The sequence below is a fragment of the Flavobacterium sp. W20_MBD1_R3 genome, from assembly GCF_052119725.1.
Classification (GTDB): Bacteria; Bacteroidota; Bacteroidia; order Flavobacteriales; family Flavobacteriaceae; genus Flavobacterium.
In genome coordinates this window covers 57,672-173,014 of sequence record NZ_JBGQOR010000006.1, presented here as the reverse complement: position 1 = coordinate 173,014, position 115,343 = coordinate 57,672, and the positions used below count along the sequence as shown (strand labels likewise).

The window sequence follows — 115,343 nt, the reverse complement described above, 5'->3', positions numbered from 1 at the left end:
ATCGATTTTTTCTAATTGGGTTGCAGCACCAAATTCAGGCGTCATTACATATAAAGAAACATCTGAGTGATCCATGATTTCTGTGTCGGATTGACCAATCCCAGAAGTTTCTAGGATTATGATATCATATTTTGCGGCTTTAATCACTTGAATTGCATCAGCAACATATTTAGACAAAGCTAAATTTGATTGTCTTGTAGCCAAAGAACGCATGTAAACACGTGGACTGTTGATGGCGTTCATTCTGATTCTATCGCCTAATAGTGCTCCTCCCGTTTTCCGTTTAGAAGGATCAACAGATATTAATCCGATAGTTTTTTCGGGAAAATCGATAAGAAAACGACGTACTAATTCATCTACTAAAGATGATTTTCCAGATCCGCCAGTTCCTGTGATCCCAAGAACAGGTGTTTTACAATCCAGATTCTTTTTTTGGATGGCTTCCAAAGTTTTAGCTGCAACATCAGGAAAATTTTCTGCTGATGAAATAATTCGGGCAATTGCTTTTGGATTTTTTTCTTCCAAATGATTCATTTCATCAGTTAATTTATCACCAACAGGATAATCCGATTGTTGCACTAAATCGTTAATCATTCCCTGCAATCCCATGGCACGTCCATCATCTGGAGCGTAAATTCTGGTGATTCCGTAGGCCTGTAATTCGGCAATTTCTGGTGGCAAAATTACGCCACCTCCACCACCAAATATCTTGATTTGTCCTGCTCCTTTTTCCTGAAGCAAGTCGTACATATATTTGAAATATTCATTATGTCCGCCTTGATAGGAAGTTATCGCAATCGCATTTGCATCTTCCTGAATCGCTGTATTAACTACTTCTTCCACACTGCGGTCGTGACCTAAATGGATTACCTCAACACCTGTAGACTGAATAATCCTACGCATGATATTGATTGCCGCATCGTGACCGTCAAAAAGAGCTGCAGCGGTTACAATTCTTACTTTATTGTTAGGGATATATGGTTTTTGTTGTTCCATTTTATGAATATGATAATTTAAGTCTGCAATTTACAATTTTATTTTAAAAATTGTCTGATCTTCTTGCGGGTAGTTAATAATTTAGGCAAAATTTTGTTATTTAGCACCAATAAGCGCACGTATACAACCAATCATAAGGATTGGAGAATTGGTATTTGCAACAGCATCTCTCTCTTTTACGACAAGTATACACTACAAAGCTGGATAACTACTAAATATTATAACCAAAGTTTATGCTCATTAAGAATTGTTGGCTTTGTTTTTGAATAAATAGTATTTTTACAAATGTCAGAAGGCAAATTAATTAATAAAAAATTTATAATGAAGAAAATTTTAGTTTTAGCAGTAGCCATTTCACTTTCTAGTTGTGCCGAAATGCAACAAGTCATGAACCAATTTCCGCAAACACAAGGTATTGGTGGCATTGATATTTCAGGAGGATTGAAAGAAGCGTTGAATAATGGTATTTCTAAACAAGTGACTAAGTTGACTACAACAGATGGCTTTTACAGAAATGAAGCCGTGAAAATTTTATTACCAGAAAAATTGAGAAAAGTAGACGCTGGTTTGAGAAGAATTGGATTGAGCTCTTTGGCAGATGAAGGTTTGAAAGTATTGAATCGTGCCGCTGAAGACGCGGTAAAAGAAGCAACACCAATATTTGTTGACGCCGTAAGAAACATGACATTTATGGATGCTAAAACAATTTTGATGGGTAATGAAAATTCGGCTACAACTTATTTACAAAATAGCACTTCGACCGCTTTGTACGGAAAATTTAATCCTGTGATTAAAAATTCCTTTGCTAAAGTAGGTGCAGATAAAGTTTGGGCCAATATTATTACTAAATACAACAGCATTCCTTTAGTGAATAAAGTAAATCCTGACTTGACGGATTATGTTTCCAATCAAGCGTTGAATGGTGTTTTTAAAATGGTTGCTGTTGAGGAGAAAAATATCCGAACGAATTTAAGTTCCAGAACTTCTGTTTTATTGCAAAAAGTTTTTGCATTGCAGGATAACAAATAAATTGAAATTGGGTTATTTTTTTTTAAACATAAAACATCCCAAAAAAATAGCTTTTTTACAAGTCCAAAAACATTTAGTTTTGAAAAACACTGGTCCAATTTATAAACAAAACTGAACACAAAACGCTAATGCAGAAAATTATAATCCTAATACATTGCGAAGATCAAAAAGCAATTATCGCTTCCGTTACCAATTACATTTCCGCTATTGATGGTAATATTATCTATTTAGACCAACATGTTGATGCCGATGAAAATGTGTTTTTCATGCGTTTAGAATGCGAATTCAGTGCCAAAAACTGGAATATTGAAGCGATCAAAACTGATTTTCAAGCAAAATTAGCTGCTCCTTTCAACATGTCGTGGGAAATGTACACCAAAGATGAAAAACCAAAAATGGCTTTATTTGTTTCTAAATACGATCATTGTTTGTATGATATTTTAGGTCGGTACAGCGCAGGCGAATTACCTCTTGAAATTCCTTTGATAATAAGTAATCATCAGGATTTGAAAGCAGTGGCGGAACGGTTTTCTATTCCGTTTCACTACGTTCCTTTCAATAGGGATATAAAAGCTGAAGCGGAGCAAAAACAGTTGGATTTACTGAAAAAGTATGCTGTTGACTTTATTGTTTTGGCCCGCTACATGCAAATTATCACACCCAATTTGATTGCACAATACAAAAATCAAATCATCAATATTCATCATTCCTTCCTTCCGGCATTTCCTGGCGCAAAACCCTATCATTCCGCTTTTAAACGCGGTGTAAAAATCATTGGCGCTACCAGTCATTACGTAACGGAAGAATTGGATGAAGGTCCAATTATCGACCAAGATATTACCCGAGTTTCGCACAGCCATTCCATTGAAGATTTTATTATTAAAGGACGCGATCTGGAACGCATGGTTTTGGCACGAGCCATAAAACTCCACGCCGAACGAAAAATAATGGTGTATGACAATAAAACAGTGGTGTTTTTATAAAAATAATCAACTAGTCAAACTATTTTTTCTTTAATGTATAGTACAAAAACAAAGGAAATAACAAACAAAAAATAAAATCCATTTTTACAGAATTAAGAGCTAAAATCTTAACGTATGTGCAACAAAGTAATAACAAAATCTTAACAGCTATTCGCCTCTTTGTGGGTGATCTTTGTAGAGTAATAAACTGGTTATTTATTATTTTGGTTTTGGTTAGTTAAAGAATCGCCTGCATGATAAATGCAGGCTTTTTTTATTTAGCTGTATTTATAAAAGAAAGAACCGCATCGTTAAAAGCAGTAGGTTGCTCAACATTAACAACGTGTCCACAATTTTGAATAATAAATAATGTAGACGATTTATAATGATTTTCAACCACTTTCTTTACGGAAGGTAAAAACATATAATCCTCTTCACCCATTACGTAAAGCGTAGGAATATTCAATTCTACCTGACGAAACCATTTTAGCACTGGATTAATTTCAGCTGTGAGTTTAAACCATTTGATAAATTCTTTTTGGTATAATTTCTTGGCTTCGTTTATAAAAAGAATTCGTGATTGTTTGTGACTTTTCTTTGGCATTATAACAAAGGCAAAAAACTGATATAAAACTAAATAAGGCAATACATATTTAAACATATTTCCCAAACGCATCAATACTTGAGAGCGGAAATTCATTTTCAAAATTGCACCACCTAGAATCATACTTTGCACTCTTTCCGGATACATTTCAGCCAATTGCCTGATGAGGATTGTCCCTAACGAAATACCTACAAAATGTGATCTGTTAATTTTCAAATAATCTAAAACCTCCAGAATATCATTGGCTAAAGCCGAAAAAGTATATTTTTGTTTGAAGGCTGTTTTTAAAGTAGTTTTTGATTCGCCGTGACCCCGTAAATCCAATAGCAATACATTGTATTGTTTTTTGAAATCCCGAATTTGTTTGAACCAAATAGACGAACTTCCACCAGCACCGTGAACAAAAGTTACCCATTGGTCGCTGTTTTTATTTTCGTAAATGGTATAATTGATCACTTCTTTTTTTTGTAAAAATAGAACATTAATTTCAAATCCCAATCTTCACAAATAATAATGCTTCTTTTAAAATCGTAAAATGTAAAATTAGTACCAGAAAAAAGATTATTGCACGAGAAAAGAAGCATAGAAAGGCTTCAAATAGCTTACTGTAAACTCTCAGAGCTAAATTTCCACATCGAAGATTCTTCCATTAAATCGCTTTTGTAAACAATAAATTTGATTTTAGAGACAGGCAAGTTATAATTGTTGATGCATGTTTTTAAAATAGTCAAATGCTTTAAGCAATCGGCTACCATACCAAGAAAACATTTCACCGTCTACAAAAACCGTTTTTGCATGGTGTGTAAAACGACCAATCTCAAAGGCATCTTCCTCTTTGAAAGGATAGGGTTCTGATGAAAGAAAAACCAAATCCGGATCTCCTTCCAAACGCATTTTTTTGAGTTCAATTTCCGGGTAACGTCCAGAAGCCTCGGCATTGCCTGCATATATGTTTTGAAAATGGTTTAGTTTCAGTAATTCATTGATAAAATTATTAGAACCGGCAACCATAAAAGGATTTTTCCAAATAAAATAGGCTACTTTTTGCTGTGGTTTATCTTTTATAAAGTTTTTAAAATCGCTTAGGGCAAAAGCCAATTTATCGTTCCATTTCTGGGCTTCGGTTCTGCAATTGAAGAGCTGACCAAAGTCGGTTATCATTTGGAAATTATCTTCTATCGTTATGATGTTGGTTACCCAAACCGGACAAATCTCACTTAATTTCGCAACAATTTCAGCTGTATTTTCTTCTTTATTACAAATGATAATATCCGGTTGCAACAACCTGATTTTCTCGAAATGTACTTTCTTAGTTCCTCCAACAATTTTCTTTGTTGATTTAAGATGATACGGATGGACACAGAATTTTGTAATCCCTATAATTCGCTCTTCAAGACCTAAGTCATAAAGTAATTCGGTTTGAGACGGAACTAATGAAATAATACGTTTTGGCGACGTTTCAAATAAATGAGTTGTTCCTATTTGATCTATTAAAGTTTTCTGTTTCAAGTTTAAAGTTTAAAGTGTTAAAGCATCAATTGACCGCTTTGTTACCATTAAGAAAAGTTAAGGTTTTAAATACTGTAAATCGTTAAATTCTGCTCAAAATAAAATTTAAAACATATAAGCCATATAAGTTGCGAAATCTTCAAATCGGTTATCTTATAGGTCCTTATGTTTCTTACATGGTTACCCAATATTATGCTTTTTACATTAAGAAAAATTGAGACTTAAAACAGTTTAACAGAAAATTTTCCGATTAAAATCTTACCGCAAGGATAATTAAACTTACTTTCTTAATGGTTTAAAATGAAGTAGGATTGAATTCGAAATATTATATACAACCTAAAATATTTAAACCTTAAACTTTAAAGTCATAATCTCTTCCATTTCCTGTTGCATTTTCAATGCTTCTTCTCTAGCTTTTTCAGCAAAATCAGTTCCGTTTGAAGCATAAATAATCGCTCTGGAAGAATTAATCAGCAATCCTACGTTGGCATTCATGCCGTACTTGCAAACTTCAGCCAGGCTTCCGCCTTGGGCGCCAACTCCGGGAACAAGCAAGAAACTGTCAGGAACAATTTTGCGAATTTCAGTGAAATATTCCGCTTTTGTCGCACCAACAACATACATCAGATTATCGCTGTTTTTCCAAGTTTTAGACGTTTCCAAAACCTGTTTGTACAATTCTTTTCCGTTTGTGTTTAAAGTTTGGAAATCAAAAGCACCCTCATTCGAAGTCAAAGCTAACATAATCGTATGTTTATTTTCGAAAGCTAAAAAGGGTTCCACCGAATCTTTCCCCATATAAGGAGCTACGGTAATACTGTCAAAATTCAAATCTTCGAAAAAAGCTTTGGCATACATGGCAGAGGTATTGCCAATATCACCCCGTTTTGCATCTGCAATTGTAAAAATTTCAGGATGATTTTCATTGATGTAATTAATCGTTTTTTGCAATGACATCCAACCTTTTATGCCATAAGCTTCATAAAAAGCAGTATTGGGTTTATAGGCAACGGCCAAATCATGAGTTGCATCGATTATTGCTTTATTGAATTCGAAAATAGGATCTTCCAATTCTAGTAGATGCTGTGGAACTTTAGTCAAATCGACATCGAGTCCTACTGCCAGGAATGATTTCTTGCTTCTGATTTGGTCAATAAGTTGTTGTGTAGTCATTGTTTAGGTGATGGGTGTTGGGTGTTGGGTTTTAGGTGTTGGATTCATACTTTGGAATCAACATACTTTTTTAAGGATTGAATTCTTTTTTGAATTATGTTAAGCTCGGAAATAATTTCTAAGTGTAAAACTACATCCACAAAACCTATCTCTTTAGCTATTTCAATTTGAGTCTCTAATTCAAAGGCCGAACCTAAACTTATCTAGAAAAATCCTTTTTGAGAAGTTCTGGAACAACCTTCCGCTATGTTCGAAGGAATTGAAACTGCACATCTATTAATTTGAGAAACCAGTCCAAATTTTTCTTCTTTGGGAAACGAACCAGTAACAATATATATTTTTTTAACAAGTAAAACAGAACTTTGCCAAACTTCTAGACCCCTAAAGTTTCTCATTATATTTTAGTTTTACAAAAACCTATAACCTACTAAGAACTAGAACCCAGCACCCAAAACCTATTTAGAAAACCTCGCTGGCTTCTTTCAGTTTTTCCATGTTGTTGACCAATTGAAGCTCATCAATCAATTTTTGAATTTTACCATTCATTACGCCGTCCATATCAAAAACATCCATTCCTACCCTATGATCAGTAACACGACCTTGAGCATAATTATAGGTACGGATTTTTGCGGAACGGTCACCAGAACTTACTTGTGAGGTACGTTTTGTTGCATCTTCGGCTTGCTTTTTAGCTAATTCTTGTTCGTACAAACGGGAACGCAAAACACCAAAAGCTTTGTCTTTATTTTTGTGCTGCGATTTCTGATCCTGACATTGCGCCACCAATCCGGTAGGAATGTGGGTCAAACGAACCGCTGATTTAGTTGTATTTACGGATTGTCCACCAGGTCCAGAAGAACAGAAAAAATCCACACGCACATCATTCATATCAATTTGTACGTCAAATTCCTCCGCTTCCGGAAGCACCATAACTGTCGCTGCCGATGTGTGAACACGTCCTTGCGTTTCCGTTTGTGGTACCCGTTGCACGCGGTGTACACCCGCTTCAAACTTCAAAGTTCCGTAAACATCTTCGCCCGTAACTTCAAAAATCACCTCTTTGAAACCACCCGAAGTACCTTCATTCATATCCACCACAGAAGTTCTCCAACCTCTATTTTCACAATATTTCGTGTACATACGGAACAAATCTCCCGCAAAAATACTCGCTTCATCCCCACCCGTTCCGGCACGAATCTCGACCATCACGTTCTTGGCATCTTCCTCGTCTTTCGGAATCAACATAAACTTGATTTCATCCTCTAGTTCCGGCAATCTTCCCTTGGCTTCGTCGAGTTGCATTTTGGCCATTTCGGTCATATCAGCATCACTGTTATCGGCAATTATTTCGTTTGCTTCATCGATATTCGCCATCAAAATAACGTATTCATCGCGCTTTTCAGCCAAAGCTTTTAAACTTTTATACTCTTGATTCAATTGCACATAACGTTTCTGATCCGAGATCACATCCGGCTGAATAATCAAATCCGAAATCTCATCGAAACGTTGTTTTACTATTTGAAGTCTATCTAACATTTTCTTAGTCCTTTATTTAGACTGCAAAATTACGAAAAAAGTATTCAGTTTGCAAGGTTCGTTTTTTGCTATTTCAGTAGCTACTTGTCATTCCGAGGAACGAGGAATCTCATAACGAGTAACCAATGTGATTCCTCGTTCCTCGGAATGACAAAATACGATGATCTCGAGGACAGCGAACTACACAGTAATCTCCGCAAGTGGCTCGACAATCCATGGTAAAATAGTCATTATTTATTAACTGGTAATTTTTTTAGGAGCTATTTCCTGCTATTCGCTATATCTTTTTAGGCAGATCATTTACGGTAAAACAAGACATTTTAGTTTGCCTAAAAAGGATGCCGCTTCTATCAGGGCTAGGACATTTATGTTAAAATAATTGCGTTTACGGTTTTCCGTAAAGCTATTGAAAAAAAAGGAGTTAGTTTTAAAAAATTATTTTTAATTAGTTTTTCGGTGTTAATTTATATATTTGGGAAACTAAGTTAAATTAAGAAACAAAACATAGTGTATTTTATAATTACCATTATTTACGAGAAAAAACAATAAATGACAATAAAATATAATCCGGAAATAAATGCTGGGGTTCATGCTAATATTGGAATGGATTTTCAGAAAAATTGTACCATTTACCTATTTCTTGAAAAATATAATTCTTTAAAAAACCAAAGATACTTTATAGTTCTCGAGCATCTGGAGGATATTATCTTTGGATTTTTAGAAAATAATATTACGCTTTCGAAAATCGAGACTTACCAAGCAAAAAAGTCATCAACAAAATGGACAAGTGGAACTATTCTAGAAATCATAAAAAAAATAGCAGAAACGAGTCAATCTATTTTAGATGATCCGCATCCAAAAAATTCAACATTCAATCAGAAAAATTATTTTGCCACAAATAATACAATCGAATTAAAATCTACAATTAAAAAACAGGATTACATATGCACGATTAATGAGTCTACAGTAAATTATGGCTATAAAAATCTTAACCAAAATATAAAAGATAAGCTCTTAAAAGGAAATAAAAAAATAATTTTCAGTAAGGAGAATCAGGCAAATTTTGAAACATTAAATTTTAGATTTATTGATTTAGGTAGAACCACTCAATCGCAATTAGACCTATTAAATGGAATGTTTATTTCTGTTTTCGGAAATAGTATTTCTGACCATAAAGCCGCATTACATACATTTTATTACGCACTAAAAACAATTGAAAGCAATCTAAACCAAGGGAACGTTGCTAAATTAAGTGATAATAAAAAGAGAATAGAATCAAATGAAATTGAAAAAATATTAAATATACTCACGACCAAAAAATTAGCTTATGATTTCTGGAGAGATAAGGGAGAAGAAATACGACAAAAATTAAATATTAATATACTTGATGCATCCACTTTTGAACTTCATTATCTTAATAGCTTCGATAAGTTTAAGGATATTAATGAAAGTGAGCATCAAAAAATTTACAATTTTGTAGAAAGTAACAAGCAAATATTTAGAAATCACACTTTAGATAAAGATTGTATGAGTGCCTTTATAAATGCATTTAACAAAGAGAAATCATCTACACTTTTAAATTTACAACTCAAGGCAACAATTGTAGCAGCTTATATTGAAATTAAAAACACCTTATGAATATAAAATTACAGATAGATAGTGTTTTAATACACAGCGAAGTAAACAATAAATTCTTCCATACTAAATTTAAGGATAAATTAAATGTGATTTATGGTAAAAACACATCTGGAAAAAGTACTTTAATTCAGTTAATTTTATTTGCATTTGGCATAAATGATAACAAAATAAAATTAGCAGAAATTCTATCAGAACAAATTTTTATAAGACTAGACTGTTCTATCAAAAAAAATGGAGAAACAGAAAAGTATGTTTTTGTTCGACAAGATGAAACTCTTTTAATTAGAGACTCAAACAAAAAGGTGCTCCGGTTCAACGGTATTAGCGCCGATCAGTCAGCTGAACATATAAAACTTAAAAAATACTTCAATGAATTGTTTGAATTTAATCTTCAATTAGAATCAAATGCAGGAATTACTGAAGCACCAATTGAAACTATTTTTCTACCATATTATGTTTCTCAAGAAGTTGGTTGGGTTTACCTTAGAAAATCTTTCAATAATTTAACTTATTATAAGAACTTCAAAGAAGATTTCTTAGATTATTACTTAGGAATTGAAAATGTTTTTGACAGAGAAGAAAAAAGAAGAATTGAAAAAGAAGTAAGTAGGTTACAACAACAAATAAAATTTTACACTGATGTTGAAAAAGATAATCAAGATTTAAAATTAGCCAAAGTTATTGATGAAACGTTAGAAGGAAAAGCCAATATTCTTATAGCTGATATTTCAACTAGAAAAGACAAATTACTTGAATTAGAAAACACTTATGTAAATAATTCTAATCAGCTAACTTTTTATAATCAACGTTTAGCTGTCGTTTCCAAAGTGAGCAGAAATCATAATAAACAAGAGCCTGGAAAAGATAATTGCCCAACTTGTACTCAAGTATTACCTTCACAAATTGAAGATGTGTATTCATTTTTTCAGGAAGAAAATGATACTATTTCACTAAAAAAAGAATTAGGTGAAAAAATAAAAAAAATGCAATCTACTCTTAATTCATTAAATAAAAGAATCGAAGAAAATCGAATTGAAATAGGAACGACATTTAAGACATTCAACAAATACTCTGAAAACAATATTACACTTAAAAACTACATTGAAAACAGAGCAAATATTCAAATTTTTGAAAATTTAACTAAACAAATAGGTCAATTGACTATTGATCTAAACTTTGAAAAAGGAGAGTTAAAAAAATACAAAACAGATGATGATATAAATTTAGAAAGAGAAAAAAAGAGTCAAATTTTTAAAAATAAATATTTCACCTATAATATTGAATTAGGTCTACCTGTACTTAAAGATGAAAGGTTCTATAAACTTTATGAATTATCTACATTCCCATTTCAGGGAGTAGAACTCCATAAAGCAGTTCTAAGTTATCATTTTGCTTTCAACAATCTTCTGACTCAAACAAATGATATACATAGGCTACCATTTATCCTTGACAGTGTTTTTAAAGAAGATATTGATGGTGGTAATAGAATAAAAATTTTGGAATTTATAACTAAAAATTTTCCAACCGATACACAAACAATTTTATCAATAGCTGATGATAAAAATATCGATTCTAAAATCGAAGAATATAAAAGAGATATATTTAAAGATAAAGCGTACCTGATTTGTGTAGGAAATGGTGAAAATGAAAAAGCATTATTGAAACAGAATGATGATTCTCAAAAAGAACTAATCGAGGACACTTTTGAGATAATTGATAACATTTAATCATGATTGCTATGCGAAGTATAAATAAGTTGTAACAACAAAATATAATTATGATTGCTCCGCTAAGTCGCCCGTGGCGCAAGCGTCCCGCTCGTGAACACAAACAAAAGCAAATACATTTTAAATTGTAATTGGCACGAGCGGGACGCTCGCGCTAGCCTTTGGGTAACAAGCTAAAAGAAAACCACGAAGAATGAAATTCGACAGAAAAGATAAAATAGAAATTTTTGAAAATGCAATTAGTTGGATTGTAGTATTTGCACTGTTTGTTTATGGTGGAGGTAAAATATTCCAATTTGATGGAGCTTCTGAAATTAACAAAACTGTTTCAGACTTGACCGGAATGGAATTGATGTGGGCTTTTTATGGTTACTCTAAATCATATGCATTAACTTTAGGACTTTTTGAAATAATTGGAGGAACATTAATTTTGATAAAAAGAACTAGAATTATTGGTTGTTTGTTTACATCTACTATACTTGTAAATGTGATTTTACAAGACATATATTTCGAAGTGCATCTTGGAGCTTTAAAAGCAGCTATTCTATACCAAGTGTTACTTCTAATAATTTTGTGGTTAAATAAAGATAAAGTTATTCAAAGCATAAAAGCTTTAATCAATTTCAATACATTTCAACAACCAAAAAAAAAATTTAGAATCAAATTAGCTATTGCTTTTATTTGTTTTGTACTATTGAGAATAACAGAATACTATATAACAATTAAATTGTAAAGCCAATTGCCAAAAGCTACTACAACGGATTTGGGCATTTGGCTTAATGGAAAAATGGTTTTATATCTGGGATGATTTGCTTCGCTTGTTCGCTATCCCTCTGGTGGCAAATCCAAAAACAAGGCTTACTTTAGTCTCAAATTGCTTGTTTAGCGAGAACGTCAGGCTAAAAAATCCTAATGTATGAATCAACTAAGTAGACAATCATAATCAGCTTTTATGGACGAGAAAATGTTTTTTAAGATCCGTATATATTTCACAGGAATTGTAACAATTGCTATATGGACACTTTTAGCCTGGAATTATTATCATGGAGGTGTACCAAGTCACCATATTTTGAACGATAAAGACTTACCGGAAATCTCTAATTGGTGGGGTGGACTGCTACTTCCTTTTTTAACTTGGTTTCTTTTGTACCGAATCCAAAAGAGAATTGTTCGTCATAACAATGGAAGGTCTGAAACGTCAAATTATCAAAAACATACACTTTACAGATTCACTGGTTCTTTATTATTCGGGGTGCTGCTATCTGTCTTTTTTACTTTTGGCTATTCGGATTTATCGGGTTACATGATATTGGGACTATTGCCATTAGCCCTGTACTTTCCAATTTTTCGGGCAGAATGTCTTTTAGGTTTCGTTATTGGCATGACATTTACATTTGGTGCTGTTCTTCCAACTGGTATCGGATCCATATTAACATTAGTGAGTGCAATACTATATATATTGGTCCGACCTGGAATATTATATATTGCATCAAAGTTTGTGCAAATAGCATCGTCAAATAAATAAAGAACAACAATTAAAAGCCCGAACCGCTCACAGCAAGTTTGCGCTATGCGGGCAAAATCGTAAATTTGGGTGTGCGGATTTTCTACGAGCATTTGTCTTGGCAGACAATTCCTTCCCCGAAAATCCTGATCGCTCGAATATCCTCAATCGTTACCTCGACGCAATAGATTTTGAGTTACTTTAGCACAGTAACAAGAATAAAACAATTAAATAACGCATACCTCAATTATTATGAACGAAATTATTTGCCCTAACTGTAAAAAAGCTTTTAAAGTTGATGAAGCTGGCTTTGCTGATATTCTTAAACAAGTGCGAGACCACCAATTTGAGGACGAATTGCAAACTCGTTTAAACCTCGCTGAAAAGGAAAAAGAAGGTGCTGTGAAGCTTGCTGAAGCAAATCTTAAAAATTCATTGCAAACCGAAATTGCGGATAAGGATAAAGAAATAATTCAACTTAAAGCTGATAATGAGAGTAAATCAACTCGACAATTGGCTGAAAAGGAAACTTTGCTTGCAGAAATTAAAGCAAAACTTGAAAATGCAGAAAGCGAAAAGAAACTTTCCGTTTCAGAAGCAATCAAAAAAATAGAAAAAGAGAGAGACGACAAGGATAAAGAAATAATTCAGCTAAAAGCTGATAATGAAAACAAATCAAATCGACAATTGGCTGAAAAAGAAACATTGCTGGCAGAAATTAAAGCAAAACTTGAAAATGCAGAAATTGTAAAAAAACTTTCAATAACAGAAGCAACCCAAAAAATAGAAAAAGAGAGAGATGATTTTGCCTATAATGTAAAACTTAAAGAAGCAGAAAAACAGCTATTAGAAAAATCTTTAAGCGAAAAGTATACAGCAGAACTAAAGGCGAAAGATGATATTATAAAGCATAAAGACGATGAAATAGCACTTCGCAAGGATATGAAACTAAAACTTTCTACTAAAATGTTAGGTGAAACCTTGGAACAACATTGCGAAATAGAATTTAATAAACTTCGTGCAACAGCGTTTCAAAAAGCATATTTTGAGAAAGACAATGACTCAAGATCTGGAAGCAAAGGCGATTATATCTATAAAGAAACTGACGAATTCGGAAACGAAATCATTTCTATTATGTTTGAAATGAAAAATGAAGGTGATGAAACCGCAACAAAAAAGAAAAATGAGGACTTTTTAAAAGAATTAGACAAAGATAGAAATGAAAAAAAATGTGAATATGCAGTTCTCGTTTCACTTTTAGAAATTGAAAACGAATTATACAATGCCGGAATTGTTGATGTTTCTCATAGACATGAAAAAACGTATGTAGTAAGACCTCAATTTTTCATTCCAATTATAACACTTTTACGAAATGCTGCTATGAATTCAATGAAAGCAAAAGCAGAACTTGCATTAGTAAAAAGTCAAAATGTTGACATTACGAATTTTGAAGAAAACATTAATACTTTTAAAGAGGGATTTGCGAAAAATTATGAACTGGCAAGCAGGAAATTTAAACTAGCTATTGATGAAATAGATAAAACAATTGACCATCTTCAAAAAACAAAAGAGGCACTTTTATCTTCTGAAAACAATCTTCGACTTGCAAACAATAAAGCTGACGATTTGACAATTAAGAAATTGACAAGAGGAAATCCAACAATGACTGCAAAATTTGAAGACTTAAATAGTAAAGTGAAATAATTCTTGATCTCATGGATATCCAAAATTGTTAGTGCAGTTTTGCAAACTGTGCTTAAAACAAGTAGCAAATAAAATAATAGCCAAACTGGATGAGATTGCTCTGCGAAGTCTCCCGACTTCGCAGTATAAACTAAGTAAGCAAAACAATAAATCACCTTAAATACATTATGGTCAAACCAAAAACGTTATGCGCAATAGGACTCGTTTTTTTCGTTACAAGTTATGTATTCTTTGCTCTTATTTCATTGAACACTCAAAAATATATTGATCTGGCGCATTGGTTTAATTTAATTGGAGCTGTGTTACTATTTTCTTTTAATAATGTATTTCCCAAGAACAAGATTAACACCGTAGCTTCTATAATTACAACTCTAGGAATTATTGCTCATATCGGACTTTGCACAATTGATTTTATTATGTGAAGTTTTGGTAATGATGCTATTGGCAGCGAAAAATTAAGAGAACAAATAAGTAATACACCATTAATCTTATACCCATTTATTATTGTTGGCCCATCTTTACTTTTTATAGGTTTGGCTGCTCATGCGCTAAACTTCATCAAAACAAATCCAGTAAGTGCTCTTATGGTAGTAATAGGCGGTCCTTTTGTTGGACTTTCCTACTTCATTTGGAATAATGGTCTTCTAATGTTAATCAGCTGTATGGTATTTGCTTCCGGATTAGCTTTACTTCTATTTCGAGAAGATGTAAAAAGATGGCAATAATAAAAGGGACAAACTATTTTCTAAGTGGGATAAATTTAAATTTTGAGCACAATCATAGCGTTTGCAACGCGATAACTTTACCAGCTCTACGAAGTATGAATAAGTCGTATCAACCCCAGTTTCGATTTTTTACCTATGCTAGAGTTTTCAACTGCATATGAAATTTGGAAAGCGCGGAACAATTTTCCAAATGGACTCCTTACACAATTTTACACGCATAATTCAAAAAATGGGATTGTGAATTCATTACTATTTAAAGGAATTATATATAGGGACTTCAAAATTTCATATTACAATTATGTCACTCACAAGCTATAAAAAAAAAGTTTAAAACTTAGGGTAATTAGACTAACTAGGTAACATTAAATCCTGCTTGAATAATCACAAAGAAAATGCCTCTGCTATTTTGGGTTAGTTAATTAAAGTACCTGCAGATAAAACTTCCAAACGCTACTATGGAGAATAACGTTAACAACTTTTTAGTTGTCTCTTACAGATTTTCGCATTAAGTTGCTTTTTACAAAGACTAAACTAATTTTCACTAAATTGCATTAATTAATTTTCCCAAATGACAACCGAGCGCAAAGACCAAGAAAAATTTCAGAAGGATTTAGAGAAGACATCTAAACAAGTTGATGGAGTTAGCGAATACCGTGACATATTGAGTCGCGTTATACATGAAGGTGAAGCTATTTTTAAAATAAAAAACAAGGCACTAGGTCTTAGTGCAATCATTGCGGGACTCGAAATAGGGTTTAGCTACTTCCTTCTATGTTCTCTGCACTATCTTTTAACTGGAAAAGTAGGAGAAAATACAATTTTCAAGCTCTTCAGTCTAGTATATCCCTTAGGTTTTATACTTGTAGTCGTAGGGAAATCGGCTCTTTTTACGGAACAAACTTCTGTATTGACACTACCGGTACTAAACGGACAACGAAAATTCATCGAATTAATACGCATTTGGGGCGTAGTGATACTAGGCAATGTGGTAGGAGGTATTTTATTCACCTTATTTATTGCTTATCTTGGACCTAAATTAGATTTATTTACTCATGAAACCATGATTACTATTGGAGAACACGTAATACACTATGACTCTTGGGTATTATTTTTAAGCGCCATAGTCGCAGGCTGGCTAATGGGTTTATTAAATTGGCTACTGAATAGCACCATTAATTCCCTTACTCGAATTTTATTAATTTTTATGATTACTGGAGTAATTGGCTTTGGAGGATTCCATCATAGTATAGTTGGGAACATAGAGGTTTTCGGTGCTTTATTATATTCTGATAACATTCATTTCTTAGATTATATAAGCTTCCTAGCTTTAGCACTAATTGGTAATATCATCGGCGGTGCAATCGTTGTAGGATTATTTAAATACCGAATATTTGAATCAAATTATTAAATTTAAAGTCACCTTTTATGCGTAAGGTTATAACTCAGTCTTTAATTTCCACAGGGATAATCTCCCCTATCACTAAGATTCCCCAATTGTTAGCGCAGAATTGCATTCTGTGCCCACAACTATAAGCAAATAAAATAAGAGACCAACTAGGATGTGGTTGCTTCGTTCCTCGCAATGACTTAAACGAGTCGCTAGGAAATAAACCAGATCACTCGGATATTCACAAGAGTTACCGTAGTTTTGCAAACAGTGTACGCAACGAGCAGCAAATAATAGGAATAGGCTTTTGTCTTTCCTCGAAATGACTTAATCCAATCTTCCACAAATAAAACAAACTGAAATGAAAAAGATTCTTTTTATATTTTCAATAGTTACATTCTTATCTTCCTGCAAAGAAACGACCAGCAAAAAAACGGCTGAAGTTAAAAATCAGCAAGTTGACAGCACATCAAATCAAGTGATCGAAGTAGCTGCGTTCAAAGGGCAACAGGTTACCGGAGTCACACTTACTGATGCCGGGCGTATTTTTGTAAACTTTCCGAGATGGAGAAAAGGAGTTGATAATTCCGTCGTGGAAATAACAAATACTCCCGTTCAAGAAAGCTATCCGGATGAAAATTGGAATTCTTGGGAGATTGGACAGCCAGTTGTAGCCAATAAATTTGTTGGAGTGCAATCAGTAGTTGCCTTTGAAAACCAATTGTATGTTTTAGACACCAGAAGTCAATTATTTGAAAATGTACTGGATGCGCCTCGTATTTTTGTTTTTGATCTAACAACTGACAAATTAGTTAAAACCTATATTCTAGATAAAAACAGCTACCACGCTGATTCTTATATCAACGATCTTAGAATAGATAAAAAAACTCAAAAAATCTATCTTACTGACTCTGGAAACTCTGGTATTGTCATCCTAGACATTAAATCCGGTCGTTCCAGAAGGGTTTTGGACAACCACAAATCAACAGCTGCTGAACAAGCCTTTTTGACATTTGGAGACAAAAAATGGGAAAATACGATTCATTCTGATGGAATAGCCTTGGACACTGTAAACGACCGACTTTATTTTCATGCCCTTACAGGATACAGCCTCTATTCAATTGCAACAAATATGCTTGACTCTGAAGATGAAAAAAGCATGGGGGAAAGCGTTCGATTTGAGGCAAAAACTGCCGCACCGGACGGAATGCTATTTGACCAAAACGGTAATTTATATTTTGCCGATTTAGAAAACAATAAAATCCAGTATCGAAAACCAGATGGCAGTATTCACACTTTGGTAGAAGGTGACAAGATAAAATGGGCAGATACATTTAGTATTTATGACAACTACTTGTATTTTACAAACTCCAGAATAAATGAAGTTACAGCTGACATTTCAAATTTGACTTTTACTTTAAACAAAATCAAATTAGCCAAATAGTAAAAAAAATTTCTTTGATAAATTCAGGATTTGCAACGTACATAAAGTTTACTGCAATCAAACATTCGTTTTTAGTTTCAATATATGATATAAAATGGGTCCGAAAAATCGGATCCCTTTTATTTTCAAGTGAATAAGTTTCACTATTTTTACAAATGTGCAGCTACAGTTGTGCAAGAATAGAAATGAATGTCAACAGCAAAAAAAGATACAAATCGCTCGGGCATCCATAAATACTGTTGCAGGATTATTTCGATAGTTCGCTGTCGCTCGGTTGAATTCTGTTCCCACAATAAGGAGCAAATGAACAATAGATAAACTGGATGGGATTGCTTCGTTCCTTGCAATGACTTAGGCCTATTGCCCACAAATAAACCCAAAAGCAGCAAAAAAGCACGAACCAATTAAACAAATCAAACTAATGAAATTACTACTGACCACGTTATTTGTATTGTTCAGCCTTACAATATTCTCGCAATCGAATGGGTTCTCTGGTGATTATAATCGTACTTTTAGCACAGCTGGCGATGATCTAATTCAATATAAATTGAACTTGTTGCAAGACGGAACATTCGTATTTCATTCGTATTCCAAAATTAAAAACGGATTTCCGTCTGAAGTAAATAAATACGGAAAAGGAAAATGGACTGAGAAAGACAATGTGATTACTTTCGCTACCAACAAACAAGAAGACTTTGATGAGAAATATACCGTGGATTTCAATGCATCAAAGGCGCGATTTGTTACTAAAAATCCTCGAGATAAAAGCGACCGCATCATCAATACCAAACTTACATTTGTAGAGTCAGAAATTCCCTGGATACAAAGACTGGATCTTTTTAAGATATAGAAACATACTTTAACTTAGGTGATATACAATTCTATTTGCTCCACTTTACGATAAGTTAATCGGATTACAGTAGCAAACGTCTCCGACTTTAATTCCATATCAATAGGTCGCTAGCGAAACAACAAAAAAGCCCCAATCGGGGCTTTTTATATAGAATAAATTCAAGTTTTTATTTACTCAAATACATTTTTCTTCTAGAGTATAATTCGTAGAATTGATCATCTTTTAAATCATCAATAAACAAGATACTTTCTCCTGTTGATTTCATTTCTGGACCTAAAGCCTTGTTCACATTGTGGAATTTGCTGAAAGAAAAAACCGGTTGCTTTATGGCATATCCTTTTAATTGTGGGTTAAAGGTAAAGTCGGTAACTTTATTGTGACCTAACATAACTTTAGTCGCATAATTTACATACGGTTCTCCATACGCTTTTGCAATAAATGGAACTGTGCGAGATGCTCTAGGATTTGCTTCAATGATATAAACAATATCATCTTTTATTGCAAACTGAATGTTGATTAAACCAACTGTTCGTAACCCCAATGCGATTTTCTTAGTATGATCTTTTATTTGTTGCATCACAAATTCACCTAAATTAAACGGAGGCAAAGTTGCATTACTATCGCCAGAGTGCACTCCGCATGGCTCGATGTGTTCCATAATTCCTATGATGTACACATTTTCTCCATCGCAAATTGCATCGGCTTCCGCCTCAATTGCACCATCCAAATAATGGTCTAATAGCAATTTATTTCCTGGAATTGTTTTCAATAAATTCACCACATGTTCTTCCAGTTCTTGTTTGTTGATTACAATTTTCATTCCCTGACCTCCTAACACATAAGAAGGGCGAATCAATAATGGAAAATCTAAAGTATCCGCCAATGCAGAAGCTTCGTCAGCCGTTTCTGCAATTCCAAATTGTGGAAAAGGGATTTGAAGTTCCGTTAACAATTCAGAGAAACGACCTCTGTCTTCGGCTAGATCCAAAGCATCAAAGCTGGTTCCTATAATTTTTATCTCGTATTTTGAGAGTTTTTCGGCTAATTTCAAAGCCGTTTGACCTCCTAATTGTACGATTACCCCTTCTGGTTTTTCATGTTGGATAATATCGTAAATATGTTCCCAAAAAACTGGTTCAAAATATAATTTATCTGCTGTATCAAAATCTGTCGAAACAGTTTCCGGATTACAGTTGATCATAATAGTTTCATACCCACATTCTTTGGCGGCAAGCACTCCATGAACGCAAGAATAATCAAATTCAATTCCTTGTCCAATTCTATTTGGGCCTGACCCAAGAACGATTATTTTCTTTTTATCGGTAACAATACTTTCGTTATCTACATAACGTGTTCCGTCTGCTTTTTCTATTTCGGCTTCAAAAGTCGAGTAATAATATGGCGTTTTTGCTTTAAACTCTGCTGCACAAGTATCTACTAATTTGAATACACGATTAATATTCATAGTAGTTCGCAACGTATGAACTTGACTTTCTAAGCAACGCATCATGTGCGCAATTTGTCTGTCGGCAAAACCCTTTTGTTTTGCTTCTAATAACAATTCTCTTGGCAAAGAATCTACTTTATAACTTGAAATTTCTTTTTCTAACGTGTACAGTTCTTCGTATTGTTTCAAGAACCACATATCGATTTTGGTAATTTCATGAATGCGACTCAACGGAATTCCCAAAGCGATCGCATCATAAATAACAAAAACACGATCCCAACTCGCAAAGGTCAGTTTCTCAATAATTTGTTCGTAGTTTGTGTATCCTTTTCCGTCAGCTCCTAAACCATTTCTTTTGATTTCCAATGATTGAGTCGCTTTGTGCAACGCTTCTTGGAACGAACGTCCAATTCCCATTACTTCACCAACGGATTTCATTTGAAGTCCCAAAGTTCTATCAGCACCTTCGAATTTATCAAAGTTCCAACGCGGAATTTTCACAATCACATAATCCAAAGTAGGTTCGAACAAAGCCGAAGTCGATTTGGTAATTTGGTTTTGCAATTCATCTAAGTTGTACCCCAAAGCTAATTTAGAAGCAATTTTTGCAATAGGATAGCCGGTTGCTTTAGATGCCAAAGCAGAGGAACGAGACACACGAGGATTAATTTCAATAGCTACGATATCTTCTTTTTCGTCTGGCGAAACGGCAAACTGCACGTTACAACCTCCAGCAAAATTCCCTATACTTCTCATCATCAAGATCGCATAATCACGCATTCTTTGAAAAGTAGTATCCGATAACGTCATTGCCGGCGCCACTGTGATGGAATCTCCGGTGTGAATTCCCATTGGATCCATGTTTTCAATCGAACAGATAATCACAACATTATCATTTTTATCTCTCAATAATTCCAATTCATATTCTTTCCAGCCCATTAAAGCTTTATCAATTAAAACTTCGTGAATGGGTGAAGCTTCTAAACCTCTGGTTAAAAGTTCGTTGAAATCCTCTTTTTTATAAACAATAGCAGCTCCGGTTCCCCCTAAAGTAAACGAAGGACGAATTACCAACGGAAAACCAAATTCCTGAGCAATTTCTTTTCCTCTAAGATAAGATGTACATATTTCTGCCGGAGCAGAGGGTACGCCAATTTTTTTAAGCAATTGTTTGAACTGCTCTCTGTCTTCGGTAATATTAATCGCGTTTACATCAACCCCAATTAATCTTACCCCAAAATCAGCCCAAATTCCTTTTTCATCAGCTTCCAAACACAGATTCAAGGCAGTTTGTCCTCCCATTGTAGGCAAAACAGCATCAATTTGCGGATGTGCTTTTAGGATTTCAATGATTGATTTGGTCGTTAATGGCTTCAAATAAACATGATCGGCCATGCTTGGGTCGGTCATAATAGTAGCAGGATTCGAATTTATTAATATAACTTCAATTCCTTCTTCACGAATAGAACGGGCAGATTGCGATCCCGCATAATCAAATTCGCACGCTTGACCAATAACAATTGGACCTGAACCTATTATTAAAACTGATTTTATGGATGTATCTTTTGGCATGATAGTGTGATTGTAGTTAGTTTTTTTGGGTTTAAAGTTTAAGATTTAAGTCAGTTGCGAGACATTAAAACCTTGTAACAAAAAACTTTAATTCTTTTTTTAACGAATAGGTATAAAAAAAGGCGATACTAAAAAAAGTAACGCCTTATTTATGTTTATACAAACATTATTTTTTGTGTCTTGGTTCGCAAGAAACAGTCAATTTATGTCTTCCTTTAGCTCTTCTTCTAGCAAGAACTTTTCTTCCATTCGCAGAAGCCATTCTGTCCATAAATCCGTGCTTATTTCTTCTTTTTCTTTTCGATGGTTGAAACGTTCTTTTGCTCATTGCTTTGTATCTTTAAAATCTTATTTATATGTCTTCTTATTTTGAATAACTGTTATTCTAAAACCGAGTGCAAATATACAAAGACTTTTTTTTCTCGCAAGTAGTTTTGTAAAAATATTTTCATTTCATTTTACTATATTTGTGATCTTAAAATAATCATACTATGTTTCACAGAAATATCAAACTTATTATCGCCGGACTTATTATCGCTACTGGCATTTGGCAATTCACAGTAGGTAATATCGGCAACGGAATTTTTCTTGTTTTATTGAGTGCAATTCCCATTTTCCTTTACTTCAAAAATGAATTCATCTTATTAGCCTTTTTAAAACTAAGAAAACAAGATTTTGAAGGTGCCAAAAAATGGTTGGCTTATATCAAAAATCCAGATACGGCTTTGGTACAAAAACAACAAGGCTATTTCAATTATTTGCACGGAATCATGCTTTCGCAAACGAACATCAACCAAGCAGAAAAATATTTCCGAAAAGCAATTGCACTCGGATTATCAATGGATATGGATTTAGCTGTAGCCAAATTAAACCTAGCTGGCGTTGCCATGACACGTCGTCGTAAACTTGAAGCCACTTCCCTATTGAATGAAGCTAAAAAATTAGACAAACAAAACATGTTGAAAGATCAAATTGTCATGATGAAAGAACAAATGAAGAAAATATAGTTTGTTTCTACTTACTGAAAAAGGGTCAAATGATACACATTTGACCCTTTTTTTATTACTTTTAAGTCATCTAAAACACCATTGCTATTTACTAAAACACCTTCTAAGATTTAAAAAAGTTAATACCCTTTCAAAGGAATTTCTATTTGATACGTTTTACCCGTGGTATTGATTAGCTTCGTTTCCCTAAGCCAAGGATTATGTATTTTTAAAATTTTATAATTAATTCCCTGTCTTTTTGCAAAAGCGACTAGATTAGTAATGGGATAATCTATTGTAACTTTTTTCGTCGGAATCATTTCATACTTATCCTCTTTATTGACTTCGAAACCAAATTTAGGTGGGTTCTTCATAATTTCTTTAAGCGCCATTATTCGGAACAAGTACCGACCTGTTTCCTCATTCATATACAAATCATAATAATTTGCTTGTTTTTGGAAATCTAATAATTTTTTAATTCCAACCAATCCTCTATTATAGGAAGCGGCAGCTAATGTCCAAGAACCAAATTTTGCTTTAGCATTCAAAAGAAAATCGCAGGCTGCCTGAGTTGATTTTTCAAGATGATAGCGCTCATCTACATTCGTATTTACTTCCAAACCTATTTCCCTAGCGGTTTCCGGCATAAATTGCCATACGCCTCTTGCCCCAGCCTTTGATACAACATTTACTAATCCACTTTCTATAACTGCTAAATATTTAAAATCATCTGGAACTCCATTTTTCTTAAGAATGGGTTCTATTACTGGGAAAGCCCGATTGGCTCTTTTCAAGGCAAGAATCGTGTACGAATGGTAATTGGTATTCACTATTAATTCTCTATCAAATCGCTCTTTTACATCTGCAATTTTCAAAGGAGCCTCTTCACCAGCAAAGTCAATTTTTTCTGGAAAATAATGCATTGTTGCTTCTTTCTTAACAATCTCTTTTTGAACTAATTTTGCATTAGGATTCTTGCATGAAGCACTAAAAATCAATAAACCCCCTGCCAAACACCGAACTGCGATAGTACTTACTATTTTAATTTTTCTCATTTTATTAGTTTAGCTGTTATTAATAAAAAAAAACAGCTTGTTTAAATTTTCCTTCTAACTTTCTATAATGCCTGGTAAATTCGTATTAAACCATCTGTATTTATTTAAAACCATAATATGCGTTCCTCCTTTTACAACGATGCAATTCTTAATGTTTTTTATAGGAAAAACATCATCCATATCGCCATGAATATGAATAACGACTTCATCGACAACAGTTCTGTCCCATAAAACGACCTGTTCTACTGCCCAGTTTAAGTAGCGAATATCGCGAACGGAAAGAAATTTTTGATACAGTTTTAATCTTTGATTCACTTTTTCTCCAAACGAAAATTTAGCAAGAGATTCAATATTGGCGATTAAGCGCAAAGGAATTAACTTATAGGCTTTAGTCGTTTTAGCAATTTTTAATCGAAAAGGAAATTCTAGATTACTTCTGACGCTCGAAATGATAATTACTTTTCTACAATCAATGAATCGTGCCATTTCTTGAACCAAAATACCTCCAAATGAAACTCCAATTAAAACCGCATTTTCATGTTTGATTTTAGTGGCAATCCGCTTTGCATAGTTCGCCAAGGATTCATTGTCTAGTGGAATTTCCCATTCTAACAAATAGATTTCGAAACGATCTGCAGGAAGAGCAATTCGTTCAAAAATTGCGGTACTTGCCGCTAATCCTGGCATTAGATAAACTGGAATTTTACTCATAGTTGTTTTAACGATTTTATAACACCTTTCCACTTTTTTATAGCGAATTTTGCATAAAATTAATTTTTTTATCTGAAACTACTGTCCCAATCAACTTATATTATCAATAATTTATGACAACACAACTATTTGAATCGAGCACAAGAGGTAAAGCTGATTTTGGTTGGCTTAAAGCCAATTTTTCTTTTTCTTTTGGAAATTATTTCAATCCTGAACGCGTTCAATTTGGAATGTTGCGCGTGTTAAATGATGATACCATCGCTGGCGGAATGGGTTTTGGTACCCACAGTCATGCCAATATGGAAATCATTACTATTCCACTTGAAGGTGGCTTAAAGCACCGTGACAGTATGGGAAATGAAGGTATAATTGGTTTTGGTGAAGTACAAGTAATGAGCGCTGGCTCCGGAGTAGAACATTCTGAAATGAATGCCAGCAAGAAAGACGAAGCAAAAACATTGCAATTATGGGTTTTTCCTGATACAGAAAACGTCCTGCCAAGATACGACCAGAAATCATTTGATATTGAGAATCAAATCAATACCTTTGTAAACATTGTTTCGCCAAATGATCAAAATGATGGCAATGCACTTTGGGTTTACCAGAAAACCTTTTTCCATTTAGGAATATTCGACAGCAATACCAGCATTACTTACAAAGTGCGAATACCTAAAAATGGTGTTTATTTGTTTTTGATTGAAGGCGAAATAGAAGTTAACAACCAAGTTTTGAAGGCAAGAGATGCCATGGGAATTACAGATTTTGACGCATTTGAAATCAAGATCAGTACCAAATCAAAAATACTTTTGGTAGAAGTACCAATGAATCAGAGTTAATTATTATGGATGCAGCTAGCACGATGGAAATCAAAGACAATACTTTTTCCAGACAATTTGAAACTACAGTCGAGCAGGGATTAGTTTCTGTTGAATATTCTTTTCAAGAAAAGAAGATATTTCTAACCAAAATAAATGTTCCAGAAACGTTTGAAGATGAAGAATTTGTCTCTAATTTCCTGAAAAACATAATGGAAATCGCCATTGAACGAAAATTAAAAGTAGTTCCTATTCTTCCAAAAATAGTAGTATTTTTCAAAAAAAATCCTATTTACAAAGAATTACTTCCTCCGGGAATTAGACTGTAACAAAAAAAAATCGGCTGTATTTTAGGATACAGCCGATTTTTTTTTTGTACAACTTTGACTATTTCTCGATGTCTCGCATACTTTCCATTTTCTTATTAGCTAAGAAACCGGCAATATCCTCAAAATGTTCTACTACTCTTTTGTTTCCAAATTCGAAAACCTTAGTTGCTAAACCGTCTAAGAAATCCCTGTCGTGTGATACCAAAATCAATGTTCCATCAAAATCACGCAAGGCATCTTTGATAATATCTTTGGTTTTCATATCCAAGTGATTCGAAGGCTCATCGAGAATCAATAGATTCACGGGTTCCAACAATAATTTAATCATTGCCAAACGGGTTTTTTCTCCTCCGGAAAGCACTTTCACTTTTTTGGTCACATCATCACCATGAAACATGAAAGCACCAAGAATATCTTTAATTTTAGTTCTTACATCACCTACGGCAATATCATCAATGGTTTCAAAAATAGTGGCATTTTCATTTAATAAGGAAGCTTGATTTTGGGCAAAATAGCCAATTTGAGCATTGTGACCTATTTCTAAACTTCCGCCATTGATTTCAATTTGTTTCATAATGGCTTTAATCATCGTCGATTTTCCTTCACCATTTTTCCCTACGAAAGCTACTTTTTCGCCTCGTTCGATGACCATATTAGCATCCGAAAAAACCACATGATCTCCATACGATTTGGATAAATCTTTGACAATCACAGGATATTGACCAGAACGGGCTGCCGGTGGAAATTTTAATTTCAATGCCGAAGTATCCACCTCATCAACCTGAACAATAACCAGTTTCTCTAACATTTTTACACGGGACTGCACCGCATCAGTTTTAGAAAAAGTTCCTTTGAAACGGTCAATAAAAGTCCGGTTATCCGCAATCATGCGTTGTTGTTCATCATACGCTTTTTGCTGATGAACACGTCTGTCTTTTCTTAATTCTAAATAATGAGAATATTTAGCCTTATAATCATAAATACGCCCCATTGTCACCTCTATAGTACGATTCGTTATATTATCAACAAAAGCTCTATCATGTGAAATCACCACAACAGCTTTGGCTGAATTAATCAAGAAATCCTCTAACCATTGAATGCTTTCAATATCCATGTGGTTGGTAGGTTCATCCAGCAAAATTAAGTCTGGTTTTTGCAGAAGGATTTTGGCTAATTCGATTCGCATTCTCCATCCACCTGAAAATTCAGAGGTTTGCCGACTAAAATCTTCGCGAACAAATCCCAAACCAATTAGGATTTTTTCTACTTCGGCTTCATAATTAATTTCTTCAATAGCATAAAATTTCTCGCTCAAGTCAGAAACTCTCTCTATTAATTTCATGTAGGCGTCACTTTCATAATCCGTACGAATCGTCAATTGCTCATTGATTTCATCTATTTCCGCTTTCATACCAAAAACTTCACCAAAGGCTTTTGAAGTTTCTTCCATTACCGTAGCACCGTCTGTAGTCAATAAATGCTGCGGTAAATAAGCAACAACAGCATCTTTTGGTGCCGAAATATTACCGGTTGACGGCTTGCTTTGCCCTGCAATTATTTTAAGCAATGTCGATTTTCCAGCTCCATTTTTACCCATCAAGGCAATCTTATCATTTTCATTTATGGCAAAAGAAACATCACTAAAAAGTGTTGTTCCACCAAATTGTACGGAAATATCGTTAACTGTAATCATTGTTAATTTGTTTATTCGGTTAATCGGTTAATCGGTTAATTAATTAAACGATCTTTTTTTAAAAGTGCAAAGATAGATTAATTAAGCACTTTGTTGACTATAAAATAAAAGCTTCCAGAAAGAGACTAAAAATTGTCTTTCTGGAAGCTTTTAAAAAGAAATACTAAAATTAAATTTCTTTCTTTTTATTAATTTCATCCCATATTGGTGCGTTATTAACACCTATATTTTTTGCAATAAAAACAGGATCTTTGCCTTCTTTCCTTTGTTTTTCATAATCTTTTAATGCTGCAAGAGCTGGTTTTTGCAACAGCAGAATTGCAATAATATTACACCAAGCCATAATCCCAACACCAATATCCCCAATATTCCATATCAGACTTGCTTCATTGACACAGCCGTACATAACCACCAATATCATAACAATTTTTAATATGCGGTTAAAAACAAGTGAATTCATTTTTCTTGTCAAGTAGGAAATATTAGTTTCCGCAATATAGTAATATGCCAAAATGGTAGTAAAAGCAAAGAAAAATAATGCAATTGCCACAAAGAAAGATCCAAAACCAGGTAGAACACTATCCATGGCACTCTGAGTATATCCTGTCCCAGCGGTAACATTCTTAGCTCCCTCATATAAAAATTCAGTGGCACCGTTTGCCCCTTTTACTGGATTTTCTACATTGTATTTACCAGTAATCAATAACATAAAACCTGTTGCACTACACACCAATAATGTATCAATGTACACAGAAAAAGATTGTACTAAACCTTGTTTAACCGGATGCGAAACATTTGCAGCAGCGGCAATGTGCGGTGCAGTTCCCTGTCCTGCTTCGTTAGAATAGAGCCCTCTTTTAACTCCCCACTGAATTGCTAATCCAATTACGGCTCCAAATCCTGCTTCCTGACTAAAAGCACTACTATAAACCAAAGAAATAACGCCTGGTAGTGCTCCTAAATTCATACCTATTATCACTATTACGATTAAAAGGTACCCTAGAGCCATGATAGGCACCACCACTTCTGTTACTTTTGCTATTCTTTTTACTCCACCAAAAATAATTGCTCCAAATACAACAGCTACTATAACGGCTGTAATTCTGGCATCAAGGTTAAAGGCATTACTTAAACCGTCAGCAACCGAATTAGACTGAATTCCCGGCAGTAAAATCCCCGCTGAAATAACGGAGACTATGGCAAACAAAACGGCGAACCACTTGACGCCCAAACCTCTTTCGATATAAAAAGCGGGGCCACCACGAAACTGTCCTAAATGTTTTTCTTTGTAAATTTGTGCTAGAGTTGCTTCTACAAATGCTGTACTTGCGCCTAAAAAAGCAACAACCCACATCCAAAATAAAGCCCCTGGGCCTCCAAAGGTTATTGCGGTAGCTACTCCGGCAATATTTCCCGTTCCAACTCTTCCCGCTAGTGACATCGATAAAGCTTGAAAAGAAGAGACACCAGATTCTGAACTTTTCCCATCAAATAGCAAACGGAACATCTCCTTAATATGCCGCAGTTGAAGAAAACGTGTCCGAATAGAAAAATAAAGTCCCGTCCCTAGACATAAAATTATTAAAGGCGTACTCCACACTATTTCATTTATCATCCCGACAATCTCTTCCATATATTCAATTTATATTAATAAAAGCAACAATTAATTTTTATAAAACTATAACATTAAGGCAAAGAAAACTAACTAAGACTCCTCTAAAACCCAAATAAAATCGTAACGCACTCAAAACCAACGACTGGAACAACACCCTGTTTTTACTCAAAAAGATAAATTACATTCCCAATTTTAGTGTTTTAGCAAAGATGTCGACTTTTAGAAAAATAAAAAAAATGCTCTTTTAAAATCAAAAGAGCATTTTTATATTTGTTATATTCTAAATTTACTTCCAGCGGCAATTATTCTTTCCTCCACTTTTTAGTTTCCTCAAAAACATGTTCTAAAATTGCAGCTTCTCTTTCATCAAAGGCTACATTTCTGCGGCTCATTACGAGTCTTGCAGTTTCAAATGCTTTTTTAGTTAAGTAAGTGGTAAAACCGGAAGCGCCACCCCAAGAAAAACTTGGAACAAAATTTCGAGGAAAACCACTGCCAAAAATATTAGCGCTCACTCCTACTACCGTTCCTGTGTTAAACATCGTATTGATACCACATTTACTGTGGTCTCCCATCATCAAGCCACAAAACTGAAGACCGGTTTTAGCAAATCCTTCGGTTTCATAACTCCACAATTTCACTTCTTCGTAATTGTTTTTCAAATTGGAATTATTGCTGTCAGCACCAATATTGCACCATTCCCCAAGAACTGAATTCCCTAAAAAACCATCGTGTCCCTTATTAGAATAACTAAACAACACAGAGTTATTAACTTCTCCTCCAACTCTGGAATAGGGCCCAACGGTTGTAGCGCCATAAATTTTTGCCGCCATTTTCACTTGTGCATTTTCGCATAAAGCAAAAGGACCTCTAATAACGGACCCTTCCATGATTTCAGAATCCTTACCTATATATATAGGACCAGTTGAAGCATTTAAAGTAACAAACTCTAACTTCGCGCCTTCTTCGATAAATATATTTTCAGGCGCAATTACATTTACACTTTTTGGAATAGGATGTGATTTTCTATCCTCTGTTAAATATTCAAAATCCTCACGGATAGCGGCATCATTTTTAGAAAAAATATCCCACGTATTTTGTACCGTCAAACAGTCCTCGTTGTACTCTAAAATTTCATAGGAATCAAAATCTACTTCTTCCTGGTCTTCATTGGTATAAAAAGCAATCACTTCCTCACCTTTGAAAATGGCCTGATTGGGTTCCAGATTACTAACCATTTCAGCCAAAACAGCATTAGGAAGATAAGAAGCATTGATCATTACGTTTACTTCTAATTCTACCATTGGAAATTTCTCAGATAAATATTCCTCTGTCAATGTGGTGGTAGTTGAACCCAAATGCATTTCCCATTTTTGACGAATAGTCATAATCCCAATAAGAATATCGGCAACAGGACGTGTAAACGTAAAGGGCAGTAAGGCGTTCCGAGCGGGACCATCAAAAAGTATGTAATTCATAAATTGTTTATTTGTTGATTCAGTTAGTTATTGAATAAAAATTAGTTCAAAAAAACTTCCCTTTTTATAATATTGACTTCAAAGTTACAAAGTTTTCAAATAAATAAAATAAAAAAGCCCTCCAAAAAGGAAGGCTTTACTATATTAAAAAACAAGCTTTTATTATTTAGCGTGTTTTGCGTATTTAGTTTTAAATTTATCAATACGACCTGCAGTATCAATAAGTTTAGATTTACCTGTGTAAAAAGGGTGAGAAGTTCTAGAGATCTCCATTTTTACAACTGGATATTCAACTCCGTCAACTGTAATTGTTTCTCTTGTATCTGCAGTAGATTTAGTGATAAAAACATCTTCATTTGACATGTCTTTAAAAGCAACTAATCTGTAATTTTCTGGGTGTACACCTTTTTTCATCTTGTTATTCTTTTTTATTTGTTTGGCTACAACTCACTTTGAAGCTTTTCCTCTGACAGAAAAGGTATAAATGGGTTACAACTTTTTGTTTTACACTATTATTTTGAGTTTGCAAATTTACAATTATTTTCCAATAAACAATTCTTTGCTTCACTTTTTTTAAATAATTGTAAAAATCGATTTTTAGTACCGTTTATATTCGGAATTGTTATATTTGTGAATTAATTCTAAAACAAACCATAATGATCAACGAAGTTATTAAAAAAAACGGTGTAACCTACGGCGTAATTACAGGAGTAATACTATCATTGATTACTGCTTTAATGTATGCAATAGATCTCAAATTATTTATTGCTTGGTGGACCACACTTTTGAGTTTCTCCGTTTTTGTAATCGTTCCTATCATCATGCTTTCAAAAACAAAAAAGGAATTAAATGGCATTTTTTCTTTTAAAGAAGCATTTACAACCTATTTTATAGCAGCAGTGATTGCGGTTTTAATTTCTGTTAGTTTTAAAATCATTTTATTTAATTTTATCGATCCTTCCGTAAAAGAAACTCTTTTAGATTTGACGATAAAATATTTAATTAGCACTTCTGAACAATTTGGTGTTCCGGTATCCTCATTAAATGAAACCATTTCAAAATTAAGAGAAACAGATCCGTATTCAACCATAGAACAAGTAAAAGGTTCGGTTTTTACACTCTTTTTCTGTGCCATATTAGGATTAGTCATGGCCGCATTTTTCAAAAGTAAATCCACACAAGACTAAAAAGTAATGAATTTATCCGTACTCATTCCACTTCTTAACGAAGAGGAGTCCCTTAATGAACTCTACAATTGGATTATTAAAGTGATGCAATCTCATAATTATACGTACGAAATCATTTTTCTGGATGATGGAAGTACCGATAATTCATGGACTATCATCGAAGGATTTGCAAATGAAAACCCTCATGTAAAAGGCGTTCGTTTCATGAAAAATTTTGGAAAATCACAAGCACTTCATGCTGGTTTTGCAAAAGCACAAGGTGATGTTATTATTACCATGGATGCCGATTTACAGGATAGCCCAGAAGAAATTCCCGGATTGTATGATATGATTACCAATGGGAAGTACGATTTAGTTTCCGGATGGAAAAAGAAACGCTATGACTCCGTAGTGGCTAAGAACCTGCCTTCAAAATTATTCAATTGGGCGGCTAGAAAAACATCGGGAGTTGAATTGAATGATTTTAATTGTGGGTTGAAGGCCTACAAAAATATAGTGGTAAAAAACATTGAAGTTTCGGGCGAAATGCACCGCTACATTCCAGTTTTGGCAAAAAATGCCGGTTTTGGAAAAATTGGTGAGAAAGTAGTGCAACATCAAGCCAGAAAATATGGTGAAACTAAATTTGGAATGGAACGTTTCATCAATGGGTTTCTGGATTTAATAACCATTTGGTTTTTGTCCCGTTTTGGCAAAAGACCAATGCATTTGTTTGGCGCCATGGGATCATTTATGTTTATTATTGGGTTTATGCTTGCGGGCTATATTGGTGTTTCAAAATTATATTACATGTACAGCGAAATGCGCTATAGTTTAGTAACGAACAATCCTTGGTTTTACATTGCCCTTACCTCAATGGTTTTGGGAACACAATTGTTTTTGGCCGGGTTTCTTGGTGAAATCATTTTGAGAACAAAAAACAATGAAGAGCGTTATAAAGTGTCGAGTGAAGTTAATTTTTTATAAATTTAACTAAAACTAAATTTAGAGACAATAGTTGTGATTTATACCATAACTAGCCCTGATAGCAGCGGCATCCCACGCCTTTTTGGCGTGGATAGAGCGGATAGCAGGATATAGCTCCTAAAAATAAAAAACTGTGTTTAAATTTTAATTACGAATTTAGAAACTAAAAAAAATATAAAATGGAAATCAAACAACACATTTTAGATGCCGTAAATGAGTGGCTTACACCAACATTTGACACTGCAACTCAGGAAGCAATAACCGAATTGATGACTACCTCTCCAAAAGAATTAGAAGAGAGTTTTTACAAAAATCTTGAATTTGGAACCGGTGGAATGCGCGGTGTCATGGGCGTAGGAAACAATCGCATCAATAAATATACACTAGGAAAAAGTACACAAGGACTTTCGGATTACATGCATACTGCATTTCCGAACCAGCCTTTAAAAGCGGTTATTGCGTACGATTGTCGCCATAACAGTGATACCTTAGCTAAATTAGTGGCAGATGTTTTTTCGGCTAATGGAATTGAAGTGTATTTGTTCTCGGATATGCGACCTACACCTGAATTGTCCTTTGCGGTGAAACATTTAGGTTGTCAGTGTGGAATTGTTCTTACCGCATCACATAATCCTCCTGAATATAACGGTTACAAAGTGTATTGGGAAGATGGTGGACAAATTGTACCACCAGAAGATGAAGGAATAATCACTGTTATTGAGAATTTAAATTACAATCAAATCAAGTTCACTGCTAATGAAGATTTGATACATTATATAGATACGGAAGTTGATAAAGCTTTTATCAAATCGACTATCGAAAATGCGAGTTTTGGAACTTCGGCTGAAGCCAAAAAAAATCTGAATATCGTATTTACTTCTTTGCACGGGACTTCTATCAAATTAGTTCCTGATACCTTATCGCAAGCGGGCTATCCTAATGTGAATATTGTTGAAGAACAAAGAGTACCCAATGGTGATTTCCCAACCGTTAAATCTCCAAATCCAGAAGAGCCAGAAGCATTGACGATGGCGTTAGCATTAGCTGATAAAACAAATTCAGATATTGTGATTGGTACTGATCCTGACTGTGACCGATTGGGTGTTGCCGTTAGAGATAATGATGGCAAAATGACGTTGCTTAACGGAAACCAAACGATGATTTTGATGACTGCTTTTTTATTAGAACAATGGAAAAAAGCAGGCAAAATCAATGGCAAACAATTTGTTGGATCCACGATTGTTTCTACTCCTATGATGATGGAATTAGCAACAAGCTATGACGTGGAATGCAAAGTGGGTTTGACTGGTTTTAAATGGATTGCCAAAATGATTAAGAATTTTCCAGAATTAGAATTCATAGGTGGTGGCGAAGAAAGTTTTGGCTATATGGTGGGCGATGCTGTTCGCGATAAAGACGCTGTTGCGGCTACCTTGTTGATTTGTGAACTTGCCGCACAGGCTAAAGCCAAAGGAAGTACGGTGTACAAAGAATTACTAAAACTCTATGTTGATAACGGATTTTATAAAGAACACTTGGTTTCACTGACTAAAAAGGGAATGGATGGTTTACAGGAAATCAATCAGATGATGATCGACATGAGAGAGAACCCACTGAAAGAAATTAACGGACAACGAGTGATTATGCTGGAAGATTATCAATCCTCAATCGCTAAAAACCTTTTGGACGGATCTGAGTCTACTATGACAATTCCTAAATCGAACGTATTGATTTATTACACCGAAGATGGATCAAAAATTTGCGCCAGACCAAGTGGAACAGAACCTAAAATAAAATTCTACATCAGTGTAAATGCTGAGCTAGAAGCAGTAGAAGATTTTCAGGACGTAGAAATCATTCTAAATGAAAAAATTAAAAATATTATTATTGCAATGCAATTGAACTAATGGACAAAAATTTAATAAAATTAATACCCTTTACAAAACCTTATAAAACACATATAATCTGGAATGTAGTGTACAATATTTTGTACGCTTTTTTTAGTACCATTTCGATGTTGACCTTGCTCCCAGTACTTCAGGTGCTTTTTGGCAAAGTCAAAACAGTAGAAAAAGAGCCAATATATACCGGAATAGGAAATATAAAAGACTACGGAACTGATCTTTTGTATTTTAAAATTACCGAATTGACAAAAGACAATAGTGCTCAGTTTGCACTTTTATTAGTTGTTTCATTAGTAATTATTACATTTTTATTCAAAAATTTATTTAATTATCTGGCTTCCCATCACATCATGCACCTTAAGAATGGCGTATTACGAGATTTGCGAAAAGCAATGTATGATAAAATAATTGAATTGCCCATATCCTATTATTCCGAAAAAAGAAAAGGGGATATTATGGCGCGAATGCTAGGTGATGTCAATGAGGTTCAAAATTCTTTTTTTTCGATACTAGAACTTATTGTAAAAGAACCGTTAACCATTGTATTCGCAATAGTTACAATGTTTTTTATTAGCGTAGAACTGACGTTTTTTGTATTAATTTTTATTCCTGTTTCCGGATTTATTATTTCAAAAATTGCAAAAAATTTGAGAGCACAATCTTTAGAGGCACAAAAAGAAAGTGGTTTTTTAATTTCGATCGTAGATGAAACTCTGGGTGGTTTAAAAGTGGTTAAAAGCTACAATGCTGAACCTAATTTCAAAAATAGGTTCAATGATTCGGTGACCCGATTATTAAATTTATCAAATAGTATAGGAGACAAAAATAATTTAGCAACACCTTTGAGTGAGTTTTTAGGAATTACGACCATTGCCGCTTTGCTATGGTATGGTGGTAACTTAGTGTTAATAGACAAAACCCTTGAAGGAGCTGCATTTATTGTTTTTCTTACGTTGGCTTTTAACATTCTTACTCCCGCCAAAGCTATTTCGAAAGCATCGTATGCCGTAAAAAATGGTTTGGCAGCTGCAGAACGTGTTTTTGAAGTTTTAGAAGTCGAAAATGAGATCACTTCAAAAGAAAATGCTATCGAAAAAACCACGTTTGATTCGAACATTATTCTTCAAAATATTAACTTTAAATACGAACAAGAAAATGTCTTGAAAGACTTTACTCTTGAAATAAAAAAAGGACAAACGGTGGCTCTTGTTGGACAATCCGGAAGTGGAAAAAGTACTATTGCCAATTTGCTGACTCGTTTTTATGATACCAGCGAAGGTGCAATAACCATTGACGGAAATAGTATCAAAGATTTAAGTTTGAAATCACTTCGAGGTTTGATGGGCTTGGTTACGCAGGACAGCATCTTATTTAATGATACTATTAAAGCGAATGTCGCTTTGGGAAAATTACAAGCAACCGATGAAGAAATTGTTGCTGCATTGAAAATTGCCAATGCGTACGAATTTGTAAAAGAGTTACCACTTGGTATTCACACCAACATTGGCGACAGCGGAAACAAACTTTCCGGTGGACAAAAACAACGTTTGTCAATTGCTAGAGCAGTTCTAAAAAATCCTCCAATTATGATTTTAGATGAAGCTACTTCAGCATTAGACACTGAAAGTGAAAAATTTGTTCAAATTGCACTAGAAAATATGATGCAAAACCGTACTTCGATTGTGATTGCGCACCGACTTTCTACCATTCAAAAAGCAGATAAAATTGTGGTAATGCAAAAAGGAAAAATAGTAGAACAAGGAACGCACGACGAACTAATTGCTCTTGACGGCACGTACCATAAATTAGTAACACTACAAAGTTTTGAATAATATTTTCCTTGTATGGCACACTAACGAAACACATTTGCGACAGTAAAAACTCTATTTTTAATAGCTTTGTAAAATTTTAAATTAAAAATGTATATTAATAATTCAAACATAAAACTTCCGGAAGATCCTGATACCGTTGTTTGGAAATACCTAGACCTGTCAAAGTTTTTAGATTTATTAATGTCGGAAAAATTATTCATGTCGCGATCAGATAAATTCGAAGATCAATATGAAGGTACTTTCAGCGAACCTACTTTTGAGGAAATAAAAAAACTTTCGATTGACAACCCTGAATTTTTAGATTATTATAAAACACATCGGGAAAAGGTAGCGATTAGCAGCTGGCACATCAATGAATACGAATCGTTTGCCATGTGGCAGATTTTTACACAAAAAAGTGAGGGCATAGCAATTCAGTCCACAATTGGGCGTTTGCAGGAATCTTTAGCTCCTGAAATAAATTTCGAGCAGTATATTGGTGAGGTAAATTATATCGATTATAAAAAAGAACACATTCCGTTTGATGATTTATTTTTTCCTTTTTTATTCAAACGAAAAAGTTTTCAATATGAAGGCGAAGTACGCATCATCACGGACATTGGTACAAATGGTATTACAATCAATGAGGGATTAAAAATAAACATCGATATAAATCGATTGATCAAAAAAATATACATTCACCCCAAATCAGAAAACTGGTATAAAAACCTTGTCATTCAGTTAGTCAAGCAACTAGGATTTGATTTTACGATTGAAAAATCCGACTTAGAAAGTGATATTTTGATTTGAATCAAAAACTTCGAAAAATTGCAATTAGATGGAACCATTTTAGAATCTTTGCAAATCAATAAATCAAGATTCTTTATAATTTTGATGTTAATGCTACTTATTACTTTATCAAATGATTAATCTCAAAATAATTATACCAATATCAAATTATTAGAAGATAAAAATAGTAACATCATTATACTTTATTTGAAAGTAGCAAGGGTTATTTATTATTTTAATGTATTTTCGTATGAAAATTGCAACAAATTCTATAATCAAAAAAATAAAACAGATGAATTTGAAAAACTTGACAAACGAAGAACTATCAATAGAATATAAAAAAAGAAAATCAGCTCGCACATTTGCTGGGTTTTATGTTGGAATGTTTATTGGTATTGCAGTTTGGAGTACCGCGACAAACGGACTTGGATTTTTAACTTTCTTACCCATTTTGGTGGGATATTTTTTCAGAAAAGCAGGTTCGAATTACAATGAGATTAAACAAGAAACGGCGTTTAGAAAAAGTAATTAGTAAGACACCTTTAAGCTATTGCAAATCAAAAAAACTAACTATCTATAAAATTTAAATTAACTCGCAAGTATGAAAAAAAATACCTTAACAGAATTATCTAATGAAGAACTTTTAAAAAAAAGAGATTTGATGAAAGGAGTAGCAATTGGGTTTTCAATAATATATCTTTTTGTTCTGGCTCTCCTCCTTTACCTTCTCCTGACAAGAGGTTTTAAAAATATTTCACTTGTTGTATTCGTCCCAATTTTCCTTTCACCTACAATATTAATGCCTTTACTGCTCTATTTTGGAATGCTAAAAAAAGAGATTAAATCCAGACAACTTTAATTTACCTCAACATCAATGGACCAAAATTGCCAAAACTGTAGCACACTAATTTTAAATAACTTCTGCGATAATTGTGGTCAGAAAAAATTTAAAAAAATAGATAGAAAATATATTTGGGATGAAATTCAATATACTTTTTTACACACTAACAAAGGTTTTTTATACTCTGTAAAAAATATTATCAAGAATCCAGGGAAAACAGCGAGAGCTTTTATTGATGGGAATAGAGTAAATCATTACAAACCAATATTATTAGTATTTGTGTTAAGTGGTATCTCCACTTTTATCTCTATAAAAATAATTGGTTTCGAGAAAATCATGAGTGCTTTTTATGCTAAGGAAACTCTCAACTCTGAATACATGAATGATGTAATGACTTCGCTTAAAAGCTATAACTCAATTTTGATGTTATTGCTTGTTCCTGTCTTTGCATTAACGACCAGACTTGCGTTTAGAAAATGGGGAAATAATTATTATGAACACGTAATAATAAATGCTTATATCGTATGCGTTTACACTCTCTTTAGCATTATTATAATTAGTCCGTTACTATATCTTTTCAAAAACAACATGGACTACTTTACAATGATCTCGAGTTTGACAATGTTAAGTGTTCCTTTTATTTTAGTTTGGTTTTTTAAAGGATTTTATCCAATGAAACCTATAAAAAGTATTGTTGGACGTGTGCTTTTAACTTTTAGCTTTTTATTGCTATTGCTTCTACTTTTAATGATACTTGCGGTTATTGTAGGTTTTGTTTACGCTATAATTGCTGGACCAGAAGCAATACAATATTTTAAGCCGCAACAATAATTACATTTCAATAATTGGGTTCAAATCTCTAGTATAAAAACCTTGTCATTCAGTTAGTCAAGCAACTAGGATTTGATTTTATTATTGAAAAATCCGACTTAGAAAGTGATATTTTGATTTAGAAAGGGCGCTGCTAAATAGGTTCGTAACCAACTATTTCCCACTCTTTATTAGATAAATCAATATAGTAGTAATTTACAACATCTTTTTTGTCAAATTGACCATTTTTGTTGGTGTCTTCAACTGTTCTGTAATACAAACGGTTTTTAGAACCAATTAATTTCCAATCGATCAATTCCTGAAAATCAGTAGATATCTTAGTAAATTTCTCTCCACTAATTTCACTTAAATACAGCGCTTTAATATCGCTTGTATCTAATTTTCCGTCTTTATTAGTATCCATATCAACCATTGTATACACCATAATCTGATTATTGGTTTTATCAGCAACCGACTTCAAATAGGTAGCGGTTTGAATCAATACTGGTTTGTCTGTCAATTTTCTGATTGAATCTGAATTTACTTTCTGGAATTTCAAATTCTGCAAAAAACCGGTGATTTCAAATTCGCCATAATTTGATATCGTAAAACTCAAATCATTCACGCTGGAAGACCCATATCTCGACTTCACTCCGCGTTCCCGAATGCTTAAATCAGCCACAGGATGAATCAAATAATCCGTTCCTTCCATTTGCAACGGCAAATCAGCAATTTGAATCTGACTAGAATCAGATCTTGCAATTTCTTTCGCTTTTCCAGTTCCGTCGTAAGTAACTTTAGGCTTTTCAGCCTCTTCCTTGCAACTCGATAAAAACAAAATTGCTATTCCTATAAATGTGATGTGTAGTTTTCTCATAATCCTGAACTTTAAAATTCAAATGTAATCATTTTTAAAAATGGTAATGGCATTCGATCCTTGATTTATCGAATTAAAATTGGGTGAAACAGTAGTAATTCTTAATGACTATAACTTCGCAATCAATTTTATATTAAAAACTCTGGTGGTCATATAATTAGGAATCGCATACTGATTTTTAGAATACACATCACGCACCCAAGTGTTCGTAATGGCATTTTGATTATTAAAAAGATTAAAAATTTCTAACCCTATCGCCAATTCTTTAAAGTCTTTGAACCAACCAGAATTCTTTGTCGCTGAAGTGTTATCAATAAAAACTTTAGAAAAACCCACATCCACACGACGGTAATCATTCAATCGATTTTGGTATAAATAAGTGTCCGAATATGAAGGAGAACCTCCCGGCAATCCAGTATTGTAAACTAAATTCAAATACAATTTCAGACTCGGGATATTAGGCATATAATCTTGAAACAAAAGTGCAAATTTCAATCTTTGATCCGTTGGTCGGGCAATGTATCCTTTATCATTGCTATTTTCTTCTGTTTTCAAATAGCCAAAACTAAACCATGATTCCGTTCCTGGTACAAACTCCCCGTTCAGGCGAACATCTAATCCTTGCGCATAGGCTGTAGCATTATTATTGGCTGCGTACCGAATGCGAACATTGTCAATCGTATACGTATTTACATCTGTTAGCGATTTATAATACAACTCAGAAACCAACTTGAAAGGACGATCCCACATCTTGAAACTATAATCATTGCCAATGACAAAATGAACCGATTGTTGCGCCTTGGTATTAGGTTGTACCATTCCATCCGCAGCTCTCAATTCCCTGTAAAATGGTGGCTGATGGTACAGTCCTCCCGAAAGTCTAAAAACCATATCTTTCTCCCAATCTGGTTTTATGGCAAATTGTGCTCTGGGACTAAAAGTAATTTGAGATTTTCCAGTTACAGTAGAACCTAAAACCTCCCAGTTATGAAAACGTAGACCAGCATTATACCAAACTTCACTCGAACCAATAGTCGATTTCAAGCTCCACTGACCATACCCTGAAAATCTATTGATAGAGTTAAAATTTGTCGCTCGGATATTTTGATACGGAACAAGCGGTCCGATGTAAGGCGAATACGGCTGATCATTTTTAGGTAAATCAATAATAGGTGGATTCAATGAAAAACCGGCCGAATCAATAACCTCCCACTCTATTATTCTGTCCCGAATGGATTCTCGCGTATATTTAATTCCCCACTCCAACTGACTTTCTTTCCAATCATGAAAACCTTTTATCTCGGTATTAACAATTAGCGCATCCAAATCATTTCTGGCGTGACTCAACTGCGATCCAATTCCTCTCGTAAAAGCGACTTCTCCAAAAGTTTCTGACCCAATACTGGAATCCACTTCGCCTAAACGGTATTGGGCGAAAATATCAAAATATTCTTGTTCTAAAGTATGAAAAACAGAACCGATAAATTTCAACGTAAAATTATCCGAAACATTGAACGTTGTTTTTAAAGCTCCAAAATACGTATCATACTTATCCTTTTCCTGACCTTCGTAGAAAACAGAAAGTCGCATGGGATTATCTATAGTTCCAAAATTAGTTTGTCTGGTTAGTGGTTGATACTGGTATTTGTTTTGGGAAATATTACCCAGAAAACTCCATTGCCATTTGGCCGAAGCCTGATAATTTATATTGGTTTGAATATCTGCAAAGGAAGGCGTGAAATTCGTTTGCGTTTCTTGACTTTTCACCAAAAGACTATTGTTGCGGTATCGTACTCCTGTAACGGCAGACCATTTTTTATCCCTGGAAACCGCATCCACAGAAAGGCTTCCGCCAAGGAAACTCGCTTCTAGGCTTGCGCCAAATTTAACCGGTTTTCTATAGGTAATATCTAAAACTGAAGATAATTTATCTCCAAACTTCGCTTGAAAACCTCCCGCTGAGAAATCGACATTCTGAACTAAATCAGTATTGGTAAAACTCAATCCTTCTTGTTGTCCCGACCGAATTAGAAACGGACGATAGACCTCAATTTCATTTACATAAACTAAATTCTCGTCATAATTGCCACCACGAACGGCATATTGTGTACTCAATTCGTTATTAGAATTTACTCCAGGCAAGGTTTTCAAAATGTTTTCGATACCTGCATTAGCTCCCGGGATTTTCCGAATCATTTCAGGTTCAATGGTTGCAACACCCTGAATCAGTTTGCGATTATTGGAAGTCACAATCACTTCACCCATTTGTTCTTCCTGATCACTCATAACAGGGTTAAACTCCTTTTGTTCATTGGAATCCAAAGAAAAAATTACCGTTATTTTCCTTAACGAGACATGCGTAAAAACAAGTATTATTTTTTGATTTGCAGGAACCTTTATATCGTAAAATCCATTTTGATTGGATTGCGTTCCAAAACTTGAATAAGAAACATTTACGTTTTCTACCGGTTGATTGTTTTTGTCCAAAATAACTCCTTTTATTCTAGCCATTTGGGCCGATAAAGATAGGCTTGCTAAACAAAAAAAGAAAACAAAAATTAATTTAGTAGTGCTCAAGTGATTTGGTTTTTATTTTTTTTGGCTTCTAAAAAAACGAGTCGCAAAGATAGTTGAATTTCCTACATTATCTGTAACAACAACTTTTAATTCATTGGCACCGTCCACATCAAATCCATCAGTGAAATAATGAGTAAGTTTTCTAGTTTTGTTGTCATATTCAAATAATATCCATTTTCCGTTTAAATAACCGTTGTATGTTTTTATACCTGACAATTCATCATAAATAGAAAGCTGAATTGTTTTTTGAGCGCTAATCCATTTCCCTTCTACGGGTACGGCGATGCTTATTTTTGGCGCAACCGTATCCGCAACTAAAGCATATTTTCCTAAAATTTTAACCTTTGTATTGAATACGCTGTCTTTTATATACGTTGGATTGTAACTTACTTTTTTTCCGTCAATTCTGCCAATAAACATTTTTTGTCTTTGTTCTTCAGTTGATTTTGTATCTTCAATGGAAACCGTAAAATTAGTATGTGCAGGAACGGTGTCGTCGTGTAAAAACAAAGTGTCATTTTTTACATCAAAATTCAAATCAAAATCTTCATAAAAAGTTCCTGCAGGAAAGAAAACGGACATATTTCCTAAAGCAAAATTACTGTCTTTGTTCGCTCTTACAAAATAATTAGATTGCACAGGCTCCTTACTTATTACGGTAGGCAAAACTTCATATTTGATAGGAATTGCTATTGTTTTTTTGTTGCCAAAAAAATCCGAAACTTCAATACGATACAGCGAAGCTAAATTGGGTGTTACTTGCAAAACCCCTTTGTTTTCATCGGCTTGAATAAAGCTCAAATTATAGGGCGTTTTCATAAATAATTTCTGAACCCGTTGTTGCATTTTTTTGTATCGCGAATAATCAATCAGCGCATTTATGTAGCGCATGTCATCAAAGGAATACGTGTTGAATTCATAACCGAAGTTTGGTTTTCCGTTATAAAAAGACTGCACTTTATACACTCCATTATTATTAAACGAAACATCGTCAGTGTCATACGCCGAAATACCAAAACCGATTGAACCATTTGCAACGACTTTATCTGATAAATAGGTTCCGTCCTTTTGCAGAGAAACATTCAGTAATAATGGACGTTTAGAACTATTTACAGTAGTTTTCGAATCCAAAGGATAGACATAAACTCCTGAAATAATTGGTTTCTTCGTGTCTTTTAAAAATTTATTATAACCAAAAAGCATCGGATTAATGATAAACTCTGTTTTCGAATCCCGAAATTCAAAATGCAAATGCGGTCCTTCAGAAGATCCTGTATTACCAGAAAAAGCAATGATATCATCTTTTTTTACCACCATTTCATTTGGCTTAAAAAACATTTCGATTTCAAAAGATTCCTCTTTATAATGCGTTTTCTTAATGTAGTTTTCTATTTCACCATTGGCCATTTTTAAATGTCCGTACACGGAGGTATATCCATTAGGATGATTTATATAAATTGTTTTCCCGTTACCAAAAGTAGATATCTTTATTCTTGACACGTAACCATCAGCAACTGCATAGACTTTTAATCCTTCCTTTTGTTGCGTTCTAATGTCAAAACCAGCATGAAAATGATTGGGTCTTAACTCCCCAAAGTTTCCCGATAATTGCATCGGAATATCTAAAGGTGATCTAAAATAATCTTTTGGATAATCTGCTTGTGCAAAAACGGTTGTACAAAAAAACAATAAATAAATAGATAATTTCATGGCTTAGATTTTTGCTAAGATAAAAAAAAAGAAGGCATAACTAAAGCTAAATAAACCATTCCTAACCATTTGGAAAACTGCAGTTTAATTAATTTAATGCAAAAAAAATAATAAAATATTGCAAAATTAAAAAGGAATACTAACTTTGTATGATTATGTAATGAATAGGATATATAATGAGTGCAATTGCAGAAATTATTGATACTCTTGAAAATAAGGTTGAAAAACTTTTCAGTAAAATGAGAGGTTTAGAGCAAAACAATCAAGATTTGAAAAATGAATTAATAAAAACTGCATCTATAATACAGACTCAGTCAAAACAGATTGAAGCGTTAAAAGTGCAGTATGAAACACTCAAAGTAGCCAACACATTACTAGGCAGTGACGATAATAAAAGAGATACGAAGCTTAAAATAAATTCATTAATTCGCGAAATTGATTATTGTATAGCACAGCTATCCGATTAATAAAAAATATGGACGAGAAGCTTAAAATTAAAATATCAATCGCAGACAGAGTCTACCCGCTAACGGTAGAATTATCTCAGGAAGAAGGCCTTAGAAGCGCTTCGAAAAAGATCGATAAAATGATAAAGCAATTTGAAGAAAATTATGCTGTCCGTGACAAGCAAGATGTTTTAGCAATGTGCGCCTTACAATTTGCCTCACAAACAGAACAAAAGCAAATTGACAAAACTATTGATGGAGAAGCAACTATTGAAAGAATTAAAAAAATCAATGCAGTTTTAGATCAATATCTCGACAAATAAACGTTCTTTACAAAAACTAAGATACTGCCTACATTAGTTCACATTTGGTAAACTCAACACTAACAATTTAGAATGGGCAAATCATCACTACTAAAGCATGCCACACTTCGGTGAGGAAACTTGAACAGTGAGTTAGCTCAAAACTTGTCTTTCCGAGTTTATTCAACAAAACTAATGTAGGCTTTTTTATATATAAATTTTAACAAACATGGACAACATATTAACGATTATTATTACGGGAATTATAGGTATTGCAGCAGGTTTCGCTATCGCAAAAATGATAGAAAAAAGCAATATATCCAACTTAATTAAAAATTCAAAGAAAGAGGCTGCCTCCATCTTGAAAGATGCGAATTTAGAAGCCGAAAATATAAAGAAAGATAAAATTCTTCAAGCGAAAGAGAAATTTATAGAATTAAAATCAGAGCACGAACAAGTAATTCTTTCTCGTGACAAAAAAATGGCTGAAATAGAAAAAAGAGTTCGAGACAAGGAATCTCAAATCTCTAATGAATTATCAAAAGCTAAAAAGGTAAATGATGATTTTGAAGCTAAAGCGCTGGAATACAACACCAAAATAGAAATATTAGACAAAAGACAAATAGAAGTAGATAAACTTCACAAGAGTCAGCTGCAACAATTGGAAGTTATTTCTGGCTTATCAGCAGAAGAAGCGAAGAATCAATTAGTGGAAGGACTGAAAGCAGAGGCAAAAAGCAAAGCGATGTCTCATATTCAAGACACTATTGAAGAAGCTAAACTAACCGCGCAGCAAGAAGCTAAGAAAATAATAATCAATACTATTCAAAGAGTTGGAACGGAGGAAGCAGTAGAAAACTGTGTTTCAGTATTCAATATTGAATCAGATGACGTAAAAGGTAGAATTATTGGTCGTGAAGGTAGAAATATCCGCGCACTGGAAGCGGCTACTGGAGTAGAAATCATTGTAGATGACACACCAGAAGCTATTATCCTTTCTTGTTTTGACCCTGTACGTAGAGAAATTGCGCGTTTGGCATTGCATAAATTAGTAACTGACGGAAGAATTCACCCGGCTCGTATTGAAGAAGTAGTTGCTAAAACTGCTAAACAAATTGACGATGAGATTATAGAAGTTGGTAAACGTACCGTTATCGATTTAGGAATTCACGGATTACATCCTGAATTGATTAAAGTGGTTGGACGTATGAAATACCGTTCTTCTTACGGTCAAAACTTGTTGCAACACTCCCGCGAAGTATCTAAACTTTGTGGAATCATGGCTGCTGAACTTGGTTTAAACGTAAAACTAGCTAAAAGAGCTGGTTTATTGCACGATATTGGTAAAGTTCCAGATGCTGAAAGTGATTTACCACACGCATTATTAGGAATGCAATGGGCTGAGAAATATGGTGAAAAAGAAGAGGTTTGTAACGCTATTGGAGCACACCACGACGAAATAGAAATGAAATCATTATTATCACCAATCATTCAGGTTTGTGATGCAATTTCAGGAGCAAGACCAGGAGCAAGAAGACAGGTATTAGATTCTTACATTCAACGTTTAAAGGATCTTGAGGAAGTAGCATACGGATTCAGCGGTGTGAAAAATGCTTATGCCATTCAAGCCGGTAGAGAACTTCGTGTAATCGTCGAAAGCGAAAAAGTTTCTGATGAAAATGCAGCTAACTTATCTTTTGACATCTCCCAAAAAATTCAAACGGAAATGACTTATCCAGGCCAAGTTAAAGTAACTGTAATTCGGGAAACAAGAGCTGTAAACATTGCTAAATAGTTTATTCCAATTTTAGGTATATAAAAACTTCTCATCATTGAGAAGTTTTTATTTTGCATTCATAATACGGTTTCTAAAAAGTTTTATAAATCAATCATAAAGATCATCTTGGAAAGTAATTTTAAAAGTAGTTCCATGGCCTACTTCACTTTCTACAGAAACAGTCCCTTTCATTGATTCTATCTGATTTTTCGTGATATGCAATCCCAAGCCTCTTGCCGCTTCGTGATTGTGAAATGTTTTATACATTCCAAAAAGAGAATTGCCATACTTCTTCAAATCGATCCCTAACCCGTTGTCTGAGATTGATAGTGTTTTTTTACCATTTTCTAATGAGAAAGAATACTTTATCACAATGGATTTATTGGGATTCGAATATTTTATCGCATTTGTCGTAAAATTTAATAAAACACTTTCGAGATAAGCCGGATTAAAATCGACATAAACTCCGTCAGGTATTTCATTTACAATAGTAACCTGATTCTGATTCTTTAAATTTCGGATCAGGTCTAAAGTTTTATTCAAATATAAATTCAACTCTAAGGATTTAATTGGAATATTTGAATTGCTTTGTATTTGCACTAATTGCGCTAAATTCACGATGGTTTCGTTTAGGTCATTCGACACCGTTCTTAAATATGACAGCATTTCTTTGTTACTATTGAGATCATCTTCGGCATCGATGATATCCAGAATTGACTTGATGTTTCCTGCCTGTGAATTTAAATTATGAGAGACAATATGCGAAAAATTCAATAGCCTACTATTTTGCTGACTATACAATTCCATTGTTTTTATCAGCTCTAATTCTTTTTCTTTTTGAGAAGAAATATCCGTATGCGTTCCTATAACTCGCAATGGCTTCCCGCTGGCGTCACGTTCAATTACTTTACCTCTATCTAAAATCCATTTATATTTACCGCTTGACGTTAAAACACGATGATAATTTTCATAAAAAGGCGTTATATTAGCAAAGTGATCCTGAATTTCAGAGTAATATTTTGCTAAATCATCCAGATGTACAATTTGATCCCACCGTTCCGGATTATCAAAAATATCTAAAGACTCTTGTTCGAGAATTTTCATCGATTGCGCAGAGTAGAAAACATTATTGGTTGATAAATCCCAATCCCATACACCTTCTGTAGAGGCCTCTAAAGCAAACTTAAAACGTTCCTCAGAAATTTTTAGTTTGATTTCCTGCTCTTTCAATTCCGTTATATCTGAAATTCTACCATAAAAAGCAATATTGCCATCAGGATATGATTCTGGTTTTGCTACAACTTTAAGCCAACGCAATCCTTTAACAGGTAACAAAACCCGAAATTCAAAATCCCATTTTGTAAGGTTCCGTTTCGCTTGCACTAATGACTGAAAAAATGATAATCGATCCGCTTCAAAGATCCTGTCATAAACAAGGAATTTGTCGCTATCAACAAAATGATTCGGAGACAAATCAAAAAAATCAGTGACCGATTTACTCACCAAAGGAAATAAATAGGTGTTATCAGGAGCAATTACAAATTCAAAGATTAAATCCGGAATTTCATCAAATAATTTTTTGTAAAAATCGTTTACCTCTTGACCATTTTTGTTTTGGAGAAAATCAAAAACCATATAATTTTATGTAAGGTTTAAAAAACTTAAATTTAGATTTTATTATATTACAAAAATCCAAATTAACATTAAAATCACATCAATTTATTAAAATATTAAGCATAATCGTAAATAATTTTATTTTAAGTACGAACAGTACCTCTTTTCTCTCTTCGATAATTTAGAGTTACATTCAAATACTATTTTCTGGGGTGAAATGTATTTAAAACTTGTGTCAAGAACGTTCTGTCAAGATGTACATATATTTCAGTAGTCGTTATTGATTCATGCCCTAACATCAATTGAATGGAACGCAAATCTGCACCATTTTCTAAAAGATGAGTGGCAAAAGAATGTCGTAAAGTATGTGGACTTATGGTTTTATGCAATTCGATTTCCAAAGCTAAATTTTTGATAATTGTAAAAATCATAGCTCTTGTTAATTGGCTGCCCCTTCTATTTAAAAACAAGGTATCCTCAAAACCCTTTTTCACATTAAGATGAGTACGTTTCGTCTCTTTGTAAATGTTAATGAATTTTTGAGTGTAATCTCCAATGGGCACAAAACGCTGTTTATTTCCTTTTCCAGTTACTTTGACAAATCCCTCGTCAAAAAACAAATCTGAAATTTTTAATGCCACTAATTCAGATACACGTAGTCCACAACCATAAAGTGTTTCAATCATGGCGCGGTTGCGTTCACCTTCATTAGTGGTCAAATCAATAGCAGCAATAAGCTGATCAATCTCATCAACGGATAAAACATCTGGAAGTTTTCTACCTGTTTTAGGAGTTTCTATAAGTTCTAGAGGATTGTCAGCACGATAATCTTCGAAAATTAAATACCAAAAAAAACTTTTGAGACCTGAGATAATTCTAGCCTGAGAACGTGGATTGACCTCTTTTGAAACCTTATAAATAAATTGTTGAATTGTTTCTTCATCAATTGTAACAGGCGAAACTTCTATTTCATTATTATCCAAAAAAAGACACAATCGTTGAATATCAAATGAATAGTTTTCAATTGTATTTTGCGACAAACCGCGTTCAATTTTCAAGTACGATTGATATTTTTTTATGTAACTGTCCCAATTCATAGCTGCAAAGTAACTCTTTTTGAGCAAAATAAAAATACTATATTTTGTTGTTTGTTTTAATTTTTGATGACAAAATAGGTCTTTACAACCTTTACTTTCACTCCAATATAATCTTAACTAAATTCCGACAAAGCACCTAACTACTAATATAACATTCTTTTCTTTTGAATCTTACATCGTTTTTTTTGGCTATCAAGAAAACATAACACTGTAACCTCAAGTGTCAGGCACAACTGCCAAATCTTAAACGACTATAAAATCATCTTCTTATTGTGTCAAACAAGGCATCCTAAACTGAAAGCATCCTATTATTGGTTCGATATTGCTGTTCTTATCCACTGTTATGACGTTTAGGAAATACATTCTTTACAAATATGAATGAATTCACTTTTATTTTTGGATAATACTATCTTTCATAATTTGTCAAAAATCCTTAAATTTTTAGAATTTTTGAAATTATTTGAAAAATAAATAAAATTAAAAATTATATGTTTATACAAAAATAGGCAGTTAATAAACTAGTAATCAATTTTTTAAAAACAAAAAAATATGCTTTATCCCTAATTAAATTTAAAACTAACCTTACATACTGATCTTTACCTATTTTTTGGTTTAATTATTGATTTAGGTATAAATGAGAATTAGAAACAATAATTTTCAAACAAAACAGTTTTAATCATGTGTTCACATTAAATTAATTAAAAAAAAATTATGAAAAGAATAATTCTAGTTGCAGTAGTCTTGCTTGCCGCGTCAGTAGACATGCAAGCACAATTGATCAAATTTGGTTTTAAAGGAGGTTTAAATTACGCCAACCAATCAGGAAGTAATATTACCGTAAATAGTGATAATTATGATAAAGAAGCTATAACGAGTTATCATGCGGGTATTGTAGCTGAACTTAAATTAACAGATGGTTTTTCTATCCAACCCGAATTGCTGTATTCTACGCAAGGAGCAACGTATAAAAATGCTGTCGAAGAATTCAAAAATGAGTTAGGATATTTATCGATTCCGGTGATGGCTAAATTTCATTTTAATAAAACCGTTAGTTTAGATCTTGGCCCTCAGGCCTCTTTCCTATTAAGTGAAAGAAAAAATGCAAATTTTAATGATTCTGAAAGTTTTGAATTTGGAGTAGCCGGAGGTTTAACTTTAAATGTCACTAAACACATTTTCCTTCAAGGTCGTTATGTTTTAGGATTAACTGAAGCTTCACAAGAGGCAGACGTTAAGAATTCAGTTCTTCAAATATCAGCTGGATTTACGTTTTAAGACAAAGAAAAAATTAAATTTACAAAACCGTTCTATAAATTGGAACGGTTTTTTTATTTTTACCAAAACAGCAATCATAAAAGCATCCTATCGCAGCTTTACTAAAACCAGATAAGCTGCATGAAAACAAGCTTTTGCGAATAAGAAAAGCACTTTTATATTCAAATAAAAAACAAATAGTAACGACTTATGAAAATCAGCATCATCAACGGACCCAACCTTAATCTTCTTGGCAAACGTGAGCCAACCGTATATGGAAGTCAAACTTTTGAAGAGTATTTCACCACGTTACAAATAAAATTTCCTTCCGTAGAATTTACCTATTTTCAAAGCAACATTGAAGGGGAATTAATTGATAAAATTCAGGAATTTGGTTTCGCATTCGATGGAATTATTTTAAATGCTGGAGCATATACGCATACTTCCATAGGAATTGGCGACGCGATAAAAGCCGTGACCACTCCCGTAGTTGAAGTCCATATTTCTAATACGTTTTCACGAGAAAGTTTTAGACATCAGTCTTATATTTCGGGTAATGCAAAAGGAGTTATTCTGGGTTTTGGTTTAAAAAGTTATGAGTTAGCAGTACAGTCTTTTTTACAGTTTTAAATAAAATAAGCTATTAAACAAATCTTTAACAAATAATTAATACGCTCTTTTTAAACTTCTTCTATTTTTGTGAAAGAAAAAACTTTCATGAAAAATTACTACGTATTACTACTTTTTTTAGTTTCATTTTTTGGTACTGCACAAATAAAAGGAACCGTTACAGATGAAAAAGGAAACCTCTTACCTTTTGTCACTATTTTTCAGGAAGACACCTATAATGGAACCACTTCAAATGAAGTAGGAATTTATGAATTCACTTTAGATAAAAAAGGAAAGCAAGCTGTTGTTTTTCAGTTTTTAGGTTTCAAAACTCAAAAAGTAACGATTCAATCTGATAAATTGCCTTACGCTTTAAACATCAAAATGATTGAAGAAAGTTTTTCATTAAATGAAGTGATCATCAACAAGAAAAATAATCCGGCGTTAGCGATTATAAAAAATGCTATTGCTAGCAGAAAAGTTAACACCGAAAAAACAAATCGGTTTAATGCCGACTTTTATTCTAGAGGTATTTTTAAATTAAAAAATGCCCCGAAAAAAATATTAGGACAAAAAATTGGGGACCTGAATGGCGCATTAGATTCAACCGGAACAGGAATCATATCCTTGTCAGAAACCTTTTCTAAAATAGCCTTTGAAAAACCCAACAACCTCAAAGAAGTCGTTACTGCCACAAAAGTAAGTGGTAGAGACAACGGCTATAGCTACAATACAGCTCGATCTTCGTTCTATGATTTCTATGATAATACGATCGAGTTTGGTGTTCAAATGATTTCTCCTATAGCAAGCAACGCTTTCAACTACTATAATTATAAATTAGAAAGCACCTTCCTTGATGAGAATACCAACATGATCAACAAAATAAAAGTAATGGCAAAGCGCGACAGCGAACCCGTTTTTGAAGGATATATATATATTGTTGAAGATTCCTGGTCAATATATGCAGTTGATCTTGATATAAAAGGCTACCGAATAAAAGAAGAATTTCTCGATGTGATGACCTTAAAACAAAATTTCAGTTACAATAATAGCAATAAAATTTGGGCTAAAAACACCCAAAGTCTGGAAATCACAGCAGGTGCGTTTGGAATAAAATTTAATGGTAAATACAATTACGTTTATAGTAATTATGAATTCATTGATGCTTTTGCAGCTAAAACATTTACAAATGAAATTACACGAATCGAATTAAATGCCAACAAAAAAGACAGCTTATTCTGGAATACAAACAGACCTATTCCGCTAACAATTGAAGAAAGCACGGATTATATTAGAAAAGATAGTATTTACAAGGTCCGAAATTCTGAAAAATACTTAGACTCAATTGATACAAAAGAAAATAAATTTAAACTATTAAAGTTGCTAACGGGTTATACGTACAAAAATAGTGCAGAAAAGCACAGTTTTAGTTATGAAGGATTATTAAATCTTGGTTCATTGAGTTTCAATACGGTGCAAGGGTACAATTTTGATTCAGGTTTTAAATATACGAACTGGAAAAATCAAGAAAATAAAGGAATATACACTTCTATAAGTACAAAACTCAATTACGGTTTTGCCGAAGATCGTTTGCGTGTCACTGGGCAATTTATCCACCGTTTTAACAATCAGAATTATGCTACTTTATACATGACGGGAGGTAGTTCAGTGAAGCAATTTAACCCTAATGAACCCATCAGTAAAGCGATAAATACGATCAGTTCCTTGGCTTTCAAGAACAATTTCATGAAGTTATATAACCTGGAATCAGCGGCAATTGGCTACAGCCAAGATATTGCCAATGGCGTTAATCTAAACGGAAAGATAGAGTATCAGCAACGCAAACCATTATTCAACAACACTGATTTTTCTTTGTTTAGCAAGGATGATTTATACACTTCGAATAATCCGTTGGCACCAAATGATTTTATTACTCCCGATTTTGAAAAACATCATTTAACGAAAATTAATTTGCTTGCAAAAATCAATTTTGGAAACAAATATTCCTCCCGTCCCGATGGAAAATTTAATATCCGCAATGAAAAATATCCAACGCTTTATCTAGGCTATGAAAAAGCAGTTGCAGCTACCGACAAAAAATATGAGTTTGACCATTTCAGCACCCGATTAACGTATGATTTAACCTTGGGAAATAAAGGTATTCTGGGGTTGAATCTAAAAGCAGGTAAATTTCTGAATGCGGATAATATTGCTTTCATAGATTATAAGCATTTCAATGGAAACCAAACCCACATAGGACAATCAGCGCGCTATTTGAATGTTTTTAATTTGCTTCCTTATTACTCTAACAGCACAAATGACAGCTATTTTGAAGCACATTCTGAATACAACGACCAAGGTTATGTCATGAATAAAATACCATTGTTGAACAAACTAAAATCAACTTTAATACTGGGAGCTCATGCATTGTCTACGCCCAATAACAAACCGTATACTGAAGTCACAGTCGGGCTGGACAATCTGGGTTTTGGTAAATTTAAAATGCTCCGTATTGATTATGTCCGTTCGTACCAAAATGGTTTTCAGGGTGATGGAGTTGTTTTTGGACTTAAGTTTTTGAATATTTTAGAGTAAAAAAAGAATCAATTTGTAAATTCGAATTAAAACCTAATCATTTGGTTCTACGTGAATCAACACATGTCCTAATTCTGGAATTTCATCCTGTAAAGTGTCTTTTAGTTTATGCGCGAGATCGTGTCCTTCTTTTACGGTGATATTTGAATCAACTCGTGCATGCAAATCAACGTGATATTGCATTCCTGTTTTCCGAATGAAACATTTCTCAGTATCCAGAATTCCATCTACCTGAATAGAAATCACACGAATTTGCTCTACCAAATCGTCGTATAAATGCTCGTCCATAATTTCGCCCAAGGCGGGTCTAAAAATCAAATAACTGTTATAGAGAATAAATCCCGAGGCAAAAAGTGCCGCCCAATCATCAGCAGCCTCATATCCATTTCCTAAAATTAAAGCAATTGAAATCCCAAGAAATGCCGCCATAGATGTTATTGCATCGCTGCGATGGTGCCAAGCATCAGCTCTTAATGAGGAACTGTTTGTTTGAATACTTCTTTTCATCACTATGCGAAAAGAATATTCTTTCCACATAATGATTGCCGCAAGAACAAATAAGGTCCATGGTTTTGGTAATTGATGTGGTGTTCCAATATTAATAATACTCTCATAAGCAATAATCGTAGCTGAAGTGATTAAGAAACCTACCACCAAAAAAGTGATCAACGGTTCTGCACGTCCATGTCCGTAAGGATGATTTTTATCCGCTGGCCTGTTTGAATATTTGATTCCAAACAACACTAGAAAAGAAGCAAAAATATCAGTAGTTGATTCTATTGCATCCGCTATCAATGCATACGAATTTCCAAAAAACCCGGCAAATCCTTTGATAATAGCGAGACAAGTATTCCCGATAATACTAAAATAAGTGGCCTTGATTGCTGTTTTTTCGCTTGACATGCGCTTTGTTTAAAGGTGAAATAAAAGTAAAATCGTTTAAGTAAATCAAAATGAATTTTAGATTTAAATTCATTTTGATTTACTTAAACGATATGTTTTGTGATTTATATTATTTATGCGCGAACAATATTAGCTCCAATAGCTCTCAATCGTTCATCAATGCGCTCATATCCTCTATCAATTTGTTCAATATTTTGAATAGTACTCGTTCCTTTTGCAGAAAGCGCAGCAATCAATAATGAAATTCCCGCACGAATATCCGGTGAAGACATTGTGGTTGCTTTGAGTTGCGATTTGAAATCATGTCCCATAACAACAGCTCGATGTGGATCACACAACATAATTTTTGCTCCCATATCGATCAATTTATCTACAAAAAATAATCTGCTTTCAAACATTTTCTGGTGAATCAAAACATCACCTCTTGCTTGGCTGGCAACTACAAGAACGATGCTCAATAAATCCGGAGTAAATCCAGGCCAAGGCGCATCAGCAATTGTAAGAATAGAACCGTCAATATCCGTTTTTACTTCATACCCATCTACGTGAGCAGGAATGTAAATATCATCGCCACGACGTTCCAGAGTAATTCCAAGCTTTCTAAACGTATTAGGGATTACGCCAAGGTTATCCCAACTAACATCTTTTATCGTAATTTCTGATTTTGTCATTGCAGCTAATCCAATCCAACTTCCTATTTCGATCATATCGGGAAGAATCCTATGCTCACAACCTACTAAACTTTCAACCCCTTCGATGGTCAACAAATTAGATCCAACTCCTGTTATTTTAGCTCCCATGGAGTTCAACATCTTACACAATTGTTGCAAGTAAGGCTCACAAGCAGCGTTATAAACTGTTGTTTTCCCTTTGGCCAAAACTGCTGCCATAACAATATTAGCGGTTCCGGTTACGGAGGCTTCGTCTAATAACATATCGGCACCTTTCAATCCTTTTGGTGCTTCTACGCCATAAAAATGATCTTCTCTGTTATAACGGAATTTAGCGCCCAGATTGATGAATCCTTCAAAATGCGTATCCAATCTTCTACGACCTATTTTATCACCACCAGGTTTTGGAATATATCCTTTTCCAAATCGTGCTAAAAGTGGTCCAACAATCATAATACTACCTCTTAAAGAACCCCCTTCTTTCTTGAATGCCTCGGTTTCCAGATATTGTATATTTACTTCATCCGCTTGAAAAGTATACGAACCTGATCCGTTTTTTTGAATTTTCACTCCTAAATTTCCTAAAAGTGTAATTAGTTTATTGATGTCGATAATATCAGGAATATTATTGATAATCACTTTTTCAGGTGTTAAAAGAACCGCACATAAAATTTGTAACGCTTCATTTTTAGCTCCTTGTGGCGTGATTTCTCCTTTTAGACTAATGCCTCCTTCTATTTTGAAAATTCCCATTTTTTACAATTATGAGTTATAAATTATTTAGATATGAGTTATAATTTTATAAGTTAAAGTTATCGTCAAAAAAATCGATAACTAAAGACTTCTAATTTATAGCTGATTTACAAAGGTTTTCTGTTTTGATTTTTGTGTACTGGATTTGGTTTTCCCGTTTTTGTATTCTTATTGCTAAGAATTTTTGGTTGGCCAATTGGTAAGATTTTATTCGAAACCCGTTTGTTAGTTCTTAATAAATCTGTAGTATTTAATAATTGCTCTGTACTTTGAATCAAATTCAATTTACCATCGGATAGTTCATACAAATGTTCGAAAATTACATCGTCTTTAACGGTGTCTTTATTCCAACTCAAATACGATTTTTTCATGTGATTGGCAATCACTTTCACCAAGGCGCTTTTCATCTCTCCATCTTCCCATTTATTAGCCACATCAATCATATATTTAATATTATTGCCATAAAACCTGTATTTGGGAAAATTTTGTGGATATTTTAAAACATCCGGTTTTAACTGCAACACTTCACGTGATGGAATTGGATATGGTGAATCAGCTATTAATTTAAAATCCGACATAATAAAAAGCTGATCCCACAATTTATGCTGAAAATCAAGAACATCGCGCAAGTGTGGATTTAAACTACCCATTACCTGAATAATGTATTTTGCCGCTTTATTGCGTTCTACATCATCCTCAATTTTAGTGGCTTGATCAATCAATTTCTGCAAATGACGGCCATATTCTGGAATAATCAAGTGCGATCTCTCAGCATTGTATTCCAAATGATGCACCACATCGTTCGAGTTTTCTTTAATGTATTTTGAATTCATATTCGAATGTATCTGTTTTGACTCCTTTGCTATTTTTTGAAATTATAAACTTATTCAAACGCAACAAATCAAAAATTTTATATTGTAATTAAAGGGAAATTATACCTTTTATTGTAGAAACTTCTAGGTATTTATCAACTATTTCTTGTGAATCTTTCACGGTGACATCAACGGATATACTGGTAAATTTTCCTGTTTTTGATTTTGTGGTTTTGATAACTGCTCCCATGCAATCAAATGCCAGCTCCACTCGTTCTACATTATCACTTTCTGTTGGTACAATAAATTTAAATAAGTATTCTGCTGGCCATGTATTGCTCATATCCAATTCTACTTTTAATCTATCATAAAATTCTTCCGTCTTTTTATCCATTTTTTATTTCAAAATAAGGGCAAATATACGGTTTCAAACGTGAATTATGAATTTTGAATTATGATTTTTTGCCTAATCACATTTTAACACCTTGATTTTTTCAAATACCAATAAGTTTGAGTAAATTTGCCCCTTATTTTTTAAAAGTGCAAAAAGAAATCATAGTTATCATTGGCGGTCCAGGAACAGGTAAAACTACTATTATAGACGGATTGGTCGCTAAAGGACATTGCTGTTACCCCGAAATTTCTCGGGAAGTAACATTGGAAGCAAAAAAACAAGGAATCGAGCAATTATTTCTTGAAAAACCTTTGTTGTTCAGCGAATTACTCCTTGAAGGAAGAAAAAAACAATTTCAAAATGCTTCAAAAGAGCCTCATGAAATAGTATTTATTGATAGAGGAATTCCTGATGTTTTGGCCTACATGCACTACATTGGCGATAGTTATCCTGCTACTTTTGATACCGCTTGCCGCGAACACACCTATTCAAAAATATTTATTCTTCCGCCTTGGGAGGAAATTTATATCAGCGATGACGAACGTTATGAAAACTTCGAACAAGCGAAACTCATCTACAATCATCTTACTGAAACCTATGAAAATTACGGTTACAAACTCATAGAAGTTCCAAAAGACACGATGAATAACAGAATTCTTTTTATCTTAGATGAAATTTCCAAATAATAACCAGGTTTAGGATTTACGTTTTGGACTGTTTTTCAATGAAATGAAATTCATACTTTATGCAAGAAGCGGTAGCTATTCTTCAAAAATATTGGAAGCACGACAAATTCAGGTCGCTTCAAAAGGAAATCATTGATTCCGTTTTAAGCGGACGTGACACTTTTGCATTGATGCCAACGGGCGGCGGAAAATCAGTTTGTTTCCAAATCCCGGCTATGATGAATAACGGTATCTGCCTCGTGATCTCGCCATTAGTCGCACTGATGAAAGATCAAGTCGCCAATTTGCAAAAGCGAAACATCAAAGCCATAGCATTAACAGGCGGAATTCGATCCGAGGAAATGATCGATTTACTAGACAATTGCCAATTTGGAAATTATAAATTCCTTTATTTATCGCCAGAACGTCTTCAATCCGACTGGATTTTGGAACGAATAAAAAATCTCCCCATCAATTTAATCACCATCGATGAAGCGCATTGCGTCTCCCAATGGGGACATGATTTCCGGCCAGCTTATTTAAAAATTTCGGAACTAAAAAGGCATTTTCCAACAGTGCCCTTTTTAGCCTTGACCGCAACTGCTACGCCAAGAGTGAAAGAAGATATTATCAATGAGTTGGGATTACACAAACCACAAATTTTTGAAAAATCATTCGCCAGAGAAAATATTGCCTATATGATTTTTGAGGTCGAGGATAAACTTTTCAGAATAGAACAAATGCTGAAGAAAAACCCAGAACCATCAATCATATATGTTCGAAATAGGAAATCGTGTCTGGATATTTCCTCACAATTAAATTCATTAGGATTTAAAGCTACGTATTATCACGGCGGACTTTCGTCCAAAGAGAAAGATAAAAACATGCAATCCTGGATGAATGAAGAAGTGCAGGTTATTGTAGCAACTAATGCTTTTGGAATGGGAATTGACAAAGCCAATGTAAAAACGGTTATTCATATTCAACTCCCGGAAAACATGGAGAATTATTATCAGGAAGCTGGCCGTGCAGGACGAAATGGAGAAAGAGCCTTTGCGGTTTTATTGACCAGTCCTTCTGATGTTATTCAGGCTCAAAACCAATTTATCACTGTTCTTCCTGATAAAAAGTTTTTGAATCTCATGTATGTTAAGCTTTGTAACTATTTTCAAATCGCTTACGGAGAAGGAATTAATGAACAATTCAACTTCAATTTGCATCATTTTTGTTTAAAATATGAATTCCCCACATTGAAAACCTACAATGCGATGCAATTCTTAGACCGACAAGGAATCATTAGTCTATCCCAAGAATTTTCAGAAAAAATTACGCTTCAATTTCTAATTCCTTCCAAAGAAGTGATTCGGTATATGAGTTTAAATACAAACGATGAAGAAATTATTTTAGCCATTTTGCGTACGTATCCAGGAATTTACGAAATGCAAACTGCTTTCAACTTACAATTGATTGCCAAAAAATCAAATCATAAGGAAACTGAAATTCAGGCTGTTTTACATAAATTAAAAGAAAAAGAAATTATAGATTATCATTCGAAAAATAACGATGCTACACTGATTTTTAATGAAATTCGGGAAGATGACAGAACCATCAATAGGATTTCTAAACATTTAGAGAATCAAAATCAATTAAAAAAAGAGCAGCTTCAATCTGTGATTTATTATGTTAGTGAGAAAAAAGTGTGCAAAAACAAGTTGATTCTAAATTATTTTGGCGAAAAAACAACCGATGATTGTGGTATTTGTTCCTTTTGCATTACCAAAAAAATAAAGAAAAAGGATGTATCACTGCTTTCCAAAGAAATAATTACTTTATTGCAATCCGAAGATTTAAATTCAAGAGACATTCAAAATAAAACTAAAAATAGTCCGGATGAAGTTATTGGCGTACTTCAGGATTTATTAGAAAACAACACAATTTTGGTTAAACCAAATAACAAATATACTTTACGATCATAATGGAAAAATTACGAATTGTTTTTATGGGTACGCCCGAATTTGCTGTGGGAATATTAGACATAATAATCAAAAACAACTATGAGGTTGTAGGTGTTATCACTGCTGCGGATAAACCAGCAGGCCGCGGACAAAAATTAAAGTATTCAGCCGTAAAAGAATATGCGCTGGCTCATAATCTTACTTTATTACAGCCTTTGAACTTAAAAGACGAAACTTTTTTGGCTGAATTAAAAGCGTTGAATGCTAATTTACAAATTGTAGTTGCGTTTAGAATGTTGCCCAAAGTTGTTTGGGAAATGCCATCCTTAGGTACTTTTAATCTTCATGCTTCACTCCTACCTGATTATCGTGGGGCAGCACCCATAAATTGGGCTATTATCAATGGAGAAACTAAAACAGGAGTCACTACTTTTTTTATAGATGATAAAATTGATACTGGCGCGATAATTTTAAGCTCAGAAATTCAAATTGATGAAACCGAAAATGCGGGACATTTGCACGACCGATTAATGGAATTAGGAAGCAAGACCGTTATTGACACTTTGGAAATGATTGAAAAAGGCGATGTGTCAACAGTTATTCAAAAAGACGCTGCCGAAATAAAAACAGCTTACAAACTCAACAAAGAAAATTGCAAAATTGACTGGACAAAATCAGCTCAAGAGATAAATAATCTGATTCGAGGTTTGAGTCCTTATCCAGCAGCTTGGTGTTTCTTTGGCGACAAGAATGAAGAATGGAATGTAAAAATATATGAAGCTACTATAATTCCAGAGGAACATGGTATGGAAATTGGAAATTTAATTTGTACCAAAAAAGAGATGAAGATTGCGGTAAGAAACGGATTTATTCAAATACTTAATTTGCAGTTTCCAGGCAAAAAGAAAATGAATACTTCCGAATTTTTGAACGGGATTGTATTTTCAGTGAATGCAAAAGTCTATTAACACCAACAAAAACGGGCACTTTCTATGATTTAACAAGAAACGATCTTTAGTTTATCAACAAAAAAAATAAGTTATCAACAAAACAAACTAAATTAACATAAAACCCTTGCAAAGAACGTATTTCCTACTAAATTTGTGTATTAACAATTTTTTTAACCAACAATTAATAACTAATTATTATGAACAAATCAGAATTAATCGATGCTATCGCTGCTGATGCAGGAATAACAAAAGCTGCAGCAAAATTAGCTTTAGAGTCATTTTTAGGTAATGTAGGAGGAACTTTGAAAAAAGGAGGAAGAGTATCTTTAGTAGGTTTCGGATCATGGTCAGTAACTGCAAGAGCAGCAAGAGACGGTAGAAATCCTCAAACAGGAAAAACTATCCAAATCGCAGCTAAAAATGTAGTAAAATTTAAAGCTGGAGCAGAGTTAGAAGGTGCGGTAAACTAGTTTTAACCCCCCTAAATATAATAAAACCTTCCATCTGGAAGGTTTTTTTGTACGTTTCAACGATTTTATTTGGCACTCATATAATAAAAAAGTTAAATTTAATAAAAAATCAATCCGATGATTACAGATAAGTTAAAAAAAGGATATTTGCTTATAGCAGAGCCTAAGATAATTGGGGATTTATCATTCAATAGATCGGTAATTTTATTAGCTGATTATACCGAAGAAGGATCCGTTGGTTTCATCATAAATAAACCTTTAAAGTACACTATACACGATTTAATTCCGGATATAGATGCACGATTCAAGATTTATAATGGTGGACCAGTAGAGCAAGACAACTTGTATTTCATTCATAATATTCCTGAATTGATTCCAAATAGTATTGAAATCTCTAATGGAATATATTGGGGAGGTGATTTTGAATCTACCAAAGAGCTAATTAATAGCGGCGTGATCAGCAAAGACAATATCCGATTCTTTTTAGGTTATACGGGCTGGCACGAAAACCAACTTGAGAGCGAAATGGAAAGTAATTCTTGGATCATAACGTCAAATAGTTATGAAAACAAAATTATTGGAACATCAGCTACTCATTTCTGGAAAGAACAAATCATGGAATTAGGCGGAGAATATCTCATCTGGTCTAATGCTCCTGAAAATCCCTATTTAAATTAAGATTTCAGAAGCAATTCATTAAGTTTTTCTAACAATTGAGCGGAGATATTAGTTGTAAATTCTTTTTTACGATATCTAGTTACGGGTTGAATTCCTTTAATCACGTTAGTAATAAATAATTCATCTGCTTTTTGCAAATCAAAAGGAGAAATCACTTCTTCAACAAGCTCTAGAGTATCCATTTTTTTAACCAAACTTAAAATTTGTTTCCGCATGACACCATTTAAGCATCCTTCAGAAACTGGTGGTGTTATCAATTTACCTCGCATTAACATAAAGATATTTCCCTGTAAAGCTTCAACTACATTTTTACTGTCATTCAATAAAAGGCAATTGTCCAAGCCATTTTCATGTGCAAAAATACTTCCGGTAATATTAATGATTTTATTAGTAGTTTTAATAGATGAAAGCAGCTGCTTTGTAATGTAGAAATCTTTGTATAAATCTACCTCATATTCCTTTTTTTCAATAGAATAAAGACTTTTTTCAAGTGGTACAGCATGGATTAAAAAAGAAACAGTATTGTTTTGTGGTAAATAATAACCTCCCTCATTTCTGTAAACAGTAATTCGGGCACGAGCGGACTCAGAACATCCGTTAGTACCCACCAAAGAGAGAATTTGTTCTTCCAAATATTCCATCGTAAAATTCATCGGAATTTCCATTCGAACCACTCTCATAGAAGACATCAGTCTAAAATAATGATCTTCCAGAAAAAGAATTTTACTATTTAGAATTTTCACTGTTTCAAAAACTCCGTCACCATACAAGAAAGCACGGTTTTGAGTTAATATATTGGTGTCTTGAGACACTATAGATCCATTAAAATTAATCATAAAAAAAGCCCTAAAATTTATTTAAGGCAAAGATAAGTTTTAATATATGATTTTACTATACCGATCCAATTAGATGTTTTAGATCCGAAATTTGATTTTCCCACAATAATGTTGCTTCATCGATCTCTCCTTTTTCAGCAAAGTCAACCACCATTAAAGAAACATCTTTAGTGAGTTCATCGACTAAAATATGTAATTCAAAAAAATACTCCGTATCCTTACTATTCTCATCAACCCACTTAAACTTAACTTTCTCACCTGTTTTCTTAGAGGCAAGCCTTGCTTTTTCTTCGGAATCATTCCAAATAAAAGTAAAAAATTCACCGCGAGAGTTTACATTATCCGCAAACCATTCAGATAAACCAGATGGAGTAGAGATATATTGATACAATAATTGCGGTGAAGAATTTATGGGAAATTCGATTTCGTAACGTACTTTTTGATCCATGACCTACATTTAATTTTTGCGAAATATATAGAATATAACTACATAAAAAAAGTGTTTTTAAAAATATTTTTTTTTATTAAAAATATGCTTGTGAGCTCTAAAATTATTTTTATATTTGCACCCGCATTCAGGGCTGGTTTACCACCCTAATTATGGCGAGATAGCTCAGTTGGTTAGAGCGCAGGATTCATAACCCTGAGGTCCCGAGTTCAAATCTCGGTCTCGCTACAGACTTAAAGTCAAGTAAACTACGGATTAGTGTCAACTAATCCGTTTTTTTATGTCTAAACTTTTGTTACTTTTACGGGCAGTACACGATACAGTACACGATTTGCCAATGAAAACCAACTATTCTGAACCTAAAATCTTTACTGGAAAAGTCGATGTTTCTAAATGGAACAAGCTTTCAAAACAAGAACAAAACGAAGCTATTTCGAAAGATTGGTACGTGTATTACTCATTCCGAAATCCTGAAACGGGAAAATTAGTGCGTCAAACAAATATAAAGTACGAGGCAAATAGGTATAAAACCGCAAAAGATAGGTTTGAGTATTTAAAAAACATTCAATTCAAGGTATCCATTCTTTTGAAAAAAGGTTATAACCCATTTCTTGACAACGCTGAATTAACCAACAAATATTTTGGTAAAGTCAATCCAGTCAATACTAATATTGAAGTCATTACAGAAAAAGAAATTATTCCCGAACAAGTATCAGTTGTAGTAAAAAAAGAACTTACCATCAGAGAAGCTTTTGAATTCGGTCTGAAAAACAAGATTAATGTTTTAGGAAAAGCTTCTTATAGCAATTATCAGGGAAGAATAAAACGATTTTTAGCTTGGCTAGACAATTATGAAATTACATCTAGTAGTGGAATTTCAACATTGAGTAAAAAGACACTGAATGAATACTTGAATTTTATCTTGGAGACTTCAAGAGCAACCAATCGGAATAATACTAGAGCCGATCTAAGTTCATTGGTACAAGTTTTAGTTGACAATGAATTAATGAGTACTAATTTTGTAAAAAGTATTAGCATCCTTAAAGCTACACCAGAGAGAAACAAAACTTATTCAGTAAAACAAGAAAGCGATATTCTAAACTATTTGAAAGTAAACGATCCTATCCTACTTCTTTATACGCAATTTATTATTTATAATTTATTAAGGCCAATTGAAGTAAATAGGCTTAAAATTGATGATCTGGATCTTGAAGGGAAAAAATTATTTGTGAAAGCAAAAAATAAAGCCGTTAAAGTGAAAATCATTCCACAAAAAATTATTGACTTATTGCCCGATTTTTCACAGATGAATAAAAATCATTATTTATTCACACCTACAAAATTTGGCGGAGAATGGGAAGCTGAAGAAAATAATCGAAGAGATTATTTTTCGAAAAAATTTAAAGTTGTTAAAGATCATTTTGGCTTAAATGATGATTACGGACTGTATAGTTTCAGACACACATCTATAACTAATTTGTATAAAGAATTCATCAAAACATTAACTCCTAATGAAACTAAAAGCAAATTAATGGAAATCACTGGGCATCAAACGATGCAAGCTTTAGAGAAATACCTCCGAGATATTGACGCAGCATTACCAGAGGATTACTCCCATTTATTGTAATAAAAATGAATCATTATCCAAAATGTTCCAGTTTCTTTTTCCATCGTTCCCACAATGGACATTCTTTTGCCTGCAAATCAAAGAATTTTTGATTATGACTAAGATGTACTAAATGACATAATTCGTGGATAATAACATATTCAATACACCCCTTTGGTGTTTTGATTAATTCAGGGTTTAAAATTATTTTGCCTTTTGGAGTACAACTTCCCCAGCGGGTTTTCATTCCTTGAATGTAAACTCCCGTTGGCTCCACATTGTACTTTTTAAATTTATCAATTAAAGGCATTGCAATTTCTTCAAATTTCTCCTTTGCTTTTATCCTGTACCAATCATTAAGTAGTTTTTCAACATTAGATTTTTTCTTAGTTTTGACTTGAATGTATCTCCCTTTGTAACTCACTTCATTTTTCTTGTCTTCAATAACTTCAATCCGATATTGTTTGCCCAAGTAAAAATGAGATTCACCAGATACATATTTTTTATCGTTGGGTTTGGGATGGAATGTTAAAAAGAAATTTTGTTGTTTAATAATCCATGGTGCTTTCTTTCTAACCTTTTTTTCAATAAGATCTAAATCAGCATTTTCAGGAGCTTTCACAACTATTCCCATATCAGGAGTAACTGTAATACCTAATGTCTTACGTTTTGTATACAAAAGCGTATACACTAATTTCTTAGAGCCAAAATCTATTGAATACAACATTTTTATTTGTAAATAAGTTTAGCAATCTCAATACACTTTTCCGCCATTTCTTCCGCTACATCTATTGATATTTGCAATTCATCAATCAAATATTCACCGATATAGAATGTCATTTTTCTGATTATATCAGGCTTTGAAAACCAATCTACGATGATGTATTCCTTTATAATTTTATCTACTTCCATGGCGAAAGGAATTGCTAAGTCTGGTCCGATTATTTGATTTGATTTTGCCAACCTATAAAACGGTACTGTTTTTTCATTTTGTAATATTTGATCTGGAACATCATCCGATTTTCTTGTAATGGCTTGCTCTCGTAATTCTTTCAATCGGTTTATGGCAACTACATCCGAAATTCGCATAGCACGCAAGTCTGAAATAGTTTGTTGAATCAATTCGGATAGCTTTTTATAAAAAACGGGGTCTTCATCCATTCTTTCCGAAATATGCTTTGCTGTTCTACTTGCAATCGTTTCCGCTTTAGCTCTTGTACCAACCACTTTTTCCAATTCATTTTCGAATGCTTTTGCATCCAAAATAGAAACCTGTTCCGTGAGCCTGATCACTTCTTCTGTAGTGACGTGTTGATCCAGCAGCTTTTGCAATTGCTTTTCATACTTTTTGAAATCTATTTTATCCGAATAGGTATTTACAACTGAATTTCTCAGCTCTGTAAAGAATTTAATATGTCGAATATATAATTCCTTTGTTTTTTCCGGTGTATTATTTTCAAAATCAATTGAAGATAATGCCACTTTCAAGCATTTGGCGAAGGCTGTAAATTTTTGATAAAATTCTATTCGAATAGCTTCATCTTTCAGTAAATCCGAATAACTGATAATATCCCATCTATTCTTGACCTGCTTAAAGATATCATTCAATTCTGTATGCAATTGCGGCAGATTGGCAATCTCTTTTTTGATGTCGGTGAAAGTTCCAAGTAAATCGGTTTCGTCAAATCCATCAAAGTCAGAGTAGGTATTCATAGCTTCATCGAGTTCGCCAATGATTCCTTCGTAATCGATAATAAAACCATATTCTTTCCCTCTAGCTACCCTGTTTACCCTTGCAATTGCCTGCAAAAGAGTATGATCTCTCAATTTACGACAAACGTACATCACCACCACTTTTGGCTCATCAAAGCCAGTCAATAATTTATCGATTACGATTAACAATTCTGGATAATCTGTTTTCTTGAATTGATTAATTAATTTTTCATCGAAACCTTTTCCGTATTTCGTTTCCATTTGTCTCCAAAACGAAACCACTTCATTGGTTGGTTCTCCATGAATATCATCATTACCTTCACGAGAATCCGGAGCAGACATAATTACTTCGGCTGAAACCTTGCCAATTAAGTCAAATGCTTTTTTGTATTTAACCGCCGTTGCTTTATCTGGAGTTACTACCATTCCTTTAAACCCGCTTCTTTCTCCTGTTTTATCAATTCCCCAATTGTGTGTGTAATGATCTGAAATATCCCTGGCAATCTCGTCTATACGTTGTTCAGTTTTTGATATTAGATTGGCTTTGCTGAATTTCTTTTTTAAATCTACTTTTTCATATTCGGACAATGGTTCCGAAACATTATCAAAACCTCTGTCCAATGCTTTTTGATTCACATTTTGAACAGCGTGTCTTCCTTCATAAATAATGGGTACAATAGCGCCATCTTCAACGGCTTGAATAATGGTGTAAGCATCAATTATTCCTCCAAATTTTTGTGCTGTACTTTTTTCTTTTTTCATCAAGGGAGTTCCCGTGAAAGCCAGAAAACAAGCATTTGGCAATACCTTCTGCATTTTCACATTGAAAGTTCCGTATTGCGTACGATGTCCTTCATCAATTAAAACAAAAATGTTATTGCTTTCCAGCGGGGAAGATCCCAACTGATTGACGGCAGCTTCAAACTTGTTGATGATCGTTGTGACAACTGCGTCACTCTTACTTTGCAATAGTTCTACTAATTGATTTCCAGTTTTTGCATTGTGAACTGGAACATCTACACTTCTAAATGTGTCTGTAATCTGTGTATCTAAATCTGTTCTATCAGTAACCAAAATTATTTTAGGATTCCTAACTGTTAAATAAATTTTCTTTGCCAGCATTGCCATTGTCAATGACTTTCCACTTCCTTGGGTATGCCAAACCACACCGCCATTTCTTTTTCCACCATCAGTAGATTGTATTCTTTTGATGATTTTATTGATGGCAAAAAACTGCTGATAACGAGCTACTTTTTTGAAAGAACCACCTTCAAAAAGCACAAAATCTTTTATTAATGACAGTAACCTTTCCGGACGACAAAGCCAATATAAATAACGGTCTTGTTCGCTAACTGCAATGGTTTCATTTTCTTTTAACTCAATAATTCGTTGCTCCCAATCTTTTCGGTTTAAAAACAGTTTTTGCTTTTGCTCTGGAGATAAAGGCTGATTGACTAATTCGAAAATTTCCTTTTCTTTTTCTTCTTTGCTTTCTCTCCAAGATGCCCAAAATTCTTCTTTGGTATCTGTTGTCGCATATTTGGCTTGAAAAGTAGCTAAACTTAATAATAGTTGACTGTAAATATAAAGATGCCTAATTCCGTCCTCTTGTTGGTTTCGGGTATGTTGTGAAATTGCTTCTGTGATGGGTTCTTTGATGTCTGGTCTTTTACACTCCATTATGCATAACGGGATTCCATTCACAAACAAAACTACATCGGGTCTGTAATGCTCTTTGCTGCCGGTACGCATCACACTAAACTCCTCCGTAACGTGAAAAACATTATTGGCCAAGTTTTTCCAGTCGATGAATTGCATCGTAAAACTCTTTTTGTCGCCATCAATGCTTTGCTCTAGTGCTTTACCCAGCGTGATAAGTTCGTATGCTTTTTTACTGGCAGCAATATAACCTTCATTCATAGGAATATCCTTGAAAGCCTGAATACCGTTCTCGATATTAGCATCACTAAAAAGAGCCATTTTAGAAGAACTCACCTGAATACTATTGATTTCTTGGAGTTGTTTTCGCAAAATAGGTTCCAGAATAACCTGACCCGTTTTATTGCCCCGAAGCACTTCTGCTTCTTCTGGACTTAAATAAGTATATCCCAACTTTTGTAACAATTGCAAGGCTGGTATTTGTGAACTATGGTGTTCTTTGAAAGATGGTATGTTCATTATTTATTTTCTAAAATTTGTCTTTCAATTGATTTTCTTTTTGCTTCTATATTTGAATCGTTACAGAATCTTATAAAGATAAATCCAAAGACAAAAATGTTTATCGAACCAACTAAAACAGGAATTAAAATTGATAAATCCAATTTTGACTTTTCTATTTCGGTTTTAAAAACATTAACTAAAATAAATGAGCCCATCAATAATGGAATTGTGATAAGTAAAGGCCTTAGTGAATCAAACTGCCATTTTTTTAATATTTTTTCAATCGCAAGATTTGTTTCTTTTTCCATTGTTTTTATTCTTTCATAATCAAGTTGGGTTTGTAATTTTTTTATCTTTTCATCCTTTTCAGTTTCAAAAGAAATATCTAATTGTGTATTACTAACGACTCTTGTTTTTTCAAGTTTAGTTACTTTTTTATTCAATTCTTTAATAGCATTGTCATAAATTTGAGTCACGACAACTTTTTCATTAATCTGTTTTAATAACACACTATTTTCAGAGGTAACATTTAGTGCGTCTGTTTTAATTTTGCTTAACTCATCTTTTGCTTTATTCAACTCTTCCTGTTTTTCTGCAAATTGCTTATTTAAAACTCCTTCAATAAACATCCCAGAATCAAAGGATGGATTACTTTTACTCTCTTCTTTATATTTTTCTAAGAATAAATCTTCTGAAATTAAATTATTAATAATCTCTTCATTGTCAATACCTTGATGCTTTAAGTAATTAACTATATTAATTATATCTTCGGATCTTTTAGTATCTTTATTAAAACCTCTAGCGGTCAAAGCTTTAAAATATGCTTTTTTGTAATCATCAGTTTTTATTGGCAAAATTTTAATTAATTTGCTTAAAAGAAATGACGGCTTAAAAAACACAGGAAAACTTCTAATATCTGTATGCCCGACTCTCTCTTGTTGGTCGTATTGAATTAATAAATTATCCAATGTCACTGCGTAATATTTTATATTATTAAATGTCAAATGTTCCTGATTTCTAGTACTTGCACTTCTTTGGCTTATTATTATTTCTCTTAAAGATATATCATGATCAGCCTGTTTGTCAGAGCGAAAAACACTTCTAAGATTTACGCCCTTTTTCTTTCCATATTCATTTCTAATATCATTTTTTTGACCAACAAATCTTAAATATTCCTGTACTCTAATATTTACATATTCTACACCTATTTTTTCTAATCTTTTAGAAGTTCTTGAAACTTCAATTTTTTTTACCTTTAAAGTTGCTGTTGCTAAATCAATTACTTTAGACGGATGTAAAGTTAAATTACGATTATATAATAGATTTGTATAAAACTGCCTGCTAAATTCATCTAATTTATCTGAAGCTAACAAACCTCTTATTGCCGAATCAGTTATTGATTTGTCAAGATGTTTAAAGTCATCTTTTTTATTTACTAGCTCAGTTAAAGACAAATCAGAATACCTTAAAACTATCTTTATATGAGCATTATTATCTAAAATCAATTGTATCAAAGCTCTACAAGCTTCATTCTCAGGATGAGAATGAAGATTGAGCAATGAATACAAAACATTGGTATCTAAATATAAAACCCATTCAATTAAATTTAAATCAATAACATCTTGTGATTGATCTGGACTAAATCCAAGTGATGCAAAAGATTGGGTCTTTAAAGCAAGTTCATTTAAAAATTCTAAATCTTCTTTAGGGATGTTTTCAGGATATTTATCGATTACAGTTTTTAAAATTGAGCATAATGTTTTATCTCCCAATTTATGAAAGGACTGTTGTAAATAATCATCATTAGTCAAATCAATCTCTCTCGGTTTCGGGGAGAAATAATTTAATGTCTCTTCTCCGAATTCATAAAAAGAATGATACAAATATTCTACAAACACTGAATATAAAAATTTAATTTTTGAAATTTCAATTACAATTTCTAGCTCATCTGTAATAAAGTTTTTAAAGTTTTGAAACCTGATCTTTTCTTTATCTTTAATCTCTGCATCCAATAAAGAAACCCTATACCTTTCTTCATCACTTAATAATAAAATTCCGTCTTCTAACTTTATCAGATTAGTTTCAATCATTGTAGTTAGAATTTCTGATAATTCGGACGAATATGGTTCAAAACCAAAGGAATCTTTTATTTCAGCTTCAATATTATTTTGTAATATTCCATTTTTCTCAAATAAAGTATTGATAATTATTGTTCTTAAAGTTTCTTCTCTAGTGTCGGATGAAGCAAGACTTAATGCTGATAAAATTTTTATTGATTTCTTTTTTTCCATTGTAAGATTATTTGATTAGCATCTTTTATTCTCGGACAACATAACCTTTATCAACCCTTTTATTTAATATTCTTAATTGCTATATAAGCTCCCAAAACGAGGAATAACAAATTGACTATATACCTAATATTTTCTTCTTTTTGAATCCAATGTCTATTTTGCAACCACAAAAACCTTTGGTTTTGCCATTCAGATAATGCAATATGAAATCCCTTTTGACTATCTGTTTTACCGAAAGTATTTAAAAAGTATACTTTTTTATTTTCAAATTCTAAACAGTAAATCCTTTTAAAGTAAAATTCTTTCTCTGAATAAAGAGGATGCGAAATATCATCTTTTAAATACCTCCCTTTTTTTATATCTATATACTGGTTTCGTAAATATCCTTTAAATTTACCAGTATTAAACCCATCGCCTTCTAATAATTTTATTCTCATAAACTTATATTTTTAACCTCTTTTTACCCGTTAACAAAACCTGCATTAACCGTTTTTTTTTTATTATTTGAGTTGTGCTAATTTATTTTTCAATTACTTGAATTTATTAACTCGGCGATTTCAATTGCAATCTCTTCAACAGTATAAGCAGAAGTATTTCTTGCTAGTTTATCTGCTAATGATGGTGAGAAATCAATAACCTCTTTTTTTGTAATGTTATGCCAAATTGGCAAAACTACTTGTTCACCTGTTACAGCTTTAGAAATAATTCCATCCAATTCATAGTTCGTCCAACCTTTTTTTATAAAATCTTTTGACAGAACAACTATTCCAAACTTACTATTAACAAGTCCTTTATCTATTTTCCTTCTTAAACTATCTCCAATTTTCATTTCAAATTCATCATACCAAACCGTTAGTCCTTCACTTTGCAAAGCATAAACCAATGGTCTTACTACTTCATCTTTATCTTCGGAAGCATGAGAAATAAAAACATCATATTTTTTTTCATCTTCAATAATATTGTAATCATCAAAATCATCTTTATGAACCAAAGACGGAACACTAGCTAGTGAAGGCTCTCGATATGTTGGTAAAGCGGAAGGTAAAATACTAACAGAAGATTTTGTGGTTCCTCGTAATCCATTCATATCAACTGTAACATACCATTTACCTGAACTTGGAACAGTTAAAATAATAGGAGATCTAGTTACTAATCCTCCAAAATATTTATGATTACGTCCACTTTTATAACTTTGATAATTAGAGCCATCCATCAATCTAACATTTGCAGCACTACCTTGCAGAGTAATTTGAACTCTGTCACCGGCTTTCAAATTGCTATACTCGTATACATTAAATTTAAAACTCATAATTTATCCTTTTTTTTAGTATTTCACTCTCTTTTTATCAATCAACAAAACCTGCATTGTTATTTTTTCAAATTCTTTGAATTGGTATATTTTACTTTTTCAAATTATCATAAAAGCCATCCAACCCTTCTTCTCTAGCAAAAAAATAAAGGCTCATCATTGCAAAAATCCATAAAGTCCATTGTTCCCAATAAGGAATCTCATAATCGAGCTTAAAAAGCTTATAACCCCAATAATATCCATATGCAGAATAAAATCTAACATATATCCATTTCATTTTTGGGTACCATTTTATTTCTAATTGCTTTCGATAAGGAAGCCGAGACAACTCTACTTTACTGAATTCATCCATTACTTTAGTTTCAACCTCATTTTACCCGTTAACAAAACCTGCATTAACCCTTTTTTCTGTTCTTTGAGTTGGGTTAGTTTGTTTTTCAACAACTGGATTTCCGTATCAGCACATTGCAAAACATTGGCAATAGCAGTTTGTTCTTCTATTTCGGGTATTTTAATTTCCAACTTGAGAAAATCTTTTTTACTCATAACCCTGTTTCTTCCAGCTCCTCCAGGTGATATCAAATCTAACATACTCTTAAATTTACTTCCAAGAATAAAAAATTTAAAGTATAAAGAAGTTGAGTTTTTATTATTAAATGTATAAGTAGGAAACCTATGTGACACAAGACCTCCTTCATCTTTTTTTGATGCAATTGCAACTGCTTGTTCCCACGCAAAAGTTATGTTGATTACCAAATCATTTTCTTTGACAACATATAATTTGTCCATTGCAATTGCTTTAGGATCAAAATCATTCTTATGAAAAACTCCCTTACCATGACTCCTTAATCCTAAAGCTAAAAATGGAATTTTGGGTTTGTCAATTTCTCTAGGGGTATAAATCAGCAATTCCGTTAATGGTTTTACTTCCCATTTTTTTTCAAACCCTTTCAATCGTTTTTTACCCGAAAGTAATTGTTGCATTAAAGCTTTTTTAGAAAGTTCTTTTTGAGCAATTAAAGTACTTTGTTTTTCTATCGCTTTATCCCAAGTAGAAAGACAATCGGCTATGGCTTTTTGTTCTGGAAGTGGTGGGATTGGAACTGGAATTGAATTTATAATATTCAAATTTAATCCACCTCTTCCACCATCACCCGTTGAAAGTTGTCGAAGTTCAAAATACCTATAATCTAAATTATAATATAGATAATCTTCATAAAATTCTTTTGAGGGAAAAATTGCTGCAACTGACTGATTTGTACAAAGTTCTACCATGTTCATTGCTACCGTTCCTCTTGTCTTTCCTTGACCTGCTAAACCAATAAGAATACATTTTACAGGTATTATCTTAGTACTAGAATTTTTTAGACCAATCTCTGTAATTCTACCCCCAACATCGAAAACTCTTTTTAAATTCAAATCACCCGAACTCATCCATTTTATATTTCCGTTCCAGTATTCTGGTCTATTTGTTAATGGAGTCCCACCAGCAGTTGTCTTTGTGATTTTACCAATTTTCTTCACTTCCCAATCTTCAGGAATTAAACCTAAAGGCGAGTTTTTGTATTGGGTGGTATGTTGTGTTGTTGTGTTCATTTATTTTTTAAAAATTTACATTATAAAGTTTGTGTTTTTGCAAAGAAACTTGCAAACAACAACTCATTAAAATGCTGTAAAACAATACTTCTTTGTTTGCTAACTAGTCGTGTTTGTCTTGCAAAACTATTTTTCTCGCAAACGAAAAAGCCATTTAATTTTCTTTTCAAGATGCTCAAAGTTGTGATTTCTGCAAAGAAACCTGCAAAGAAAAACCTTGCTAAACCCTTGTTATTCGGTATATTTCTCTTTGCAATCATTCTTTAATTTTATAAGTTCTTTGGTTGTGTTTTATTTCCCTCGCAATTTCTAAATGACTTTTTTCTATCATATCAGCAAAAAGCCTTGATATGTAAGACACGTCTGAATCTGGTAGATTTAGTAATTTTCTGGCAGCTTCATTGTCAATCTCGTCTGCTGTATCAAGGTATCGCATAATTGCTTCAATCTGCCTTGCTTTTTCTTGCTTTTTTAATTTAGAATAGCTGATTTTATCTTCGGTAGAGGCCAATTTATTTTTATGAATAATATATTTCACTCCAGAAGTTTTTCCCGTCGTCTCTATAAATTCTATCTCTTGCAACTCTTTGAGTATTTTTCGTAATTGGTAATGGTTGACAAAAGGATTAGCTTCTAGTTGCTGAAAAGTTTGTTTCTTTTCGGTATAAATACAATTAATTACCAATAGTTTTTCAAGGTCGATATCGACACCCGTAATCTGCTTAAATTCGTGACTTAATTCAGCTAGTTTTTCAGAATAGACATCGGCATCCACTCTAAAAATAATGGAGTGTTCATTTTGGATTGATTTGGGTAATTTTTTTCCTTTAGACAATAAGGCTGTAAATATTTTATCAAAACCAGTACCTGCTTTTTCGGCATAACTTACTTCCCGCATCACATCCATAATATTAGGATTACGCGGGTTTGTTTTTCTCAAAAAGTTAGTTTCATCAATACCTTGGGGAAAATGTCCTGGACTTTCAAATTCAATATAATTAGGGAATTTTCTAATTTCTATAATTTGTTGTCGGCTGTAATCACGATGTACAATCGCATTAATAAGCATTTCACGAAGTACAATTTCTGGGTAATCCTCTATGTAATCTCTAAACAAACCAAAATGAAATTCTTTGACTTTGATTTCAGATTTTAATTGAGAGAAACAAGCATCGGCAATTTCAATTAAATTCCCAGAATATTCAAATGGTTTGTAACTCCCATCTTCATAATACCGAATATATTTGATTTGGCTATAAGGCATTTCTTTTAATGCTTTTTGATTACCAATGAACAAAACACCGGTAGTTGTTGGTAATTGCACTCCGTTTTCCTCCTTAACGAGTCCTAATGTTTCCGTAAATTCATTTGATGTATTTTTGAGATAAGGACTTTTAGGCTTTTCACTTTGAATACGATTGTAAAGTAACCGGGTTCTTGCAAGGTCTTGCCATCCCGGAATAGGATTTCCTTGTTTGTCTTGTTCAATAGTTTGAAAAGGAAAATCCCAAGTTTTTTGATCGTAAACTATCAACCCTTTTTCCGATTGAATGGTAGCAATTTCATAAGGTTCGATAGCCCTATTGCCGTCATTACTCCTAATTAAATATTCTCCCTTTGATGTTCTATGCATTTGAGTTGAAAAAGGAATTTCAAGAACAAGCACTTCGCTATCTTTAATTTTTAGTTTGTGCGGGTGTAGTGTAATTGACGGAAAAGTTCTGTCTTGAACTTGTCTGATTAATTCAAATATCTTAGCATTTGAAGCCAAAAAAAGAGGGTTAATTTCTTTGGTATCATCAACAATACCTACGAACAAAAAACCTCCTTTTTTATTAGCAAAAGCGACAACATCTTTAGCTAATTCCTCATATTTTGGCGCGAAATTTTTAATTGATTTTCCAAAAATAACTTTGTCTTCCAATTGTTCTTTAAAATCAAGAATATCACATTCACCTTGTGCAAGAAGATTGTAAAACCATTGAACGCTATGTTTGGTGTATTTATGCATGATTTCTAAACGTATTGTTTGTTTTTCAACTTACTAAGCCACTATTTTATTTATATGCTTTGGATATGTATACGAAAAGGCCCTTTTGTGCACACGTTTTTTTTAATATGTTCACAAAAAGCCATGTTTATGTACACGTTTTGCTTTAATCAATGAACTCTTGCAAGTATTTCTCCATTTGTTGCTGTACTTCTACCAGCTCAACTTCCAGTTTTTTGATCTCCTGTTGAACCGCTTTAATATCAATAGATGCTTCTTCTTCAAAAGTATCTACATAGCGAGGAATGTTTAGGTTGAAGTCGTTTTCTACAATTTCATCATAAGTGGCGACAAAACTGTATTTGTCTTCCACTATTCCGCTTTTCAATTTTCCTTGATTAAATTGGTCATAAGTAGAAACTATTTTATCAATATCAGAATCACGTAATTTGTTCTGGTTTTTACCACTTTCAAAATGTTTGCTGGCATCAACGAATAAGATGTCAGTATTTTTGCCTTTGTCTTTATTGAAAACCAGAATAGCGGCAGGAATACCAGTACCAAAAAACAAATTGGAAGGCAAACCAATAACGGCTTCTAATAAGTTATCTTCAATTGTTTTTTGACGAATTTTTCCTTCACTACTTCCTCTAAACAAAACACCGTGAGGAACTACAACACCAGCTTTGCCCGTTTCATTCAAGGTTTCTATCATATGACTGATAAAGGCCCAATCACCTTTACTTTTGGATGGAATACCACGCCAAAAACGATTGTGAACGTCTCCAGCAGCCATATCTGCTCCCCATTTATCCAAAGAAAAAGGTGGATTTGCCACAACGGTATCAAACTTCATCAACTGATCGCCTTCTTTCAGTTTTGGATTTCTGATAGTATCTCCCCAACGAATTGAGGCATTATCAAAACCGTGAAGAAACATATTCATCACCGCCAAAGCCCAAGTACTTCCGTTTTGTTCTTGTCCATAAAGAGAAAAATTATTGTCACCAACTTCCCTTCCCGCTTTAATCAACAAGGAACCCGAACCACAAGTAGGATCACAAATCCTTGCACCTGATTTTGATTTGGTGAGTTTGGCTAATAAAGTCGAGACTTCACTTGGCGTAAAAAATTCTCCAGCTTTTTTCCCTGCATCACTGGCAAAGTTGGCAATCAAATATTCGTAAGCATTACCTATTACATCTTCTCGCTCCAAATGTGATGGACTTAAATCCAAAGCACTGAAATCATTCAAAAGATTTTTCAAACGAACATTCTTGTCTTTTACTTCACCCAAATTACTGCTATTGAAATCTATATTTCTAAAAATACCGCTACCGTCTTCGCTGCTTAATTTTTCTCTATTAGCTTCTTCTAAATCTGCCAAAGCAATATTGATTAATTCTCCAACATTACTTTCAGAACGATGATTGTGTAAGTAATCAAAACCGCAATGTTCTGGCAACACAAAACGCTCCATTTTCAGAGCTCTTTCGGTGCGAACTTCGTCGTTATTGTATTTCTTTAAATACTCATTGCGCTTTTCTTTATTCACATCACTAATATACTTCAAAAACAACATTGTAAGGATGTAGTCCTTATATTGAGACGGATCGATTACACCTCTAAAAGTACCACAAGCGTTCCATACTATTTGATTTATATCTTTTTGATTTATCTTTTGGCTCATTTTATTGTATTAATTTAAAAGTTAGTTCATTATAGTAATCTTGTCTCAATTTTGAAATACTTTCCTGTAAGAACTTTTCTCTTTTTTGTAAGTTAAAAAGTTCTAAGATAGCTATTTGTTTGACATAATCAGGAATGATAATTTCAATGTTTTCTAATATCGAAATATTAACTGATTTGATCGCAGTTCCTTTGGCAAGGCCTGAAAGTATCCTTTGAGTTTTAAGATGATTTAAAAACCAAGCTACATAAGCCGGCTCTATATGATTTGTTCGCATTTGCATCACCAAAAAGGTGGTCGATGCAACAGCTGGCTGGTGTTTTCCATCGTAAACTACGGCGAAAAAATCCTTTCCTTTAGCAGCGAAAAGTATATCACCCTTTCTTAAAAAATGTTTTTTTAGTTTGTGAGAGCTTGACAGTATAGGATTCAAATTATCAATCCATTCTAATTCACTGTTAAAATCCGTAGCCTGAATGTAATACACATCAGGATCAGTATCACTTTTAGCAAATAATCCAGACTTAATTGTTACTATATCTTTCAACTTCTTATCCATAAATAACTTTAGTACACAACATACTTTTAATTAATTTACGCAAAATTAATAAAATTTAATTAAATTTGACTAAAAATACGCAAGTATAATTTGTACTAAATAAAAAAATATAACTAAGACTCTATAATTATGACCTATTTTGGAATTATTAAAAAAGAAGAAATTGAAGAGTATTCAATTGAAAGTATTGAGTACTATTTACTGGAGAAGGATATTTATTTTAAATCTTTTAGTTTAAACCAAATGGAAAAGATGATGAGTCCCACATTTGTCAGTAATTATGACGAAACGGAAACTAGCCTTTATGCTCCACTTGAATTAATTCATGAATTCAATGATTTTATTTTCAAAATCTATGAAAAACATGTAAGCAGTTCAAAACACAATTATTTTTCCAAATTCAATGAAGAATTTTACGGTTTAGAATATTCAGAATTAAGAAAAATTGCTCTCTCAGACTTTAATGAAATCTACGATAATCTAAAAATCGTTCATGTTACCCTAATTGATGAGAGAATATCTGCAAATGGAATAAGCCATACATATACTACCGGAAAATTATTTAAATTATATCATTTTCAACAAGACATAAAAAAATTAATGGCTACAACTGAAAACTTATTAAGTTTCTTAATTGGCGACTTGTCATTTTATAATGAAGATTTTTTTGAACAAAACATTGAAGTACGAAATGCAGTACATGTAGAAATCGTCAAACAAATATTAGTTGAAATAAATGATAAATATAGTTTTGAAGAGGACATATATTATTCAAAGAAAGTGAGTCAAGTATTTAAATTCAAAGAATATAATTATATTTTTAAAAATTTGAAATCGTATCAGTTCACAAATAAAATGATTGAAAATTGCAAAACTCTTAAAAGGAATTACATTGAAAGTCTGTATCAAGTCTTACTTAAATTTGATTTAATTACAGATCACAAAGAAAATTTCATTGCTTTCATCGAAAATGAATATAGATTTAAAGTTACTAAAATCACGACTTTTACACCAAAACAGAATATTCAAAATGACAAAAGAGTTGAACTTTTAACTCAAGAATGGGAGAACCATGACGTTGAAAAAACTTTACTAGATATGTTTCAGGATTTCTGACAGAATTTTAGCCTTTTCTGACAGGTTTTTAATTTGCTGATTTATATTACGTTACGTTAATTTGATTTAATTAATTTAACGTAATATAATATGAATCAACCACAATTTTTACAATCTTTTAAAAACCTCTTACAAGAGGTTCAAGATCTCAAAACACTACAACAAAGAGTACTTCTTTATTTAGAAAATCATAACGGTAGCAAAGCAGAAATTCCTTTATTAATAGAGGAACGTATTTCAGTAAAGGAAACTTGCCAAATTTTAGGCTGCTCCGAAGTCACGCTCTGGAAATTAAGGAAGGACGGAACTTTACCCTACACCCAACACAAAAGAACCATCCGGTTCAAGAAAATTGATATACTTAATTATCTAAATAAAAAACGATAATTATGAAGTCAGATACTTTAAACGTGCGTATCCCTAGAAAATTGAGGGATACACTAATCAATGATTCGGATCAAAAAGGCATATCGTTATCCGACAATGTGAGAGACATCTTAACGACATATAGTGAGGAACTCCAAAGTGAAGAAGTTGACAATCAAACATTATTCGATAACAACTTTCCAAATTCAAATGAATTTATCTATCTAATCTCTTGGATGTATGAAAAAAGTAGAGATCCCATTAACTGGGGTTTAAAAAATGACCTAAAAGACCTAAAAAAAATCGTACTAGAGGTTATTAAGAACAATTGCTTTCCTAATGATCTAAAGCTAGAATTCGAAAAAGTACTTCTGGATATCCTACGATTGATAAATGAATTTGGTACCGGAAACAATCAGTTTCGATTTTGCGAATTGTGTTCTAACGATGCTTTTGACTATGTAATCTTAAGGGACTACATCAATAACAGGGCGTTTGAAAATAGAATTTACTTGTAATACACTTTGTGTTACAGATTGTATTACAAAACGTATTACGCTTTGTAATACAATCTGTAACACAATAAAATAACCCACCAAAATGAGTACAAAAATCATAAATATATCAGATCATACAGCAGTATTGAAGTCAGAACTTGAAGCCGATTTAAAAATTAATTCCAACAATCCAGAAGTTAACTATACCACTGCCAGCAATTGCTTCAACATAAAACCAATGAATGATTGGATCAACGATGCTAAAAATCGTCCTATACCTAAAATGCTCTTCAGTGAGTTTTGGTATGAAAACGAAATCTGTATTTTATTTGCTGACACCAACCTAGGAAAATCAATTTTGGCTCTTCAAATGTCTAATGCATTAAGTAAAGGAATTAGTATTGAAGGTTTCAAAATGGAGATATTTGCTCAAAAAGTATTGTATTTTGATTTTGAGCTATCAGATAAACAAGTAGAAAACAGATATTCTAATCAATTTTCTGAACATTATGTGTTCAGCCCAAATTTATTGCGAGTTGAAATAAATCCTGAACAAGAAATTCCTGCGGGGTTTAAAGATTTTGATGCGTTTCTATGTCATTCCTTAGAACTAGCTGCAATAGAAAATGATATCAAAATCATTGTCATAGATAATTTAACGTATTTAAAAACAGACACCGAAAAAGCGAAAGATGCTTTGCCTTTAATGAAATTTTTAAATAGTATAAAGAAAAAATACAATTTATCAATATTAGTCTTAGCACATACTCCGAAACGGGATGCCTCCAAACCTTTAACTAAAAATGACTTATCTGGAAGCAAGATGCTTATGAACTTTTGCGACAGCTGCTTTGCTATAGGCGAAAGTGCACAAAAAACAGGATTGCGCTATATCAAGCAAATTAAACAACGAAATACAGAATTGATATACGATACCCAAAATGTAATTGTATGCAAAATCGAAAAAAAAAGCAACTTCTTAGAATTTGTTTTTATTGGATATGAAAATGAACTTGACCATTTGAAACCTAGAAATAATGAAGAGCGATTAAATGAAATTTTAGAACTTAAAAAACAAAATATTCCAAATACACAGATTGCAGAAAGACTTGGCATCAGTGAAGGAACAGTTCGAAACAAAATAAAAAAATCTGAAAATCTATAATGAATGCTGTAGAACTACTATATCAAATGGCAATGGCGCTCCCTGAAAACGAGCGTGAATTGCTATGTGATATGTTAGTACAACAAAATAAAAAATTTGATTTAGAAGAATTGCTATCAGATGAAATCCCAGAAAAAATATCAGAAAAAGAAATGATGTTGCGACTGATTGAAACTTGTTTTAGCAAAGTTAAAAACTCGTAACACTCGTAATATTCGTAACCTCTACGAAAATTACGAGCGCTACAAATTATAAAATAAAAAAATGTATAAATATTCTCTTGATAAATCCAGTAAAAAATTTATTTGCCCAAATTGTAGTAAAAAAAAATTTGTTAAATATGTTGACAATGAAAGCAATGCGTATTTAGAAGACGGATCCGGTCGATGTGACAATGATAGCAGCTGTAAACATCATCAATACCCTAATAAAAATTGTGTGATTTCCGAATTTATAAAACCAATAATCACAAGACAAGCCTCTACTTTACAATCTGATTTATTGGTTTTATGCGGCAGGAATTTTAATGAAAATAATTTGATTCAATTTTTGAAAATTTATTTTTCTGAAGAAGAGGTTCAGTCAGTTATTTTGCAATACAGACTTGGAACATCAAGGCATTGGCTTGGTTCAACAATTTTTTGGCAAATCAATTCTCAAAATAAAATAATGACAGGGAAAGTGATGCTTTTTAATATTAAAACAGGCAAAAGAATAAAAAAACCATTCAACCATATTCACTGGGTTCATAGTCTTTTAAAGTTAAATGATTATGTCTTGCAGCAGTGTCTATTTGGTTTGCATTTAATCAACGAATCGACGAAAAATAAAATTGCCATAGTAGAGTCAGAAAAGACCGCTTTGATCATGAGCTTATTCTTGCCAGATTATATTTGGATGGCAACAGGCAGTAAAAGTAATTTTAAAAAAGAAATGCTTTTACCTTTAAAAAATTATCCTATTTTGGCTTATCCAGATAAGTCAGAATATGATGATTGGAACAAAATAGCATTAGAACTACAAAAAGAAGGCTTTAAAATTAGATGCAGTCGATATATTGAGGACAAAGATTTTCCAGTTGGAACTGATTTAGCAGATGTTTATCTTGACAGCAGAACGAACAATTCTACTAGAGTTCAAAAACAACTCACAAAAACAGAAATTGAAGTAAATAGACTAGCGAAAATTAACCCTGCAATTATTAACCTTATTAGAACTTTTGGTTTATTAGATAGTGATGATAATGAAATTGGAAATATTGGTTGATATTTAGTCAATCCTTACACTTCTATTTCCCAAATTACAGTTCCTAAACGCTCTCTTATGACCTAACACAAATATTAGTTGATGAGCGGTCTAATTTTAAAGCATTACATCTTATAATTCATCAAGTGAAATCTTGGAGACCAACAGCTTGTTCTTGGATAGGTGAGAATAATATTAACAGCTATTTTCATGAATTTTGTTACCGAATTAATCGTTCTCAAAACAAAGACACAATCTTTAATAATTAAATCAAAAGATTGGTGAAATCAGGGAATATTGCTCATCAAGAAATACTATGTGCTTAAATACCGACCTCAATAAACTTATACCACAAGAGCAGATGTAGAGATATATTTAAATTTGGGACAATAAAAAAAAAGTCATTCAGCCCTAAATTAGAAGACAATTGAAGAATTCTAGAAACAGAAAAATAATTTTAAAAATGTTGTTTAACTAATACTGCAGGTTTAATTTTATATACATAATATTTATATAACTTAGGAATACTCTTAGTCATTTACTTTTACTATTATTATCAAAAATCAGTAAAGAATGCAACGTCCCAATAATGAGTATTACAAATCCTTTAATTTTTATTGTTATTTAAAAACCAATCTACAAAATGAAAGAAGTATTGAAAATATTGAAAGTGTAATAGAAAAACATACTTATGTTTACCAACCACCTTATGACGAAGGATTTATTTACGAAATAGTTTCAGGAGCTGTAAAATTAGGAAGTTATTCTGAACAAGGAGAGGAGTTTGTTTACGATATTTTGCATAAAGGTGATTTTTTTGGAAATTTAAGATATCTGAACATGCAGTTCTTTGAATTTTCAAAAACCCTGATAGACACTAAAATAAGAAAATATGAAATTTCTTTTTTTAAAAAAACTATAAGCAACGACCCTTATCTATCGGATTGGTTTTTATCCTATCTTACAAAGCGTTGGTGTATTTCAGAAATGAAAATGGGTAATATTACGGGAAATAAAATTGAAGACAGAATTTCATTTGTAAGGAAGTTTTTCAATATTGAAGTTCATGATGCAAGAGGAGAGCAATTTTTACTTTTCAACCTATTGACTCAAAAAGATGTGGGTGACCTTTCTGGGGCCACCCGACAAACTATTTCAACTATACTTAAGAAAAAATCAATTTGAAGCTTTGAGAATTCCTGGGAATAGCACTCCATCTTCTGTTTTAAAGTTTAAATCTAGTAATTCACTCACCAACGGAGCTATATCTTCCAGTCCCATTTTTGGCACTTCTTTTCCGGAAGAAATTCCAGCACCCCAAGCTACAAAACCAGTTTCTATTTGCTTGAAATCAGGAAAATAGCCATGCGTACCGCCACTTCTTGCAGTGATAACTTTACCCTTATCCGAAGGTGACATAGTTACACCGGGTATCGGAGCAAGGGCTAGAATAGCATTAGGATCTGCACCGATGGCATCTAATTCTGGTCTTTCTACAATGCGAAATAGTTTTTTATAGGAGTCTGGTAAGGAATTCAATTTTTTTCGAATTTTATCTAAGCTCACTTTATCTTTTTTATCTTTTAACATTAAAAAAGCAGCTGCGCCTGAAGTATGAAATTTTGCTTTCCAGAGTGTCGTGTTTTCTTGCAATAAACCGTCTTCTTTTAGCCATATATTTGGACTTAAAGCGGAGTGTATATCGACAAATCCATGATCACCAACGATTATAAAAGTAGTTTCTTTACTTATTTTAGCTCTTTCAGCAGCCTCTTTAATCTTACCAATGGCGCGATCTATTGCTGCAATTGAAGTAAAGACTTTTTCACCATTCCTGCCTTGTTCGTGCTGAAAATGATCTGTTGCAATTAAATGAATGGTCATTAAATTGGGTTTGTACTTTTCAAGTAAATAGGCTCCCATTTCCCCAGTGCGATCTTCACGGTTTAAATAGTCACCATTAAAGGTAATGGTATCCATTTTTCCTAAAACAGCAAGTTCCATTTCTTTTAAGAGTCCTTTGGGGGTTTCATTATCTTCCATGGGCTTTATTCTTCCATAACTACTATCTAAAGTCCAAACTTCTGGAATGTTATAATCTATTGGCGCACCTACAGAAACAGGCCATATAAGACTTGCACTTGTTTTCCCGGATTTTCGTATGGCATCCCAAAGGGTTTCGGTTTTAATTAAATTGCTTTCCCAATACCAACGTCCTGTTTGTCCATCTGGTTCAAAAGGGCTATTATAATAAATACCATGAGTCGCTGGATAAGCACCTGTAATTATGGTCGTATGGGAAGGGTAGGTTACGGACGGGAATACACTTCGGACCCCTAATGCATAAGTCCCCTCTTTTACCATACTTTTAAGATTGGGTGCTGGCCACTTTTCTTCAAGGTAAAATTCTGGTCGGAAACCATCAATAGAAATTAAAACAACATGTTTCGACAGTGCTTTATCTTGTGCTTTAACGGCGAAATTAAGTTGTGTAAGTAGAAGTAATAAAAGGATTTTTTTCATTTTAAAGTATTTATTATATAATTGATAATTTTAACGAGTTGTAACATCATATTCATGGCTTGATAAAAAAAGAACTGGGCTTGATTTGCCCAAGTTCTTTATAAAAAACGCTTAATTAAAAAGAGTATCGTACTCCTAATTGCAAACGCCAGGGAGTACCATTGATAGGTTCAGCTGCCACACCTGTGTTCACGTTGTACTGGTAGCTATTAGTTGCCTGGTCAAAACCAGTTGTATTCATTAAATTTGTTGTTCTGCCGAAATTATTATTTCGTCCCCATTCTTTATTTACCAGGTTCATAAAATTAAAAACGTCAGCCGATAATTCTAAAGCTTGTTTGGTCTTAGGAATTTTAAAACTTTTTAGAAGTCTTAAATCTACTAGGGCTCTAAAAGGGTTCTTTCCGCCGTTACGCTCTGCAAAAGAACCAAAGCTTTCTCTCAAGTACTTTTTAAATCCATCTGGAGTTTCTGGGTTATTTAATATTTCGTTGTAGCCATCTATAATGTTTTGAGGAGTATTAGGGTTGTTGGGATCAAAAACATAGGCAATTTCATTGCTTAAATTAAAGTCGCCATTCGTACTTCTGTTACCTCCAGATTGAAAAGAATATCGAGAACCTCCATCTCCAATGATAGTGGCACCTAAAGTAAACCCTTTCCAAGTAGGTGAGGCACCGTTAACAACCAATTTAGTATCAAAGTGATTATCTGAAAACCCATAATTAAGGTCTCTTGGATCCCCAGAGACTGGAAGAAAAGTAGATGTATTACCCACACAACAATTATAGGATGAATTATCTTTAGAGGTGTTTACTGTGAAGCTAGCATTTACATAACCATCTCTTCCAATTCTTGCAGTTCCTTCCAAAACGAAAGCTAGATTGTCTAAAACTCCATCAGAAGTTAATACTAAAGTTCTTCCTACTTGATCCGAAATTCTAGAGTTGATCCAGTCCGCTCTACCGTTTGAAGGAATAGTATTCGCTGGCACAAAAACCTCTCTTCCTTCATTAGACGTCAGAAAAAATGGCTCAGGAACTAAATTTGCTTCTTGGTAAACATAATTATTAGTAGTATGACTAACAATTGCATTTAATCCTAAGCTGTACCGATCTCCAAAAAAGTGAGTGTAATTAATATTTGCTTTATAAATTGTTGGCACATTAAAATCAGGGCTTACTGCATTTATCGTTGAAAATGGAGTTACTCCTGCTGGTACACCTGGTGCTGTGCTGGGATCATCTCTATACGATGGGAAATTTGGCACAGGCACGTTTGTACCAGTAACATCTATAGCACCTAACAAAGTACCGCTGTTTTGAATATTATTTACTTGCGCATAATAGTGTGGTTGTGCACTAAAAACACCTCCACCAAGTCTGAAAACATCTTTATTTTCACCCTTTACATTCCATGTCAACTGAAACCTTGGTTGAATATTATTGAAATCTTCTGGTTTTTGATCCGTTCGTATTCCTAGTTCCTCAAACACCAAAGGGTTGAATTCTGCGGAATCTAGAAAAGCCGTTGCATCATAGCGAACTCCAGCACTAAAATTTAAATTCGGATTAATATCAAACTCTACTTGAGCAAAAAGCGATAGATCTAATACCGTTTGTTTTACTAATGAGGACCCTTGTAGCGGAACTTCTCTTGCGTATCTCGAGGGATTTAAATTTTCAAAATCATCTAACGAATCGAAGAAAAACCGACCATTTTGCTCGTTAGATAATTGCGTTTCTAGATAGGTAACTAAATTATCCGTTCCAAAAGTAAAATTATATTTACCAGCGCCAACATAGGTGGTGTTTGCAAATTGGAGTTGCTTTTCCAGATTTGTTTCTGGGGAATAACGCTGACCACCTAATTGTACACTTAAATTTCTATTGTTTCCATTTGGTAAAACGGATTGTACTTGCACTATTGCTCTTGGTATATTTTGTGATGGTAGTTCTGAACTTGGTCCAAAAATACGTTCTGAACGTTGATACTGAACTTTAAGCTCGTTGGTTACACTAGGGGAAAACATAGAGCGTAAGGATAGAAAAGTGCTGTTCTCTTGAGAATTAAAATTAGAAAATGATTCTGCAACTTCAATATTTGAGTCATCACTAACGCTAAAAGGATTGTCCCATTTGTTGTAAAGATTTCTAAGCGTTAATCGGTGTTTATCATTAATCTGCCAGTCTAACTTTAAGAATAAGTTGTTTGCTTCAGTAACCCTATCAAATTGCCCTATTTGCTGAGAATTACTTAAGCCATAACTGTCTCTCCCTATTTGTAAAAAACGATCTAAATTTGCCTGCGTAATTCCTAAACGGTTGGAATCGTCATCATTCTGGATATTTGCTATAAATTGCGGATCACCGGCATCTTGTCGTTCATATACCATGAAAAAGTGTAATTTATCTTTTACAATTGGTCCTCCCAGACTAAAGCCGTACTGGGAATTGTAGAAGTCTGCATTCCTTTCTTGTCCTTGTATCGTAAATTTACTTTGGAGTGCATCTGCCCTATGATAGAAAAAAGTACTACCACTAAATTCATTAGTTCCCGATTTCGTTACTGAGGTAATAGAACCCCCACCTTGGCGACCTTGTGCAACGTCATAATCATTTGTGGACACTTCAAATTCTCTAATTGCTTCTTGAGAAATGGTATACGGGCCGCCACCAATTTCGCCTGCTGTTAAGGTATTTCTAAAATTAACCCCGTCGATTGTCACATTAGTAGAAGTACGTCTTTGCCCGCCCAAATTAATATCTCCACCTCCTTGTAATGGAGATAAACTAGTTAACCTTGTGAAGTTTCTACCTTCCGTAGGTAGGTTTTTAATCTGCCCGGCTCCAATTTTTGTTGAAGATCCAATTTGTTGTATTCTTTTAGACAAATTGTTTGAGGATATCACAACTTCATCTAGAGCAGTCGTCGACTCTTGTAAAATGAAATCTACCGTCAAAACATCACTTAAATTTAAGGTAAAACCTTCCTGAATTCTCTCCTGATAGACAAAATATTGAGCTATGACGGTATAAGGTCCACCAAGAGGAAGTTGCTGTATTTTGTAACTTCCTTCTTCATTACTAATAGATCCAGTAGTAAATCCGGTAGCATTATTCTTAACAGTGATGGTTGCGCCAATTAAAGGCTCGCCGTTTAAATCTTTCACAGTCCCCTTAATAGAGGCATTGGTAGCTTGACCATAAGAGAAAAGCATACCGCAGAAAATTGTCAAGAACGTCATACCACATTTAATTTTTTGTCGGTGCTTTTTGTTGCTTAAAAAGTTTTTCATTTTCATATTTTTAGTTTAAAAAGCGAAACTATTTTAATATCGATTGAAACACATGTTAAGTTTTAACATTAACCAACAGCTTAACTTTAACTTTCATATTTTTTAATACTGTCATCCGAAAGTCTGAAATAAAAAATGTCTGAGAATCCCGTATTTTTGTTTTTGCAAAATAAATAATGGTCCTATTCAGACCCAGCAAATACACCAAAAAACCTGTGATCCGCCAAATCATTGACTTGGGACCCTGCTGGATGCTTGAATTTTGTGCCAAACAACACAAAAGCTATACAGGGTGCCCTAAGTGTAAGACTTATGATCAATTTGTAGATCTAAGTTACGGACAGCTAAATAAACGCTATACTTTGGGAGACATTTCCGCTGTAATAAGGGTCAGCGAGACCTTTATTAAGTATTTAGGATAACTGTGAAAGGGAATAAAACATTTTGTTTTACATATTTACAACACTCATGTAAAAGCCTAGAATTCAAAATTTTTAACGAATTAAACAAAATCCATAATAAGTAAATTAACATTCATTAATTTTCATTAATTTAGCTTAAAATTTTAATATTAACCGTGCACGAATCCGTACACGATTACTTAATTTTCAAGCTCTGTAACAGTATATAACTAGGTGTTTATTTGGTAAAAATATCAAATTCATAACCCTGAGGTCCCGAGTTCAAATCTCGGTCTCGCTACCAAGACAAACCCTTAAACATTAATTGTTTAAGGGTTTTTTATTACAATTATTTCTCAAAAATACGGACTTTAAAACGCTCAATTGAGGACTTCAGTGAGGAAAGGGAGTGAGGAATTATAAAAATTGAGCTGCGAGTTCCATTAAATATTAAGAAGAAAAGGTAATGATAAAATGCAATTTTTCATTAAAATCATTTGAAGCTTGAAGTAATAATTTCATTTACAAGCTCTCCAATTTAAAAATCTTATAGATTTTTCATCAATCTACTCGTCATATTGCTTTTGAAATGTAATAATCTTCCGTGGATTACTCTCCGCATATTTGTAAATTAACCCCATAATATATTGATTGCTTTTGTAAAGGGTAACATAATCCTTTATTTCTTCAGGATCGGTGATTACTATATCTGAAGTAATATACCCCATCCCATAAAAGTGACCATTTTGCACCAAGATACAACTGCGCTCATCCATGGTTCTACCTTTATCAATTATAGCAAAACTGTTTCTGCTACTTAATAAAAATTGGATAGCATTTTCAACTTTTTCATTGTGAAAATCTACATCCGGTAAGTTAATAAAATCACCTTCTGGTATAGTTGGATTATTTTCTATGGTGCAATAGTGACAAAATCTTGTATCCAAGTCAAATTGTCGAGCCAAACTCTGTAATACATTTATGCCTTCATATTGTTGACTAAAATATTCTATCGAAGACTGAAACTTCATCAGTTTTCCAACAGCTAGATATTTATACCCATTCCTGGCTTCATACTGGTGAAGACCATATTTTGGTTCAAAGCGTTTGAGCGCACGATTGTAAGCAGGCCATAGTTTTTTAATTTCTGTACATTCTAATATTAGTGCCATTAACTCCGTAGCGCAAACCTCAAATGAAATACTATGAATTTCTCGTAAAAAATTTTGTCTTTGTGAGCTTACAGTATTGCCCGTGAAATGTGAGGCTACCCGCTTTTTAATATTAATCGCTTTTCCAACATAAATAACGGTTCTCACTGCGTTATAAAAATAATACACACCCGCTTTTTCAGGTAATTGAATAAAATCATCTGGCGGTAAATTCGGGGGCAAGCGTTGATCTTGTGCTGTTTTTTTGATCATTTTATCAATGTCACCTTCTAGATCGCAGGCTAATAATTTGGAAAACAATATAGCAGTTGCATCCGCATCACCTCCAGCACGATGTCTGTTCTCTAGCGGAATATCTAATGATTTACATAGTCTTCCCAAACTATAAGACGCAATTCCCGGCATAATTTTTCTTGCTGCCCGAACCGTGCATAATTTTTTTGCCGTCCATTTAAACCCCGCTTCATTCAATTGATGGTGAACAAACGAGTAATCGAAATTGACATTGTGCGCTACAAAGACACGATCAGTCAGCAATTGAAGTACTTTTTCTGAAATATCATCAAAAATAGGTGCCTCTTTTACTAACTCGTTATTAATGCCCGTTAATGCAAAAATAGGCAACGGAATATCTTTTTGTGGATTAACGAGGGTTTCGTATCGTTCAATAACTTCTTGACCGTTATGTATGACTATTGCAATTTCAGTAATTCGGCTTCCACGAGCATTTCCACCGGTGGTTTCGATATCTACTATGGCATATTCCATCTTTTTCATTGTTGTTTATTTTTAAAATAATTCTCTTTTGCTTTAGCACTTTAGAGACTCATTTTATATCTAGGTAAATTAATTTCATGTTCTTGTGGATACGGTGCTCGCTGGGTGCTGCTGACATCTTCCCTAATTTGTTGTTGTGTTTTATACTGATCCTTAGCATCCATATAACGAGGATCTGGAACAAAGGGCATTTTAGCCATTTTCAGAATTGTAACTGTTGCAAAATGATAATCAACTTCTACAACGCCTAATAATAAATAACATCCTCCCCCCAGAAAAGGATATTGAAGCAGATTATCAGGAAAATGTACTGTATCAAAATATGTGCCTTCATTATCAATCCAGGTACCGAAATACATAGTCCCTCGTTTTGTGGGAACTTGTTTTCTCGAAATAAGATAAGCCAACATCTTAACTTGCTTTTTGTGATGAATTAATAAATTTTTAGCCATTACATCACCACGATATTTCGTTTCAAGTAAATCAAAAACGGTACACGAAACTGGAAAGCTCAATAATTCAATTTCATCAAAAGCATCTTCATGAATAGAACGCTCTAAATTGGGAAGTTTAAACTCTTTTACCGGCTCTTGCAGCAACATCAGATTCTTATTTTCGGGTTTTAAATTATTAAGCAACAAACTTGCGGTGACCAAAAGTTGGTTTTTATTTTTTCCAGTAAAAGCAAATGCTCCAATGAATATCAATATTTTGATACTTTCTAAACCCATTGGAATCCTATTAATAAAATCCTCAAAAGATACGAAATCTCCATTTTTCTCTCGATTGGATTCGATAAACAAAGCCATTTTACTATCTAAACTAAGTACATGCATGAAACCAAGATATACATCCGTTCCATACACATTCGTTTCATAATTGCTTTTATTAACGCAGGGATTATGAATAGTGGCACCAGCCATTCTGGCTTCGTGAACGTAAACTTCTGTTCTGTAAAATCCACCTTGATTGTTGATTACTGCAACCATAAACTCGATAGGATGGTACACTTTCAAATACAAACTTTGATAGCTTTCCACTGCATATGATGCAGAATGTGCTTTACAAAAAGAATATCCTGCAAAGGATTCTATCTGACGGTAAATTTCTTCGCTCAATGCAGCAGGATGACCATTTTGAGCGCAGGAAATAAAAAAATCATCTTTTACTTTTTTCAATGCTTCCAGTGATCGTCCTTTTCCGGACATAGCGCGTCTCAATATATCTCCGTCGGCTGCTGGTAATCCACCATAATGCAATGCTATTTTGATGACATCTTCCTGATACACCATAATGCCATACGTTTCCCCTAGCTGCTCTTTAAACACCTCATGAAAGTATTCAAACTTAGTGGGATTATTGTGGCGAAAAATATATTCTTTCATCATTCCTGATTTGGCTACACCGGGACGAATAATGGAAGAAGCGGCAACCAACGTTTTATAATTATCGCATTTGAGTCTTCGTAACAATCCTCTCATGGCTGGACTTTCAATATAAAAACAACCAATCGTGTTTCCCTGCGATAAATAGCTATTGGCTACTTTTTCGTTTTTAGATATCGAAGTATCTCTGATGTTTACTCGAATCCCTTTGTTTTTCTCAATGAGTTTGACACTATCATCAATGTGACCGATACCCCTTTGACTTAAAATATCGAATTTTTCAAAACCAATATCTTCCGCAACATGCATATCAAAAAGGACAATTGGAAAACCTTTGGGTGGCATCTCTAGTGGTGTATAATTGGTTATCGGTTCCTCAGAAATCAAAATACCACAAGAATGCATGCTCCGTTGATTAGGATATTTTTCTAACATCATGCCGTAATTTTGAACAAATGTCACAATACTATTCTTCTCATGAAGTTTCATGGGATTTTTTGCCAACAGGTCTAATTCTTCTTTGGGCAATCCAAATACTTTTCCAACTTCCCTAAAAATAGATCGGTATTTGAATTCAACATTGGTCCCACAAAAAGCAACATGATCTTTCCCGTACCGATTGAAAATATATTCCAAGATAACATCCCGTTCTTTCCAACTCCAATCGATATCAAAATCAGGTGGGCTTTTTCTGTTTATATTTAAAAAACGCTCAAAGTATAAATCCAGTTCTAACGGACATATATCAGTAATTCCAAGACAGTAAGCAATTATACTGTTTGCTCCACTGCCTCGCCCAATGTGCATGAATCCCCTGCTGTTACTGTACCGAATAATATCCCACGTTATCAAAAAGTATCCGCTAAATTCTAACTGATCAATAACTTTAAGTTCCTTGGTTACGCGTGCCTGTGCTTGAATAGTATTTTTTCCGTATCGCCATAAAAGTCCTTGCTGAGCCAGTGAGGTCAATAAAGCAATATCGCTCTGACGATTATTAGTGTAAAATTTTTTGTTTCTTGGTATTTTAAAATCAAATGAAAAATTACATTGATTAATTAATTGTTCCGTATTTTGAATGATTTCGGGATATTCAGAATAGACTGATAAAAGAGAATCTAATGGTTGAAAAACTTCCGATGTTTTACAATAATCCGCCTCCGTTAATTTTGATAAAAGAACATTTAAATCTACTGCTCTTAGTATTTTATGCAGGTTAAATTCTTTTTTAGTTCTAAAAGTTACCGGTTGCAACACCACCATTTTGCTTATTTTACTTTTAAGTTCCAAAGAAAAAAGTTTAGAAACTTCCTCGGGACGAATGCCTATAAATTCATTGTCACGAAGAGTTTCTGGTGCATTTTCTAAAGTATAAATAATAAAAACGGAAGCAAATTCTGGAGCCAAAACAGGCAATATTTCACCACTAAAATTATAAGAAGTAAGAAACCGATTCATTTCCGAAAGTCCATCGGCATTTTTAGCTAAACCTATGTACCGCATTTCATTTTCAGCACGAAATTCTATACCCACCAAAGGTTTGATTCCTGCTACCTCACAGCCTTTTATAAAATCATAAATCCCTGTCACCGTATTGATATCAGTCAACGCCATCGCTTTGACACCACAAGTAACTGCTTGACTAATTAGGTCAACAAGTGGAATAGTGCCGTAACGCAAGGAATGAAAAGAATGACAGTTGAGATACATGAGGTACTTTCTATTTAGGTTTTTATACTTTTCGTTTTAAAATTTCATCTTTATTATTGGGTTTAAATGATGCTCCCGCACAACGCATCACCGCATCAAAACCATAACGAGATTTAATTTTATCCATAGCAGCATAAAGGGACAACATTTCCTCCGTATCTTCAAAAAGATTGATTTGGTACGTTCCCCTTACAAGACCACTAAAACGAATTCCAATCAAACGCAATCTCATGCGTCTCTGAAACAATTTGTCAAATAACTCCACAACATTTGTAGTGAGAATATGATCCGCAGAGGTATACGCAATCTTACACTGCTTGGTTTCCGTATCAAAATTGGCATACCGAATTTTAACTACTATTGTGGAAGTCAACCACTGTTCAGATCGCAATTGGAAAGCGAGTTTTTCGACCATTCCCATCAGTATCGATTTTAATTTGGCTAAATCAATAGTATCTTGAGAGAAAGTGTGTTCCGTAGAAATCGACTTTCGTTCTGAGTACGGTTCTACCGGATTAGTATCGACTCCATTGGCCTTTTTCCAAATATCAATACCGTTTTTCCCGATCATTTGTTGAAGCACTTCTACAGGCATTTCAGAAAGGGTTTGTATGGTTCTAATGCCTATTCTGGACAAAAGCCGAAAAGTAACATCACCAACCATCGGGATTTTTTGAATCGATAATGGATTTAAAAAGGGCTTTACCATGTGCTCTGGTATTTCCAGATTCATTTTCTGTTTTCCTTCTCCCGTACCAATTTTTGAAACTGTTTTATTAACTGATAATGCAAAAGTCAATGGCAATCCAGTTTCTTTTGTAATTCTATTTGCCAGTTCGGTCGTCCACTTGTAACTACCATAAAATTTATCCATACCCGTAATATCAAGATAAAACTCATCGATACTCGCTTTCTCCACTACGGGTGCTTTTTCCTGAATAATTTCAGTTATTGTATGAGAATATTTTGAATATAATTCCATATCGCCTTTCATCACTTTAGCTTGTGGACACAGTTTAAGTGCCATATTAATTGGCATCGCTGAACGTACTCCAAAACGTCGTGCTTCATAAGAACAAGAAGCCACAACACCACGATCACCTCCACCAATAATCAAAGGAATTCCTTCTAATTGTGAGTTCGTAATTCTTTCGCAGGATACAAAAAATGTATTCATATCCAGATGTACAATTGCCCTTGTCATTTTCTTTGTTTTGTTTTGTTGGTTACAAAATTAGTACAGATACTAACTTTTTTACCTATCTTTGGTGTTATAAATTATAACAAAATAGTTATGTCGTTATTTTCAGACAACATCAGAGCATTACGAGTGAAGAGTAAAATTTCTCAGGAAAAATTAGCCGAGCACCTGCAAATTACCCGAGGACGGTATGTAAAATACGAGGATGGCACCTCTGAAGCTCCGTATGAAATATTGAAAAAGATTGCCTATCATTTTCATATCAGTATTGATTTATTACTGTCTGTGGACATTCGTAAAATAGATTTTCAAGATTTAATTTATTTAGAAAATAACCGTCTTATTTTACCGATCCAAATTGAACCAAATGGTGACAATAGTATCGAAATTGTTACTGAAAAAGTAAAAGCGGGTTATTTGACTGGATACGCTGATCCGGAATATATCGAGAGTTTACAACAAATTTCATTGCCTTTTTTAGGATCGGGCAAACACCGTGGGTTTCCGGTTGAAGGGGATTCGATGCCACCACATGAGGAAGGTTCTATAATTGTGGGACGTTACGTAGAAAATATTGGACAAGTTCAAGATGGTAAAACCTATATCCTGATCACTAAAAATCATGGTATGGTGTATAAGCGTTTGAATAAAAATAAAAAAAACACTTTGGTTTTAGAATCTGATAATCGGTTTTATCCTAATTACGAGGTGAAGTTTTCTGAAATTTTAGAAATATGGGAATTCCAATGCAATATTGGTCGAACGGACACTAAACAGCCTTTAACTGAAATTGAAAGTTTAAAAGAAATTCTTTTGGAACTAAAAAGAGAAGTTTCTGAAATTAAAGAAAATACGGTCAATTAAACCATTGGTATACTTATAAAAAAATCAACAGGAGTGTTTTTTGTGAAGTCAAACGGAACAAACTTCTCGATACGCTCCGCACTTGAAGTGACAAGTATTGAGAACCGTTTTAAATTTAAAATTTCCCTATGTTGCATACCATTTTATGATGAAAATTACTCGAGGTAACCAGAAACTTGACTAAAACGAACTATACCCAACGGATTATTATTTTGAATTAATTCAAGTTTACTATTTCAATCTTAATTTTTTTAATATTTAGGATTAACCCTCAATAAATTTTCAAAAGAAACAAGTTCAAATTGCATTCTTGCTGCCAAGAATAAACAGAAATAGTTTTGTTCCAGCATTTATTATCCAATTCCATCTCTAGTAAAAAATTTGAAAGTGGAATTTCTAAAAAAACTAAGAACCACAACAATAACGGGAATCCTTCAACATAATACTACAAGTCGAATTCAAAAATCATTTTCTTCCAAAATAAAAAAGGTATCCTTTCACCAGAATTTTGATCATGTCTACTGACAATAAAGCTACATTTCAAGAGTAAAACCCGTAAGTAATCACTAGAATTGAATGTCGTATTTTAATCAAGTACTTTCTTTATCACAAATTTGCACAAATGACTTCGTTATAACTTTATAAATATTTTTCATTTTCCCAATCTATGGCAAAGCTATTTTTGGCAACTGCTACAATTTATCTTTCTTACTACTTGAATAGTTTTTTATTAAAATAAATGGGCAAAATAATTTTGACATTATTATTATTCGTAATTTTACGAATAGATTATAACATCTAATATGCCAACTACAAAAACAGATTATTTTACAAAAGAACAAGAACAGACTGCCCGTTTTGCCAAAGCTTTAGGACATCCGGTGAGGGTTGCTATTTTACAATTATTACATTCACAATCCTGCTGCTATCATGGTGATATGGCTGAGGAGTTGCCTATAGCAAAATCAACCTTATCTCAGCACTTGAATGAGCTTAAAGATGCGGGATTAATACAAGGAACCATAACCCCACCTACAGTAAAATACTGCATCAACAAAGAGAATTGGGCTGTGGCCAAAAGATTAATCAGCGACTTATTAACTTAAAAAAAATTGATACTAGTATTCGCGATTTTACGAATATCAAACAACTTAAAAACAAAAACATGAAAAAAATAATAAAAGTACTCGGACCCGGATGCCCTAAATGTAAAACAACGTTTACTAATGTTGAAACCGCAATCAAACAATTAGGCATTGACGCAGAAGTAATCAAGATTGAAGATATAGAAGAAATGATGCAATACAATATTTTAACCACACCAGTATTAATGATTGACGAGGTGATTAAAGTAAAAGGCCGAATTGCTCAAATAGATGAAATTAAAGAATTATTAAAATCATAAAAAAATGGAAAATCAATCTTTAGTTAAAGAAATTTGCCCAACCACAACACAAGAATGGATTAAGAACGGTGCTTTATTGGTAGATGTTCGCGAAAAAGACGAAGTAGCACAGCTGGCCTATAATGTGCCAAATATCATCAATATTCCGCTAACCGAATTTGAAGAACGCTACACCGAAATCCCAAAAGATAAGGAAGTCGTAATGGTTTGCAGAAGCGGTGGCAGAAGTTTGAGAGCTGCTGGATTTTTAGTAAATCACGAATATGCCAAAGTGGTAAATATGCAACATGGAATCATTCGCTGGACGCAAAAAGGTTTTCCAACAAAAGGAGAGACTTCCTCAGTAATAGGTAATACTCAGGATAATGGCTGTTGCGGAACAGCTTCAACGCCTGATAAAAATAAATGCTGTTAAATAAATTGTAGATAATCATGTTTGACTGGGTACAAAAGTTGGCAGATTGGCTTATTTATAGCCTTTTCAATATTGTGCAAGGAAGCAAATTGGGTGATGCCCTGAATTTCTTTGTGTTTGATACTATCAAAATTTTAATTTTGTTATTTATCATCACTACCGTAATGGGCGTTGTTAATTCCTATTTTCCAGTTGACAAAATCCGAAACTTTCTCTCCCGCAATAGCCTTTTTGGTTTAGAATATTTGTTCGCTTCTACTTTTGGAGCTATTACACCGTTTTGCTCCTGTTCCTCGGTACCGCTATTTATTGGTTTTGTAAAAGGAGGTATTCCATTAGGTGTTACCTTCGCATTTCTGATTACTTCCCCTTTAGTAAATGAAGTAGCCATTGCCATGTTCATTGGAATGTTTGGATTAAAAGCCACTATTATTTATGTCTCGAGCGGAATAATCCTTGGAATGATTGGCGGCTTCATTTTAGGTAAATTAAAAGTAGAAAAACAACTTTCTCCTTGGGTTCAGAGAATTTTAGCCAATGCAGAAAAAGAAGGAGATTTAGAAGAAGAGAAAAAAACTTTCGCACAGCGATTGCCTGAAATTTTAACAGAGGCATTAAGTATTATCAAAAGTGTTTTTTGGTACATCATCATCGGGATTGGACTTGGGGCATTAATGCATGGTTTTATTCCTACAGGTTTTTTTGAAACCTACATCAGCAAAGAAAATCCGTTTGCGGTACCAATTGCAGTAATTCTTGGTGTTCCCATGTACAGCAATGCAGCTGGCGTGTTACCAATCATTCAGGTATTTGTACAAAAAGGAATTCCAATAGGTACAGCCATTGCCTTTATGATGGCAGTTGTTGGACTTTCTATTCCTGAAGCCACACTATTAAAAAAAGTAATGTCGTGGAAATTGATTGCGATATTCTTTTCGGTTGTGACTATTTGTATTATTATTTCAGGCTATTTATTTAATATTATTTTATAAAATCAACCAAATGGAAAAAATAATTTTCGCTATTGTATTACTGCACATCATCATAGGATTTGGATGGGTGCTGTACAAATTGCAGTTTCAAAAAAAGAACCCTAAAAACGACGATCAAAATGGAAAATAATGCTTTTTTGACTCTATGGATTGAAGCGCGAACGCGTTTTACTAATCAGCTTTCAGTTGTAACGGAAACAGACTTATTAAAAAAACTCCCTCCATCAGTAAATAGTGTTGGATTTCTCATTCGGCATATAGGCGAAGTTGAATTGCTTTTTGCCAAAAATGTATTTGGCGCCACTGATGTAAAAGTAGTAGCTAAAACCGTTATCGAGAAACGTGATACTGGCGAATGGACAAATCTTCAGGAATTAAAAGAATATGTGGACTATGCATTTGAATCTTTAAAATCAATCCTAGAAAAGCAAACCGATGCCGATTGGAAAACTACAATTACCACAAATGAATTTGGAACAAAAACTAAAGCCGAGGCTTTTGGAAGAATAGTTTCTCATACCGCATACCATGCCGGGCAAATGGCCATTATCATTAAGTATGGAACGCACTAAAATTAAAAAATCTAATACGAAAATTACAAGTGCTAAATAGTTGGAACTATTTAATGTCATACTAAAATAGGAGTGAAATAATATTTAACATATAAGTCATATAAGAATTAAACCTTAAATGACCTTATGATTGTTATAGTTACATAAGGCTAACGTAATCGAAACTTAAACTTATATGACTTATATGGTAAAAAAAATGCAACATTGTTTTATTCTTATTGCCTAAATAGGATTATTTCTGTCAAGAGAATAGGAAAAAAACTAATTCTTCAAATATTCTTTTGACTGCTGTTATCTGGAGTTCATAAATTCATTTTTTAAATAATTACTGCTACCAATACTTCATTTGATAAAAATCAACTTTTACAGGTTTGCAAACTAAGATAGAAATGATTTAAAATGTTGATTTTTTTTAGTACCAGAAATCCAGTAACTTTGGTCTTTCTTTACACTAAAATTAAATTGCCACTAATGAATCATCCCAATAACTTACCTAACAAAGAATCAGAAACCTTCATCTTTTGTCTTGAAGGTGTTCCAGATATTGAAGTTATAACTACTACTGAAGTTGTCAAAAATTTAGAAAAATTAGCCTTCGAGCAAGGCATTAGTAGCATTCATAAAACGTGTGATACCATTGAAGGATTAGAAGAAAGCTTAAATGCATTACTTTTTGAGGACCATAATTTTAAAGATTATGAAATAATCTATCTTGTTATGCCAGGCGAAAGGAATACTATTTGTCTCCATGATTATTACTACAGCTTAGAAGAAATAGCCGAACTTTTTGAAGGAAAAATGAAAGGGAAAATTTTACATTTCGCTAATGCAAAGGTATTGGACTTAAGCCAGGAGGAAGCTCAATATTTTCTGGACATTACAGGAGCTCGTGCAATTTCTGGTTACGGCGTTTCATCAGCTAAATTAACAAGTTGTGCCTTAGACAAAGCTTTCTTTAGTTTATTTGAAGAGCAAGATAATGTCATAGAAATTGTAGCAGAATTGCATGAAAAACACTTCGCCGCTTGTCAATTTCTTGATTTTAGATTGTATTATTAATAGTAAGTCTAACTAAAGTTTAGTGTTGTATTGTCCAGAAGCTATTCCTTTCTTTGCAACAAACTTTACAGGCCTGCCCATTAATTCGTTAAGAAGCTTTAAAAATCTTTTTAAAGTTTCCAACTTGTGACAAATTATTTTACTAATTGCGACACTAGATCTTTCTGGCAACTCGGTGCTTCTTTTTAATGCCATTTAAATCATTTCATATTATATTTTTAAAGTTTATTATAATGCAATTGCAGAGGAAATAGAACCAGAATTTCGATATATTTCTTCCATTTATTGGGATAAAACAATGGTTTATCCTATAATGTTGCACTTCTTAGATTACGTCTTAACTAATTATGGAACATTATCTAAAATTACAAATATTGTAAATGGTACCGCGCTTTTCATTTGTCCGTAATCAAATCCAGATGGCTCCTTTATAACAATGGGAAATGATGTTTTTAATTCAAACATCACAAATATCCTTATTATATTAAATGAAAGAAAATGAATCTGATAATATTACAAACTGTAATTTTATTTAAGAATAATTATGTTAAAAACATGTTTTTATGCGTTTAAACGATAATAAGTACTTTTAATCGATAAAAAAAGAACAGCGAACTAAAAAATATTTTACATTTGAACTATCAAGACACACTACTAAAACGCTAATTAATTGAAGATTAAAACTCCTAAATAAAGCGTAATTAGTAAAGTGTAGCATCACAGCTTAAAATTAAAATATTTCCAAAACATGAAGAGAACATTATTTTTTTCAGAAAACACAATTATTATTTTCTTTTTTTTATTGGCATCACTGACAAATTATTCTCAAACAATAATTAATCAAGAAAAATTTAATACTGATTTTGGGATTTGGACAGCAGGTGGAGGAAATGTAATTATTAATAATACACTACCTTATGAAGGTGTAAGTTCTGTTAGAATTAGAGGAAATACTGGAATGACTCTAACTTCTCCGACAATTGGGATAAGCACATTAGCCTATGATAAAATTGATTTCAAATTCTTCTTAGCAACTAATAATAATACAACAGGGGAAACAATAACTTTAGAATATAGAAATAAAACAACAGATTCATGGAAACCAGTGCGGGTTATTACTATCCGAGACGATAATGTAACTAATAAAACTAGAGATATTAATTCAGTGAATACATATCATGCATTCTTTGCAACACTATTTAAGACTGATTACGAATTCTCCTCAACATCACAATTTCGTTTTATATCTAATCTGGGGAAAAATGATCGATATTTTTTCTTAGATAACATTTCGATCATTGGTACAACATACAATACGATTACGAAAGGTCCAGGAGGAGTTACAGCAAATCTTGAAACATGGCTAAAAGCGGATAAAATAAATGGTACTGGGGTAGCAACAGACAATACAGTTGTAAATTCTTGGCAAGATGTAGGAAAAGGAAATGATGTAAATGTTATAGATGCAGAATCTGCAGCATTTACAAATAAACCATCATATAAGAACAATCTGACCAACAATGTAAACTTTAATCCTGTAGTCTATTTTAATAATGACCCAAATTCATCTAGTTTAGATTATACCAGTTTGGCTAATAAAGCCGAGCTCAATGCAACTGGCGGTTTTTATACACAAGAACAATATATAGTAGTTTTAAATGATATTCCTTCTGCTTTCAATAGTACTACTAAAAGTATCGATTTGTTTTGTGCTCAAACTACAGCTAATCCATTTGATAGCGATGGCACTGGATTTGGGTTTGGTCAATATACAGTACGTTTTGACAATGAAGTTATCAGTTTTTGTATAGGAAGTACAGCTAATAATGGTACTACCACAGCATCAAATCTAAGAGGTTATGGCGTAAATCATAACGGAACAGAAATTAATTATAGTACGTTGGGGATTTTAAATTCTAGAAATAATACAGCCATCACAGGTCAGAATCTTTATCTAAACGCTAACAAAATTAATAATCAAGAAGTTGGAGTTCCTCAATTTTTAAATCATTCAAACAAACGTTTTTGGCTAGGAAGAAGTCAAATTTACAACGGAAGTTTTGGAGGAAGGATAGCAGAAGTGATTACCTATTCAGCACGAAAAAATGATGCAACTGAAAGAAGAAAAATTGAAAGTTATTTAGCTATAAAATACGGAATCACATTAGGAACAAATGGAACGACACTAAATTATCAAGACAGCGATGGAACTGTGATATGGAATGCGACTACAAACGCTGGATTTAACTTTGACATTGCTGGAATAGGAAAAGATCTAGCATCTGAATTAAATCAAAAACAATCAAAAAGTGTCAATCCACACACTAGCACTTCTTATGATGACGATATAACTATTGGTCTAACTGATATTTTTGCTACAAATTCTGCTAACACTAACACCTTTGCTTCAGATAAAAATTTCCTCGTATGGGGTAATAACCATAATACATTAGCCGCACAACCGGCAGTTACAGTAAATATAAGTTCTGGAATTACAACTCCATCTGCCTTAACAACTAATGTTAGTTTTATTTCTGTGGGACGCACTTGGAAAGTTGTAGAAACTGGCGGAAACGTTCCTACTGCTAAAGTATCCATCCCATCAACAATGCTGACCGCTACTATAACTCCTCCCGGAGATTATTTAATGTTTATCTCGAGTACCCCAAATTTTGATCCAACGGCTGAATACAGAGTTATGAAAGAAAATGGCGCCAATCTGGAAACAACCTATGATTTTAACGGTACAAAATATATCACTTTTGGTTATGCTCCTGAGCAGACTTACTTGCGCTCGGTAAAATTTAATGGTACAACTGATTATATGGATGCTGGTAAAGTCTTAGACTTAAATCCTTCGTTTACCGTTTCAGCTTGGATCAATAAAAACGATAACAATTTCAATAAAACGATCCTTTCCAAAAGAAATACTGCTTTTTCTACAGGTTATGATTTAGGAATTAATGCCAGTGGACGTGCAGAAATGAGTTGGTATTCAAACGGAACCAAAAAGACCATTACTTCTAGCGCCGTTATTCCAATAGGTAAATGGCATCATATTGGTGTGACTTTTGACGGGACCATCGCCAAAATGTACATTGATGGTATAAATAAAATAAGTTCGGATTTAGCCGGAATTCCTTCAACAACAACAGAATCTTTCTTAATTGCTGCTGCAAATGGAACTCCACCAACCTCATTTTTTAGCGGTTCCATTGATGAAGTCAGAGTGTGGACATCTGCCCTTTCTGAAGCGCAGTTCCGTTTTGTTATGAATCAGGAAATACAACAAGACACATCTAAAACAAGAGGAGCAATTATTCCAACTAGTATTTCGCAAAACGACATAGGAATTATCGATTGGACTCAATTGAATGCGTATTATCCTATGTCTACGTACACGTACACCAATGCCAAAGATAAATCCAGTTATGGTTTAACGGCTGCTTTAAAAAATTTAAAAACAGTAGACCTACAAACGGCACCACTACCCTATGAATCTGCAGCCGATGGACTGTGGCAAACTACGGAAACGTGGACCAATAGTGATTTACAAGACTTACCTTATAGCATAGCTATTGAAGATCCTACTAAAACTATTGATTGGAACATTGTAAAAACAACCCACAATATTACATCAAATGGAAACAAAACTGTTCTTGGTTTATTTGTAAATAGTAATACGCTAACAGCAACTTCGGCTTCTGGTTTACAAACGGATGGCACTAAAATAGAAGTCTCTCATTATCTAAAACTCGACGGAAAAATCGATTTGGTAGGAAGATCGCAATTGGTACAAAAAACAGGCAGTGATTTAGACCCCACAAGTTTTGGTTCATTAGAAAGAGATCAACAAGGACAATCCAATAAATTCAATTATAACTATTGGGGATCTCCTGTAGGTGGAATTAACGCCACAACCAACAACAATAATTTTAGTGTGGCTGAGGTTTTAAGAAACGGAACTGATCCTGCAGCACCAGGAACTATAACTTGGATTAATGGCTTTGATGGCGCAACATCTCCATTTAGTCTTGCCAGATATTGGATTTATAAATTTGACAGTAACCGGCATGCAACTGATTATGCTAACTGGACTCAAATAGGTGAAACAGGAATACTTGAAGCAGGTAAAGGATTTACTTTGAAAGGAAGCAGTGCATCAACTGCAAACCAAAACTTAACCTTTGTAGGGAAACCCAATAACGGAACAATAACAAATGTAGTTGGTTCAGATCAACTATTACTAGTAGGAAATCCCTATCCGTCAGCACTAGACGCTACTAAATTTATTAATGACAATATTAGTTCCATTGAAACATCAACTACTGATCCAGTAATTGACGGTACTTTGTATTTTTGGGAACATTACACAACTAATTCGTCCCATAATTTAGGTGCTTATCAAGGAGGTTATGGTATACGCAATCTGGCTGGAGGAGTCGCTCCAAGTTCCGTAGGTGTCGATTATATAAATACTACTGGGACTTCACTAAGGGAAGAACCTAAAAGATACATCCCCGTTGGACAAGGATTTTTTGTAATTGGAAAAATTGGATCTGGTGGTACCGTAACTTTTAATAATAGTCAAAGAGATTTTGTCAAAGAAGATTCTCTTGGTCTTTCGCAAATAATGTATAGAATCCCCACGACACCTAAAGATTCAAATCATTGGACTGACAATAGCAATGCTCAAATAGAGACCGATACACACAAAAGAGTTCGTCTGGGTTTCAATTTTTACGTCCAAAACTTTCACAGGCAAGTACTTTTAGCTTTTCTGGATGAGAAAGCTAACACGGAAATGAATGATGGTTATGATGCCTATAACATTGATGATTCTCCAAGTGATATGTATTTGTTGCACGGCGAAAATGAGCTGGCAATACAAGGTGAAGGTTATTTTGATGAAAAAGCCACCTATGCTATTGGTGTGCGATCAGTCGCAACAGGAAAAATTTCTTTTGTTTTAGATGGCTTAGAAAATTTTGACGAAAACCAGAATGTTTTTATTCATGACGCCCAAACGGCTACCTATAATAACATCAAAGACAAAGCATACGAGGTCGAACTTCCAAAAGGAACTTTCAACGAGCGTTTCTCTTTACGTTTCACTGATAAAAGTCTTGCTACGAATGAGCTGCAGTATGAAAACACAATCACTGTATTTTTTACACGTTCCAATAATGTGTTGAACATTAAAAATAATGCTATTGACAACACCGTTCTTTCTGCTTCGTTGTATAACATTCAAGGAAAATTAATTTCCAAGTGGGACGTGAAAGAAAAAGAGCAATCGAATATTAAAATACCAATTGAGGACAAAATTTCTGCTTTGTATGTTGTAAAAATCAAAACGACTAAAGGTCACATCAGCAAGAAAATCATAATAAAATAATCGAAAAATCCTACCTAGTTTTAAAACGACGTCTCTTAAACGGGAAGTTTTTTTATGCTGTTCAAATTGCTACTTTCAAAATAAAAGTATGGTGTAGATTATTGAAAAAACACTCCGTTATTTTCTTTACAATATCAATTTACGATTTTTTGTTTCTTATATTTGGGCCGGTTTCTATTACTATTGCTCGATAAAAATTACTATTTATTTGACTCTAACACTCCACTCAAAATCCATTTCGGATACTTGAATTCCTTTTTCATCGGTTCCAATGGATTTCATCCAAAAAGTTTGTCCTTCGCCTGAGGCAATAGTATCTTGAATCGCTTTCTCTATCAAATGCCCGTCATTGCAAGCAAAAGTGATTCTGCCAGTTGCTTTCTTTGTGAAATTTCCTTTATTATTGGCAACTAACATAGAGATCTTCCTGCCACATTTTTGAATTTGGAACATCACTAAAGCTCCTGTAGCAAGTTCAGCAGCCATTGCTTGTACGGCAAAATACATCGAATTAAATGGATTTTGGTTGATCCATCGGTGTTTTACAGAGACTACGCATTGGTTCTCATCTATAGTTTTTACCCGTACCCCACAAATAAATGCCGATGGTAATTTGAAAAGTAGAAATTTATTAAGTTTTGATGCTGTAAGTTTCATAGGTAGCAATATTTTTTTAAAGAGAAAAGGGATTACCAATGTTGATTGTTATTGCGATTTAAGATACGGATGCGCTCATTATCAATTGGTTTTTTGCTAAAATACAAAAAAATAGTATGCGTACATATTAAATTAATATGTTAACATTGTGTTAATATTTAGTACTATGTAAAACAAGATACTGTCTTTTAGATATATATTTGCATAAGAAATTACTAGGCAACGTATTTAGCTAATCTCGGAAAGTTTTAATCATCATCAAAATCAACAACAATGGAATCAACCACTGAAAAAAACATTGCAACTTTTACTCATTTGAGTACTTTAACACAGTATTTCATCCCTTTTGGAAATTATATTTTTCCCATCATTCTTTGGAGTACCAAAAAAGAGAAATCTGAATTTGTAGATCACCACGGAAAGCAAGTCTTGAATTTTCAGTTGAGTTTACTGCTGTACTCGTTAGTACTGATTATGATTGCAATTCCCTCTTTTTTTATTTCCGTGTTCAAAAATGTTTCTTTTAAGTCATTGGTAAATCATCATGATATGTCACTTTCAAATTTTAATTTTGAGGACAATATTGGAATGCTAACTCTAGGTATAGTTGCTATTTTAATTTTTGGTCTTTTGAAAGTAGCTGAATTCTTTTTGATTATTTATGCTTCAATCAAAACAGCCAATGGAGATAAATATAAATATCCGATAACGATTCCGTTCCTTAAATAAGAAAGCAATCAAATTATAATAGAATATATGGAATACCTAAAACGAATGAACTAGCCCTGATTGCAATGGAAATCCTTTTATATTTTTTCTTTAAAAATATAAAAGATTGAAATGGAAAGCAGGAATGAGCTCCAAAAAAATAAAAAGAGTATCAGGCAATACGAGGTTGCTTCGTTCCTCGCAATGACAAATCATCGATCAAAAAACGAACTGTTTAATCAACACAAAATCAAAAAAAAGAAATTATGAACATTGAAAACACAAAAGCACAGATGCGAAAAGGTGTTCTCGAGTTTTGCATCCTATCGGTATTAAAAGAGAAAGATGCGTACACATCGGAAATATTGGACACTTTAAAGAATGCCAAATTATTAGTGGTGGAGGGAACGATTTATCCGCTGCTAACGCGATTAAAAAATGATGGATTGCTCAACTACCGCTGGGAAGAATCTAATTCAGGACCTCCCAGAAAGTATTACGGTTTAACCGAAATTGGTCAAGCTTTTTTAAACGAACTAAATGGTACTTGGACTGAATTATCCGATGCCGTAAACCTAATAACCAACCAAAAACAATAGTCATGAACAAAACTGTAAATATAAACCTAGGCGGAATGTTCTTTCACATAGATGAAGATGCATACCAAAAATTGACACGCTATTTTGACGCGATAAAGCGTTCTTTATCCAATTCATCAGGACACGATGAAATCATCAAAGATATTGAAATGCGTGTTTCGGAATTATTGAATGAAAAGCAAAAATCAGATAAATATGTTATTGGTTTAAAAGATGTTGACGAAGTGATTGCGGTTATGGGACAACCGGAAGATTACATCATTGAAGATGATCTGAAAGGTTCGCAAAATTATACTGATTACTCAAAAAGCAGTACTAAAAAATTATACCGTGACAAAGAAAAAGGGATGATTGGTGGCGTGGCTTCAGGATTAGGTTATTATTTTGGCGTTGACGCGGTGTGGATCAGAATTGCACTTATTTTACTAGTTTTTGCTGGATTTGGAACTGGAATCCTAGCCTATATCATCCTTTGGATTGTAACTCCGGAAGCAGTTACTACCACTGAAAAACTGGAAATGACGGGGGAACCAGTTACGATTTCGAACATTGAAAAAAAAGTACGTGAAGAATTTGAAAATGTTTCGGACAAGATTAAAAATGTTGACTACGACAAGTATGGCAACCAGATAAAAACAGGCGCTAACAAAATTGGAAACTCTTTTGGTGATTTTATACTGACAGTTTTTAAAATTTTCGCAAAAGTTTTAGGTGTAATTTTAATCATCACCGGGATAACAATATTGTTTTTTCTGTTGATCGGAATTTTTACTTTAGGGTCTGGGGTATTTATTGATTTTCCTTGGCAAGGTTTTATAGAAGCTGGTAACTTTACGGATTATCCTATATGGGCTTTTGGACTTTTGATGTTCTTCGCCGCTGGAATTCCGTTCTTTTTCTTAGCGTTATTGGGTTTCAAATTATTGGCTCCAAACATGAAATCTATTGGAAATATTGCAAAATACACCTTGTTAGCACTCTGGTTAATTGCAGTTGCATTAGCAATATCAATTGGAATAAAACAAGCCAGTGCTTTTGCAGTTGATGGACGAGTGGTGAAGAAAGAAACAATCAATTTAAATCTAAATGATACGCTTTTTATCAAATTCAAACACAATGATTATTTTGCTAAAAATGTAGAAGACCAAAATGATTTCATGGTCACACAAGATTCTACCGGAACTGATATTATTTATTCGAATGAAGTAAGTTTTAAAATCGAAAAAACAGACGAGAAGCTACCTTACATTCAAATTGAAAAAGAGGCAAGAGGAAGATCATTATCAGAAGCAAAAAACAGAGCTGAAAAAATTAAATATGGGTATAAAATAATAGGCAATCAACTGATTTTAGACAACTATTTACTGACTGATTTAAAAAATAAATACAGAGATCAAGAGATTGAAATAACTTTATTTGTGCCAGAAGGAACATTATTAAAACCAGATGCTTCCTTGCAAAATTACGACCAATCTGATGATGAATTTTTTAATTTACATTACAGTTCAGACAATTACATTTACAAAGTTGAAAATTCTCAAATAAAATGTTTAAATTGTCCCGCAGATGAAAACGAGTATAACGATGTAGAAACCCGCACTAATGATGATAGTACGAATGTGACAGTAACTATTAACGATAACGGAGTTTCAATAGAAAAAGATACTCTAAAATCAAACAGCAGTAGTAAAGGATTGAAAATAAATAAAGACGGTATAATCATTAAAACGAACTAGCCATGTTAAAAATCATCACCCTAATTACAAAATTCATTCTGGTTGTATTAACAGCTTTATTATTTGCTTCTTGCAACCATTCTATTAACTTAAATGCAATAAAAGGAAGCGGCAATGTGACCACGGAAAGCCGAATAGTTGACGGTGATTTCAAAAGCATTGAAGTCAATAACGCGATAGATCTTGTTATTGAGCAATCAGATAAAACAGAAATAGTGGTTGAAGCGGATGATAATTTACAAAAACACATTACCACCAAAGTAGAAAATGGAACCCTCGTTATTTCATTTGACAAAAATTCTTTTTCCAATGCTAGTTCTAAAAAAGTAACAGTAAAAATGGCTGTTATTGATGAATTAGAAGCCACAAGCAGCGCAACAATCTCGAGCAAGAATATAGTAAAAGGCGAAAACATACGATTGAACACGTCGAGTGGAGCAAGTATTGATTTAAGTATTGAATCGGATACTATTACGTGTGACACCAGTAGCGGAAGTACGATTACCATTAATGGAAAAGCGCTACAGATGACAACGACCGCTAGTAGTGGTAGCGAAATCAATGCTGATAAATTATTGGTCAATGACATCAGTGCCGATGTTTCCAGCGGAGCTTCCATTAGTGTTCATCCTATTGTCAGCTTAAAGGCAGAGGCATCCAGCGGAGGTAATATTACCTACGACATACAACCCAAATCAATTCAAAAAAACACTAGTTCAGGCGGAAGCATCAGCCAAGATTAAAACATATTTTTGTTAAAATATAAAGAAATCATCCATCACAAGTGGATGATTTTTTTATATTTGTGTGGACACTTATTTAAATAATCATGAAACAATACACGCTTATATTCCTACTGCTTTTATCAACCACATTGACATTGGCACAAAAAAAGGAAAAAATAAAAGGATCTAAAACGGTAACTGTTGAGCGCAGAGAAATTGAAAATTTTGAATCGTTACTAGTTGAAGACAACCTAGAAATTCACCTGGAAAGAGGGGAAAAAACAGCACTAAAAATCGAGGCTGATGATAACTTGCACGAAATTATTTCTGTAGATGTAACTGACAATATATTGCGTATTTACACGACAAAGCAAGCGATAAAATACAAAAAAATGATTGTGAGAGTTACCTATACTAATGATTTAAATTTGATTACTGCAAAAGATGAGTCAACAGTGAATGCCATTCAGGAACTTATACTAAATACTGTAACCTTAAAATCTCATGATGATTCCAAATTATTTTTGAATATCAGCACTAAGGATTTCTTGCTTCAAGCTGATGATAAAACAAAAACAGAACTCAATTTAAAAGCCGAAAATACGGTTATCGAATTAAGCAAAAATGCAACGCTAAAAGCCTTAATCACTACCGCGGATTTAAAAATGGATATGTACCTAAAGTCAGGCGCTACATTAGAAGGAAATGCTGTAAATACGGCCCTTCGTCTGGACAACAATGCATCGTTCACAGGAAACAAATTCAATACTAAAAATGCTGATATCACCACTGAAAGTGATTCAAGCTGCAGTTTATTTGTTGAAACAGCGGTAAGTATAGATGCTGTTGACAAATCAGAAATTCAACTGCTGGGTTCTCCAAAAATTGAAATACGAAAATTTGCCGATGAAGCAAAATTGATTAAAAAGTTGAAATAATCCTCTACCCGACCCTCTAGAAGGAGAGGGAGAAAAACTGGATTAAATAAATTACCTCGGGGCAGAGTCCCAGGGGCATTAGCAAAATAACAGCCGCAGATTCACAGATTTTCAATAATCTTTTTTAATCTGTGAATCTGTGGCTAAAAAAATCGAAACAGCGCTTCGAGAAATAAAACCTAAAGAGATTAAACTTCTTGAGGGTAATTAATAAACATTTCAATCCGTCTTAAATAAAATTTTGAACCACAAGAAACACAGAAAAAAAAGAGCTAGATAGCCAAATTAATGGGTGAACAAAGTGATTGTCTTCCTGTAAAAAAGTAAGACGCTTTTCAAAATTTCAAAATATCTGTTTCTATTTGGTTGCAAAAATAAACAACCTGAAGTATACCCAACTGATGAATTAAAATATCATAACAACAAAAAGTCCCACTTGCTATGGCAAATGGGACTTTTTAATTTGAAATTTGTGATGAAAATTATTCTTTAGCAGACAAATATCTTTCGGCATCAAGAGCAGCCATACAACCTGTTCCTGCAGCCGTTATCGCTTGACGATAGACATGATCCGCAGCATCACCTGCCACGAAAACGCCTTCAACATTCGTTTTTGAAGTCCCCGGCGTATTAATAATATAACCTGTTTCATCTAAAGTAATAAAACTTTTGAAAATATCGGTGTTGGGTTTATGACCTATAGCCACGAAGAAACCAGTTGCAGGAATATCAAAAACTTCGTTACTTGTTTTATTTAAAGCCTTAACGCCAGTAACTACTTGCTCGTCGCCTAGTACTTCAACAGTATCATGGTTCATTAATATGGTAATATTCTCTGTTTTACGAACGCGCTCTTCCATGATTTTAGAAGCTCTAAATTTTTCGCTGCGCACTAACATGGTTACTTTTTTGCAAAGTTTAGACAAATAATGTGCCTCTTCACAAGCAGAATCTCCTGCTCCTACAATCACGACTTCTTGATTTCTATAGAAAAAACCATCGCAAACGGCACAAGCTGAAACACCGCCACCCATTTTTAAATAGTGTTGCTCTGAAGGCATCCCTAAATATTTAGCCGATGCTCCGGTAGAAATAATGACAGTTTCGCAATGCAATTCTATAGTATCATTGATCCATACTTTATGAATATCCCCTGAAAAATCTACTTTAGTAGCCCATCCATCACGCACATCAGTTCCAAAACGTTCTGCTTGAGCCTGTAAGCCTACCATCATTTCTGGACCCGTTATCCCCTCAGGATTTCCAGGCCAATTTTCTACTTCATTAGTAGTAGTTAGCTGACCTCCAGGCTGCATTCCTTGATATACAACAGGGTTCATATTTGCTCTGGCAGCATAAATTGCCGCAGTATAACCTGCTGGACCAGAACCTATAATAAGACATTTAATTTTTTCGATTGTATTTGACATGTTGATGCTTTTTTTTGAATTAACAATGCAAAAATAGGATATTATTGCCGGAATAATGAACTGGAAGTATCAGTTTTTGTTATGCTTTTATAAAAAAAACCCTTCTGTTGAGACAGAAAGGATTTTTGTCGGGGTGGCAGGATTCGAACCTGCGGCCTTCCCGCCATTGCGGGACGCTATATCCGAGCCACTAAATATTTATTTAAAGAAACCTAGGTCTGCCAAATATCGTTTCGCTCCTCTTTTTTTTATTTTATGCTCTAAAATCATAGCCTCTGATCGTGTTGGAAGTTCAACTTCATAAATCAAACACCATGGTTTCCCAGACTTTGTAGACAAACTAAATCCAGAATTATGCCTGTATAATCTATTTATAAGGTGATCCGTTTGACCAATATAATATTTAAAAGAAATTTCACTCTGAATTATGTATACAGTGTACATATTTATAAAATAAAAAAAGCCGAACAAGTGTGTTCGGCTTTCGTCGGGGTGGCAGGATTCGAACCTGCGGCCTCCTGCTCCCAAAGCAGGCGCGATAACCGAGCTACGCTACACCCCGTAAGCGGGTGCAAAGATAGCATTATTTTTGGTTTATGCAAAACATTTTTAGAAATAAGAACTAAATTTATTTGGTCTATAAATCCAAAAATAAATTTAGGTTTCAAAAGCATAATCTAGTCATAACTTCCCTCTCACAGATGGCAGTAAAAAGCTTCGGCGGGTTAGTCCCAAATTATTTGCTAACAGAAAGGAGCGATCATAAAAAGCCCTTTTACGGCTTTAGAAAAAACCCAGAGCACCTCAAATTCCGAAACAATCGGGATTACAGTGCACAGCTGGAAGCCACTCTAAAAAATAAAACCCGTTTAAAAACGCAAATTGTCAAATAGCAACTAATCAAGCTTTAACAAATGTTAACAAAATAGATTTTTAGAAACCATAAATAATTGTATTTTTACGGTTCAAAATTTAGAAAAATAAATGGGTAAAATCATCGCAATTGCTAATCAAAAAGGAGGGGTTGGCAAGACTACGACATCTGTAAATCTTGCAGCTTCACTGGGCGTTTTAGAAAAGAAAGTATTACTTATTGATGCTGATCCACAAGCAAATGCTTCTTCAGGCTTAGGAATTGATGTTGAATCTGTTGAAATAGGGACCTATCAAATTCTGGAACACAGTCACACACCAAAAGAGGCCATTATTAAATGTTCTGCAATAAACGTAGATGTAATTCCTTCGCACATAGATCTTGTTGCCATTGAAATCGAATTAGTCGATAAGGAGAATAGAGAGTATATGCTTAAGCAATCATTAGAAAGCATCAAAGATAACTACGATTATATCATTATAGATTGTGCTCCATCATTGGGATTACTCACCTTAAATGCTTTGACGGCTGCGGACTCCGTGATTATTCCTATTCAGTGTGAATATTTTGCGTTAGAAGGGTTAGGAAAATTACTGAATACCATCAAAAGTATCCAAAAAATTCACAATCCGGATCTAGACATTGAAGGATTATTATTGACCATGTTTGACTCCCGTTTGCGTTTGTCAAACCAAGTGGTTGAAGAAGTTCAAAAACATTTTAACGACATGGTTTTTGAAACTATTATACAAAGAAATGTAAAATTGAGTGAAGCACCCAGTTTTGGCGAAAGCATAATAAACTACGATGCAACAAGCAAAGGTGCTACTAATTACCTACACTTGGCTCAAGAAGTTATCAAGAAAAACAGCAAATAATTTATGGCAAAAGCACTTAAAAAACAAGCCCTAGGAAGAGGATTATCTGCGTTACTAAAAGATCCGGAAAACGATATAAAATCCGTTAATGATAAAAATGCCGATAAAGTTGTAGGAAATATTATTGAGCTTGAAATTGAAGCTATTGAAATAAATCCGTTTCAACCCAGAAGCAATTTTAATGAGGAATCATTGCGAGAATTAGCAACTTCTATAAAAGAATTAGGTGTTATTCAACCCATTACTGTTCGAAAATTAGATTTCAATAAATACCAATTAATTTCAGGAGAGCGTCGTCTTCGTGCGTCTACTCTCGTGGGATTAAAAACGGTTCCTGCTTACATTAGAATTGCTAATGATAACGAATCACTGGTTATGGCCTTGGTGGAAAATATCCAACGCCATGATTTAGATCCAATTGAAATTGCACTTTCGTACCAACGTTTGATTGACGAAATTCAATTGACGCAGGAACAAATGAGTGATCGTGTAGGAAAAAAAAGATCTACAATTGCTAATTATTTACGACTATTGAAACTAGATCCGATTATCCAAACCGGAATTCGCGATGGTTTTATCAGTATGGGACACGGTCGCGCCATAATCAATATTGAAGACCAAGACATTCAAACGGACATATATCAAAAAATTGTTAGTCAAAATCTATCGGTTCGTGATACAGAAGCTCTAGTAAAAAACTATCAGGAAAGCTTAAAACCTAAACCTGCCGGAAAACCCAAAGCAACCTCCTTTGAAATAAAAGAGACTCAAAAGAATACTTTTGCCAATTATTTTGGAGCCAAAGTAGACGTAAAAGTAGCTGGAAATGGCAAGGGTAAAATTACAATTCCGTTTCACTCCGAAGAAGATTTCAACCGAATTATTAAACTAATAAACGAATAGTGCGCAAAATCATTTTCATCGCTTTGTTCTTTTTTACAGTAGGGAAAACTACTGTTTTGGCGCAAACAGAAACGGTTTTGGTCGCCAAAGATACTTTGAAATCAAATGATATTGATCCTCTAACTCCAGCAAAAGCAGCTTTTTATTCAGCCGTATTGCCAGGACTAGGTCAGGCTTACAATAAAAAATACTGGAAAATACCGCTGGTTTATGGAGCCATAGGAACC

Annotated in this window: 99 protein-coding genes, 3 tRNA genes and 2 pseudogenes (2 of these 104 cut by a window edge); 60 read left to right on the top strand and 44 right to left on the bottom strand. The window is 33.5% G+C overall.

Annotated elements, in window-relative coordinates:
• Window positions 1–996, bottom strand: partial view of a methylmalonyl-CoA mutase family protein gene (locus ACEN2F_RS10385; protein ID WP_441738745.1) — the start only. Its footprint begins 2,457 nt before the window's first position; only the first 996 of its 3,453 coding nucleotides appear in the window; it begins with the start codon at window positions 994–996; its stop codon lies off the left edge, out of view.
• A gap of 321 nt (window positions 997–1,317) precedes the next feature.
• On the opposite strand from ACEN2F_RS10385, the gene ACEN2F_RS10380 reads away from it, so the two are divergent.
• Complete coding sequence (locus ACEN2F_RS10380; RefSeq protein WP_441738743.1) at window positions 1,318–2,025, top strand: DUF4197 domain-containing protein; 708 nt, start codon at window positions 1,318–1,320, stop codon at window positions 2,023–2,025.
• Between the two features lie 128 nt (window positions 2,026–2,153).
• Window positions 2,154–3,008 (top strand): formyltetrahydrofolate deformylase, encoded by an 855-nt coding sequence (gene purU, locus ACEN2F_RS10375; protein WP_441738740.1) that lies wholly within the window; start codon window positions 2,154–2,156, stop codon window positions 3,006–3,008.
• Window positions 3,009–3,261: 253 nt separating this feature from the next.
• Here the strand turns inward: purU and ACEN2F_RS10370 are convergent, their stop codons facing one another.
• The 5 genes and pseudogenes from ACEN2F_RS10370 to prfA all read right to left on the bottom strand — a co-directional run bounded on the left by ACEN2F_RS10370 (window position 3,262) and on the right by prfA (window position 7,809).
• A complete protein-coding gene (locus ACEN2F_RS10370) occupies window positions 3,262–4,047 on the bottom strand; it encodes an alpha/beta fold hydrolase (protein ID WP_441738737.1) in 786 nt (261 codons plus the stop codon).
• Between the two features lie 240 nt (window positions 4,048–4,287).
• A complete protein-coding gene (locus tag ACEN2F_RS10365; protein ID WP_441738734.1) occupies window positions 4,288–5,100 on the bottom strand; it encodes an ABC transporter substrate-binding protein in 813 nt (270 codons plus the stop codon).
• 345 nt (window positions 5,101–5,445) lie between these two features.
• Window positions 5,446–6,273, bottom strand: a complete 828-nt coding sequence (gene pyrF / locus ACEN2F_RS10360) for an orotidine-5'-phosphate decarboxylase (protein ID WP_441738732.1) — start codon at window positions 6,271–6,273, stop codon at window positions 5,446–5,448.
• A gap of 44 nt (window positions 6,274–6,317) precedes the next feature.
• Window positions 6,318–6,668, bottom strand: a pseudogene (locus tag ACEN2F_RS10355) (four helix bundle protein).
• Window positions 6,669–6,732: 64 nt separating this feature from the next.
• Complete coding sequence (gene prfA, locus ACEN2F_RS10350; protein WP_441738729.1) at window positions 6,733–7,809, bottom strand: peptide chain release factor 1; 1,077 nt, start codon at window positions 7,807–7,809, stop codon at window positions 6,733–6,735.
• A gap of 549 nt (window positions 7,810–8,358) precedes the next feature.
• Between prfA and ACEN2F_RS10345 the strand changes: the two genes are divergently transcribed.
• The 8 genes from ACEN2F_RS10345 (at window position 8,359) to ACEN2F_RS10310 (ending at window position 18,788) form a co-directional block, all read left to right on the top strand.
• The gene (locus ACEN2F_RS10345) at window positions 8,359–9,447 is read left to right on the top strand and encodes a hypothetical protein (protein WP_441738727.1); all 1,089 of its coding nucleotides are present in this window, start codon (window positions 8,359–8,361) and stop codon (window positions 9,445–9,447) included.
• Entirely contained in the window at window positions 9,444–11,174 is a 1,731-nt protein-coding gene (locus ACEN2F_RS10340) for a hypothetical protein (RefSeq protein ID WP_441738725.1), read from the top strand. The genes ACEN2F_RS10345 and ACEN2F_RS10340 overlap by 4 nt, the downstream gene beginning before the upstream one ends.
• 193 nt (window positions 11,175–11,367) lie before the next feature.
• Entirely contained in the window at window positions 11,368–11,907 is a 540-nt protein-coding gene (locus ACEN2F_RS10335) for a hypothetical protein (RefSeq protein WP_441738722.1), read from the top strand.
• Between the two features lie 219 nt (window positions 11,908–12,126).
• The gene (locus tag ACEN2F_RS10330) at window positions 12,127–12,699 is read left to right on the top strand and encodes a hypothetical protein (RefSeq protein WP_441738719.1); all 573 of its coding nucleotides are present in this window, start codon (window positions 12,127–12,129) and stop codon (window positions 12,697–12,699) included.
• A 231-nt stretch (window positions 12,700–12,930) separates the two neighbouring features.
• Entirely contained in the window at window positions 12,931–14,382 is a 1,452-nt protein-coding gene (locus tag ACEN2F_RS10325) for a DUF2130 domain-containing protein (protein ID WP_441738717.1), read from the top strand.
• Window positions 14,383–15,675: 1,293 nt separating this feature from the next.
• Window positions 15,676–16,515: a formate/nitrite transporter family protein gene (locus tag ACEN2F_RS10320; protein ID WP_441738714.1), complete on the top strand. Its 840-nt coding sequence runs from the start codon at window positions 15,676–15,678 to the stop codon at window positions 16,513–16,515.
• Between the two features lie 340 nt (window positions 16,516–16,855).
• Window positions 16,856–17,938, top strand: coding sequence for an L-dopachrome tautomerase-related protein (locus ACEN2F_RS10315; RefSeq protein ID WP_441738711.1), 1,083 nt, complete (start codon window positions 16,856–16,858; stop codon window positions 17,936–17,938).
• Between the two features lie 421 nt (window positions 17,939–18,359).
• Window positions 18,360–18,788, top strand: a complete 429-nt coding sequence (locus ACEN2F_RS10310) for a hypothetical protein (RefSeq protein WP_441738708.1) — start codon at window positions 18,360–18,362, stop codon at window positions 18,786–18,788.
• Window positions 18,789–18,957: 169 nt separating this feature from the next.
• On the opposite strand, the gene carB is transcribed toward ACEN2F_RS10310, so the two are convergent.
• Entirely contained in the window at window positions 18,958–21,810 is a 2,853-nt protein-coding gene (gene carB, locus ACEN2F_RS10305) for a carbamoyl-phosphate synthase large subunit (protein ID WP_441738706.1), read from the bottom strand.
• 166 nt (window positions 21,811–21,976) lie between these two features.
• A complete protein-coding gene (gene rpmH / locus ACEN2F_RS10300; RefSeq protein WP_007136275.1) occupies window positions 21,977–22,138 on the bottom strand; it encodes a 50S ribosomal protein L34 in 162 nt (53 codons plus the stop codon).
• A gap of 163 nt (window positions 22,139–22,301) precedes the next feature.
• Between rpmH and ACEN2F_RS10295 the strand changes: the two genes are divergently transcribed.
• The gene (locus tag ACEN2F_RS10295) at window positions 22,302–22,817 is read left to right on the top strand and encodes a DUF2892 domain-containing protein (protein ID WP_441738702.1); all 516 of its coding nucleotides are present in this window, start codon (window positions 22,302–22,304) and stop codon (window positions 22,815–22,817) included.
• A 119-nt stretch (window positions 22,818–22,936) separates the two neighbouring features.
• Here ACEN2F_RS10295 and ACEN2F_RS10290 read toward each other — a convergent pair whose 3' ends face one another.
• Entirely contained in the window at window positions 22,937–23,851 is a 915-nt protein-coding gene (locus ACEN2F_RS10290) for a lytic transglycosylase domain-containing protein (RefSeq protein ID WP_441738699.1), read from the bottom strand.
• 54 nt (window positions 23,852–23,905) lie between these two features.
• The gene (locus ACEN2F_RS10285) at window positions 23,906–24,562 is read right to left on the bottom strand and encodes an alpha/beta fold hydrolase (protein ID WP_441738697.1); all 657 of its coding nucleotides are present in this window, start codon (window positions 24,560–24,562) and stop codon (window positions 23,906–23,908) included.
• Between the two features lie 113 nt (window positions 24,563–24,675).
• On the opposite strand from ACEN2F_RS10285, the gene ACEN2F_RS10280 reads away from it, so the two are divergent.
• Window positions 24,676–25,398, top strand: a complete 723-nt coding sequence (locus ACEN2F_RS10280; RefSeq protein WP_441738694.1) for a pirin family protein — start codon at window positions 24,676–24,678, stop codon at window positions 25,396–25,398.
• Window positions 25,399–25,421: 23 nt separating this feature from the next.
• Window positions 25,422–25,706 carry a GNAT family N-acetyltransferase gene (locus ACEN2F_RS10275; protein ID WP_441738764.1) on the top strand — a complete coding sequence of 95 codons (285 nt, stop codon included), beginning with the start codon at window positions 25,422–25,424 and terminating at the stop codon, window positions 25,704–25,706.
• Between the two features lie 58 nt (window positions 25,707–25,764).
• On the opposite strand, the gene ACEN2F_RS10270 is transcribed toward ACEN2F_RS10275, so the two are convergent.
• The 4 genes from ACEN2F_RS10270 to ACEN2F_RS10255 form a co-directional block, all read right to left on the bottom strand.
• Entirely contained in the window at window positions 25,765–27,399 is a 1,635-nt protein-coding gene (locus ACEN2F_RS10270; protein ID WP_441738691.1) for an ABC-F family ATP-binding cassette domain-containing protein, read from the bottom strand.
• A gap of 169 nt (window positions 27,400–27,568) precedes the next feature.
• Window positions 27,569–29,032 (bottom strand): alanine/glycine:cation symporter family protein, encoded by a 1,464-nt coding sequence (locus tag ACEN2F_RS10265; protein ID WP_441738688.1) that lies wholly within the window; start codon window positions 29,030–29,032, stop codon window positions 27,569–27,571.
• 284 nt (window positions 29,033–29,316) lie between these two features.
• On the bottom strand, window positions 29,317–30,492 hold the full coding sequence (locus tag ACEN2F_RS10260) for a GlmU family protein (protein ID WP_441738685.1): 1,176 nt from the start codon (window positions 30,490–30,492) through the stop codon (window positions 29,317–29,319).
• A gap of 162 nt (window positions 30,493–30,654) precedes the next feature.
• Window positions 30,655–30,906, bottom strand: a complete 252-nt coding sequence (locus ACEN2F_RS10255) for a type B 50S ribosomal protein L31 (protein ID WP_116724713.1) — start codon at window positions 30,904–30,906, stop codon at window positions 30,655–30,657.
• Window positions 30,907–31,148: 242 nt separating this feature from the next.
• Between ACEN2F_RS10255 and ACEN2F_RS10250 the strand changes: the two genes are divergently transcribed.
• The 8 genes from ACEN2F_RS10250 to ACEN2F_RS10215 all read left to right on the top strand — a co-directional run bounded on the left by ACEN2F_RS10250 (window position 31,149) and on the right by ACEN2F_RS10215 (window position 38,821).
• Window positions 31,149–31,679 carry a DUF4199 domain-containing protein gene (locus ACEN2F_RS10250; RefSeq protein WP_441738682.1) on the top strand — a complete coding sequence of 177 codons (531 nt, stop codon included), beginning with the start codon at window positions 31,149–31,151 and terminating at the stop codon, window positions 31,677–31,679.
• Window positions 31,680–31,685: 6 nt separating this feature from the next.
• Window positions 31,686–32,645, top strand: coding sequence for a glycosyltransferase family 2 protein (locus ACEN2F_RS10245; protein ID WP_441738679.1), 960 nt, complete (start codon window positions 31,686–31,688; stop codon window positions 32,643–32,645).
• 179 nt (window positions 32,646–32,824) lie between these two features.
• On the top strand, window positions 32,825–34,552 hold the full coding sequence (locus ACEN2F_RS10240; RefSeq protein WP_441738677.1) for a phospho-sugar mutase: 1,728 nt from the start codon (window positions 32,825–32,827) through the stop codon (window positions 34,550–34,552).
• Complete coding sequence (locus ACEN2F_RS10235; RefSeq protein WP_441738675.1) at window positions 34,552–36,381, top strand: ABC transporter ATP-binding protein; 1,830 nt, start codon at window positions 34,552–34,554, stop codon at window positions 36,379–36,381. The genes ACEN2F_RS10240 and ACEN2F_RS10235 overlap by 1 nt, the downstream gene beginning before the upstream one ends.
• 87 nt (window positions 36,382–36,468) lie before the next feature.
• Window positions 36,469–37,170 carry a hypothetical protein gene (locus ACEN2F_RS10230; protein WP_441738672.1) on the top strand — a complete coding sequence of 234 codons (702 nt, stop codon included), beginning with the start codon at window positions 36,469–36,471 and terminating at the stop codon, window positions 37,168–37,170.
• A gap of 271 nt (window positions 37,171–37,441) precedes the next feature.
• Window positions 37,442–37,681 carry a hypothetical protein gene (locus tag ACEN2F_RS10225; protein ID WP_441738670.1) on the top strand — a complete coding sequence of 80 codons (240 nt, stop codon included), beginning with the start codon at window positions 37,442–37,444 and terminating at the stop codon, window positions 37,679–37,681.
• Between the two features lie 69 nt (window positions 37,682–37,750).
• The gene (locus tag ACEN2F_RS10220) at window positions 37,751–38,008 is read left to right on the top strand and encodes a hypothetical protein (protein WP_441738667.1); all 258 of its coding nucleotides are present in this window, start codon (window positions 37,751–37,753) and stop codon (window positions 38,006–38,008) included.
• A gap of 15 nt (window positions 38,009–38,023) precedes the next feature.
• On the top strand, window positions 38,024–38,821 hold the full coding sequence (locus ACEN2F_RS10215) for a DUF3667 domain-containing protein (RefSeq protein ID WP_441738665.1): 798 nt from the start codon (window positions 38,024–38,026) through the stop codon (window positions 38,819–38,821).
• A 133-nt stretch (window positions 38,822–38,954) separates the two neighbouring features.
• On the opposite strand, the gene ACEN2F_RS10210 is transcribed toward ACEN2F_RS10215, so the two are convergent.
• From ACEN2F_RS10210 to ACEN2F_RS10200, 3 genes are all read right to left on the bottom strand, one after another.
• On the bottom strand, window positions 38,955–39,677 hold the full coding sequence (locus tag ACEN2F_RS10210; protein ID WP_441738662.1) for a hypothetical protein: 723 nt from the start codon (window positions 39,675–39,677) through the stop codon (window positions 38,955–38,957).
• A 108-nt stretch (window positions 39,678–39,785) separates the two neighbouring features.
• Window positions 39,786–42,188: a TonB-dependent receptor gene (locus ACEN2F_RS10205; RefSeq protein WP_441738660.1), complete on the bottom strand. Its 2,403-nt coding sequence runs from the start codon at window positions 42,186–42,188 to the stop codon at window positions 39,786–39,788.
• Window positions 42,189–42,266: 78 nt separating this feature from the next.
• On the bottom strand, window positions 42,267–43,964 hold the full coding sequence (locus ACEN2F_RS10200) for a M23 family metallopeptidase (protein ID WP_441738657.1): 1,698 nt from the start codon (window positions 43,962–43,964) through the stop codon (window positions 42,267–42,269).
• A 176-nt stretch (window positions 43,965–44,140) separates the two neighbouring features.
• Between ACEN2F_RS10200 and ACEN2F_RS10195 the strand changes: the two genes are divergently transcribed.
• The 3 genes from ACEN2F_RS10195 to rny all read left to right on the top strand — a co-directional run bounded on the left by ACEN2F_RS10195 (window position 44,141) and on the right by rny (window position 46,507).
• The gene (locus ACEN2F_RS10195; RefSeq protein ID WP_441738654.1) at window positions 44,141–44,431 is read left to right on the top strand and encodes a hypothetical protein; all 291 of its coding nucleotides are present in this window, start codon (window positions 44,141–44,143) and stop codon (window positions 44,429–44,431) included.
• 8 nt (window positions 44,432–44,439) lie between these two features.
• Window positions 44,440–44,733, top strand: coding sequence for a cell division protein ZapA (locus tag ACEN2F_RS10190; protein WP_441738651.1), 294 nt, complete (start codon window positions 44,440–44,442; stop codon window positions 44,731–44,733).
• 208 nt (window positions 44,734–44,941) lie between these two features.
• Window positions 44,942–46,507 (top strand): ribonuclease Y, encoded by a 1,566-nt coding sequence (gene rny / locus ACEN2F_RS10185; RefSeq protein WP_441738649.1) that lies wholly within the window; start codon window positions 44,942–44,944, stop codon window positions 46,505–46,507.
• A 90-nt stretch (window positions 46,508–46,597) separates the two neighbouring features.
• On the opposite strand, the gene ACEN2F_RS10180 is transcribed toward rny, so the two are convergent.
• Complete coding sequence (locus tag ACEN2F_RS10180) at window positions 46,598–48,124, bottom strand: PAS domain-containing protein (RefSeq protein WP_441738646.1); 1,527 nt, start codon at window positions 48,122–48,124, stop codon at window positions 46,598–46,600.
• A gap of 179 nt (window positions 48,125–48,303) precedes the next feature.
• Window positions 48,304–49,200, bottom strand: coding sequence for a site-specific tyrosine recombinase XerD (gene xerD, locus ACEN2F_RS10175; protein ID WP_441738643.1), 897 nt, complete (start codon window positions 49,198–49,200; stop codon window positions 48,304–48,306).
• Between the two features lie 711 nt (window positions 49,201–49,911).
• On the opposite strand from xerD, the gene ACEN2F_RS10170 reads away from it, so the two are divergent.
• From ACEN2F_RS10170 to ACEN2F_RS10160, 3 genes are all read left to right on the top strand, one after another.
• Window positions 49,912–50,475: a porin family protein gene (locus ACEN2F_RS10170; protein WP_441738641.1), complete on the top strand. Its 564-nt coding sequence runs from the start codon at window positions 49,912–49,914 to the stop codon at window positions 50,473–50,475.
• 189 nt (window positions 50,476–50,664) lie between these two features.
• Window positions 50,665–51,084, top strand: coding sequence for a type II 3-dehydroquinate dehydratase (gene aroQ / locus ACEN2F_RS10165; RefSeq protein ID WP_441738638.1), 420 nt, complete (start codon window positions 50,665–50,667; stop codon window positions 51,082–51,084).
• A gap of 87 nt (window positions 51,085–51,171) precedes the next feature.
• Window positions 51,172–53,658, top strand: coding sequence for a DUF5686 and carboxypeptidase regulatory-like domain-containing protein (locus ACEN2F_RS10160; protein WP_441738635.1), 2,487 nt, complete (start codon window positions 51,172–51,174; stop codon window positions 53,656–53,658).
• Window positions 53,659–53,691: 33 nt separating this feature from the next.
• Here ACEN2F_RS10160 and ACEN2F_RS10155 read toward each other — a convergent pair whose 3' ends face one another.
• The 4 genes from ACEN2F_RS10155 to ACEN2F_RS10140 form a co-directional block, all read right to left on the bottom strand.
• Window positions 53,692–54,561: a cation diffusion facilitator family transporter gene (locus ACEN2F_RS10155; RefSeq protein ID WP_441738634.1), complete on the bottom strand. Its 870-nt coding sequence runs from the start codon at window positions 54,559–54,561 to the stop codon at window positions 53,692–53,694.
• Between the two features lie 113 nt (window positions 54,562–54,674).
• A complete protein-coding gene (gene murA / locus ACEN2F_RS10150) occupies window positions 54,675–55,985 on the bottom strand; it encodes a UDP-N-acetylglucosamine 1-carboxyvinyltransferase (protein WP_441738631.1) in 1,311 nt (436 codons plus the stop codon).
• 107 nt (window positions 55,986–56,092) lie between these two features.
• Window positions 56,093–56,818, bottom strand: a complete 726-nt coding sequence (locus ACEN2F_RS10145; protein WP_441738628.1) for a DUF4290 domain-containing protein — start codon at window positions 56,816–56,818, stop codon at window positions 56,093–56,095.
• A gap of 88 nt (window positions 56,819–56,906) precedes the next feature.
• Window positions 56,907–57,191 carry a DUF493 family protein gene (locus tag ACEN2F_RS10140; RefSeq protein ID WP_091171617.1) on the bottom strand — a complete coding sequence of 95 codons (285 nt, stop codon included), beginning with the start codon at window positions 57,189–57,191 and terminating at the stop codon, window positions 56,907–56,909.
• 116 nt (window positions 57,192–57,307) lie between these two features.
• Between ACEN2F_RS10140 and ACEN2F_RS10135 the strand changes: the two genes are divergently transcribed.
• From ACEN2F_RS10135 to ACEN2F_RS10115, 5 genes are all read left to right on the top strand, one after another.
• Entirely contained in the window at window positions 57,308–57,877 is a 570-nt protein-coding gene (locus tag ACEN2F_RS10135; RefSeq protein WP_441738626.1) for an AAA family ATPase, read from the top strand.
• A gap of 59 nt (window positions 57,878–57,936) precedes the next feature.
• A complete protein-coding gene (locus tag ACEN2F_RS10130; RefSeq protein WP_441738623.1) occupies window positions 57,937–59,832 on the top strand; it encodes a RecQ family ATP-dependent DNA helicase in 1,896 nt (631 codons plus the stop codon).
• Window positions 59,832–60,779 (top strand): methionyl-tRNA formyltransferase, encoded by a 948-nt coding sequence (gene fmt / locus ACEN2F_RS10125; protein WP_441738621.1) that lies wholly within the window; start codon window positions 59,832–59,834, stop codon window positions 60,777–60,779. Before ACEN2F_RS10130 ends, fmt begins: the two co-directional genes overlap by 1 nt.
• A 179-nt stretch (window positions 60,780–60,958) precedes the next feature.
• A complete protein-coding gene (locus tag ACEN2F_RS10120) occupies window positions 60,959–61,231 on the top strand; it encodes an HU family DNA-binding protein (protein ID WP_441738618.1) in 273 nt (90 codons plus the stop codon).
• A 117-nt stretch (window positions 61,232–61,348) separates the two neighbouring features.
• On the top strand, window positions 61,349–61,909 hold the full coding sequence (locus tag ACEN2F_RS10115) for a YqgE/AlgH family protein (protein WP_441738616.1): 561 nt from the start codon (window positions 61,349–61,351) through the stop codon (window positions 61,907–61,909).
• Here ACEN2F_RS10115 and ACEN2F_RS10110 read toward each other — a convergent pair.
• Window positions 61,906–62,745 (bottom strand): aminotransferase class IV, encoded by an 840-nt coding sequence (locus ACEN2F_RS10110; protein ID WP_441738614.1) that lies wholly within the window; start codon window positions 62,743–62,745, stop codon window positions 61,906–61,908. The two genes, ACEN2F_RS10115 and ACEN2F_RS10110, sit on opposite strands and share 4 nt — an antisense overlap.
• 55 nt (window positions 62,746–62,800) lie before the next feature.
• Window positions 62,801–63,193, bottom strand: coding sequence for an START-like domain-containing protein (locus ACEN2F_RS10105; protein ID WP_441738611.1), 393 nt, complete (start codon window positions 63,191–63,193; stop codon window positions 62,801–62,803).
• 154 nt (window positions 63,194–63,347) lie between these two features.
• Between ACEN2F_RS10105 and ACEN2F_RS10100 the strand changes: the two genes are divergently transcribed.
• Together ACEN2F_RS10100 and ACEN2F_RS10095 are read left to right on the top strand one after the other, a co-directional pair.
• Window positions 63,348–63,421, top strand: a tRNA-Met gene (locus ACEN2F_RS10100).
• Window positions 63,422–63,473: 52 nt separating this feature from the next.
• The gene (locus ACEN2F_RS10095) at window positions 63,474–64,820 is read left to right on the top strand and encodes a tyrosine-type recombinase/integrase (RefSeq protein WP_441738608.1); all 1,347 of its coding nucleotides are present in this window, start codon (window positions 63,474–63,476) and stop codon (window positions 64,818–64,820) included.
• A gap of 13 nt (window positions 64,821–64,833) precedes the next feature.
• On the opposite strand, the gene ACEN2F_RS10090 is transcribed toward ACEN2F_RS10095, so the two are convergent.
• From ACEN2F_RS10090 to ACEN2F_RS10045, 10 genes are all read right to left on the bottom strand, one after another.
• Window positions 64,834–65,526 carry a M48 family metallopeptidase gene (locus tag ACEN2F_RS10090; RefSeq protein ID WP_441738606.1) on the bottom strand — a complete coding sequence of 231 codons (693 nt, stop codon included), beginning with the start codon at window positions 65,524–65,526 and terminating at the stop codon, window positions 64,834–64,836.
• A gap of 2 nt (window positions 65,527–65,528) precedes the next feature.
• Entirely contained in the window at window positions 65,529–68,690 is a 3,162-nt protein-coding gene (locus ACEN2F_RS10085) for a type I restriction endonuclease subunit R (protein ID WP_441738603.1), read from the bottom strand.
• Window positions 68,690–70,963 carry a hypothetical protein gene (locus tag ACEN2F_RS10080; protein ID WP_441738601.1) on the bottom strand — a complete coding sequence of 758 codons (2,274 nt, stop codon included), beginning with the start codon at window positions 70,961–70,963 and terminating at the stop codon, window positions 68,690–68,692. Before ACEN2F_RS10080 ends, ACEN2F_RS10085 begins: the two co-directional genes overlap by 1 nt.
• 59 nt (window positions 70,964–71,022) lie before the next feature.
• Window positions 71,023–71,400 (bottom strand): hypothetical protein, encoded by a 378-nt coding sequence (locus ACEN2F_RS10075; protein ID WP_441738599.1) that lies wholly within the window; start codon window positions 71,398–71,400, stop codon window positions 71,023–71,025.
• 89 nt (window positions 71,401–71,489) lie between these two features.
• The gene (locus ACEN2F_RS10070; protein ID WP_441738596.1) at window positions 71,490–72,272 is read right to left on the bottom strand and encodes a DUF1883 domain-containing protein; all 783 of its coding nucleotides are present in this window, start codon (window positions 72,270–72,272) and stop codon (window positions 71,490–71,492) included.
• Between the two features lie 91 nt (window positions 72,273–72,363).
• On the bottom strand, window positions 72,364–72,624 hold the full coding sequence (locus ACEN2F_RS10065; protein ID WP_441738594.1) for a hypothetical protein: 261 nt from the start codon (window positions 72,622–72,624) through the stop codon (window positions 72,364–72,366).
• The gene (locus ACEN2F_RS10060; protein ID WP_441738591.1) at window positions 72,624–73,868 is read right to left on the bottom strand and encodes a restriction endonuclease subunit S; all 1,245 of its coding nucleotides are present in this window, start codon (window positions 73,866–73,868) and stop codon (window positions 72,624–72,626) included. The genes ACEN2F_RS10065 and ACEN2F_RS10060 overlap by 1 nt, the downstream gene beginning before the upstream one ends.
• A 256-nt stretch (window positions 73,869–74,124) precedes the next feature.
• Window positions 74,125–75,879 (bottom strand): RNA-binding domain-containing protein, encoded by a 1,755-nt coding sequence (locus ACEN2F_RS10055; RefSeq protein ID WP_441738589.1) that lies wholly within the window; start codon window positions 75,877–75,879, stop codon window positions 74,125–74,127.
• A 145-nt stretch (window positions 75,880–76,024) separates the two neighbouring features.
• Window positions 76,025–77,548, bottom strand: coding sequence for a type I restriction-modification system subunit M (locus ACEN2F_RS10050; protein WP_441738586.1), 1,524 nt, complete (start codon window positions 77,546–77,548; stop codon window positions 76,025–76,027).
• 1 nt (window position 77,549) lies between these two features.
• Window positions 77,550–78,107 (bottom strand): restriction endonuclease subunit S, encoded by a 558-nt coding sequence (locus ACEN2F_RS10045; protein ID WP_441738584.1) that lies wholly within the window; start codon window positions 78,105–78,107, stop codon window positions 77,550–77,552.
• 129 nt (window positions 78,108–78,236) lie between these two features.
• On the opposite strand from ACEN2F_RS10045, the gene ACEN2F_RS10040 reads away from it, so the two are divergent.
• The 8 genes and pseudogenes from ACEN2F_RS10040 to ACEN2F_RS10005 all read left to right on the top strand — a co-directional run bounded on the left by ACEN2F_RS10040 (window position 78,237) and on the right by ACEN2F_RS10005 (window position 83,681).
• A complete protein-coding gene (locus ACEN2F_RS10040; RefSeq protein WP_441738581.1) occupies window positions 78,237–79,223 on the top strand; it encodes a hypothetical protein in 987 nt (328 codons plus the stop codon).
• A 90-nt stretch (window positions 79,224–79,313) separates the two neighbouring features.
• On the top strand, window positions 79,314–79,610 hold the full coding sequence (locus tag ACEN2F_RS10035; RefSeq protein WP_441738578.1) for a helix-turn-helix domain-containing protein: 297 nt from the start codon (window positions 79,314–79,316) through the stop codon (window positions 79,608–79,610).
• A 2-nt stretch (window positions 79,611–79,612) separates the two neighbouring features.
• The gene (locus tag ACEN2F_RS10030) at window positions 79,613–80,107 is read left to right on the top strand and encodes a hypothetical protein (RefSeq protein WP_441738575.1); all 495 of its coding nucleotides are present in this window, start codon (window positions 79,613–79,615) and stop codon (window positions 80,105–80,107) included.
• An 82-nt stretch (window positions 80,108–80,189) separates the two neighbouring features.
• Window positions 80,190–81,251, top strand: a complete 1,062-nt coding sequence (locus ACEN2F_RS10025; RefSeq protein WP_441738573.1) for an AAA family ATPase — start codon at window positions 80,190–80,192, stop codon at window positions 81,249–81,251.
• A complete protein-coding gene (locus tag ACEN2F_RS10020) occupies window positions 81,251–81,454 on the top strand; it encodes a hypothetical protein (protein ID WP_441738571.1) in 204 nt (67 codons plus the stop codon). Before ACEN2F_RS10025 ends, ACEN2F_RS10020 begins: the two co-directional genes overlap by 1 nt.
• Before the next feature lie 61 nt (window positions 81,455–81,515).
• Window positions 81,516–82,517: a DUF6371 domain-containing protein gene (locus tag ACEN2F_RS10015; protein ID WP_441738569.1), complete on the top strand. Its 1,002-nt coding sequence runs from the start codon at window positions 81,516–81,518 to the stop codon at window positions 82,515–82,517.
• A 56-nt stretch (window positions 82,518–82,573) separates the two neighbouring features.
• Window positions 82,574–82,765 (top strand): annotated as a pseudogene (locus ACEN2F_RS10010) (IS1595 family transposase); the annotation flags it as partial.
• A 304-nt stretch (window positions 82,766–83,069) separates the two neighbouring features.
• Window positions 83,070–83,681: a Crp/Fnr family transcriptional regulator gene (locus ACEN2F_RS10005; protein ID WP_441738567.1), complete on the top strand. Its 612-nt coding sequence runs from the start codon at window positions 83,070–83,072 to the stop codon at window positions 83,679–83,681.
• Here the strand turns inward: ACEN2F_RS10005 and ACEN2F_RS10000 are convergent.
• Together ACEN2F_RS10000 and ACEN2F_RS09995 are read right to left on the bottom strand one after the other, a co-directional pair.
• The gene (locus ACEN2F_RS10000; RefSeq protein ID WP_441738564.1) at window positions 83,673–85,019 is read right to left on the bottom strand and encodes an alkaline phosphatase family protein; all 1,347 of its coding nucleotides are present in this window, start codon (window positions 85,017–85,019) and stop codon (window positions 83,673–83,675) included. The two genes, ACEN2F_RS10005 and ACEN2F_RS10000, sit on opposite strands and share 9 nt — an antisense overlap.
• Before the next feature lie 115 nt (window positions 85,020–85,134).
• Window positions 85,135–88,317: a TonB-dependent receptor gene (locus ACEN2F_RS09995; RefSeq protein ID WP_441738561.1), complete on the bottom strand. Its 3,183-nt coding sequence runs from the start codon at window positions 88,315–88,317 to the stop codon at window positions 85,135–85,137.
• A gap of 176 nt (window positions 88,318–88,493) precedes the next feature.
• Between ACEN2F_RS09995 and ACEN2F_RS09990 the strand changes: the two genes are divergently transcribed.
• Window positions 88,494–88,739, top strand: a complete 246-nt coding sequence (locus ACEN2F_RS09990; protein WP_441738558.1) for a DUF4372 domain-containing protein — start codon at window positions 88,494–88,496, stop codon at window positions 88,737–88,739.
• Between the two features lie 207 nt (window positions 88,740–88,946).
• Window positions 88,947–89,022, top strand: a tRNA-OTHER gene (locus tag ACEN2F_RS09985).
• A gap of 262 nt (window positions 89,023–89,284) precedes the next feature.
• On the opposite strand, the gene ACEN2F_RS09980 is transcribed toward ACEN2F_RS09985, so the two are convergent.
• The 3 genes from ACEN2F_RS09980 to dinB are packed head-to-tail and all read right to left on the bottom strand — an operon-like array spanning window position 89,285 to window position 94,966.
• Entirely contained in the window at window positions 89,285–90,667 is a 1,383-nt protein-coding gene (locus ACEN2F_RS09980) for an exonuclease domain-containing protein (protein WP_441738555.1), read from the bottom strand.
• A 41-nt stretch (window positions 90,668–90,708) separates the two neighbouring features.
• On the bottom strand, window positions 90,709–93,762 hold the full coding sequence (locus ACEN2F_RS09975; protein ID WP_441738553.1) for a DNA polymerase III subunit alpha: 3,054 nt from the start codon (window positions 93,760–93,762) through the stop codon (window positions 90,709–90,711).
• 22 nt (window positions 93,763–93,784) lie between these two features.
• Window positions 93,785–94,966 carry a DNA polymerase IV gene (gene dinB, locus ACEN2F_RS09970; protein ID WP_441738550.1) on the bottom strand — a complete coding sequence of 394 codons (1,182 nt, stop codon included), beginning with the start codon at window positions 94,964–94,966 and terminating at the stop codon, window positions 93,785–93,787.
• A 90-nt stretch (window positions 94,967–95,056) separates the two neighbouring features.
• Here dinB and ACEN2F_RS09965 point away from each other — a divergent pair, with 90 nt between their 5' ends.
• The 8 genes from ACEN2F_RS09965 to ACEN2F_RS09930 all read left to right on the top strand — a co-directional run bounded on the left by ACEN2F_RS09965 (window position 95,057) and on the right by ACEN2F_RS09930 (window position 105,668).
• Window positions 95,057–95,827 (top strand): XRE family transcriptional regulator, encoded by a 771-nt coding sequence (locus ACEN2F_RS09965; protein WP_441738547.1) that lies wholly within the window; start codon window positions 95,057–95,059, stop codon window positions 95,825–95,827.
• Between the two features lie 803 nt (window positions 95,828–96,630).
• Entirely contained in the window at window positions 96,631–96,933 is a 303-nt protein-coding gene (locus tag ACEN2F_RS09960) for an ArsR/SmtB family transcription factor (RefSeq protein WP_441738544.1), read from the top strand.
• Window positions 96,934–96,992: 59 nt separating this feature from the next.
• Window positions 96,993–97,232 (top strand): thioredoxin family protein, encoded by a 240-nt coding sequence (locus ACEN2F_RS09955; protein ID WP_441738542.1) that lies wholly within the window; start codon window positions 96,993–96,995, stop codon window positions 97,230–97,232.
• Window positions 97,233–97,236: 4 nt separating this feature from the next.
• The gene (locus ACEN2F_RS09950) at window positions 97,237–97,647 is read left to right on the top strand and encodes a rhodanese-like domain-containing protein (protein WP_441738539.1); all 411 of its coding nucleotides are present in this window, start codon (window positions 97,237–97,239) and stop codon (window positions 97,645–97,647) included.
• A 17-nt stretch (window positions 97,648–97,664) separates the two neighbouring features.
• Window positions 97,665–98,639 (top strand): permease, encoded by a 975-nt coding sequence (locus tag ACEN2F_RS09945; RefSeq protein ID WP_441738537.1) that lies wholly within the window; start codon window positions 97,665–97,667, stop codon window positions 98,637–98,639.
• A 119-nt stretch (window positions 98,640–98,758) separates the two neighbouring features.
• Window positions 98,759–99,211, top strand: a complete 453-nt coding sequence (locus tag ACEN2F_RS09940; RefSeq protein WP_441738534.1) for a DinB family protein — start codon at window positions 98,759–98,761, stop codon at window positions 99,209–99,211.
• A gap of 471 nt (window positions 99,212–99,682) precedes the next feature.
• Complete coding sequence (locus ACEN2F_RS09935) at window positions 99,683–100,270, top strand: DUF6642 family protein (protein ID WP_441738533.1); 588 nt, start codon at window positions 99,683–99,685, stop codon at window positions 100,268–100,270.
• Between the two features lie 748 nt (window positions 100,271–101,018).
• On the top strand, window positions 101,019–105,668 hold the full coding sequence (locus ACEN2F_RS09930; RefSeq protein WP_441738530.1) for a LamG-like jellyroll fold domain-containing protein: 4,650 nt from the start codon (window positions 101,019–101,021) through the stop codon (window positions 105,666–105,668).
• A 204-nt stretch (window positions 105,669–105,872) separates the two neighbouring features.
• On the opposite strand, the gene ACEN2F_RS09925 is transcribed toward ACEN2F_RS09930, so the two are convergent.
• Window positions 105,873–106,325 carry a DUF4442 domain-containing protein gene (locus ACEN2F_RS09925; protein WP_441738527.1) on the bottom strand — a complete coding sequence of 151 codons (453 nt, stop codon included), beginning with the start codon at window positions 106,323–106,325 and terminating at the stop codon, window positions 105,873–105,875.
• Between the two features lie 273 nt (window positions 106,326–106,598).
• Between ACEN2F_RS09925 and ACEN2F_RS09920 the strand changes: the two genes are divergently transcribed.
• The 5 genes from ACEN2F_RS09920 to ACEN2F_RS09900 all read left to right on the top strand — a co-directional run bounded on the left by ACEN2F_RS09920 (window position 106,599) and on the right by ACEN2F_RS09900 (window position 111,031).
• The gene (locus tag ACEN2F_RS09920) at window positions 106,599–107,054 is read left to right on the top strand and encodes a DUF4870 domain-containing protein (protein WP_441738524.1); all 456 of its coding nucleotides are present in this window, start codon (window positions 106,599–106,601) and stop codon (window positions 107,052–107,054) included.
• A 245-nt stretch (window positions 107,055–107,299) separates the two neighbouring features.
• On the top strand, window positions 107,300–107,632 hold the full coding sequence (locus ACEN2F_RS09915; RefSeq protein ID WP_441738522.1) for a PadR family transcriptional regulator: 333 nt from the start codon (window positions 107,300–107,302) through the stop codon (window positions 107,630–107,632).
• A 2-nt stretch (window positions 107,633–107,634) separates the two neighbouring features.
• Window positions 107,635–109,368 (top strand): PspC domain-containing protein, encoded by a 1,734-nt coding sequence (locus ACEN2F_RS09910; protein ID WP_441738520.1) that lies wholly within the window; start codon window positions 107,635–107,637, stop codon window positions 109,366–109,368.
• Between the two features lie 2 nt (window positions 109,369–109,370).
• Window positions 109,371–110,111 carry a head GIN domain-containing protein gene (locus ACEN2F_RS09905; protein ID WP_441738517.1) on the top strand — a complete coding sequence of 247 codons (741 nt, stop codon included), beginning with the start codon at window positions 109,371–109,373 and terminating at the stop codon, window positions 110,109–110,111.
• Window positions 110,112–110,197: 86 nt separating this feature from the next.
• Entirely contained in the window at window positions 110,198–111,031 is an 834-nt protein-coding gene (locus ACEN2F_RS09900; protein ID WP_441738514.1) for a GIN domain-containing protein, read from the top strand.
• A gap of 482 nt (window positions 111,032–111,513) precedes the next feature.
• Here ACEN2F_RS09900 and trxB read toward each other — a convergent pair whose 3' ends face one another.
• The 3 genes from trxB to ACEN2F_RS09885 form a co-directional block, all read right to left on the bottom strand.
• Window positions 111,514–112,461 carry a thioredoxin-disulfide reductase gene (gene trxB / locus ACEN2F_RS09895; RefSeq protein WP_441738511.1) on the bottom strand — a complete coding sequence of 316 codons (948 nt, stop codon included), beginning with the start codon at window positions 112,459–112,461 and terminating at the stop codon, window positions 111,514–111,516.
• Window positions 112,462–112,659: 198 nt separating this feature from the next.
• Window positions 112,660–112,905 carry a GIY-YIG nuclease family protein gene (locus ACEN2F_RS09890; RefSeq protein ID WP_441738509.1) on the bottom strand — a complete coding sequence of 82 codons (246 nt, stop codon included), beginning with the start codon at window positions 112,903–112,905 and terminating at the stop codon, window positions 112,660–112,662.
• A gap of 43 nt (window positions 112,906–112,948) precedes the next feature.
• Window positions 112,949–113,023, bottom strand: a tRNA-Pro gene (locus ACEN2F_RS09885).
• A 422-nt stretch (window positions 113,024–113,445) separates the two neighbouring features.
• Here ACEN2F_RS09885 and ACEN2F_RS09880 point away from each other — a divergent pair.
• The 3 genes in view from ACEN2F_RS09880 to ACEN2F_RS09870 are tightly spaced (at most 3 nt apart) and all read left to right on the top strand, a layout consistent with a single transcriptional unit that may run on beyond the window.
• A complete protein-coding gene (locus ACEN2F_RS09880) occupies window positions 113,446–114,213 on the top strand; it encodes a ParA family protein (RefSeq protein WP_441738507.1) in 768 nt (255 codons plus the stop codon).
• A 3-nt stretch (window positions 114,214–114,216) separates the two neighbouring features.
• Window positions 114,217–115,116 (top strand): ParB/RepB/Spo0J family partition protein, encoded by a 900-nt coding sequence (locus ACEN2F_RS09875; RefSeq protein ID WP_441738504.1) that lies wholly within the window; start codon window positions 114,217–114,219, stop codon window positions 115,114–115,116.
• On the top strand, window positions 115,116–115,343 hold the 5' end (the start) of the coding sequence (locus ACEN2F_RS09870; RefSeq protein WP_441738501.1) for a DUF5683 domain-containing protein. The gene runs 327 nt beyond the window's last position; 228 of the gene's 555 nt are visible here — the first part of the coding sequence; it begins with the start codon at window positions 115,116–115,118; the stop codon falls past the right edge of the window. The genes ACEN2F_RS09875 and ACEN2F_RS09870 overlap by 1 nt, the downstream gene beginning before the upstream one ends.

Excerpts from the sequence above, each read along its gene's own strand:
- ACEN2F_RS10055 (WP_441738589.1), bottom strand. The coding sequence starts at position 75,879 with ATGCATAAATACACCAAACATAGCGTTCAATGGTTTTACAATCTTCTT.
- ACEN2F_RS10060 (WP_441738591.1), bottom strand. The coding sequence starts at position 73,868 with ATGAACACAACAACACAACATACCACCCAATACAAAAACTCGCCTTTA.
- xerD (WP_441738643.1), bottom strand. The coding sequence starts at position 49,200 with ATGAATTGGGACAGTTACATAAAAAAATATCAATCGTACTTGAAAATT.
- ACEN2F_RS09925 (WP_441738527.1), bottom strand. The coding sequence starts at position 106,325 with ATGAAACTTACAGCATCAAAACTTAATAAATTTCTACTTTTCAAATTA.
- ACEN2F_RS10030 (WP_441738575.1), top strand. The coding sequence starts at position 79,613 with ATGAAGTCAGATACTTTAAACGTGCGTATCCCTAGAAAATTGAGGGAT.
- ACEN2F_RS10105 (WP_441738611.1), bottom strand. The coding sequence starts at position 63,193 with ATGGATCAAAAAGTACGTTACGAAATCGAATTTCCCATAAATTCTTCA.
- ACEN2F_RS10315 (WP_441738711.1), top strand. The coding sequence starts at position 16,856 with ATGAAAAAGATTCTTTTTATATTTTCAATAGTTACATTCTTATCTTCC.
- ACEN2F_RS09875 (WP_441738504.1), top strand. The coding sequence starts at position 114,217 with ATGGCAAAAGCACTTAAAAAACAAGCCCTAGGAAGAGGATTATCTGCG.
- ACEN2F_RS09950 (WP_441738539.1), top strand. The coding sequence starts at position 97,237 with ATGGAAAATCAATCTTTAGTTAAAGAAATTTGCCCAACCACAACACAA.
- ACEN2F_RS10280 (WP_441738694.1), top strand. The coding sequence starts at position 24,676 with ATGACAACACAACTATTTGAATCGAGCACAAGAGGTAAAGCTGATTTT.
- ACEN2F_RS10075 (WP_441738599.1), bottom strand. The coding sequence starts at position 71,400 with ATGAGAATAAAATTATTAGAAGGCGATGGGTTTAATACTGGTAAATTT.
- pyrF (WP_441738732.1), bottom strand. The coding sequence starts at position 6,273 with ATGACTACACAACAACTTATTGACCAAATCAGAAGCAAGAAATCATTC.
- ACEN2F_RS09915 (WP_441738522.1), top strand. The coding sequence starts at position 107,300 with ATGAACATTGAAAACACAAAAGCACAGATGCGAAAAGGTGTTCTCGAG.
- ACEN2F_RS10040 (WP_441738581.1), top strand. The coding sequence starts at position 78,237 with ATGACCTATTTTGGAATTATTAAAAAAGAAGAAATTGAAGAGTATTCA.
- ACEN2F_RS09940 (WP_441738534.1), top strand. The coding sequence starts at position 98,759 with ATGGAAAATAATGCTTTTTTGACTCTATGGATTGAAGCGCGAACGCGT.
- ACEN2F_RS10050 (WP_441738586.1), bottom strand. The coding sequence starts at position 77,548 with ATGAGCCAAAAGATAAATCAAAAAGATATAAATCAAATAGTATGGAAC.
- ACEN2F_RS10195 (WP_441738654.1), top strand. The coding sequence starts at position 44,141 with ATGAGTGCAATTGCAGAAATTATTGATACTCTTGAAAATAAGGTTGAA.
- ACEN2F_RS10285 (WP_441738697.1), bottom strand. The coding sequence starts at position 24,562 with ATGAGTAAAATTCCAGTTTATCTAATGCCAGGATTAGCGGCAAGTACC.
- ACEN2F_RS10345 (WP_441738727.1), top strand. The coding sequence starts at position 8,359 with ATGACAATAAAATATAATCCGGAAATAAATGCTGGGGTTCATGCTAAT.
- ACEN2F_RS10020 (WP_441738571.1), top strand. The coding sequence starts at position 81,251 with ATGAATGCTGTAGAACTACTATATCAAATGGCAATGGCGCTCCCTGAA.
- dinB (WP_441738550.1), bottom strand. The coding sequence starts at position 94,966 with ATGACAAGGGCAATTGTACATCTGGATATGAATACATTTTTTGTATCC.
- ACEN2F_RS10200 (WP_441738657.1), bottom strand. The coding sequence starts at position 43,964 with ATGAAATTATCTATTTATTTATTGTTTTTTTGTACAACCGTTTTTGCA.
- ACEN2F_RS09975 (WP_441738553.1), bottom strand. The coding sequence starts at position 93,762 with ATGTATCTCAACTGTCATTCTTTTCATTCCTTGCGTTACGGCACTATT.
- ACEN2F_RS10220 (WP_441738667.1), top strand. The coding sequence starts at position 37,751 with ATGAAAAAAAATACCTTAACAGAATTATCTAATGAAGAACTTTTAAAA.
- aroQ (WP_441738638.1), top strand. The coding sequence starts at position 50,665 with ATGAAAATCAGCATCATCAACGGACCCAACCTTAATCTTCTTGGCAAA.
- murA (WP_441738631.1), bottom strand. The coding sequence starts at position 55,985 with ATGGGAATTTTCAAAATAGAAGGAGGCATTAGTCTAAAAGGAGAAATC.
- ACEN2F_RS10290 (WP_441738699.1), bottom strand. The coding sequence starts at position 23,851 with ATGAGAAAAATTAAAATAGTAAGTACTATCGCAGTTCGGTGTTTGGCA.
- ACEN2F_RS10245 (WP_441738679.1), top strand. The coding sequence starts at position 31,686 with ATGAATTTATCCGTACTCATTCCACTTCTTAACGAAGAGGAGTCCCTT.
- ACEN2F_RS09905 (WP_441738517.1), top strand. The coding sequence starts at position 109,371 with ATGTTAAAAATCATCACCCTAATTACAAAATTCATTCTGGTTGTATTA.
- ACEN2F_RS10205 (WP_441738660.1), bottom strand. The coding sequence starts at position 42,188 with ATGGCTAGAATAAAAGGAGTTATTTTGGACAAAAACAATCAACCGGTA.
- ACEN2F_RS10095 (WP_441738608.1), top strand. The coding sequence starts at position 63,474 with ATGTCTAAACTTTTGTTACTTTTACGGGCAGTACACGATACAGTACAC.
- ACEN2F_RS10045 (WP_441738584.1), bottom strand. The coding sequence starts at position 78,107 with ATGGATAAGAAGTTGAAAGATATAGTAACAATTAAGTCTGGATTATTT.
- ACEN2F_RS09995 (WP_441738561.1), bottom strand. The coding sequence starts at position 88,317 with ATGAAAAACTTTTTAAGCAACAAAAAGCACCGACAAAAAATTAAATGT.
- ACEN2F_RS10145 (WP_441738628.1), bottom strand. The coding sequence starts at position 56,818 with ATGAATTCAAAATACATTAAAGAAAACTCGAACGATGTGGTGCATCAT.
- ACEN2F_RS09880 (WP_441738507.1), top strand. The coding sequence starts at position 113,446 with ATGGGTAAAATCATCGCAATTGCTAATCAAAAAGGAGGGGTTGGCAAG.
- ACEN2F_RS10180 (WP_441738646.1), bottom strand. The coding sequence starts at position 48,124 with ATGGTTTTTGATTTTCTCCAAAACAAAAATGGTCAAGAGGTAAACGAT.
- ACEN2F_RS09960 (WP_441738544.1), top strand. The coding sequence starts at position 96,631 with ATGCCAACTACAAAAACAGATTATTTTACAAAAGAACAAGAACAGACT.
- purU (WP_441738740.1), top strand. The coding sequence starts at position 2,154 with ATGCAGAAAATTATAATCCTAATACATTGCGAAGATCAAAAAGCAATT.
- fmt (WP_441738621.1), top strand. The coding sequence starts at position 59,832 with ATGGAAAAATTACGAATTGTTTTTATGGGTACGCCCGAATTTGCTGTG.
- ACEN2F_RS10380 (WP_441738743.1), top strand. The coding sequence starts at position 1,318 with ATGAAGAAAATTTTAGTTTTAGCAGTAGCCATTTCACTTTCTAGTTGT.
- ACEN2F_RS10065 (WP_441738594.1), bottom strand. The coding sequence starts at position 72,624 with ATGGATGAATTCAGTAAAGTAGAGTTGTCTCGGCTTCCTTATCGAAAG.
- ACEN2F_RS10330 (WP_441738719.1), top strand. The coding sequence starts at position 12,127 with ATGGACGAGAAAATGTTTTTTAAGATCCGTATATATTTCACAGGAATT.
- ACEN2F_RS10235 (WP_441738675.1), top strand. The coding sequence starts at position 34,552 with ATGGACAAAAATTTAATAAAATTAATACCCTTTACAAAACCTTATAAA.
- ACEN2F_RS10005 (WP_441738567.1), top strand. The coding sequence starts at position 83,070 with ATGCAACGTCCCAATAATGAGTATTACAAATCCTTTAATTTTTATTGT.
- ACEN2F_RS10120 (WP_441738618.1), top strand. The coding sequence starts at position 60,959 with ATGAACAAATCAGAATTAATCGATGCTATCGCTGCTGATGCAGGAATA.
- ACEN2F_RS10190 (WP_441738651.1), top strand. The coding sequence starts at position 44,440 with ATGGACGAGAAGCTTAAAATTAAAATATCAATCGCAGACAGAGTCTAC.
- ACEN2F_RS10295 (WP_441738702.1), top strand. The coding sequence starts at position 22,302 with ATGTTTCACAGAAATATCAAACTTATTATCGCCGGACTTATTATCGCT.
- ACEN2F_RS10130 (WP_441738623.1), top strand. The coding sequence starts at position 57,937 with ATGCAAGAAGCGGTAGCTATTCTTCAAAAATATTGGAAGCACGACAAA.
- ACEN2F_RS09980 (WP_441738555.1), bottom strand. The coding sequence starts at position 90,667 with ATGAAAAAGATGGAATATGCCATAGTAGATATCGAAACCACCGGTGGA.
- ACEN2F_RS10225 (WP_441738670.1), top strand. The coding sequence starts at position 37,442 with ATGAATTTGAAAAACTTGACAAACGAAGAACTATCAATAGAATATAAA.
- ACEN2F_RS10155 (WP_441738634.1), bottom strand. The coding sequence starts at position 54,561 with ATGTCAAGCGAAAAAACAGCAATCAAGGCCACTTATTTTAGTATTATC.
- ACEN2F_RS10320 (WP_441738714.1), top strand. The coding sequence starts at position 15,676 with ATGACAACCGAGCGCAAAGACCAAGAAAAATTTCAGAAGGATTTAGAG.
- ACEN2F_RS10070 (WP_441738596.1), bottom strand. The coding sequence starts at position 72,272 with ATGAGTTTTAAATTTAATGTATACGAGTATAGCAATTTGAAAGCCGGT.
- ACEN2F_RS10110 (WP_441738614.1), bottom strand. The coding sequence starts at position 62,745 with ATGATTAATTTTAATGGATCTATAGTGTCTCAAGACACCAATATATTA.
- ACEN2F_RS09990 (WP_441738558.1), top strand. The coding sequence starts at position 88,494 with ATGGTCCTATTCAGACCCAGCAAATACACCAAAAAACCTGTGATCCGC.
- ACEN2F_RS10265 (WP_441738688.1), bottom strand. The coding sequence starts at position 29,032 with ATGGAAGAGATTGTCGGGATGATAAATGAAATAGTGTGGAGTACGCCT.
- ACEN2F_RS10080 (WP_441738601.1), bottom strand. The coding sequence starts at position 70,963 with ATGGAAAAAAAGAAATCAATAAAAATTTTATCAGCATTAAGTCTTGCT.
- ACEN2F_RS10035 (WP_441738578.1), top strand. The coding sequence starts at position 79,314 with ATGAATCAACCACAATTTTTACAATCTTTTAAAAACCTCTTACAAGAG.
- ACEN2F_RS10085 (WP_441738603.1), bottom strand. The coding sequence starts at position 68,690 with ATGAACATACCATCTTTCAAAGAACACCATAGTTCACAAATACCAGCC.
- ACEN2F_RS10255 (WP_116724713.1), bottom strand. The coding sequence starts at position 30,906 with ATGAAAAAAGGTGTACACCCAGAAAATTACAGATTAGTTGCTTTTAAA.
- ACEN2F_RS10210 (WP_441738662.1), bottom strand. The coding sequence starts at position 39,677 with ATGAGAAAACTACACATCACATTTATAGGAATAGCAATTTTGTTTTTA.
- ACEN2F_RS10340 (WP_441738725.1), top strand. The coding sequence starts at position 9,444 with ATGAATATAAAATTACAGATAGATAGTGTTTTAATACACAGCGAAGTA.
- ACEN2F_RS10270 (WP_441738691.1), bottom strand. The coding sequence starts at position 27,399 with ATGATTACAGTTAACGATATTTCCGTACAATTTGGTGGAACAACACTT.
- ACEN2F_RS10015 (WP_441738569.1), top strand. The coding sequence starts at position 81,516 with ATGTATAAATATTCTCTTGATAAATCCAGTAAAAAATTTATTTGCCCA.
- ACEN2F_RS10025 (WP_441738573.1), top strand. The coding sequence starts at position 80,190 with ATGAGTACAAAAATCATAAATATATCAGATCATACAGCAGTATTGAAG.
- ACEN2F_RS10090 (WP_441738606.1), bottom strand. The coding sequence starts at position 65,526 with ATGTTGTATTCAATAGATTTTGGCTCTAAGAAATTAGTGTATACGCTT.
- ACEN2F_RS09965 (WP_441738547.1), top strand. The coding sequence starts at position 95,057 with ATGTCGTTATTTTCAGACAACATCAGAGCATTACGAGTGAAGAGTAAA.
- ACEN2F_RS10140 (WP_091171617.1), bottom strand. The coding sequence starts at position 57,191 with ATGGATAAAAAGACGGAAGAATTTTATGATAGATTAAAAGTAGAATTG.
- ACEN2F_RS09955 (WP_441738542.1), top strand. The coding sequence starts at position 96,993 with ATGAAAAAAATAATAAAAGTACTCGGACCCGGATGCCCTAAATGTAAA.
- trxB (WP_441738511.1), bottom strand. The coding sequence starts at position 112,461 with ATGTCAAATACAATCGAAAAAATTAAATGTCTTATTATAGGTTCTGGT.
- ACEN2F_RS09920 (WP_441738524.1), top strand. The coding sequence starts at position 106,599 with ATGGAATCAACCACTGAAAAAAACATTGCAACTTTTACTCATTTGAGT.
- ACEN2F_RS10260 (WP_441738685.1), bottom strand. The coding sequence starts at position 30,492 with ATGAATTACATACTTTTTGATGGTCCCGCTCGGAACGCCTTACTGCCC.
- ACEN2F_RS10275 (WP_441738764.1), top strand. The coding sequence starts at position 25,422 with ATGGAAATCAAAGACAATACTTTTTCCAGACAATTTGAAACTACAGTC.
- ACEN2F_RS10215 (WP_441738665.1), top strand. The coding sequence starts at position 38,024 with ATGGACCAAAATTGCCAAAACTGTAGCACACTAATTTTAAATAACTTC.
- rpmH (WP_007136275.1), bottom strand. The coding sequence starts at position 22,138 with ATGAGCAAAAGAACGTTTCAACCATCGAAAAGAAAAAGAAGAAATAAG.
- ACEN2F_RS10310 (WP_441738708.1), top strand. The coding sequence starts at position 18,360 with ATGAAATTACTACTGACCACGTTATTTGTATTGTTCAGCCTTACAATA.
- ACEN2F_RS10230 (WP_441738672.1), top strand. The coding sequence starts at position 36,469 with ATGTATATTAATAATTCAAACATAAAACTTCCGGAAGATCCTGATACC.
- ACEN2F_RS10115 (WP_441738616.1), top strand. The coding sequence starts at position 61,349 with ATGATTACAGATAAGTTAAAAAAAGGATATTTGCTTATAGCAGAGCCT.
- ACEN2F_RS09935 (WP_441738533.1), top strand. The coding sequence starts at position 99,683 with ATGAATCATCCCAATAACTTACCTAACAAAGAATCAGAAACCTTCATC.
- rny (WP_441738649.1), top strand. The coding sequence starts at position 44,942 with ATGGACAACATATTAACGATTATTATTACGGGAATTATAGGTATTGCA.
- ACEN2F_RS09910 (WP_441738520.1), top strand. The coding sequence starts at position 107,635 with ATGAACAAAACTGTAAATATAAACCTAGGCGGAATGTTCTTTCACATA.
- ACEN2F_RS10335 (WP_441738722.1), top strand. The coding sequence starts at position 11,368 with ATGAAATTCGACAGAAAAGATAAAATAGAAATTTTTGAAAATGCAATT.
- ACEN2F_RS10325 (WP_441738717.1), top strand. The coding sequence starts at position 12,931 with ATGAACGAAATTATTTGCCCTAACTGTAAAAAAGCTTTTAAAGTTGAT.
- prfA (WP_441738729.1), bottom strand. The coding sequence starts at position 7,809 with ATGTTAGATAGACTTCAAATAGTAAAACAACGTTTCGATGAGATTTCG.
- ACEN2F_RS10170 (WP_441738641.1), top strand. The coding sequence starts at position 49,912 with ATGAAAAGAATAATTCTAGTTGCAGTAGTCTTGCTTGCCGCGTCAGTA.
- ACEN2F_RS10000 (WP_441738564.1), bottom strand. The coding sequence starts at position 85,019 with ATGAAAAAAATCCTTTTATTACTTCTACTTACACAACTTAATTTCGCC.
- ACEN2F_RS09945 (WP_441738537.1), top strand. The coding sequence starts at position 97,665 with ATGTTTGACTGGGTACAAAAGTTGGCAGATTGGCTTATTTATAGCCTT.
- ACEN2F_RS10240 (WP_441738677.1), top strand. The coding sequence starts at position 32,825 with ATGGAAATCAAACAACACATTTTAGATGCCGTAAATGAGTGGCTTACA.
- ACEN2F_RS09930 (WP_441738530.1), top strand. The coding sequence starts at position 101,019 with ATGAAGAGAACATTATTTTTTTCAGAAAACACAATTATTATTTTCTTT.
- ACEN2F_RS10160 (WP_441738635.1), top strand. The coding sequence starts at position 51,172 with ATGAAAAATTACTACGTATTACTACTTTTTTTAGTTTCATTTTTTGGT.
- ACEN2F_RS10250 (WP_441738682.1), top strand. The coding sequence starts at position 31,149 with ATGATCAACGAAGTTATTAAAAAAAACGGTGTAACCTACGGCGTAATT.
- ACEN2F_RS09890 (WP_441738509.1), bottom strand. The coding sequence starts at position 112,905 with ATGTACACTGTATACATAATTCAGAGTGAAATTTCTTTTAAATATTAT.
- carB (WP_441738706.1), bottom strand. The coding sequence starts at position 21,810 with ATGCCAAAAGATACATCCATAAAATCAGTTTTAATAATAGGTTCAGGT.
- ACEN2F_RS09900 (WP_441738514.1), top strand. The coding sequence starts at position 110,198 with ATGAAACAATACACGCTTATATTCCTACTGCTTTTATCAACCACATTG.